This is a genomic window from Caulobacter sp. Root343, from assembly GCF_001425745.1.
Taxonomy (GTDB): Bacteria; Pseudomonadota; Alphaproteobacteria; order Caulobacterales; family Caulobacteraceae; genus Caulobacter.
Genome location: NZ_LMDF01000002.1, coordinates 1 through 109,450 on the forward strand (window position 1 = coordinate 1; position 109,450 = coordinate 109,450).

110 protein-coding genes, 1 tRNA gene and 3 pseudogenes (1 of these 114 cut by a window edge) are annotated in these 109,450 nt (G+C 68.1%); 54 read left to right on the top strand and 60 right to left on the bottom strand.

Annotated features, from left to right (window positions below; translation table 11 throughout):
- Positions 1 to 462 precede the first annotated feature (462 nt).
- Both ASC70_RS02545 and ASC70_RS02550 read right to left on the bottom strand, forming a co-directional pair.
- The gene (locus ASC70_RS02545) at positions 463 to 1,554 is read right to left on the bottom strand and encodes a glycosyltransferase family 1 protein (protein ID WP_056046231.1); all 1,092 of its coding nucleotides are present in this window, start codon (positions 1,552 to 1,554) and stop codon (positions 463 to 465) included.
- Positions 1,554 to 2,384: a UDP-2,3-diacylglucosamine diphosphatase gene (locus ASC70_RS02550; protein WP_056046234.1), complete on the bottom strand. Its 831-nt coding sequence runs from the start codon at positions 2,382 to 2,384 to the stop codon at positions 1,554 to 1,556. Before ASC70_RS02550 ends, ASC70_RS02545 begins: the two co-directional genes overlap by 1 nt.
- A 252-nt stretch (positions 2,385 to 2,636) precedes the next feature.
- Between ASC70_RS02550 and ASC70_RS02555 the strand changes: the two genes are divergently transcribed.
- Entirely contained in the window at positions 2,637 to 3,266 is a 630-nt protein-coding gene (locus ASC70_RS02555) for a TetR/AcrR family transcriptional regulator (RefSeq protein WP_047403368.1), read from the top strand.
- Between the two features lie 2 nt (positions 3,267 to 3,268).
- Here the strand turns inward: ASC70_RS02555 and ASC70_RS02560 are convergent, their stop codons facing one another.
- From ASC70_RS02560 to ASC70_RS02570, 3 genes are all read right to left on the bottom strand, one after another.
- The gene (locus tag ASC70_RS02560; RefSeq protein ID WP_056046237.1) at positions 3,269 to 4,267 is read right to left on the bottom strand and encodes a cupin-like domain-containing protein; all 999 of its coding nucleotides are present in this window, start codon (positions 4,265 to 4,267) and stop codon (positions 3,269 to 3,271) included.
- Positions 4,268 to 4,345: 78 nt separating this feature from the next.
- Positions 4,346 to 5,002: an exopolysaccharide biosynthesis polyprenyl glycosylphosphotransferase gene (locus ASC70_RS02565; protein WP_056046239.1), complete on the bottom strand. Its 657-nt coding sequence runs from the start codon at positions 5,000 to 5,002 to the stop codon at positions 4,346 to 4,348.
- A gap of 136 nt (positions 5,003 to 5,138) precedes the next feature.
- Positions 5,139 to 5,606, bottom strand: coding sequence for an Lrp/AsnC family transcriptional regulator (locus tag ASC70_RS02570; RefSeq protein WP_047403373.1), 468 nt, complete (start codon positions 5,604 to 5,606; stop codon positions 5,139 to 5,141).
- A gap of 123 nt (positions 5,607 to 5,729) precedes the next feature.
- Between ASC70_RS02570 and ASC70_RS02575 the strand changes: the two genes are divergently transcribed.
- The 4 genes from ASC70_RS02575 to ASC70_RS02590 all read left to right on the top strand — a co-directional run bounded on the left by ASC70_RS02575 (position 5,730) and on the right by ASC70_RS02590 (position 9,725).
- Positions 5,730 to 5,987 carry a DUF6356 family protein gene (locus tag ASC70_RS02575; RefSeq protein ID WP_056046241.1) on the top strand — a complete coding sequence of 86 codons (258 nt, stop codon included), beginning with the start codon at positions 5,730 to 5,732 and terminating at the stop codon, positions 5,985 to 5,987.
- The gene (locus tag ASC70_RS02580; protein ID WP_056046244.1) at positions 5,984 to 7,012 is read left to right on the top strand and encodes a putative sulfate exporter family transporter; all 1,029 of its coding nucleotides are present in this window, start codon (positions 5,984 to 5,986) and stop codon (positions 7,010 to 7,012) included. Before ASC70_RS02575 ends, ASC70_RS02580 begins: the two co-directional genes overlap by 4 nt.
- Before the next feature lie 67 nt (positions 7,013 to 7,079).
- Complete coding sequence (locus ASC70_RS02585) at positions 7,080 to 8,504, top strand: amino acid permease (RefSeq protein WP_056046246.1); 1,425 nt, start codon at positions 7,080 to 7,082, stop codon at positions 8,502 to 8,504.
- A 72-nt stretch (positions 8,505 to 8,576) separates the two neighbouring features.
- Positions 8,577 to 9,725, top strand: a complete 1,149-nt coding sequence (locus tag ASC70_RS02590) for an acyl-CoA dehydrogenase family protein (RefSeq protein ID WP_056046247.1) — start codon at positions 8,577 to 8,579, stop codon at positions 9,723 to 9,725.
- A 122-nt stretch (positions 9,726 to 9,847) separates the two neighbouring features.
- Here ASC70_RS02590 and ASC70_RS02595 read toward each other — a convergent pair whose 3' ends face one another.
- A complete protein-coding gene (locus tag ASC70_RS02595; RefSeq protein WP_056046249.1) occupies positions 9,848 to 10,105 on the bottom strand; it encodes a hypothetical protein in 258 nt (85 codons plus the stop codon).
- A 344-nt stretch (positions 10,106 to 10,449) separates the two neighbouring features.
- On the opposite strand from ASC70_RS02595, the gene ASC70_RS02600 reads away from it, so the two are divergent.
- The 13 genes from ASC70_RS02600 (at position 10,450) to ASC70_RS02660 (ending at position 23,514) form a co-directional block, all read left to right on the top strand.
- Positions 10,450 to 12,432: a methyl-accepting chemotaxis protein gene (locus tag ASC70_RS02600; RefSeq protein ID WP_056046251.1), complete on the top strand. Its 1,983-nt coding sequence runs from the start codon at positions 10,450 to 10,452 to the stop codon at positions 12,430 to 12,432.
- On the top strand, positions 12,433 to 12,720 hold the full coding sequence (locus tag ASC70_RS02605) for an STAS domain-containing protein (protein ID WP_056046253.1): 288 nt from the start codon (positions 12,433 to 12,435) through the stop codon (positions 12,718 to 12,720). It begins immediately after the preceding gene.
- Positions 12,717 to 13,082 carry a response regulator gene (locus tag ASC70_RS02610; RefSeq protein ID WP_010918320.1) on the top strand — a complete coding sequence of 122 codons (366 nt, stop codon included), beginning with the start codon at positions 12,717 to 12,719 and terminating at the stop codon, positions 13,080 to 13,082. The genes ASC70_RS02605 and ASC70_RS02610 overlap by 4 nt, the downstream gene beginning before the upstream one ends.
- Before the next feature lie 78 nt (positions 13,083 to 13,160).
- The gene (locus tag ASC70_RS02615) at positions 13,161 to 15,401 is read left to right on the top strand and encodes a chemotaxis protein CheA (protein ID WP_056046255.1); all 2,241 of its coding nucleotides are present in this window, start codon (positions 13,161 to 13,163) and stop codon (positions 15,399 to 15,401) included.
- 3 nt (positions 15,402 to 15,404) lie between these two features.
- Positions 15,405 to 15,872, top strand: a complete 468-nt coding sequence (locus ASC70_RS02620; protein ID WP_047403391.1) for a chemotaxis protein CheW — start codon at positions 15,405 to 15,407, stop codon at positions 15,870 to 15,872.
- Complete coding sequence (locus ASC70_RS02625) at positions 15,872 to 16,753, top strand: protein-glutamate O-methyltransferase CheR (protein WP_056046257.1); 882 nt, start codon at positions 15,872 to 15,874, stop codon at positions 16,751 to 16,753. The genes ASC70_RS02620 and ASC70_RS02625 overlap by 1 nt, the downstream gene beginning before the upstream one ends.
- On the top strand, positions 16,753 to 17,781 hold the full coding sequence (locus ASC70_RS02630; RefSeq protein WP_047403394.1) for a chemotaxis response regulator protein-glutamate methylesterase: 1,029 nt from the start codon (positions 16,753 to 16,755) through the stop codon (positions 17,779 to 17,781). The genes ASC70_RS02625 and ASC70_RS02630 overlap by 1 nt, the downstream gene beginning before the upstream one ends.
- A 3-nt stretch (positions 17,782 to 17,784) precedes the next feature.
- Positions 17,785 to 18,174 (top strand): response regulator, encoded by a 390-nt coding sequence (locus tag ASC70_RS02635; RefSeq protein WP_047403396.1) that lies wholly within the window; start codon positions 17,785 to 17,787, stop codon positions 18,172 to 18,174.
- On the top strand, positions 18,171 to 18,737 hold the full coding sequence (locus tag ASC70_RS02640) for a chemotaxis protein CheD (RefSeq protein ID WP_047403398.1): 567 nt from the start codon (positions 18,171 to 18,173) through the stop codon (positions 18,735 to 18,737). The genes ASC70_RS02635 and ASC70_RS02640 overlap by 4 nt, the downstream gene beginning before the upstream one ends.
- Before the next feature lie 5 nt (positions 18,738 to 18,742).
- Positions 18,743 to 19,126 (top strand): hypothetical protein, encoded by a 384-nt coding sequence (locus tag ASC70_RS02645; protein WP_056046259.1) that lies wholly within the window; start codon positions 18,743 to 18,745, stop codon positions 19,124 to 19,126.
- Between the two features lie 7 nt (positions 19,127 to 19,133).
- On the top strand, positions 19,134 to 19,736 hold the full coding sequence (locus tag ASC70_RS02650; protein ID WP_056046262.1) for a response regulator: 603 nt from the start codon (positions 19,134 to 19,136) through the stop codon (positions 19,734 to 19,736).
- The gene (locus ASC70_RS02655) at positions 19,733 to 20,203 is read left to right on the top strand and encodes a hypothetical protein (protein WP_056046264.1); all 471 of its coding nucleotides are present in this window, start codon (positions 19,733 to 19,735) and stop codon (positions 20,201 to 20,203) included. Before ASC70_RS02650 ends, ASC70_RS02655 begins: the two co-directional genes overlap by 4 nt.
- Before the next feature lie 293 nt (positions 20,204 to 20,496).
- Positions 20,497 to 23,514 carry a TonB-dependent receptor gene (locus tag ASC70_RS02660; RefSeq protein WP_056046267.1) on the top strand — a complete coding sequence of 1,006 codons (3,018 nt, stop codon included), beginning with the start codon at positions 20,497 to 20,499 and terminating at the stop codon, positions 23,512 to 23,514.
- Between the two features lie 89 nt (positions 23,515 to 23,603).
- Here ASC70_RS02660 and nagA read toward each other — a convergent pair whose 3' ends face one another.
- From nagA to ASC70_RS02675, 3 genes are read right to left on the bottom strand one after another with little or no spacing between them, the layout of a single operon-like run.
- On the bottom strand, positions 23,604 to 24,740 hold the full coding sequence (nagA, locus tag ASC70_RS02665; RefSeq protein ID WP_056046269.1) for an N-acetylglucosamine-6-phosphate deacetylase: 1,137 nt from the start codon (positions 24,738 to 24,740) through the stop codon (positions 23,604 to 23,606).
- The gene (locus tag ASC70_RS02670) at positions 24,740 to 25,837 is read right to left on the bottom strand and encodes an SIS domain-containing protein (protein ID WP_056046271.1); all 1,098 of its coding nucleotides are present in this window, start codon (positions 25,835 to 25,837) and stop codon (positions 24,740 to 24,742) included. The genes nagA and ASC70_RS02670 overlap by 1 nt, the downstream gene beginning before the upstream one ends.
- Before the next feature lie 42 nt (positions 25,838 to 25,879).
- On the bottom strand, positions 25,880 to 26,623 hold the full coding sequence (locus ASC70_RS02675) for a GntR family transcriptional regulator (RefSeq protein WP_056046273.1): 744 nt from the start codon (positions 26,621 to 26,623) through the stop codon (positions 25,880 to 25,882).
- A 272-nt stretch (positions 26,624 to 26,895) separates the two neighbouring features.
- On the opposite strand from ASC70_RS02675, the gene ASC70_RS02680 reads away from it, so the two are divergent.
- The 8 genes from ASC70_RS02680 to ASC70_RS02715 all read left to right on the top strand — a co-directional run bounded on the left by ASC70_RS02680 (position 26,896) and on the right by ASC70_RS02715 (position 42,579).
- Complete coding sequence (locus ASC70_RS02680) at positions 26,896 to 29,667, top strand: TonB-dependent receptor (RefSeq protein ID WP_056046275.1); 2,772 nt, start codon at positions 26,896 to 26,898, stop codon at positions 29,665 to 29,667.
- Positions 29,668 to 29,887: 220 nt separating this feature from the next.
- Positions 29,888 to 32,170, top strand: a complete 2,283-nt coding sequence (locus ASC70_RS02685) for a beta-N-acetylhexosaminidase (RefSeq protein ID WP_056046277.1) — start codon at positions 29,888 to 29,890, stop codon at positions 32,168 to 32,170.
- A gap of 26 nt (positions 32,171 to 32,196) precedes the next feature.
- On the top strand, positions 32,197 to 34,713 hold the full coding sequence (gene ptsP / locus ASC70_RS02690) for a phosphoenolpyruvate--protein phosphotransferase (RefSeq protein WP_369815055.1): 2,517 nt from the start codon (positions 32,197 to 32,199) through the stop codon (positions 34,711 to 34,713).
- 5 nt (positions 34,714 to 34,718) lie between these two features.
- Positions 34,719 to 36,464, top strand: coding sequence for an N-acetylglucosamine-specific PTS transporter subunit IIBC (gene nagE, locus ASC70_RS02695; protein ID WP_056046281.1), 1,746 nt, complete (start codon positions 34,719 to 34,721; stop codon positions 36,462 to 36,464).
- A 24-nt stretch (positions 36,465 to 36,488) separates the two neighbouring features.
- Positions 36,489 to 38,081: a tryptophan halogenase family protein gene (locus ASC70_RS02700; RefSeq protein ID WP_056046283.1), complete on the top strand. Its 1,593-nt coding sequence runs from the start codon at positions 36,489 to 36,491 to the stop codon at positions 38,079 to 38,081.
- On the top strand, positions 38,078 to 38,791 hold the full coding sequence (locus tag ASC70_RS02705; protein ID WP_056046284.1) for a DUF6445 family protein: 714 nt from the start codon (positions 38,078 to 38,080) through the stop codon (positions 38,789 to 38,791). The genes ASC70_RS02700 and ASC70_RS02705 overlap by 4 nt, the downstream gene beginning before the upstream one ends.
- A gap of 155 nt (positions 38,792 to 38,946) precedes the next feature.
- Positions 38,947 to 42,144, top strand: a complete 3,198-nt coding sequence (locus ASC70_RS02710; protein ID WP_056046286.1) for a PAS domain S-box protein — start codon at positions 38,947 to 38,949, stop codon at positions 42,142 to 42,144.
- Positions 42,145 to 42,156: 12 nt separating this feature from the next.
- Complete coding sequence (locus ASC70_RS02715; protein ID WP_056046288.1) at positions 42,157 to 42,579, top strand: response regulator transcription factor; 423 nt, start codon at positions 42,157 to 42,159, stop codon at positions 42,577 to 42,579.
- Here the strand turns inward: ASC70_RS02715 and ASC70_RS02720 are convergent, their stop codons facing one another.
- Entirely contained in the window at positions 42,580 to 43,407 is an 828-nt protein-coding gene (locus ASC70_RS02720; protein WP_056046290.1) for a DNA adenine methylase, read from the bottom strand.
- Between the two features lie 263 nt (positions 43,408 to 43,670).
- Here ASC70_RS02720 and ASC70_RS02725 point away from each other — a divergent pair, with 263 nt between their 5' ends.
- Positions 43,671 to 44,045 carry a hypothetical protein gene (locus ASC70_RS02725; protein WP_156396106.1) on the top strand — a complete coding sequence of 125 codons (375 nt, stop codon included), beginning with the start codon at positions 43,671 to 43,673 and terminating at the stop codon, positions 44,043 to 44,045.
- Positions 44,046 to 44,112: 67 nt separating this feature from the next.
- Here the strand turns inward: ASC70_RS02725 and ASC70_RS02730 are convergent.
- The 5 genes from ASC70_RS02730 to ASC70_RS02750 all read right to left on the bottom strand — a co-directional run bounded on the left by ASC70_RS02730 (position 44,113) and on the right by ASC70_RS02750 (position 47,668).
- Positions 44,113 to 44,202: transfer RNA gene (locus tag ASC70_RS02730), tRNA-Ser, on the bottom strand.
- A gap of 116 nt (positions 44,203 to 44,318) precedes the next feature.
- A complete protein-coding gene (locus ASC70_RS02735; protein ID WP_056046292.1) occupies positions 44,319 to 44,738 on the bottom strand; it encodes a PaaI family thioesterase in 420 nt (139 codons plus the stop codon).
- 84 nt (positions 44,739 to 44,822) lie between these two features.
- The gene (locus tag ASC70_RS02740; RefSeq protein ID WP_056046293.1) at positions 44,823 to 45,665 is read right to left on the bottom strand and encodes an MBL fold metallo-hydrolase; all 843 of its coding nucleotides are present in this window, start codon (positions 45,663 to 45,665) and stop codon (positions 44,823 to 44,825) included.
- A 90-nt stretch (positions 45,666 to 45,755) separates the two neighbouring features.
- On the bottom strand, positions 45,756 to 46,493 hold the full coding sequence (locus ASC70_RS02745) for a hypothetical protein (RefSeq protein ID WP_056046294.1): 738 nt from the start codon (positions 46,491 to 46,493) through the stop codon (positions 45,756 to 45,758).
- A 110-nt stretch (positions 46,494 to 46,603) separates the two neighbouring features.
- On the bottom strand, positions 46,604 to 47,668 hold the full coding sequence (locus tag ASC70_RS02750) for an RluA family pseudouridine synthase (protein WP_369815057.1): 1,065 nt from the start codon (positions 47,666 to 47,668) through the stop codon (positions 46,604 to 46,606).
- Between the two features lie 206 nt (positions 47,669 to 47,874).
- Here ASC70_RS02750 and ASC70_RS02755 point away from each other — a divergent pair, with 206 nt between their 5' ends.
- Positions 47,875 to 49,590: an alkaline phosphatase gene (locus ASC70_RS02755; protein WP_056046298.1), complete on the top strand. Its 1,716-nt coding sequence runs from the start codon at positions 47,875 to 47,877 to the stop codon at positions 49,588 to 49,590.
- On the opposite strand, the gene ASC70_RS25855 is transcribed toward ASC70_RS02755, so the two are convergent.
- Together ASC70_RS25855 and ASC70_RS02760 are read right to left on the bottom strand one after the other, a co-directional pair.
- Complete coding sequence (locus ASC70_RS25855; protein ID WP_369815066.1) at positions 49,587 to 49,664, bottom strand: hypothetical protein; 78 nt, start codon at positions 49,662 to 49,664, stop codon at positions 49,587 to 49,589. The two genes, ASC70_RS02755 and ASC70_RS25855, sit on opposite strands and share 4 nt — an antisense overlap.
- An 85-nt stretch (positions 49,665 to 49,749) precedes the next feature.
- Positions 49,750 to 50,376, bottom strand: a complete 627-nt coding sequence (locus tag ASC70_RS02760) for a LysE family translocator (protein WP_056046299.1) — start codon at positions 50,374 to 50,376, stop codon at positions 49,750 to 49,752.
- A 55-nt stretch (positions 50,377 to 50,431) separates the two neighbouring features.
- Here ASC70_RS02760 and ASC70_RS02765 point away from each other — a divergent pair, with 55 nt between their 5' ends.
- Positions 50,432 to 51,505, top strand: a complete 1,074-nt coding sequence (locus ASC70_RS02765) for an acyltransferase (RefSeq protein ID WP_056046302.1) — start codon at positions 50,432 to 50,434, stop codon at positions 51,503 to 51,505.
- Here ASC70_RS02765 and hisI read toward each other — a convergent pair.
- The gene (gene hisI, locus ASC70_RS02770; RefSeq protein ID WP_056046303.1) at positions 51,463 to 51,861 is read right to left on the bottom strand and encodes a phosphoribosyl-AMP cyclohydrolase; all 399 of its coding nucleotides are present in this window, start codon (positions 51,859 to 51,861) and stop codon (positions 51,463 to 51,465) included. The genes ASC70_RS02765 and hisI overlap by 43 nt on opposite strands.
- 142 nt (positions 51,862 to 52,003) lie before the next feature.
- Here hisI and ASC70_RS02775 point away from each other — a divergent pair, with 142 nt between their 5' ends.
- Positions 52,004 to 52,888, top strand: a complete 885-nt coding sequence (locus tag ASC70_RS02775) for a DUF817 domain-containing protein (RefSeq protein ID WP_056046305.1) — start codon at positions 52,004 to 52,006, stop codon at positions 52,886 to 52,888.
- Between the two features lie 136 nt (positions 52,889 to 53,024).
- Here ASC70_RS02775 and folE read toward each other — a convergent pair whose 3' ends face one another.
- Positions 53,025 to 53,660, bottom strand: a complete 636-nt coding sequence (gene folE, locus ASC70_RS02780) for a GTP cyclohydrolase I FolE (protein WP_056046307.1) — start codon at positions 53,658 to 53,660, stop codon at positions 53,025 to 53,027.
- 180 nt (positions 53,661 to 53,840) lie between these two features.
- Between folE and cysS the strand changes: the two genes are divergently transcribed.
- From cysS to ASC70_RS02805, 6 genes are read left to right on the top strand one after another with little or no spacing between them, the layout of a single operon-like run.
- Positions 53,841 to 55,232, top strand: a complete 1,392-nt coding sequence (cysS, locus tag ASC70_RS02785; protein WP_056046309.1) for a cysteine--tRNA ligase — start codon at positions 53,841 to 53,843, stop codon at positions 55,230 to 55,232.
- Between the two features lie 13 nt (positions 55,233 to 55,245).
- A complete protein-coding gene (locus tag ASC70_RS02790; protein ID WP_056046312.1) occupies positions 55,246 to 55,707 on the top strand; it encodes an SRPBCC domain-containing protein in 462 nt (153 codons plus the stop codon).
- Between the two features lie 7 nt (positions 55,708 to 55,714).
- Positions 55,715 to 56,176 carry an iron-sulfur cluster assembly scaffold protein gene (locus tag ASC70_RS02795; RefSeq protein ID WP_056046314.1) on the top strand — a complete coding sequence of 154 codons (462 nt, stop codon included), beginning with the start codon at positions 55,715 to 55,717 and terminating at the stop codon, positions 56,174 to 56,176.
- Positions 56,177 to 56,229: 53 nt separating this feature from the next.
- Entirely contained in the window at positions 56,230 to 56,484 is a 255-nt protein-coding gene (yidD, locus tag ASC70_RS24290) for a membrane protein insertion efficiency factor YidD (protein WP_082009035.1), read from the top strand.
- Positions 56,481 to 58,460 carry a threonine--tRNA ligase gene (thrS, locus tag ASC70_RS02800; RefSeq protein ID WP_056046316.1) on the top strand — a complete coding sequence of 660 codons (1,980 nt, stop codon included), beginning with the start codon at positions 56,481 to 56,483 and terminating at the stop codon, positions 58,458 to 58,460. Before yidD (ASC70_RS24290) ends, thrS begins: the two co-directional genes overlap by 4 nt.
- Entirely contained in the window at positions 58,460 to 59,386 is a 927-nt protein-coding gene (locus tag ASC70_RS02805) for a glycosyltransferase family 2 protein (RefSeq protein ID WP_047403441.1), read from the top strand. The genes thrS and ASC70_RS02805 overlap by 1 nt, the downstream gene beginning before the upstream one ends.
- A gap of 184 nt (positions 59,387 to 59,570) precedes the next feature.
- Here ASC70_RS02805 and ASC70_RS02810 read toward each other — a convergent pair whose 3' ends face one another.
- Genes ASC70_RS02810 through ASC70_RS02820 form a run of 3 tightly spaced genes read right to left on the bottom strand, consistent with a single transcriptional unit; the run spans position 59,571 to position 62,529 of the window.
- The gene (locus tag ASC70_RS02810; RefSeq protein ID WP_056046318.1) at positions 59,571 to 59,936 is read right to left on the bottom strand and encodes a hypothetical protein; all 366 of its coding nucleotides are present in this window, start codon (positions 59,934 to 59,936) and stop codon (positions 59,571 to 59,573) included.
- Entirely contained in the window at positions 59,933 to 60,832 is a 900-nt protein-coding gene (locus ASC70_RS02815; protein ID WP_056046319.1) for a hydroxymethylglutaryl-CoA lyase, read from the bottom strand. Before ASC70_RS02815 ends, ASC70_RS02810 begins: the two co-directional genes overlap by 4 nt.
- Positions 60,829 to 62,529 (bottom strand): glycosyltransferase family 39 protein, encoded by a 1,701-nt coding sequence (locus ASC70_RS02820; RefSeq protein ID WP_056046322.1) that lies wholly within the window; start codon positions 62,527 to 62,529, stop codon positions 60,829 to 60,831. The genes ASC70_RS02815 and ASC70_RS02820 overlap by 4 nt, the downstream gene beginning before the upstream one ends.
- A gap of 56 nt (positions 62,530 to 62,585) precedes the next feature.
- Here ASC70_RS02820 and ASC70_RS02825 point away from each other — a divergent pair, with 56 nt between their 5' ends.
- Entirely contained in the window at positions 62,586 to 63,323 is a 738-nt protein-coding gene (locus tag ASC70_RS02825; protein WP_047403753.1) for a glycosyltransferase family 2 protein, read from the top strand.
- Positions 63,324 to 63,422: 99 nt separating this feature from the next.
- The gene (locus ASC70_RS02830) at positions 63,423 to 63,845 is read left to right on the top strand and encodes a hypothetical protein (protein ID WP_082009036.1); all 423 of its coding nucleotides are present in this window, start codon (positions 63,423 to 63,425) and stop codon (positions 63,843 to 63,845) included.
- Between the two features lie 4 nt (positions 63,846 to 63,849).
- Here ASC70_RS02830 and ASC70_RS02835 read toward each other — a convergent pair whose 3' ends face one another.
- Complete coding sequence (locus ASC70_RS02835; protein WP_056046324.1) at positions 63,850 to 64,308, bottom strand: tRNA (cytidine(34)-2'-O)-methyltransferase; 459 nt, start codon at positions 64,306 to 64,308, stop codon at positions 63,850 to 63,852.
- A 204-nt stretch (positions 64,309 to 64,512) separates the two neighbouring features.
- On the opposite strand from ASC70_RS02835, the gene petA reads away from it, so the two are divergent.
- From petA to ASC70_RS02850, 3 genes are read left to right on the top strand one after another with little or no spacing between them, the layout of a single operon-like run.
- Positions 64,513 to 65,064, top strand: a complete 552-nt coding sequence (gene petA / locus ASC70_RS02840; RefSeq protein ID WP_047403450.1) for a ubiquinol-cytochrome c reductase iron-sulfur subunit — start codon at positions 64,513 to 64,515, stop codon at positions 65,062 to 65,064.
- Between the two features lie 5 nt (positions 65,065 to 65,069).
- Positions 65,070 to 66,356, top strand: a complete 1,287-nt coding sequence (locus ASC70_RS02845) for a cytochrome b N-terminal domain-containing protein (RefSeq protein ID WP_056046326.1) — start codon at positions 65,070 to 65,072, stop codon at positions 66,354 to 66,356.
- A 5-nt stretch (positions 66,357 to 66,361) separates the two neighbouring features.
- Entirely contained in the window at positions 66,362 to 67,216 is an 855-nt protein-coding gene (locus ASC70_RS02850) for a cytochrome c1 (RefSeq protein ID WP_056046327.1), read from the top strand.
- A gap of 62 nt (positions 67,217 to 67,278) precedes the next feature.
- On the opposite strand, the gene ASC70_RS02855 is transcribed toward ASC70_RS02850, so the two are convergent.
- Positions 67,279 to 67,749: a GNAT family N-acetyltransferase gene (locus ASC70_RS02855; protein WP_056046329.1), complete on the bottom strand. Its 471-nt coding sequence runs from the start codon at positions 67,747 to 67,749 to the stop codon at positions 67,279 to 67,281.
- 163 nt (positions 67,750 to 67,912) lie between these two features.
- Positions 67,913 to 68,680, bottom strand: coding sequence for a hypothetical protein (locus tag ASC70_RS02860; protein ID WP_056046330.1), 768 nt, complete (start codon positions 68,678 to 68,680; stop codon positions 67,913 to 67,915).
- Between the two features lie 142 nt (positions 68,681 to 68,822).
- On the opposite strand from ASC70_RS02860, the gene ASC70_RS02865 reads away from it, so the two are divergent.
- Positions 68,823 to 69,398, top strand: coding sequence for a hypothetical protein (locus ASC70_RS02865; protein ID WP_056046332.1), 576 nt, complete (start codon positions 68,823 to 68,825; stop codon positions 69,396 to 69,398).
- A gap of 8 nt (positions 69,399 to 69,406) precedes the next feature.
- On the opposite strand, the gene ASC70_RS02870 is transcribed toward ASC70_RS02865, so the two are convergent.
- From ASC70_RS02870 to ychF, 4 genes are all read right to left on the bottom strand, one after another.
- Complete coding sequence (locus ASC70_RS02870; protein ID WP_056046333.1) at positions 69,407 to 69,925, bottom strand: histidine phosphatase family protein; 519 nt, start codon at positions 69,923 to 69,925, stop codon at positions 69,407 to 69,409.
- A 31-nt stretch (positions 69,926 to 69,956) separates the two neighbouring features.
- Complete coding sequence (locus ASC70_RS02875; RefSeq protein ID WP_056046335.1) at positions 69,957 to 70,634, bottom strand: dienelactone hydrolase family protein; 678 nt, start codon at positions 70,632 to 70,634, stop codon at positions 69,957 to 69,959.
- 1 nt (position 70,635) lies between these two features.
- Entirely contained in the window at positions 70,636 to 71,316 is a 681-nt protein-coding gene (locus ASC70_RS02880) for a dienelactone hydrolase family protein (RefSeq protein ID WP_056046336.1), read from the bottom strand.
- A gap of 63 nt (positions 71,317 to 71,379) precedes the next feature.
- A complete protein-coding gene (gene ychF, locus ASC70_RS02885; RefSeq protein WP_047403460.1) occupies positions 71,380 to 72,480 on the bottom strand; it encodes a redox-regulated ATPase YchF in 1,101 nt (366 codons plus the stop codon).
- A gap of 141 nt (positions 72,481 to 72,621) precedes the next feature.
- On the opposite strand from ychF, the gene ASC70_RS02890 reads away from it, so the two are divergent.
- Positions 72,622 to 73,452, top strand: coding sequence for a pirin family protein (locus tag ASC70_RS02890; RefSeq protein ID WP_056046338.1), 831 nt, complete (start codon positions 72,622 to 72,624; stop codon positions 73,450 to 73,452).
- 31 nt (positions 73,453 to 73,483) lie between these two features.
- Here ASC70_RS02890 and ASC70_RS02895 read toward each other — a convergent pair whose 3' ends face one another.
- The gene (locus ASC70_RS02895; RefSeq protein WP_056046339.1) at positions 73,484 to 73,990 is read right to left on the bottom strand and encodes a hypothetical protein; all 507 of its coding nucleotides are present in this window, start codon (positions 73,988 to 73,990) and stop codon (positions 73,484 to 73,486) included.
- A gap of 139 nt (positions 73,991 to 74,129) precedes the next feature.
- Between ASC70_RS02895 and ASC70_RS02900 the strand changes: the two genes are divergently transcribed.
- Entirely contained in the window at positions 74,130 to 74,465 is a 336-nt protein-coding gene (locus ASC70_RS02900) for a hypothetical protein (RefSeq protein WP_056046342.1), read from the top strand.
- Positions 74,466 to 74,524: 59 nt separating this feature from the next.
- On the opposite strand, the gene ASC70_RS02905 is transcribed toward ASC70_RS02900, so the two are convergent.
- The 11 genes from ASC70_RS02905 to lgt form a co-directional block, all read right to left on the bottom strand.
- Entirely contained in the window at positions 74,525 to 75,403 is an 879-nt protein-coding gene (locus ASC70_RS02905; protein ID WP_056046343.1) for an alpha/beta fold hydrolase, read from the bottom strand.
- A gap of 25 nt (positions 75,404 to 75,428) precedes the next feature.
- Positions 75,429 to 75,677 (bottom strand): helix-turn-helix transcriptional regulator, encoded by a 249-nt coding sequence (locus ASC70_RS02910; protein ID WP_047403465.1) that lies wholly within the window; start codon positions 75,675 to 75,677, stop codon positions 75,429 to 75,431.
- Positions 75,677 to 76,279, bottom strand: a complete 603-nt coding sequence (locus ASC70_RS02915; protein WP_056046346.1) for a DUF2975 domain-containing protein — start codon at positions 76,277 to 76,279, stop codon at positions 75,677 to 75,679. The genes ASC70_RS02910 and ASC70_RS02915 overlap by 1 nt, the downstream gene beginning before the upstream one ends.
- Before the next feature lie 57 nt (positions 76,280 to 76,336).
- The gene (locus ASC70_RS02920; protein ID WP_056046348.1) at positions 76,337 to 77,086 is read right to left on the bottom strand and encodes a tetratricopeptide repeat protein; all 750 of its coding nucleotides are present in this window, start codon (positions 77,084 to 77,086) and stop codon (positions 76,337 to 76,339) included.
- Positions 77,087 to 77,136: 50 nt separating this feature from the next.
- The gene (gene pth, locus ASC70_RS02925; protein WP_056046350.1) at positions 77,137 to 77,757 is read right to left on the bottom strand and encodes an aminoacyl-tRNA hydrolase; all 621 of its coding nucleotides are present in this window, start codon (positions 77,755 to 77,757) and stop codon (positions 77,137 to 77,139) included.
- Positions 77,758 to 77,844: 87 nt separating this feature from the next.
- On the bottom strand, positions 77,845 to 78,441 hold the full coding sequence (locus tag ASC70_RS02930) for a 50S ribosomal protein L25/general stress protein Ctc (protein WP_056046352.1): 597 nt from the start codon (positions 78,439 to 78,441) through the stop codon (positions 77,845 to 77,847).
- 156 nt (positions 78,442 to 78,597) lie between these two features.
- The gene (locus tag ASC70_RS02935) at positions 78,598 to 79,662 is read right to left on the bottom strand and encodes a hypothetical protein (protein ID WP_056046353.1); all 1,065 of its coding nucleotides are present in this window, start codon (positions 79,660 to 79,662) and stop codon (positions 78,598 to 78,600) included.
- A gap of 287 nt (positions 79,663 to 79,949) precedes the next feature.
- Positions 79,950 to 80,888, bottom strand: coding sequence for a ribose-phosphate pyrophosphokinase (locus tag ASC70_RS02940; protein ID WP_047403474.1), 939 nt, complete (start codon positions 80,886 to 80,888; stop codon positions 79,950 to 79,952).
- A 114-nt stretch (positions 80,889 to 81,002) separates the two neighbouring features.
- Positions 81,003 to 81,791: a peptidoglycan editing factor PgeF gene (pgeF, locus tag ASC70_RS02945; protein ID WP_047403475.1), complete on the bottom strand. Its 789-nt coding sequence runs from the start codon at positions 81,789 to 81,791 to the stop codon at positions 81,003 to 81,005.
- A complete protein-coding gene (locus ASC70_RS02950; RefSeq protein ID WP_056046355.1) occupies positions 81,788 to 82,885 on the bottom strand; it encodes a class I SAM-dependent methyltransferase in 1,098 nt (365 codons plus the stop codon). The genes pgeF and ASC70_RS02950 overlap by 4 nt, the downstream gene beginning before the upstream one ends.
- Positions 82,872 to 83,771: a prolipoprotein diacylglyceryl transferase gene (gene lgt / locus ASC70_RS02955; protein ID WP_056046356.1), complete on the bottom strand. Its 900-nt coding sequence runs from the start codon at positions 83,769 to 83,771 to the stop codon at positions 82,872 to 82,874. Before lgt ends, ASC70_RS02950 begins: the two co-directional genes overlap by 14 nt.
- A gap of 118 nt (positions 83,772 to 83,889) precedes the next feature.
- Here lgt and ASC70_RS02960 point away from each other — a divergent pair, with 118 nt between their 5' ends.
- From ASC70_RS02960 to yidD (ASC70_RS25860), 6 genes are all read left to right on the top strand, one after another.
- The gene (locus tag ASC70_RS02960; RefSeq protein ID WP_056046358.1) at positions 83,890 to 84,147 is read left to right on the top strand and encodes an accessory factor UbiK family protein; all 258 of its coding nucleotides are present in this window, start codon (positions 83,890 to 83,892) and stop codon (positions 84,145 to 84,147) included.
- A 130-nt stretch (positions 84,148 to 84,277) separates the two neighbouring features.
- A complete protein-coding gene (locus ASC70_RS02965) occupies positions 84,278 to 84,784 on the top strand; it encodes a YbjN domain-containing protein (RefSeq protein WP_047403482.1) in 507 nt (168 codons plus the stop codon).
- A 170-nt stretch (positions 84,785 to 84,954) separates the two neighbouring features.
- On the top strand, positions 84,955 to 85,737 hold the full coding sequence (proC, locus tag ASC70_RS02970; RefSeq protein WP_056046360.1) for a pyrroline-5-carboxylate reductase: 783 nt from the start codon (positions 84,955 to 84,957) through the stop codon (positions 85,735 to 85,737).
- Positions 85,738 to 85,884: 147 nt separating this feature from the next.
- Positions 85,885 to 86,424, top strand: coding sequence for a TetR family transcriptional regulator (locus ASC70_RS02975; RefSeq protein ID WP_056046629.1), 540 nt, complete (start codon positions 85,885 to 85,887; stop codon positions 86,422 to 86,424).
- Between the two features lie 81 nt (positions 86,425 to 86,505).
- The gene (locus tag ASC70_RS25150; protein ID WP_162247175.1) at positions 86,506 to 86,841 is read left to right on the top strand and encodes a hypothetical protein; all 336 of its coding nucleotides are present in this window, start codon (positions 86,506 to 86,508) and stop codon (positions 86,839 to 86,841) included.
- Positions 86,838 to 87,206 carry a membrane protein insertion efficiency factor YidD gene (yidD, locus tag ASC70_RS25860; RefSeq protein ID WP_369815058.1) on the top strand — a complete coding sequence of 123 codons (369 nt, stop codon included), beginning with the start codon at positions 86,838 to 86,840 and terminating at the stop codon, positions 87,204 to 87,206. The genes ASC70_RS25150 and yidD (ASC70_RS25860) overlap by 4 nt, the downstream gene beginning before the upstream one ends.
- Here the strand turns inward: yidD (ASC70_RS25860) and ASC70_RS02985 are convergent.
- From ASC70_RS02985 to ASC70_RS02995, 3 genes are all read right to left on the bottom strand, one after another.
- Positions 87,203 to 88,543 carry an ATP-binding protein gene (locus ASC70_RS02985; RefSeq protein ID WP_056046363.1) on the bottom strand — a complete coding sequence of 447 codons (1,341 nt, stop codon included), beginning with the start codon at positions 88,541 to 88,543 and terminating at the stop codon, positions 87,203 to 87,205. The two genes, yidD (ASC70_RS25860) and ASC70_RS02985, sit on opposite strands and share 4 nt — an antisense overlap.
- Positions 88,544 to 88,664: 121 nt before the next feature.
- Positions 88,665 to 89,366 (bottom strand): response regulator, encoded by a 702-nt coding sequence (locus tag ASC70_RS02990; protein WP_047403487.1) that lies wholly within the window; start codon positions 89,364 to 89,366, stop codon positions 88,665 to 88,667.
- Positions 89,367 to 89,376: 10 nt separating this feature from the next.
- Positions 89,377 to 89,877: a MarR family winged helix-turn-helix transcriptional regulator gene (locus tag ASC70_RS02995; RefSeq protein ID WP_047403489.1), complete on the bottom strand. Its 501-nt coding sequence runs from the start codon at positions 89,875 to 89,877 to the stop codon at positions 89,377 to 89,379.
- Between the two features lie 80 nt (positions 89,878 to 89,957).
- Here ASC70_RS02995 and ASC70_RS03000 point away from each other — a divergent pair, with 80 nt between their 5' ends.
- Positions 89,958 to 90,848, top strand: a complete 891-nt coding sequence (locus tag ASC70_RS03000; RefSeq protein WP_056046365.1) for a branched-chain amino acid aminotransferase — start codon at positions 89,958 to 89,960, stop codon at positions 90,846 to 90,848.
- Between the two features lie 226 nt (positions 90,849 to 91,074).
- Here the strand turns inward: ASC70_RS03000 and ASC70_RS25400 are convergent, their stop codons facing one another.
- Together ASC70_RS25400 and ASC70_RS25405 are read right to left on the bottom strand one after the other, a co-directional pair.
- On the bottom strand, positions 91,075 to 91,674 hold the full coding sequence (locus ASC70_RS25400; RefSeq protein WP_369815067.1) for a phosphatase PAP2 family protein: 600 nt from the start codon (positions 91,672 to 91,674) through the stop codon (positions 91,075 to 91,077).
- A 63-nt stretch (positions 91,675 to 91,737) separates the two neighbouring features.
- A pseudogene (locus ASC70_RS25405) lies at positions 91,738 to 92,859 on the bottom strand (phosphatidylinositol-specific phospholipase C1-like protein); the annotation flags it as partial.
- Positions 92,860 to 93,166: 307 nt separating this feature from the next.
- Between ASC70_RS25405 and ASC70_RS03010 the strand changes: the two are divergent.
- Positions 93,167 to 96,020, top strand: a pseudogene (locus ASC70_RS03010) (TonB-dependent receptor).
- Positions 96,021 to 96,197: 177 nt separating this feature from the next.
- On the opposite strand, the gene ahpF reads toward ASC70_RS03010, so the two are convergent.
- The 8 genes from ahpF to ASC70_RS03050 all read right to left on the bottom strand — a co-directional run bounded on the left by ahpF (position 96,198) and on the right by ASC70_RS03050 (position 102,673).
- Positions 96,198 to 97,784, bottom strand: coding sequence for an alkyl hydroperoxide reductase subunit F (gene ahpF, locus ASC70_RS03015; RefSeq protein WP_056046372.1), 1,587 nt, complete (start codon positions 97,782 to 97,784; stop codon positions 96,198 to 96,200).
- Between the two features lie 139 nt (positions 97,785 to 97,923).
- Positions 97,924 to 98,487 (bottom strand): alkyl hydroperoxide reductase subunit C, encoded by a 564-nt coding sequence (ahpC, locus tag ASC70_RS03020; RefSeq protein WP_047403496.1) that lies wholly within the window; start codon positions 98,485 to 98,487, stop codon positions 97,924 to 97,926.
- A 270-nt stretch (positions 98,488 to 98,757) separates the two neighbouring features.
- On the bottom strand, positions 98,758 to 99,768 hold the full coding sequence (locus ASC70_RS03025; protein WP_056046374.1) for a tetratricopeptide repeat protein: 1,011 nt from the start codon (positions 99,766 to 99,768) through the stop codon (positions 98,758 to 98,760).
- A gap of 148 nt (positions 99,769 to 99,916) precedes the next feature.
- The gene (locus ASC70_RS03030) at positions 99,917 to 100,321 is read right to left on the bottom strand and encodes a hypothetical protein (protein WP_056046376.1); all 405 of its coding nucleotides are present in this window, start codon (positions 100,319 to 100,321) and stop codon (positions 99,917 to 99,919) included.
- 1 nt (position 100,322) lies between these two features.
- Positions 100,323 to 100,694 carry a DUF4870 domain-containing protein gene (locus tag ASC70_RS03035; RefSeq protein ID WP_056046378.1) on the bottom strand — a complete coding sequence of 124 codons (372 nt, stop codon included), beginning with the start codon at positions 100,692 to 100,694 and terminating at the stop codon, positions 100,323 to 100,325.
- A gap of 223 nt (positions 100,695 to 100,917) precedes the next feature.
- Positions 100,918 to 101,469 carry a hypothetical protein gene (locus ASC70_RS03040; protein ID WP_056046381.1) on the bottom strand — a complete coding sequence of 184 codons (552 nt, stop codon included), beginning with the start codon at positions 101,467 to 101,469 and terminating at the stop codon, positions 100,918 to 100,920.
- Positions 101,470 to 101,471: 2 nt separating this feature from the next.
- Positions 101,472 to 101,888 carry a dihydroneopterin aldolase gene (gene folB, locus ASC70_RS03045; protein WP_162247177.1) on the bottom strand — a complete coding sequence of 139 codons (417 nt, stop codon included), beginning with the start codon at positions 101,886 to 101,888 and terminating at the stop codon, positions 101,472 to 101,474.
- Positions 101,889 to 101,899: 11 nt separating this feature from the next.
- Positions 101,900 to 102,673: an SDR family oxidoreductase gene (locus tag ASC70_RS03050; RefSeq protein WP_056046383.1), complete on the bottom strand. Its 774-nt coding sequence runs from the start codon at positions 102,671 to 102,673 to the stop codon at positions 101,900 to 101,902.
- A 181-nt stretch (positions 102,674 to 102,854) separates the two neighbouring features.
- Between ASC70_RS03050 and ASC70_RS03055 the strand changes: the two genes are divergently transcribed.
- Positions 102,855 to 103,325, top strand: coding sequence for an NUDIX domain-containing protein (locus tag ASC70_RS03055; protein WP_056046384.1), 471 nt, complete (start codon positions 102,855 to 102,857; stop codon positions 103,323 to 103,325).
- A 56-nt stretch (positions 103,326 to 103,381) separates the two neighbouring features.
- Here ASC70_RS03055 and ASC70_RS03060 read toward each other — a convergent pair whose 3' ends face one another.
- Complete coding sequence (locus ASC70_RS03060; protein ID WP_082539554.1) at positions 103,382 to 104,452, bottom strand: alpha/beta fold hydrolase; 1,071 nt, start codon at positions 104,450 to 104,452, stop codon at positions 103,382 to 103,384.
- 198 nt (positions 104,453 to 104,650) lie between these two features.
- On the opposite strand from ASC70_RS03060, the gene ASC70_RS03065 reads away from it, so the two are divergent.
- Positions 104,651 to 106,090, top strand: coding sequence for an aldehyde dehydrogenase family protein (locus ASC70_RS03065; protein ID WP_056046387.1), 1,440 nt, complete (start codon positions 104,651 to 104,653; stop codon positions 106,088 to 106,090).
- Positions 106,091 to 106,165: 75 nt separating this feature from the next.
- Here ASC70_RS03065 and ASC70_RS24765 read toward each other — a convergent pair whose 3' ends face one another.
- The 5 genes and pseudogenes from ASC70_RS24765 to ASC70_RS03080 form a co-directional block, all read right to left on the bottom strand.
- Positions 106,166 to 106,771, bottom strand: coding sequence for a hypothetical protein (locus tag ASC70_RS24765; RefSeq protein WP_156396108.1), 606 nt, complete (start codon positions 106,769 to 106,771; stop codon positions 106,166 to 106,168).
- A 148-nt stretch (positions 106,772 to 106,919) separates the two neighbouring features.
- Complete coding sequence (locus ASC70_RS03070) at positions 106,920 to 107,225, bottom strand: hypothetical protein (RefSeq protein WP_056046389.1); 306 nt, start codon at positions 107,223 to 107,225, stop codon at positions 106,920 to 106,922.
- A 245-nt stretch (positions 107,226 to 107,470) separates the two neighbouring features.
- Positions 107,471 to 107,598: pseudogene (locus tag ASC70_RS25410) on the bottom strand (hypothetical protein); the annotation flags it as partial.
- Complete coding sequence (locus ASC70_RS03075) at positions 107,595 to 109,130, bottom strand: sodium:proton antiporter (RefSeq protein WP_056046391.1); 1,536 nt, start codon at positions 109,128 to 109,130, stop codon at positions 107,595 to 107,597. The pseudogene ASC70_RS25410 and the gene ASC70_RS03075, both read right to left, overlap by 4 nt.
- 275 nt (positions 109,131 to 109,405) lie before the next feature.
- On the bottom strand, positions 109,406 to 109,450 hold the end of the coding sequence (locus ASC70_RS03080; protein ID WP_052196579.1) for a hypothetical protein. Its footprint extends 195 nt past the window's final position; only the last 45 of its 240 coding nucleotides appear in the window; its start codon lies off the right edge, out of view; it ends in the stop codon at positions 109,406 to 109,408.

The following is a 109,450-nucleotide window of genomic DNA, read 5'->3' on the forward strand; positions in this document are numbered from 1 at the left end:
TAGCCGATCCAGTTGGTCCACGCCCGTCCGGGGGTAGCGGAGGCCCGAGCAGATAACGCTCACGCCCGCCGTCCTCACGGCAGAGAACAGCCTGGCGGAGCGGACGACGAACCGAAACGCAAACAAACACTCACGGTCATCCGGGTTCGCCCGGCCGCTCCGTCGCCTCCCCACCAACTTCAGCGGTAAACCGCGTGAAGCCGATGTCACTTGCCCCCACCTGGCCGCTTCGCGGCCGTCCGCCCCCGGAGGGGGCGGAAGGNTCCGGGTTCGCCCGGCCGCTCCGTCGCCTCCCCACCAACTTCAGCGGTAAACCGCGTGAAGCCGATGTCACTTGCCCCCACCTGGCCGCTTCGCGGCCGTCCGCCCCCGGAGGGGGCGGAAGGATGACCTTCTTCCCCCTCTGGGGGAGGAGCGCCGCAGGCGCGGAGGGGGCAAGTAGCCCGCCTTGAACCCGTGAATCTAGGCCGCAGTCTTCTTCCGCAGCCGCGCCAGTCGGCGCAGGCGCCGCCAGAACCGGGTCTTCTCCGGTTCCGGATAGGGCTGCAGGTTGCGGAAGAACTCCTCCGCGCACGAGCGCCACGAGAAGCGCTCGGCGAACTTGCGGACCACGACGCGGTCGAGGTCCAGGCAGGCCAGGCAGGCTTCCTTCAGCCCGTCGGTCTGGCCCGGCGCCAGGACGCCGGCGTTGGAGCCGGGGATGATGTCGACCGGGCCGGGGGCCGAGAAGGCCGCCACCGGCACGCCGGCGGCCATGGCCTCCAGGATCACCAGGCCGAAGGTGTCGGTCAGGGACGGAAAGCAGAAGACGTCCGCCGCGCCGAAATGGCGGGCCAGTTCGTCGCCGAACTTGGCGCCCAGGAACTTCACCTCGGGATATTTCTCGGCCAGCTCCTCGCGCTGCGGGCCGTCGCCGATCACCACCTTGGTGCCCGGCAGGTCGAGGCTGGCGAAGGCCTCGATGTTCTTCTCGACGGCCACCCGGCCGACATTGAGGAAAATCGGGCGCGGCAGGCCCTCGAACACGTCGGGCTCGCCCGGCGCGCGCGGCTTGAAGATGTCGGTGTCGACGCCGCGCGACCAGGGCGACAGGTTGCGGAAGCCGTGCTTGGCCAGCTCGTCGCGCATGGTCGGCGTGGCCACCATAAGGCGGCCCGACGGCTTGTGGAACCAGCGCATGTAAGTGTAGCCGGCCGCCAGCGGCAGCGGCAGGCGGGCCGAGACATATTCGGGGAACTTGGTGTGGTAGCTGGTCGTGAACGGCAGCTTCCATTCCAGGCAGATGCGGCGGGCGGCCAGGCCGATCGGGCCCTCGGTGGCGATGTGGATCGCCTCGGGCTCGAATGACTTGAAGCGCTCCTGCACCGGCTCGTAGGCGCCGATGGCCAGCTTGATCTCGGGATAGGTCGGCAGCGGGAAGGTCGGAAACTGTTCCGGACTGACGACATCGACCTCGTGGCCCAGGGCGCGCAGTTCTTCGGTCACCCGGCTCAGGGTGCGGACCACCCCGTTGACTTGAGGTTCCCAGGCGTCGGTCGCAAGCAGAATTCGCATCAGGCGGCGGCCGGCTCCGGCAAGGGCTCGTCGATCGCGGTCACCAGCGTGCTGGCGCGGTCGATCACCGACCACGAGCGCAGCTTGGCCCACTCCAGGATTTCCAGGCGACCGTCGGCGTGCTCGGCCAGGGCCGTGCAGCTTTCGACCCAGTCGCCGTCATTGATATATTGAATGCCGTCGATGTCGCGCATCTCGGCCTTGTGGATATGACCACAGATCACGCCGTCCACCCCCCGACGTCGAGCTTCGTCGGCCACAGCGGCCTCGAAGTTCTCGATGAACTGCAACGCGTTCTTCACCTTGACCTTCAGATAGGCCGAAAGACTCCAATAACCGAACCCAAGGCGCCGCCGCAGGCGATTCACCAGAGTGTTCAGCATGAGGATGGTTCTATAGGACCAATCCCCGAGGAAGGCGAGCCACTTGGCGTGCTGCACGACGCCGTCGAACTCGTCGCCGTGGACGACCAGGTAGCGCTTGCCGTCGGCGGCCTCGTGGATCACGTCGCGGGCCACGATCACGCCGCCGAAATGGACGCCGCAGAAGTCGCGGACCCGGTCGTCGTGGTTGCCGGGGACGTAGATCACCTCGGTGCCCTTGCGGGCCATGCGCAGGATCTTCTGGACCACGTCATTGTGGGCCTGGGGCCAGTACCAGCCGCTGCGCAGCTTCCAGCCGTCGATGATGTCACCGACCAGATAGAGCTTGTCGCACTCGATATGGCGGATGAAGTCCAGCAGCAGCTCGGCCTGGCATCCCCGCGTGCCCAGGTGCAGATCGCTGATGAAGACGGAACGGTAGCGGCGGACGGCGACGTCGGCGCTCATGGTCGAACCCCCGTGTGGCGCCGCAAGATCGCTCCGTCCCCTGATCGCAGCGATGGCGGCCAACGGCTGGCGAATAAGCTGATTGCATGTCGCTTTGATGAAATGACGGTGCGGCGGATTTCCCTTGGGTCAGCCCAGGATTTGCGCAGTTTCGGCGCATCCGTCAAAAACTCGGTGCGGGAAAGCATCCTTTGAGCGCCGGGACGCGCCCTGGCTGTTGCGGTGCAACATGCATCGCACTAAGTCACCCCGATGGACGCCGCCCGCCTCGCCAAGGACACCCCCAAGTCGCAGAAGACCCGCGCGCGGATTCTCGACTGCGCGATGCGGCTGATCGCCGAGATCGGCTATCACGCGGCCACCAACCCGGCGATCGCCGACGCGGCGGGCCTGACGCGCGGGGCGATGCTTTACCACTTCCCGACTCGCGAGGCCCTGGTCGAGGCCGCCGTGGCCCATATCCAGGCCGAACGCTCGACCCTGTTCCGGGCCGCCGCCGACAGCCTGCCGCCGGGCGCCGACGTCACCGAGCACGCGATCGACAGCTACTGGGACCTGCTGCACAGCGTGCCCTTCACCGCCTTCGCCGAGATGGAGGCCGCCGGCCGCACGGACCCGGCGATCCACGCCCTGCTGGCCCCGGCCCAGGCCGAGTTCGACCGCGCCCAGGCCGGCGACCACTTCCTGAAGATCCTGCACGCCGGCGCCGGCCCGCGCTTCCAGGCCAGCCGCGACCTCGCCCGCTTCATGCTGGAAGGCCTGGCCCGGACGACCCTGACCTACGACAAGGACGGCCGGAAAGAGCGCCTGCTGATGCTGATCAAGCGCGCCACCCACATGCTGAACCGCAAGGGCGACATCCAGGATCTCTGGCCGGAATAGGCTCAGCCGGCCAGCTTCTGGCCAAGCGCCTTGCGGATGCGCAAGGCTTCCTCGCCGCTGAGTTCGCCGAGCATGCCGTGGGCGCTCTCCGGCAGATGGGCGGTCGCGGTCTGTGGATCGCCGAAGACGTAGTGGTCGAAGATCGTGCGCCAGGCGGCCCTGTGGCTTTCGGGCAGGGCGCGCAGGGCCAGCACCGCGTGCAGGAAGGCGTCGAAGGCCTGGCCCCGCTCGCTGGCCTCGCTGGCCCACCAATAGTTGGTCAGCAGGTTCACCGGCTCCAGCGAACGGACGTGGTGCCACCAGAGATAGGGGATGTAGAGCGCGTCGCCGGGTTCCAGCTCGACGACCTGCGCGACCTCCAGCGCCCGGGCGAAACGCGGATGGCGCTCGAGGTCGGGGTCGTCGAACGACACCATGCTGATCGGCGGGCCGCCGGGGGTCTTCTCGAACGGGCCGATATAGAGGTCGGCGACGCTTTCCGGCGGGAACAGGGTGAAGCGCCGGCGGCCGGCCACAACGCAGGCCAGGTTGTCGTACGGATCCTGGTGGGCGGCGACGATGGCCCGGTTGCCCAGCCACAGCCGAGGCTCGATCGCCGGATCCAGCAGCGGCGAGGGATTGTCGGCCTTGAAGCCGGGCAGGTGCGCATCGGCGGCGATCGACTGGGCGGCCAGGGTCGCCGGCCGCGCCGTGTCGCGATTGGCCAGCAGGAAGTCGAAGCTTTTCCGCAGCCGGGCGCGGCCGGTGCTGAAATTGAAGCCGGTCAGGTCGTCGTTGTAGAAGAACCGTCCGCCAGCTTCCGGATCGCCGATCAGGGTGGCCACCGGCTCCTGCCGGTCGAAGCGGGACAGATAGTCGAACAGGGCCTCGTCGCCGTTCCGGGCGGCCTCGACCACGGGCCAGTGCGCCACCAGGCCTCGGAACACCACCGGCCGGGCCGCTGGGACGATCACGCGGTGGAAGTGGTCGGCGTCGACCGCGCTCATTTCGACAAGGGCCATGGCGTCACTGAACTGCTCGCGGGTCCGACGGCGGACCAGGCCGTGGTTAGCACGGGCGACGCCGGGCTTCAGCAGCGTTCAGTAGGCGTTATGGGCGACCAACAGGTGCGGCACGGTCAGCAGCAGGATCCGGAGATCGCGGGCGAACGACCAGGTCTCGATATAGGCGATGTCGGCTCGGACCCGCTGGACCATGGCCCCGTGGTCGGCGGTTCCGCCGCGCAGGCCTTGGATCTGGGCCAGGCCGGTCAGGCCGGGACGGGCCTGGAAGCGCAAGGCGTAGCCGGGGATCGCCGCGCCATAGTGCTCGTCGTGGGCCTGGGCGTGAGGACGCGGCCCGACCAGGGACATGTCGCCCTTCAGCACGTTCAGCAGCTGCGGCAGTTCGTCGATGCTGGTCTTGCGGATGAAGCGGCCGACCAGGGTGACCCGGTCGTCGTCGCGCAGCGCCTGGACGACCTGTGTCCCGTTCTCCTGGCAACGCATCGAGCGGAACTTGTAGATCATGAACGGGCGGCCGTTCAGCCCGCCCCGCGTCTGCCGAAACAGCGCGGGGCCGGGCGTCTCGAGACGGATCAACGCCGCGACCAGCAGCAGCAAGGGGCCGAAGAAGGCCAGCATGCCCAAGGCGGTCGCGACGTCGAAGAAGCGCTTGGCCGGATCTCGCGCGACCGGGAGCAGGCTATGCTCCGGCCGAGCGAAATCCGCCCGCGGACTAGAAACGACACCAGTCATTGGTCCCCACCGTCCTCTGTCCGCGTGGAGGATGGCCAGTTGTGACCTAACCTCCGCCGCCCAACGGTTAGAGCCTTTAAATGTAACGTCGGTATGTGAGGATCGTCACAGCGGAGTTCGAGGCGACGCTTTCGCGTCAGGTCGGGCAGATCGGCAGCGCCGTCGTGAACTTGATCTGCTCCATCGCGAAACTGGACGAGACGTCGGTGAGCGGGGCGGTGGCGATCAGGCGCTTGTAGAAGCGGTCATAGGCGGCGATGTCGCGGACCACGACCTTCAGCAGGTAATCGACGTCGCCGCTCATCCGGTAGAACTCGACGACCTCGGGCAGGGCCCTGGCCCCGGCGGCGAAGGTGGTCAGCCAGTCCTCGTCGTGACGGCCGGTCTTGACCGCCACGAACACGGTCAGCCCCAGGTCCAGGGCTTCGCGGTCCAGCAGGGCCACGCGGGCGGTGATGACTCCGGCGTCCTGTAGGCGCTTGACCCGTTTCCAGCAGGGCGTCTGGGTCAGGCCGACGCGCTCGGCGATGTCGGCGATGGCGACCGTGGCGTCCTCCTGGAGAATGGCCAAGATGCGCCGATCGACTTGATCGAGATCAATCATCTCCAGATCCCCGACATTGAAGAATGGAATTCTCTCTACGCCCGGATCAGGCCGCGATCCAGTAATGCCTTTCTTCGAATCGTCGCCATCATGGAGAGCCTCGGCACAGCAGCGAGGCTTTTCATGTTCGCGTCATTCACCCGTCACCCGAAGTCCGTCGGCGAGACCTATGGCGAGCACATGGGCGTGGCGTGGAGCTTTGGCTTCACCCTGATCGGCGCGGGCCTGGCCTGCCTGGTCCATGGCTTGTTGCCCTTCGCCTTCGAACGCACCGGCAGCCAGACGGTCCGGCGCCTGAACGAGCGTCTTTCCAACCGCTGCGCCCGCGCGGAAGCTCATTTCGGCCCGGCGCCGATTTCTGGCGAGACCGTCCGCGGATGACCGCCGCGGCGCTCCGGCTCGATGCGCTGAGGACGGGCGCCGGCCGCATGGGTCCGGGCCTGGTCGCCGGCGTGCTGCTGGCAGTGCTGGCCAAGCTGCTGTCGCAAAGCCTGCACGCCCCCGCGCCGTTGATCGCGGTGGTGCTGGGCATGATGCTGGGCGCGCTGGGGCTGCAGAGCCAGCTGGGCGCCGGCCTCGACCTCTTCGCCAAGCCCGGCCTGCGCCTGGGCGTGGCCATGATGGGGGCCCAGATCAGCTGGGCCGAGTTCGCCGCCCTGGGCGGTCCGGCCATCCTGGCCAGCGGCGTCGTCGTGCTGGGCGGCCTGGCCATCGGCGCGGCCGCCGGCGTGGCCCTGGGCCTGCCGTTCGCCGAGGCCCTGATCGCCGCCGCCGCCTGTTCGATCTGCGGCGCGTCCGCCGCCCTGGCCGCATCGCAAGCCGCGCCCGCCAGCCCGGCCAACCAGCGCACGACCGCCCTGGTCATCGTCGGGGTCAACCTGCTGTCGACCGTGGCCATGCTGGCCTATCCGCCTCTGGCCCACGCCTTGGGCCTGACCGCCCACCAGTCCGGCGTGTTCTTCGGCCTGTCGATCCACGACGTCGCTCAGGTGGCCGGCGCGGGAGCCTCGGTGTCGCCCGAGACGGCCAGCACGGCCGCCCTGGCCAAGCTGGCCCGCATCGTCTGGCTGGGCCCGGCGGTGGTGCTGATCGGCGTCGTCCTGACCCGTGGCGGCGAAAGCGGCGCGGGGCGAGGCTTCCTGTCGGGCCTGAAGGCGCCGCCGCTGTTCGTGCTGGGCTTCGCCGCCCTAGCCGCCGCGCGCGGCCTGAACCTGATCCCGCCGGCCCTGGTCTCGGTGCTGATGACCTGCTCCAGCTTCCTGCTGCTGGCCGGCGTCGGCGCCATCTCGGCCAAGCTGGGCCCCAAGGCCCTGCTGGAGGTCAAGCCGCGCCTGGCGGTCATGCTGGGAACGGTCACGGCGGCGGTCGCCATCCTGGCCTATGCCCTGACGACAATTTTCTTCTAACAAACGAGCTTGGCGGGGGACGAAACCCGCTCCATGTTCCCCTCCAAGAGTCGGGAGGGACCCAGTTTTGAGTATCTGGACGCGCCGCAAGGCCATCGACACCATCACCGCGGGACACGCGGACAGCCATCAGCTGAAGAAGACCCTGAGCTGGCCGCACCTGGTGGCCTTGGGCGTCGGGGCCATCGTCGGCACCGGCATCTACACCCTGACCGGCGTGGGCGCGGGCCTGGCCGGTCCCGGCGTCATCCTGTCGTTCCTGATCGCGGGGGCGGTCTGCGCCTGCGCCGCGCTCTGCTACGCCGAGCTGTCGACGATGATCCCGGCGGCGGGCAGCGCCTATACCTACAGCTACGCCGCCATGGGCGAGCCGGTCGCCTGGTTCGTCGGCTGGAGCCTGATCCTGGAATACACCCTGGTCTGCGCGGCGGTCGCCGTCGGCTGGTCGGCCCACGCCCACGGCCTGTTCAAGATGGCCGGCTTCCCGGACGCCCTGCTGGCCGGCCCCCACGCGGGCGGGATCGTCAACCTGCCGGCCGTGATCATCTCGATGGCGGTCGCGGGCCTGCTGGCCCTGGGTACTCGGGAGAGCGCCACGGTCAACATGGTCCTGGTGTTCGTGAAGATCGTCGCCCTGATCGTGTTCGTGACCCTGTGTCTGCCGGCATTCGACGCCAGTCACTTCACCCCGTTCATGCCTAGCGGCTTCCCGGCCACGGTCGGACCGGACGGGGTGAAGGTCGGGGTCATGGCCGCCGCCAGCCTGATCTTCTTCGCCTTCTACGGCTTCGACGCGGTCTCGACCGCCGCCGAGGAGACCAAGAACCCCAAGCGCGACCTGACCATCGGCATCGTCGGCTCGATGGCGGTCTGCACGGCCATCTACATGATCGTCGCCGCCGCCTCGATCGGCGCCTCGCGCACCGAGGTGTTCTCCAAGAGCGAGGCGCCGCTGGTCTTCATCCTGGAAACGCTGAGCCATCCGAGGATGGCGCAGCTGGTGGCCCTTGCCGCCGTCGTCGCCCTGCCGACCGTGATCCTGGCCTTCATGTACGGCCAGAGCCGGATCTTCTTCGTCATGGCGCGCGACGGCCTGCTGCCCCGCGCCCTGTCGCGGGTGAACGCCAAGACCGGCACGCCCGTGCTGATGACCCTGCTGACCGGCGCCCTGTCGGCGGTGCTGTCGGGTTTCCTGTCGCTGAAGGACATCGCCGAGCTGGCCAATGCCGGCACCCTGGCGGCCTTCATCGCCGTGGGCCTGTCGGTGATCGTGCTGCGCCGGCGCGAGCCGAGCCGTCCGCGCGTGTTCTCGACGCCGGCCTGGCAGGTCGTCGCCCCGGCCGGCATCCTTGGCTGCCTCTATCTGTTCTACAGCCTGCCGGCCAAGACCCAGACCTACTTCCTGATCGCCCACCTGATCGGGGCGGTGGTCTATGTCGCCTATGGCATGCGCAAGAGCGTGCTGGCCCAGGCCGAGAAGGCCTCCAGCTAGGGCCTTCCATTCTCGGGGGCCATCGCTACAGTCCGCGTCAAAACAAGTGTTTGACACGCCGGAAGGAAGCGCATGGCCCTCGATCTGGAAACCCGCACGCAGCTGATCGACACCGTCGCCCGCTTCGTGGCCGAGCGCCTGCGCCCGATCGAGGCCAAGGTGGCCGAGGACGATCTGGTCCCTCAGGATGTCGTCGAGGAGATGAAAGCGCTGGGCCTGTTCGGCCTGTCGATCCCGGAAGAGTTCGGCGGGCTAGGTCTGAACATGGAGGAAGAGGCGCTGGTGGCTATCGAGCTGGGCCGCGCCTCGCCGGCCTTCCGCTCGGTGTTCGGCACCAATGTCGGTATCGGCAGCCAGGGCCTGGTCATGTTCGGCGACGACACCCAGAAGGCCAAGTGGCTGGAGGGCATCGCCTCGGGCGAGATCATCACTTCATTCGCCCTGACCGAGCCAGAGGCCGGTTCGGACAGCGCCGCCGTCCAGACGCGCGCCACGCTCGACGGCGATCATTATGTGCTGAACGGCGACAAGCGCTTCATCACCAACGCCGGCAAGGCGTCGCTGTTCACGGTGATGGCGCGCACCAATCCCGACGCCAAGGGCGGCTCCGGCGTCTCGGCCTTCCTGGTGCCGCGCGACCTGCCGGGTCTCTCGGTCAGCAAGCCCGAGAAGAAGATGGGCCAGCAGGGCGCCCACATCCACGACGTCACCTTCGACAATGTCCGGGTGCCGGTCGAGAACCGGCTGGGCGCGGAGGGGGAGGGCTTCAAGGTCGCCATGCAGGTGTTGGACCGGGGGCGCCTGCACATCTCCGCCGTCTGCGTGGGCGTGGCCGAGCGGCTGATCGCCGACTGCGTGGCCTATGCCAGCGAGCGCAAGCAGTTCGGCCAGCCGATCGCCAGCTTCCAGCTGATCCAGGCGATGATCGCCGACAGCAAGACCGAGGCCCTGGCGGCCAAGGCGCTGGTGCTGGACACCGCGCGCAAGCGCGACGCCGGCGACAATGTCACCCTGGAGGCGGCGGCCTCTAAGCTGTTCGCCTCGGAAATGGTCGGTCGGGTGGCCGATCGGGCCGTGCAGATATTCGGCGGCGCCGGCTATGTCGCCGACTACGGCATCGAGCGCCTGTATCGCGACGTGCGGATCTTCCGCATCTACGAAGGCACCAGCCAGATCCAGCAACTGGTCATCGCCCGCGAGACTCTCAAGCGCGGCGGCTGACAAGACTATTCAGGTAAAAGGCCTATCCGAAGACTTGGTCGGCCCCACAATAGCAGACGCCCTCGCCGGTTGAGCCGGCGAGGGCGTATTGTTTCCCCCTAAACGGTGTCGACGCGTAAGACTTACGCGCCGCCCGGGAAGCGGAAGGGAACCTTCACGGTGCCGGTCTTGGCGCCCATCGGCAGCTTTTCGGCGATGCACATGGCGGCCTTGTCGAAGCCCTTACCAGCGGCGCTGTTGTCGACGACCTTGCAGTCCGTGTTCGCGTACTGCTGCAGGCAACGGCCCATTTGGTCTTCGAAACCGCCGGCGGCCGACGCGGCCTGAGCGACGAAAAAGCTGCCAGCGATTCCCGCGGCAATAGCGATCGGATATTTCATCCCGCTGCTCCTAGTAATGAATTCACGTCCTGTGGACGACGCGCCAACCGGACGCAGGAGCAAAATCGCAGGTGTAAGTTAAGATATTCTGAGTCGGGCCAGAATATTCGAGGTTTACTGTCAGGTAACCATGCTTCGATCTTTCGGAGACTCTCGTTCTCCAGAGCCCTCTTTATAGAATCGGAGGGCGGGAGCCTGCGACCAAATGACCACCTTGGCGCGACCTGGAGATATTATATCGAATTCCCCTTAACCAAGTCAGAGTCTGTTAGGACTCTATCGCGATTATCCCACTTCAGTTTGGCGATCCGTGACTCGGAGCGCTGGTTGGAGGGGACCTCGCGATGAAACGTATTCGTCTCGTCGATTTACCATTGATCATCAAGATCGGCTTCGCGCCGGCTTTCGCGCTGCTCATGCTGGCCTTGATGGCCGGCGGCGCGATCGTCGTTCAGAAGAGCCAGTCGGCCGCCTTGAAGCAGGTGGTCGAAACCGACATGCGTCAGAACATGGAGATCCAAAGGGTCTCCAAGCGCATCTCGAACATCAACGGCGAACTTTACACGGTGCTGACCCACAAGGCGGGCAACATCGACGTCGCCAAGAACGACGCCCGCATGGCGGCGATCCTGACCGAGACGGATTCGGTCAAGAAGGATCTGGTCTCGCTGAAGGCCAAGCTGCCGGCCGCCGAACAGCCGAAGATCGCGGAGTTGATCAAGTCGCTGGACGAGTGCCGTAGCGCCATCGACACGGTGAGCGGCATGATCGGCGTCGACTTCGGCATGGCCGTCGGCTTCATCGCGCCGTTCGAAGAACAATACGCCAAGATGACCGGCCAGCTGGACCAGGTCGTCGCCGCCGCCAACAAGCGGATCGAAGGCGAAACCGCCAAGCGCCAGACCGAGGCCACGGCCGCGATGAGCGCCACGATCCTGATGTCCCTGGTCACCCTGGGGACCGTCGGCGGCCTGGCGTTCCTGACCGTCATGACCACCCGGAAGTCGATCGGCGACATCGCCGGCGCCACCGAGAAGCTCTCGAAGGGCGACAACGGCATCGACCTCGAAAAGCTGGAACGCGGCGACGAGCTGGGCGCCATCGTCCGTTCGCTCAAGGTCTTCCGGGACAACCAACTCCATCTCGACACCCTGCGCGCGGAGCAGGAGAAGTCGGCCGCCCTCACGGCCGATGAACGCCGCGCCAAGGAAGCCGCCGCCGCCGCCGCCGCCCAGGAAAGCGCCCTCGTGGTCACCAGCCTGGCCGAGGGCCTGGAAAAGCTGGCTTCGGGCGACCTGACCTTCCGTGTCAGCGCCGACTTCCCGGGCGAGTACCGCAAGCTGAAAGACGACTTCAACGGCGCCATGGGCTCGCTGCAGGAGACGATGAAGGTCATCGCCGCCTCGACCGACGGCCTGCGCACCGGCGCCGACGAGATCGCCCACGCCTCGGACGATCTGTCGCGCCGCACCGAGCAGCAAGCCGCCAGCCTGGAAGAAACCGCCGCCGCCCTGGACGAGCTGACCGCCACCGTGCGCCGTACGGCCTCGGGCGCCCGTCAGGCCTCGGACGTGGTTTCGACCACCCGTGGCGAAGCGACGCATTCCGGTCAGGTCGTGCATCAAGCAGTGTCGGCCATGGGCGAGATTGAAAACTCGTCCAAGCAGATCAGCCAGATCATCGGCGTGATCGACGAAATCGCTTTCCAGACCAACCTTCTGGCTCTGAACGCCGGCGTCGAAGCCGCGCGAGCTGGCGAAGCCGGCCGCGGGTTCGCGGTCGTCGCCCAGGAAGTCCGGGCCCTGGCCCAGCGCTCCGCCGAGGCGGCCAAGGAGATCAAGGCTCTGATCTCCTCGTCGACCCAGCAGGTCAGCCAAGGCGTCAGCCTGGTCGGCCAGACGGGCGAGGCCCTGCAACGGATCGTGGCGAAGGTCGGCGAGATCGACGCGCTGGTCACCGAGATCGCGGCCTCGGCCGCGGAGCAGGCGACCGGTCTGAACGAAGTGAACACCGCCGTGAACCAGATGGACCAGGTCACGCAGCAGAACGCCGCCATGGTCGAGCAATCGACCGCCGCGACGCACTCGCTGAAAGGCGAAACCGCCGAACTGGTCCGCCTCATGGCCCGCTTCCAAGTCGGAGCTGGGCAAGGGGGAATGTCTTCGTCCTACAGCCGGCCGGCCGTCGCCGATCCGGTTCAACACGCCCCGGCGCGCAACCCGGTGGCCGAGCAACAGGCTCGCCTGAACACCTTCGCCCGTCCGGGCCGGAGCGGTTCGGCGGCGGTCGCCCAGGCCCCTGCTACGGATGGTTGGGAGGAATTCTAAATGGCCGCTGCGATCGCGCTGCCTGAGACCCTGGACCTGAAGGCCGCGGCCCCGCTTAAGGCCGCCCTCCTGGAACGTCGCGGTGCGGCGATCACGGTGGAGGCCGACCAGGTTCGCCGCCTCGGCGGGCTGTGCCTGCAAGTCCTGCTCGCGGCCCGCAAGGCCTGGGACCTGGACGGTCAATCCTTTTCCATCAAGGGGCCTTCGGAGGCCTTCGTTGAAACCACCCGTCTTTTCGGCGCCGAAGGGGCGCTCCTCTCGGCGGCAATCCAAGGAGCTGAATCGTGACGCGTACGGTTCTTACGGTCGATGACTCCCGGACGATGCGAGACATGCTGCGCATGGCCCTCGCCGGCGCCGGCTTCAACGTGGTCGAGGCTGTCGACGGCGAGCATGGTCTGGAGGTTCTCTCCGCCCATCGCCCCGATGTCATCATCACGGACATCAACATGCCCAAGCTGGACGGCTTCGGCTTCATCGAGGCGGTGCGGGTCGACGACGACTATCGCGCCATCCCGATCCTGGTCCTGACCACGGAAAGCGACCCGGCCAAGAAGCAGCGGGCCCGCGAGGCCGGCGCGACGGGCTGGATCGTCAAGCCGTTCAACCCGGAAAAGCTGGTCGACGCGATCCGTCGCGTCGCCGCCTGATCCGGACGGCCTGATCCAGGTTCAGTACCGAGTTTCTTTGAGCACCCGTTGCTAGACGCGAATTAGGACGTACGGGATATGGACGAGCTAGAGGCCATCAAGGTCACCTTCTTCCAGGAATGCGAGGAGCTCCTCGCCGACCTCGAGGGCGGTCTCCTGGCCATGGAAGAGGGAGCCGGCGACCTCGAGACGGTCAACGCCGTGTTCCGCGCCGTCCACTCGATCAAGGGCGGCGCCGGCGCCTTCGGCCTCGAGCCGCTGGTGCGCTTCGCCCACGTGTTCGAGACCCTGCTGGACGCCGTGCGCTCGGGCGCCGTGCCCAACACGGTCGAGCTGGCCGCCGTCCTGCTGCGCGCCTCCGACATCCTGGCCGATCACGTCAGCGCCGCTCGCGGCCTCGGCGACGTCGACATGGGGGCCTCGGCCGCCATGGCCGCCGAGCTGGAAACCTGGACCGACCCGAACGCCTCTCCGGCCGCCGCCGCGCCGGTCGCGGTCGAGGACGCCGCTCCGGCCCCCGCACCCGTTGTCGATGCGGACGACGCCATCGACGACGACGGTCTCGGCTTCGTGTTCGTGCCCCAGACCATCTCGGTCGAGGCGCAGGCCGCCGACACCGACCTGATCCCCGCCAACGTCTGGACGGTGTCGATCCGTCCGAAGTCGGACCTGTACCGCAAGGCCAACGAGACGGCGCTGCTGCTGCGCGAGCTCAACCGCCTGGGTCCGATCACCGCGACGCTGGACGACAGCGCCATGCCGCCGTTGGAAGAGCTGGATCCGGAAGCCGCCTACGTCACCTGGAGCGTGCGCCTGGAGACCGAGGACGACGAGACCGCGATCCGCGAGGTCTTCGAATTCGTCGATGGCGACTGCGAACTGGAAATCACCCGCGGCGAGGCGCCCATCGCGGCCGTTCTCACCTCGCTTCTGACCGTGGCCGAAGCGCCCGCGATCGTCGAGCCGCCGGCCGAGCTGGCTCCGGTCGAGATCGCCGCGCTCGCGCCCGTCGCCGAAATCACGCCGGTCGCGCCGGCCGCCAAACCCGCCGCTCCGGCCGCGCCGACGCCGAAGGCCACCCAGGTCGAAGTCCCGGGTCCTGGCCAGTCGGTCATCCGCGTCGATCCCGAGCGCATCGACCGCCTGATCGATCTCGTCGGCGAGCTGGTCATCAACCAAGCCATGCTGGCCCAGCGGGTCGGCGAATACGGCATCGCTCCGTCCTCCAACCTGGCCATGGGTCTCGACGAGCTGGAACAGCTCACCCGCGAGATCCAGGACAGCGTCATGGCCATCCGCGCCCAGCCGGTGAAGTCGGTGTTCCAGCGCATGCCGCGCCTGGTCCGCGAAGTCGCCAACATGACGGGTAAGCAGGCCCGCCTGGTGATGGACGGGGAGAACACCGAGGTCGACAAGACGGTCATCGAGCGTCTGTCCGACCCGATCACCCACATGCTGCGCAACGCCATCGACCACGGGCTGGAAAACCCCGAGGAGCGCAAGGCGGCCGGCAAGAATCCCGAAGGCGTCGTGCGCCTGGCCGCCCTGCACCGCAGCGGCCGAATCGTCATCGAGGTCTCGGACGACGGCAAGGGCATCAACCGCGAGCGGGTCCTCTCGATCGCGGTCAAGAAGGGCCTGATCGCCCCCGACCTGCAGCTGACCGACGAAGAGATCGACAACCTGATCTTCCTCCCGGGCTTCTCGACCGCCGACAAGATCTCGGACGTGTCGGGCCGCGGCGTCGGCATGGACGTGGTCAAGCGCTCGGTCCAGGCCCTGGGCGGTCGGATCTCGATCACCTCGCGTCCGGGCCAAGGCTCGACCTTCACCCTCAGCCTGCCGCTGACCCTGGCCGTCCTGGACGGCATGGTGGTCGACGTCGCCGGCGAGACCCTGGTCGTGCCGCTGGCCGCCATCGTCGAAAGCCTGCGTCCGAAGCCGGAAGAGGTCCGCCCGCTGGGCCCGGTCGGCTCGGTGCTGGCCGTCCGCGACAGCTTCGTGCCGCTGATCGACGTCGGCCGGACCCTGGGCTATCGCGACACCAGCCCGCACCCGTGCGAAGGCGTCGTGCTGCTGGTCGAGGGCGAGGACGGCTCGCGCGCCGCCCTGGTGGCGGACGCCATCCACGGCCAGCGCCAGGTCGTCATCAAGTCGCTGGAACAGAACTATCAGCAGGTCGAAGGCGTCGCCGCCGCCACCATCCTGGGCGACGGCCGCGTGGCCCTGATCCTGGACGTCGACGCCACCATCAATCTTCGTCGCCGCGAAGGCGGCGCGCCTCGCCCCACCGAACCCACCCTCATCGCCGCGGAGTAAGTCATGACCGATCATGCCACCGCCACCGGGATCGACCGTCGAGAGCTGATTTCGTTCCACGTGGGCGATCAGGAATACTGCGTGGACATCATGGCCGTCCGCGAGATCCGCGGCTGGAGCCCGGCGACCGTGCTGCCGCAATCGCCCGGCTTCATGCGCGGCGTCATCAACCTGCGCGGCGCGGTGCTGCCGATCATGGACCTGGCCTGCCGCCTGGGCATGCCGGTGATCGAGCCGACCGTCCGCAGCGTCTTCATCGTGGTCAAGGCGGGCGACCGCACCGTCGGCCTGCTGGTCGACGCGGTGTCCGACATCCTGTCGATCAACGACGACATGATCCAACCGACCCCCGACGTCGCCTGCGACGCCGTCCGCAGCTTCGTGCGCGGCATCGTTTCGATCGAAGGCCGCATGATCAGCGAAATCTCGCTGGATCGTATCCTTCCTGAACGCGAGGCATTGGCCGCCTGATGACGACCGCATTCGCCTCTCCCACGGACCGCCGCGAAGCCCTCGTCGATGGCGAGTTCGCGTTCACGTCCCAAGACTTCAAGCGCATCGCCGCGCTGTTGTACGACCTGGCCGGCATCAGCCTGCCCGACAGCAAGGCGACGCTGGTCTATTCGCGCCTGGCCAAGCGCCTGCGCTCCCTGGGCCTGCGCTCATTCACCGAGTACTGCACGTTCGTCGCCAGCGACAAGGGCCACGACGAGAGCCAGGAGATGCTGCGGGCGCTGACCACCAACGTCACGCGCTTCTTCCGCGAGCCGCACCACTTCGACGACCTGCGCGCCAATATCCTGGAGCCGATCGCCGACCAGGTGCGCGCCGGCCGCCGTCTGCGTCTGTGGTCCGCCGCCAGCTCGTCGGGCCAGGAGCCCTATTCGATGGCCTTCACGGTGCTGTCGGTCTGGCCGAACGCCGCCGATCTGGACATCCGGATCCTGGGCACGGACATCGACACCAACGTGCTCGCGACCGGCCGCGCCGCCGTCTACGAGGAAAGCCTGCTCGAAGGCATCCCCGCCGCGGCGCGCAACCAGTACTTCGAACGCGACCCGTCCGACCGCCGCGCCTTCCGCGTCTGCGAGACGGCGCGCAGCCTGGTCGCGTTCCGGGAACTAAATCTCAACGGTCCGTCCTGGCCTATGAAAGGCCCGTTCGACGCCATCTTCTGCCGGAATGTCGTGATCTATTTCGATGAACCCACCCAGGAACGCGTTTGGAGCCGCTTCGCGCCCCTCATCGCGCCCGGCGGCCGCCTGTATGTCGGCCACTCCGAGCGCGTCGGCGCGTCCGTGACCGCGTTCGAGAGCTGCGGCCTCACCGCCTATCGAAAGGCCGGTCGCTGATGCCCAAAATTCGCGTTCTCGTCGTCGACGACTCCGCCACCATGCGGAGCCTGATCACGGCGGCCCTTAATCGTGACCCGGAGATCGAGGTGGTCGGCGGCGCCGGCGACCCGTTCGAGGCGCGGGGCATGATCAAGGCCCTGAACCCCGACGTCGTCACGCTCGACATCGAGATGCCGAACATGAACGGCATCGAGTTCCTCGAGAAGATCATGCGCCTGCGGCCGATGCCGGTGGTCATGGTCTCGACCCTGACCCAGTCCGGCGCCGAGATGACGCTGCGGGCCCTGGAACTCGGCGCGATTGACTGCGTGGGCAAGCCCGCCGACGCCACCGGCACCCAGGAAGCCCTGGCCGAGATCGTCGCCAAGGTGAAGATCGCGGCCCGCGCCTCGGTCCGCACCAAGGCCGACTCCGCGCCGGCCGGTCCGCGTCGCAAGGACTACATGCCCTCGGGCGACATCGTGGCGATCGGCTCGTCGACCGGCGGGGTGGAAGCCCTGTTGTCGATCCTGCAGATGTTCCCCGACACCTGCCCGCCGACCGTCATCACCCAGCACATGCCGGCCACCTTCACCGCCAGCTTCGCCGCGCGCCTGGATCGCGCCAGCGGGGCCAAGGTGCAGGAAGCCACGGACGGCGCCCTGCTGGAGCCCGGCAAGGTCTATGTCGCCCCTGGCGGCGCCACGCACCTGGAGGTCGTTCGCTCGGCCGGCCTGCGTTGCCGCCTGGTGGCCGGCGATCCCGTCAGCGGCCACCGCCCGTCGGTGGACGTCCTGTTCAACTCGGTGGCCAACGCGGTCGGCGACAAGGCGGTCGGGGCGATCCTGACCGGCATGGGCCGCGACGGCGCCCAGGGCCTTCTGGCCATGCGAAAGGCCGGCGGCAAGACGCTAGGCCAGGACGAGGCGAGCTGCGTCGTCTACGGCATGCCTCGGTCCGCTTTTGAAATCGGCGCGGTGGAGAAGCAGGTTTCCCTGTCCTCCATGGGCCAGTCCATTCTCGATCTGGCCTCCGCGAGGCGATGAACCATGCCGCAAGCTAGCACCATTTCCGTTCTCGTCGTCGACGACCAGCTGACCATGCGGGCGTTGATCCGCAATGCGCTCCAGCAGATCGGCTTCAAGGATATCCGTGAGGCGCCCGATGGCGAGGAGGCTCTGAAGAACCTCCTGGCCAAGCCGGCCAACCTCGTCATCTCGGACTTCAACATGCCGAAGATGGATGGCCTGGCGCTGCTCCGCGCGGTGCGCTCGCACCCGCCGATCCGCCAGACCGCCTTCGTCATGCTGACGGGCCGCGCCGACCGCGAGCTGGTCCAGCGCGCCGTGCAGTTCGGCGTCAACAACTACTGCGTCAAGCCGTTCACGGTTCAGGGGCTGCGAGAGAAGATCGAACAGGTGTTCGGGCAGCTGACATGACGCCATTCTCCCATCAAGACGACCCGGAACGGGCGATCAAGGTTCACGTGACCCAGGGCGAAAGCCATGTGACGGGCGACCCGCAGGTGGTGATGACCACCGTGCTGGGCTCGTGCATCGCCGCGTGCATCCGCGATCCCCAGGCCGGCGTCGGCGGCATGAACCACTTCCTGCTTCCGGACTCGGGCGACAACCGCCGCGACGGCGACGCCGTCCGCTACGGCGCCTACGCCATGGAACTGCTGATCAACGACCTGCTGAAGAAGGGCGCCCGCCGCGAGCGGCTGGAGGCCAAGATCTTCGGCGGGGCCAAGTTGTTCGACGGCCTCTCGGACGTCGGCGCCAGCAACTCCGCATTCGCCGAGCGTTTCCTGCGCGACGAAGGCATCCCGATCGTCTCGTCCAGCACCGGCGGGGTCTCGGCCCGTCGCGTCGAGTTCTGGCCGGCTTCGGGCCGCGTTCGCCAGCGCCTGGTCGCCGTGGACAACGCTCCGCAGGACGTCCGTCGTCCCACTCCCGCCCCGATGCCCGCCGCTTCCAACGGCGACGTGGATCTGTTCTGACGCCCATGAACGCTTCGCCGCAGCCATCGACGCCAATCGCCCGGCCGGAGGAACACCTCCTGGTCGGCGAGCTGTCGCGTCGTCTGGCCGCGGAACTGGCCTCGGCCGCGGCGCTCTGCCAGGACTGCGAGCACATCGTCGGCGACCTCGCCCAGGGCGGCGCGGCCCTGGCCAACCTGACCCGGCTGCAGGCCCTGGACGAACTGAGCCAACGCCTGCACGGCCTGTCGGCGGTGCTGCAGCGGATCAGCCAGCACGCGTCGGGCGAATGGAGCATGTCCATCGAACCCCTGCTGGAAGGCCTGGGCCTGGCCGACCTAGTGGTGCGATTGCGCGCCGAGGAGGCCACCGGCGTGAAAGCCGAGGCCGGCGAGCTGGACTTCTTCTAGCGGGCCAATGACGGACGCGCTCCTCCCCTCGACGCGGATCAATCTCGAGCGGGCCACGGTGCTGGTCCTGGATGACAACGGACCCTCGCTGGACATTTTGTCGCAGGTGGTCTCGGGCTTCGGGGTCAAGCAGCTGCATCGGGCCGAGAGCGTCATGGACGCCCAGATCCTGGTCCGCACCAAGACTTTCGACCTGATCATCAGCGACGTGCAGATGCCCGTCACCGATGGCATCGAGTTCATCGAGTGGCTGCGGCGCGAGGGCGGCGAGAACAACCGCTACGTCCCGGTCATCCTGGTCACCGGCCACACCCGCACCTCGCAGATCTTCAAGCTGCGGGACGCCGGCTCCAACTACGTGGTGGCCAAGCCGATCACCCCCAAGGTGCTGCTGGAGCGCGTGTTCTGGGTGGCGCGCGAAGAGCGCGTGTTCGTCGAATGCGACAGCTATATCGGGCCTGATCGGCGCTTCAAGCACGAGGGACCGCCGCCGGGGACGGACGGCCGGCGGAAAGACGACCTCCCGGCGGAGGTGGGCGCCGCGCAAATGCCCAACATGTCCGACGACGAAATCAGCAACATGATGCGGCCGGCCAAGGTGCAGATATGACCGTCCGCAAGTTCCGTCCCCCCAACCGTCTCGCCAATATGATCAAGGATCGCGGCGGGGTGCTGGCCAAGGACGCCATCGCCGCCGCCGAGGCCGGCGTCGAAACCCTGCGCGAGGCTTCGATGGCCGCGCTGGACGAGGCCTTGGGCGAGATCGCTCGTCGCTTCGGCAAGGACGCGGCGGAACGCGACTCCCAGCCGTACGAAGCCCTGTATCTGCTGGCTTCCAAGGTCATCGACGTCAGCGCCTTCGTGGCCGACGCCGGCGTCGACAAGGCGGCGATGTCGCTGTGCGGGCTGGCCGACAGCTGCGCGGAGGCCAAGGCTTGGCGGTGGGACGCGATCGACGTCCATCTGAATGCGCTGAAACTGCTACGCGCGATGGGCGCCCAGCTGCCTGTCGAGCAGCGGGAGGCGATGCTTCAGGGCCTCTACCGGGTCAGCCACTACCGGCCGGAGGAGGGCTGAGAGGGCCGCATGACCTCTTCGCGCCGTCCCTGTGACAGAACGTCACCATGTGTCGGAAACGCAACGGCGCTAGGTGTGTCGTGGGTTGTGACCGCTTTGTGGCCTTGTCGGCGCTCGCGGGCTTTGTTAGCACTCTGATACCGGTGTCAAAAACCATAGTTTGCTTCTGACACCGGTGGCAAAAATGAAGACTTGAAGGCCGGGGGCGGTTTCGCGGGAAGGACGCGGGATCGATACGAAGGCCAAGGCGGCGGTTACGCCGTCGTCCAATGGTCGATACGGGAGGAGGTTCTATGTCCAAGAATTCGATGGGGCGCGTGCGCGCTCTGCACTGCGGCGTGTCCGGTGGCGCGCTGGCCCTGGCGATGGCTTTCGCCGGCGCCGCGTCCGCTCAAACCGCTCCGGCGGCCGCCGCCGCTCCGGCCGATGAGGTCGAGGCCGTCGTCGTCACCGGTTTCCGCGCTTCGCTGGCCAACGCCCTGGACGTCAAGCGTCGTGAAAACGACCTCGTCGACGTCATCAAGGCGCAAGACATCGCCGACTTCCCCGACCTGAACCTGGCCGAGTCGCTGCAGCGCGTGCCGGGCGTGTCGATCGACCGTGACGGCGGCGAAGGCCGCACGATCACCGTGCGCGGCCTGGGTCCCGACTTCACCGTCGTGCGCCTGAACGGCCTGGAAGCCCTGGCCACCACGGGCGGCAAGGACAGCTCGGGCGGCGCCAACCGTGGCCGCCAGTTCGACTTCTCGATCTTCGCCTCGGAGCTGTTCAACAGCATCACCGTGCGCAAATCGACCTCGGCCATGAACGAGGAAGGCTCCCTGGGCGCCATCGTCGACATGCAGGCCGCCCGTCCGTTCGACTTCAGCAAGTTCACCATGAGCGCGTCCGGCAAGATCGGCTGGAACGACCTCTCGCGGAAGAGCGACCCGCGCTACACCTTCCTGATCAGCAACCGCTGGGACACCGGCATCGGTGAAATCGGCGCCCTGCTGTCGGTCGCCTACGCCACCCGCGCCCAGCGCGAGGAAGGCTCCTCGACCGGCCGCTGGGAGAACCCCTCGGTCGCCTCCAACTCGGCGACGGCGTTCCCCTGCACCGGCGCGGCCTACAACCCGGTCAGCGGCCCGCCCCTGACCTGCGCCCAGATCGGCACGGTCACCGGCGGCACCTCGCCGACCGTCACCGCCGCCGCCGGCACCGCCAACAACCTGTGGCACCCGCGGATCCCGCGCTATGGCCGCCTGGACTATGACCAAAAGCGCCTGGGCGTGACCGGTTCGCTGCAATGGCGCCCGACCGATCGCTCGACCCTGACCCTCGACGCGATGCTGGCCAAGTTCACCAACAACCGCGACGAAACCTATCTGGAAATCATCTCGTTCAGCCGCTCCGGCGCTGGCGTGCCCCAGACCGACGTCGTGAACTACACGGCCGACTCCAAGGGCTCGCTGATCAAGGGCTCGTTCGATGACGTCGACGCCCGGGTCGAATATCGCCACGATGAGCTGAAGACCGAATTCAACCAGCTGGCCCTGACCTACGACACCAAGTTCGGCGAGGCGGGCCACCTGAACGTGGTCTACGGCCAGTCGCGCTCGATCCAGGCGAACCCGGTCCAGACGACCTTCTCGTTCGATCGCTACGACAGCGACGGCTACAGCTACGACTACTCGGCCAACGACAAGCTGCCGAACTTCAACTACGGCTTCGATCCGACCAATCCGGCCAACTTCACCTACAGCCCGAGCAACGCCCTGGGCGATCCCTCGCTGCTGCGTCTGCGTCCCAGCAAGGCGGTCAACACCTTCAAGACCTTCCGGGCCGACGTCGACTACGAGATCCTGGAAGGCTTCAAGCTGCGCTACGGCGGCGACTACAAGGAATACGGCTTCAGCTCGTGGGAGCAGCGCCTGTATTCGCGCAACCTGGCGGCCACGGGCACCACCTTCACCGCCGAAGCCGGCTTCGGTCTGCCCGCCGGTACGACGATCGCCGATGTCTCGCGCGTGATCAGCGGCTTCGGCCGCGGCCTGGATCTGCCCTCGGGCGTGCCGACCTCGTGGCTGGCTCCGGACCTGGAGAAGCTGAAGACCAAGCTCGGCTACGACTGTAACTGCATCAACGCCAACGGCGACTTCCGTCTCAGCACCCTGAATCAGCTGGGCGCCGTCCGGGCGATCACCGAAAAAGACACCGCCTTCTATCTGCAAGGCGACTTCGACTACGACCTGTTCAACATCCCTGTGCGCGGCAATTTCGGCGTGCGTTGGGTCAAGACCGAACAGAAGGCGACGGGCCACTACAACAAGGGCGCGACGACGGTCACCGTGGCCACGCCGTTCGGCAACCTGTCGGAATCGGTGCCCACCGACGCCGTCCAGACCGTGTCGCGTGAATACACCAACACCCTGCCGTCGCTGAACGTCTCGGCCCAACCGTTCGAGAACTTCTACGTCCGCTTCGCCGCCGCCAAGGCGATGACGCGTCCGCAGCTGCAGAACCTGACGCCGGGCTACACCGCCAACAGCCAGTCCGCCCAGACCCTGACGCGCGGCAATCCCGAGCTGAACCCGATGCTGTCCAACAATCTGGACCTCAGCTTCGAGTGGTATCCGGACAAGGAAACCCTGTTCTCGGTCGGCCTCTTCCAGAAGGACATCAAGTCCTACATCCAGACCTCGGCGGTCACCATGCCGTGGGCCGAGACCGAGCTGCCGGACGCGCTGCTGACCAACGGCAACACGCCTGACACGCTGTTCACGGTCACGACCCAGCTCAACAGCCCGGGCGGCAAGCTGAAGGGCTTCGAGGTCTCGCTGCAGCGTCCGTTCACGTTCCTGCCCGCGCCGTTCGACGGTTTCGGCGGCATCGTGAACTACACGCACGTCACCAGCGACATCCAATACGTGATCAAGAACCCGACCTATGCGGGTACGCCGAGGGTTCAGACGGCTCCGGCCGTGCTGCTCACCCAGCCGCTGCTGAACCTGTCGCCGGATGCTTTCAACGCGACGCTCTACTACGAAAAGGGTCCGTTCAAAGCCCGCGTCTCGGCCTCGTATCGCGACCCGTACCTGATCCAGGTGGCCCCGTCGGCGACCAACAACAACGATGTTCGGATCAAGGAAAAGACCATGAACATCGATACCCAGGTCAGCTACAACTTCAGCAACTTCACCGTCACTCTGGAAGGCATCAACCTGACCGACCAGGAAGACAGCAAGCTGGACGACTCGACCCGCATGATCTCGGAAGAGTACGTGCACTACGGCCGCCAGTTCTACCTCGGCGTGAAGTGGAAGTTCTAAGCTTCCAGGGGGCTTCCGCCTAAGAGAGAGGGCGCTGACCGCGAGGTCAGCGCCCTTTTTCTTGGCCGTTCGGAAGCGAAGGGAAGAGGCTAGGCCTCGGCCCCGTTGATCCACGTCGCCGTGACGTTCAGCTGATCGTCCAGCAGGCAGAAGTCCGCGGCCAAGCCCGTAGCGATCCGGCCGCGCTGGCCTTCCAGTCCCAGGAAGGCGACGGGGGCGGCCGAGGCCATCATCACCGCCTCGTCCAGCGACAGGTTCATCATCGCGACGGCGTTGCGCACGGCGGCGGCCATGTCGAGGTCCGAGCCGGCCAGGGTGCCGTGGTCGTCGACGCAGACGCCATCGACCACGCGGATGTGGCGGCCCTGCAGGTTGAAGCTCTTGTCGACCATGCCCACGGTCGGCATGGCGTCGGTCACCAGCATGAACCGGTCCAGCGGCCGGGTGCGCAGGGCGATCCGCAGGGTGGCCGGATCGACGTGGCGGCCATCGACGATCAGGCCGCACCAGGCGGTCAGGCTTTCCAGCGCCGCGCCTACCGCGCCCGGCTCGCGGCTGGTCAGCGGCGACATGGCGTTGAACAGGTGGGTGAAGCCGGTCAGGCCGTGATCCAGGGCTTGGCGCATGGTCTTGTACAGCGCGTTGGTGTGGCCGGCGGCGACCACCACGCCGGCGTCGGCCAGGCGCTGGATCATGTCCGGCGTCGTGCGCTCGGGGGCCAGGGTGACCAGGGTCTTGCCGACCTTCAACGAGGTCAGCAGGGCCAGGGCCTCGTCGTCGATGACGCGGAACTTGTCGGCGTCGTGGATGCCCTTGCGCTTGGGATTGAGGAACGGGCCCTCGATGTGCACGCCCAGCACGCCGGGCACGCCCTGTTCGATGGCCGCCTCGGTGGCGCGCATGGCCTGATCGACGACCGAGAGATCGTCGCTGATCAGGGTGGGCAGGAAGCCCGTCGTGCCGTAGGGGCGGTGCGCCGCGCCGATGGCGGCGATGGCCTCGACGGTCGGCGAGTCGTTGAACAACACCCCGCCGCCGCCATTGACCTGGGTGTCGATATAGCCGGGAACCAGCAGGCCGCCGGCCAGGTCACGACGATCGGCGCCGGCCGGGATCTCGCGCGCGTCGACGACGCCGGCGATCTTCCCGTCCTCGATCAGAACGGCTCGGCCATCGACGACGCCGGCTTCCGTCAGGACGCGGCCATTTACAAGTGCAGCCAGCATCAGACGGTTTCGGTGACCTTGTTGAGGTGGGGTGGGCTGTCGGGATCGTAGCCGCGCGCGACCGAAAGCGCATTGGCCATCCGGTAGAAGCTCTGAATCATCAGGATCGGCTCGAGCACCGGATGGCTCGCGAGCGTGGGCAGGGCTCCGACGACTTCGCCGTCCGCGCCCGGCGCGGCCAGCAGCACGTCGGCGCCGCGTTCACGCAGGCCGGCGGCCATGTCGTCGACGCTGGCCCGGCTCTCGTCGTTCTGGGCGAAGACCAGGGCCGGGAAGCCCTCCTTTACCAACGCCATCGGGCCGTGTAGCACCTCGGCGGCGCTGAAGGCCTCGGCGTGCAGGCCACAGGTCTCCTTGAACTTCAGGGCGGCTTCGAGCGCGACCGCGAAGCCGACGCCGCGACCCAGGACATAGAGGTTGCGGGCCAGCTTCAGGCGCTCGACGGCCGGCGACCAGTCCAGGCTCCAGGCCTCGGCCAGGGCGGTCGGCAGGTTCGCCAGCGCCTTGGTCAGCGCCTCGTCTTCGGTCCAGGCCGCGATCAGCTGCGTGATGGCGACCAGGGCGGCGATGTAGGACTTGGTGGCCGCGACGCTGAGCTCGGGGCCGGCGTGCAGCGGGATCACCTCGTCGGCCAATTCGGCCAGCGGCGAGTCGACGACATTGACCAGGGCCACGGCATAGGCGCCGGCGGCCTTGGCCGCCTTCACCGAGGCCAGCAGATCCGGGCTCTTGCCCGACTGCGAGATCGCCAGGACCAGCGCGCCTTCCAGATTGGGCGAGGCGTCATAGACCGAGCTGACCGACAGACCGGCCGACGAGGTCAGGACCCCGGCCTTGGTCTCGATCAGATAGCGGGCGAAGGTGGCGGCATGGTCGCTGCTGCCGCGGGCGCAGGTCACCACCACGCGCGGCGGGTTGGCGCGCAGGCGCTGGGCCAGCGCTTCGATCTTGCGGGCGTTGGCGCTCAGCTGGGCGGCGGCGACGGCCGACGCTTGGCCGGCCTCCAGGAACATGCGCGTGGATTCAGGCGTCAGCTTTTCGGACGACAGCCGCGCGGGCGCGGGGGTCTCAGGACGGGTCAAGTCAGTCGCCTCCAAGCTCTACTCCTAGGACTTCAGTACGTTCAGGGCCCAACACACTCAGGAGAGGGCGTTCAGTTCGGCGACGAAGTCGTAGGCGTCGCCGCGATAGTAGGACTGGGTGACTTCCACCGCCCGGCCGTCGCGCAGGAAGCCGCGTCGCTCGATCAGCAGGCCGGCGTCCTTGACCGGAACGCCCAGCAGGTCGGCCTGTTCGGCGGCGAACAGCACCGCGCGCAGCCGCTGCAGGGCGCGCACCGGCCGGTGGCCGGTCTTTTCCAGGGCCTCGTACAGCGACGTCTCGACCACCTCGGTGGAGGGCAGGGCGAAGGCGGCGATGGTGGTGTATTCCACGGCCATCGGCGCGCCGTCGGCGTAGCGGATGCGGGCGAAGCGGAAGACCGGCGTGCCGGGCGACAGGCCCAGGGTCAGGGATTCTTCCGGCGTCACCTGGCCCTCGGCCCGGCTGATCCACTCGCTGCGCGGCACGCGACCGCGCGCGATCATGTCCTCGGTGAACGACGACAGCTTGGAGAAGCTCTTTTCCACCCGGGCGGCGACGAAGGTGCCCGCGCCCTGGCGGCGCGTCAGCAGACCTTCACTGACCAGCCCGTCCAGCGCCTTGCGCACCGTGATGCGCGAGATGCTGAACTCTTCGGCCAGGTCGCGCTCGGCCGGCAGGGCGTCGTCGGGCGCCAGCACCTTCTTCTGGATGGCCTCGCGCAGGGCGCGCTGCAGCTGCTTGTAGAGCGGGGCGTGGTCGCCGGCGGCGTCGAGCCGTCCGATCCGTTCAGCAAACGTCATGTCACAGCCCTCCCTGCGTCACCGCGGTCCGCGCAAATCGGCGGCGCCTGTTGCTGGTCTCGATAGCATAGGACCATTTTCATACCAATAAGAAGGTGGTCTGCAATTGGTTTCTTTTTGGCCTTGTCAGCTGCAAAATTTCCGTCACAGTCGCCCCTCGAGGCCCGAGAATTTCCGGCATCCGCGTCTTTTCGCGGAATGATTGGTATCCAATTGGTCTTGATGGTTCGGCTCCAGGTCCAAACTGGCCGAGCAACACGGGGAGAAGAATTATGAAGCGTTTCCACAAGGTCCTCCTGTCGACGTCAGCCTCCGTGCTGGCCGTCGCCCTGGCCGCTCCGGCCCTGGCGCAGGATAGCTCCACCCAGGTCGAGGAAGTCGTCGTCACCGGTATTCGCGCTTCGCTGCAAGCCTCTGTTCAGGCCAAGCGTAACGCCAACGCCGTGATCGACGTCATCACCGCTGAAGATATCGGCAAGTTCCCCGACAAGAACGTCGCCGAGTCGCTGCAACGGGTTCCCGGCGTCACCATCCAACGTGAATTCGGCGAAGGCGAGCGGATCTCGATCCGCGGCACCGCGCCCACCCTCAACCGCACCCTGCTGAACGGCCACGCGGTCGCCACGGCCGACTGGTTCATTCTCGACCAGTTCAAGGCCAGCCGCAGCTTCAACTACCTCATGCTGCCGTCGGAAATCGTCGGCAAGGTCGAGGTCTTCAAGAGCCCGATCGCCAATATCGACGAAGGCGGCGTCGGCGGCACGGTCAATGTCCACACCCGCAACCCGCTGGACCTGGCTCCGCTGTCGATCTCCGGCTCGGTCCAGGCGTTCCACGACGACAAGTCGGGCAATACCGACCCGACCGCCTCGGCCATGCTGAGCTGGCACAACGCCGACAAGACCTTGGGCGTCTTGGTCGGCGGCATCTACGACAAGCGTCGCATCCGCCGCGACGGCATCGAGGTCCTGGGCTACAGCGCGGTCAGCAACGCCTCGGGCACCGGCAGCAACATCACCGGCATTCCCGCCGGCCAGACCCTGCTGGCGCCCAGCCTGATCGGCTCGTCGCTGTTCACCCAGACCCGCGAACGCAAGGGCGCGAACTTCGCGATCCAGTACGCGCCGACCGACAAGCTCGACGTCAATATCACCGGCCTCTATTCCAAGATGGACGCCGACAACTTCAATCAGAACTACATGGCGTGGATCAGCCAGAAGATCGGCGCCCTGGGCACGCCCGGTTCGCAGTTCACGGTGACCAAGGCCGACAACGGCACCGCCGTGGCCGGCACGTTCAACGCGGTCGGCGGCAATGGCGTGGTGTTCGACGCCATCGACCGCCTGGCCCACACCAATGTCGGGTCGCTCGACTTCGAGACCACCTATCGCCCGAGCGACGCGTGGAAGTTCCATGCCCGCGTCGGCTACACCAAGGCCAAGGGCTCGACCGACCTGCAGCCGTTCTGGGAAACCAACGCCCCGACCGGCCTGACCTATGACGTCTCGGGCGGCGTGCCCAAGGTCAGCTTCGCCAACATCAATCCGACCACGGCCGACGACGAGATGCCGCTGGGCTGGGTGTCGGCCAACACCACGGTCAACGACGACGACGAGTTCTACACCTTCGTCGACGGCGAGCGCTTCGTGGACGCCGGCGCCTTCAAGTCGATCGCTTTCGGCCTGAAGTACACCGACCACGACCGCGACGTGAACCAGACCTACGGCCAGCGTCGCTCGCTGTTCGGGGCCACGGCCTGCGGCGGGCATTCCTGCTCGCTGGCCGACGTCCAGGGCGGCGTCACGCCCAGCGACTATCTCGACGGCATCAAGACCACGGGCGTGCTCAGCTCGTACCTGACGGCCGACAAGAACAAGATCGAGAAGATCTATGCCAACCTGGGCAAGGCGACGATCTACGACCCGAACAACCCCAATGTCGGCGGCTGTATCGGCCTGGCCAACTGCGATCACTTCGGTCCGCTGGAGAGCTTCACGTTCAACGAGAAGACCTATGGCGGCTACGTGATGGGCAACCTGCAGGGCGACGGCTGGCGCGGCAATGTCGGCGTCCGCGTCGTCAACACCAAGATCGAGACCAACGCCTGGCGCGTCGGCGTCTCGGCGGGCACGCCGGGGGCGATCAACAACCCGTTCGGCCTGATGGCCCCGACCCAGGGGACCAAGGAGTACACGGACATCCTGCCGTCGGCGAACTTTTCGTTCGACGTCAAGGACGACCTGGTGCTGCGCCTGGCCGCCGGCCGCGTGATGGCCCGTCCGGACTACGCCCAGATGGCCGGCTTCACCTCGCTGACCGAGTCCCTGCTGACCGCCAGCGGCGGCAACCCGAAGCTCGACCCGTATCGCGCCAACCAGTACGACGCGACGCTGGAATGGTACTTCGCGCCGCAGTCGATCCTGTCGGTCGACTTCTTCTACAAGGACATCTCGACCTTCATCATCCAGGGCGCGACCGTCGAGAAGCTGCCGCTGCAAGCGGCCGCCACCGACCCGCGCGTACTGAACACCGCCAACAACTGCGTGCTGCAGTCGGCCGGCCTCTACAGCTGTAACTACAGCGTCGGTCGTCCGGTGAACGTGGCCGGCGGCAAGACCCAGGGCGTCGAGTTCAACTTCCAGATGCCCATCTGGAACGGCTTCGGCGTGCTGGCCAACTACACCTATACCGACGCCAGCTCGATCACCGACGTGCCGGTGCCGTCCAGCTCCAAGCACATCGCCAATCTCAGCGGCTACTACGAGAACGAGCGCTTCAGCGCCCGCCTGTCCTACAACTATCGGTCCAAGTTCTTCGTCGACTATGACGCCGAGCGTGGCTACCGCCAGCTGTGGTCGGACTCACTGAAGTCGCTGGACGCCTCGGCCAGCGTGAACCTCACCGAGAACATCTCGCTGAACATCGACGCGATCAACCTGACCGACGAAAAGCAGACCGACTTCTACGACAATGACAAGAACCGTCCGGCCCGTATCTACAAGAACGGCCGCATGGTGTTCGGCGGTGTCCGCTTCAAGTTCTAAGCACAACCCCGGGGCCTCTCCGGAGGCCCCGGTTCCTTATTTGCGTCGCGTGTGGCTCGGTTCAGTATCCCAACATGATCTCCCAAGCCCCGCCGATCGCGATTGATCCCCTCCTGACTGCAAGCATGGAGCTGGGGCGGGGCGGCCTTGCTGTCCCGCCCGCTTTTTGCGGCGTGCCTGCCAGTCGAACAGAAGCCAGTTCAAAGATCTGCGAGGCTGCGTGATCCTGACCCCGCTCCGCATCGCCGCCGTCTCGGCGCTCGCCCTGCTGGCCGCATCGGCGGCCGAGGCTCGTGACGCCGCCGGGCTCACTCTGACTCCGGCGCCGGCCAAGGCCGTGCGCGCCGAGGGCAGCTTCAAGCTTTCCGCCGCCACCCGCATCCACGTCGCCAAGGGCGATGTCGAAGCCAAGGGCGTGGCGCTGCAACTCGCCGACCTGATCGCCCGCTCGCGCGGCTTCAAGCCGGCCGTGGTCGAAGGTGTCCCCGCCGCCGGCGCGGCGGCCATCGTCATGACCCGCGACGGGCCCGCTGGCGAGGCCTACAAGCTCGACATCTCGCCGACGACCGTCACCATCGCCGCCGCCAAGCGAGCCGGCCTGTTCTACGGCGCCACGTCGCTCTGGCAGCTGGCGACCCCGGACACGGCCAAGGGCCCGATCGCCATTCCCGCCGCAGCGATCGAGGACGCGCCGCGCTTCGCCTGGCGCGGGCTGATGGTCGACAGCGCCCGGCACTTCCAGTCGATCGACACTCTGAAGTCGGTGCTGGACGCCATGGCGGTCCACAAGCTCAACACCTTCCACTGGCACCTGGTCGACGACCAGGGCTGGCGGCTGGAGATCAAGAAGTATCCGAAGCTGACCCAGGTCGCCGCCTGGCGGCTTGACCCGGGCGCGGCCAGCAAAGGCCCGAAGTACGGCGGCTTCTACACCCAGGACCAGGTCCGCGACCTCGTCGCCTATGCCGCCGCCCGCAACATCACCATCGTGCCGGAGATCGAGACCCCGGGCCACGCCCTGGCGCCGATCGTCGCCTATCCCCAGTTGGGCACGGCCCCGCCGGACGCCAGCAAGATGGGCGACTGGGGCGTGTTCCCCTGGCTCTACAACACCGACGACGCCACCTTCGCCTTCCTCGACGACGTGCTGAACGAGGTCATGGACCTGTTCCCGTCGACCTTCATCCATGTCGGCGGCGACGAGGCGATCAAGGACCAGTGGAAGGCCAGCCCGAGGATCCAGGCCAAGATCAGGGAACTGGGTCTCAAGGATGAGCACGCGCTGCAGAGCTGGTTCATCCAGCGGGTCGGCCAGAGCCTCGACAAGCGCGGCCGTCGCTTGATCGGCTGGGACGAGATCCTCGAAGGGGGCTTGGCGCCCAACGCCTCGGTGATGTCGTGGCGCGGCATCGACGGCGCGATCGCCGCCGCCAAGCAGGGCCATGACACCGTGCTGTCGCCGCAGCCGATGCTGTATCTCGACAATGGCCAGAGCCTCTCGCCCGACGAGCCGACCGGCCGCCTGCGCGTGGCCAGCCTCAAGGACGTCTACGGCTTCGACCCGGCCCCGGCCCAACTGTCGCCCGAAGAGCGCAAGCACATCCTCGGCGTCCAGGCCAATGTCTGGACCGAGCACATGCAGACCGACGAGCGCATGGAGCTGATGGCCTTCCCGCGCGCCGTCGCCTTGGCCGAACGCGGCTGGACGCCGGAAACCGGCGTGAACTGGGACGATTTCGCCCGTCGGATGCCGGCCGAGATGGCGCGGCTGAAGGTCCTGGGCGTCAGCGCCAACAGCGTGCCGTTCGAACCGCAGCCGGCCCTGTCGGAAAGCGAGGGCGGCAAGGTCAAGCTGGCCTTCTCGAACAGCCTCGGCATCGGCGACATCCGCTACACCGTCGATGGCAAGGCGCCGACGCCGACGTCCGGCGCCTATGCCGGCGCGCTCGACCTGCCGGCCGGGACGGTCGTGAAGGCCCGCGCCTTCGTCGATGGCCAGGCCCTGAGCCGCGAACGGACGGTGACCCTCGACCCGGCCGCCCTGCTGACCCGGACCAGCGGCCAGCTGAAGGGCTGCACCGACAAGGTCACCCTGCGGATGATCGACGACGCCCCAGCGGCCTTCGACAAGCGCGCCATGTTCACGGTCGACATCCTCAACCCGTGCTGGATCTGGCAAGGCGCCGACCTCTCGAAGGGCGCGCTGCTGACGGCTCGCGTCGGCCAGCTGCCGTTCAACTTCCAGGTCGGCAAGGACCGCGACAAGATCCCGCTGCGGGCTCCGGCCACGCCCGAGGGCGAGCTGGAAGTGCGCCTGGGCTGCGACGGCGAGCGCATCGCCGCCATTCCGCTGGGCAGGGCGGCGCGAAATCCGCAAGTCTCGACGATCACCGGCCGTCTGCCCGCCCATCCGGGTAAGGTCGATCTTTGCCTCAGCTTCACGGCCAAGAGCGTCGATCCCTACTGGGTCATCGACCGCGTGACCCTGAAGCCCGCTCCCTAGTTCTCGAACAAGAGTCGTAAAAGCCCGTGTCCAATCTCGTTCTCTCCGCGCCGATGAAGGGCTGGATCGCGCCGCTCGACGAGACGCCCGACGCGGTGTTCGCCGAGCGCATGCTGGGCGACGGTCTGGCGATCGACCCGCTGGGCTCGACCCTGCACGCGCCGTGCGACGCGACGGTGGTGACCGTCCATCGGGCCCGCCACGCCGTGACCCTGCGCGCGGCCAACGGCGCCGAGATCCTGATGCATGTGGGGCTGGAAACCGTGGCCCTGAACGGCGAGGGCTTCACGGTCTTCGTCGAGGAAGGCCAGGCGGTGAAGGCCGGCGACAAGCTGCTGGGCTTCGACCTCGACCTGCTGGCCCAGCGCGCCCGCAGCCTGATCACCCCGGTGGTGGTGACCAATCTCGACGCTTTCCGGATCGTCCGCCGCGACCAGGACCGTGAGCTCGCGGTCGGCGACTTCCTGATGGAGCTGTCGCCAATTGGCGGCGCGGTATCGGCCAGCCCGGAGAGCGCGGGCGAAGTGGCGCGTGACGTCGTCGTGCCGCTGGTCCACGGCATCCACGCCCGCCCCGCCGCCCGTATCGCCGAGACGGCCCGCAAATTCGTGGCCGAGGTGGCGCTGGTCGCCATCAACCGCCGCGCCAGCGCCAAGAGCCCGGTCGGAGTGATGTCGCTGGCGATCCGTCACGGTGACGCGATCCAGGTGGTGGCTTCCGGCGTGGACGCCGACGCGGCGATCCTGGCCTTGGCCGAGCTGATCGAGAGCGGCATGGGCGAAGGCGGTTCGGTTCCGGCTCAAGCGCCCACTCGGGCCTTGGCCGTCGCCGAAGCCGCGCCCTCGGGCCCGATCGAGCTCCCGCGCGACGGCGTGCTGAAGGGCGTTCTTGCCGCGCCGGGCCTGGCGATCGGTAAGGCCGTGCGCCTGGCCTCGGCCGACATCGTGGTCCGCGAAGCCGGCGAGGGCGTCGCCCACGAGGAGGCCGCCCTGGCCGCCGCGATCGACACGGTCCGCATCCGCATCGAAACGGCCGCCATGAAAGGCGATAAGGCCCGCAAGGCCATCCTCGGCGCCCACCTGGCCTTCCTGGAGGATCCGGAACTCTCGGCCGGCGCGCGCCGCCTGATCGGCGAGGGCAAGAGCGCGGGCTTCGCCTGGCGCAAGGCGGTCGGCGGCTATGTCGACGCCCTGCGCGGTCTCGGCGACCGGCGCCTGGCCGAGCGTGTCGACGATCTGGTGGATCTCGAGCGCCAGGTCCTGCGCGCGCTCAGCGGCGAAGAGGAGGGCGAAGCGGTGCTGCCGCCCGGCTCGATCCTGCTGGCCGACGAACTGCTGCCCTCGCAGCTGATGGGCGTGGACCCCGGCGTGGTCGCCGGCTTCTGCACCGCGCGCGGCGGCCCGACCTCACACGTGGCCATCCTGGCCGCGGCCATGGGCATTCCGGCCCTGGTCGCCGTCGGCGGCGCGGTGCTGAGCGTCGAGGACGGCGCGGCCCTGATCCTGGACGCCGATAGCGGCACGCTGCGCGTCGCTCCGGACGCCCCCGCCCTCGAAGCGGCCCAGACCGCCCTCGCCCAGCGCCAGGAGCGCAAGGCCGCCGCCAAAGCCGCCGCCCACCAACCGTGCGTGACCCGGGACGGAACCCGGATCGAGGTCTTCGCCAACACCGGCTCACTGAACGACGCCCTGGCCGCCGTGGCCAACGGGGCCGAGGGCTCGGGCCTGCTGCGCACCGAGTTCCTGTTCCTGGACCGCGAGACGCCCCCGGATGAGGACGAGCAGGCCCGCCAGTACCAGGCCATCGCCTCGGCCCTGGACGGCCGACCGTTGATCATCCGCACCCTGGACGTCGGCGGCGACAAGGCCGCGCCCTACCTGCCGATCCCGGCCGAGGAGAACCCGGCCCTGGGCCTGCGCGGCGTGCGCGTCAGCCTGTGGCGACCGCACCTGCTGAAGACCCAGCTGCGCGCCATCCTACGGGTGACGCCGCTGGGCCAGTGCAAGATCATGGTCCCGATGGTCGCCAGTCTCGACGAACTGCGCGCCGTCCGCGCCGTGTTGGACGAGGCCAAGCGCGAGCTGGGGATCGTCGAGGCGATCGAGTTGGGCGTGATGATCGAGACCCCGGCCGCGGCCGTGACCGCCGACCTGATCGCCGCCGAGGCCGACTTCCTGTCGATCGGCACCAACGACCTGACCCAGTACGTGCTGGCCATGGACCGGGGCAATCCCGAGCTGGCCGCCCGCATCGACGCCTTGCACCCGGCGGTGCTGCGGATGATCGACCAGACCTGCAAGGGCGCGGCGAAGCACCATCGCTGGGTCGGCGTCTGCGGCGGCCTGGCCTCCGACCTCGCCGCCGTGCCGATCCTGCTGGGCCTGGGCGTGACCGAGCTTTCCACCACGGCGTCGATCGCGCCGGAGGTGAAGGCCCGGGTCCGTGGCCTTTCCCTCGACACATGCCGTAGTCTCGCGGCCCAAGTCCTCGACCAGACCTCGCCCGAGGCGGTCCGGGCCCTGTCCAAGTCCTTCGGAGCCTGAAGCCGATGAAGTCTCCGCTGGAAATCCTGCAGCCGCTGGGCCGGGCCCTGATGCTGCCGATCGCGGTGCTGCCCGTGGCCGGCCTGCTACTGCGCCTGGGTCAGCCCGACCTGTTGAACATCGGCTTCGTCGCCGCCGCCGGCGACGCGATCTTCTCGAACCTCGGCCTGCTGTTCGCCATCGGCGTCGCCGTCGGCCTGGCCCGGGAGAACAACGGCGCGGCCGGCCTCGCCGGCGTCGTCTGCTTCCTGATCGCCAGCGAGGGGGCCAAGACCCTGCTGCACGTGCCGGCCGAGGTCACGGCGGGGCTGATCACGGCGCACGCGGACCTGGCCGGGGCGGCCTACAAGGCCAAGGCGCTCTCCAAGCTCAGCGTGCCGATCGGCATCATCTCGGGCGTGATCGCCGGGCTGTTCTACAACCGCTTCTCGGAGTTCAAGCTGCCGGAATACCTGGCCTTCTTCAGCGGCCGCCGCTTCGTGCCGATCATCTCGGGCCTGGCGGGCCTGCTGATGGCCGTGCTGCTGGGCTTCGGCTACGACGCCATCAACGGTTCGGTCGACGCGGCCAGCCGGGCCATCGTCGGCTCGGGCGAGTTCGGCCTGCTGATCTACGGCTTCCTGAACCGGATCCTGATCGTCACCGGCCTGCACCACATCCTCAACAACATCGCGTGGTTCGTGGTCGGCGACTTCCACGGGACGACCGGCGATCTGCGCCGCTTCTTCGCCGACGACCCCAACGCCGGGGCGTTCATGAGCGGCTTCTTCCCGGTCATGATGTTCGGCCTGCCGGCCGCCTGCCTGGCCATGTATCACACCGCCCGCCCGGAGAAGAAAAAGGCCGTCGGCGGCATGCTGTTCTCGCTGGCCCTGACGTCGTTCCTGACGGGCGTCACCGAGCCGATCGAGTTCTCGTTCATGTTCCTGGCCCCGGTGCTCTACGCAGTGCACGCGGTGCTGACCGGTTTCGCCATGGCGCTGATGAACGCCCTGCACATCAAGCTGGGCTTCACCTTCTCGGCGGGCCTGTTCGACTATGTGCTGAACTTCGGCAAGGCCACCCATCCGCTGTGGCTGTTGCCCTTGGGAGCGGTCTATGCCGGCGTCTATTACGGCCTGTTCCGGTTCTTCATCCAGAAGTTCGACCTGAAGACGCCGGGCCGCGAGGCCGACGACGTCGCGAGCGCGCAGAGCGTCAGCACCGGCGGCGGACGCGGGGCCGACTTCGTGGCCGCGCTCGGCGGGGCCGCCAACCTGGCCAGCGTCGACGCCTGCACCACCCGCCTGCGCCTGATCGTCGTCGACCAGGGCGCGGTCAACGAGCCCGCTCTGAGGGCGCTGGGCGCTCGCGGGATCGTCAAGCCGTCCGACAAGGCGCTGCAGGTCGTGCTGGGTCCGATCGCCGATGGCGTCGCTGGCGAGATCCGGGTCGCGATGGGCGCTCCCCCGCCCGTCGCCAAGTCGCCCGTCGCCAAGCTCGCGCCTTCGGTGCTGCCCACCGTCGAGGATGATCGCAAGGCCGAGGCTCTGGTCGGCGCGCTCGGTGGAGCGTCCAACCTCAGGACGGTCGGGACCTGCTCCAGCCGTCTGCGCTTGGTCCTCGCCGACCAGACCCGGATCGACGAAGCGGCCTTGAAGGCGCTGGGCGCGCGGGGCGTGGTCCGCGTCGGCGACCAGGTCGTGCACGTGGTCCTCGGCCCCGACGCCGAACGGGTTGGAGAGGCGGTTCGCTGCCATCTGCCGGCCTGATAGGCTCGCCAAGCGGAGGCGCCTTTGGATAAGCCGATCGACGACATCCTGATCGTGGGCGGCGGCACGGCCGGGTGGATAACCGCCGCCTATCTGGCCCGTCGTCTCGGGACCACGCGGCCGGACGGGGTGCGCATCACCCTGATCGAGTCCAGCGAGATCGGCATCATCGGGGTGGGCGAGGGGACGTTCCCGACCATTCAGAACACCATGCGTACGATCGGGATCGACGAGGCCCAGTTCATGCGTGGGGCCGGGGCGGCCTTCAAACAGGGCATCAAGTTCGTCGACTGGAAAACCGCGCCCAAGGACGGGATCCACAGCCACTACTACCACCCGTTCGCCCAGCCCCGGCTGCTGAACGGCGGCCTGGATCTCGCGCCCTACTGGCTGATGGGCGGGGCCGGCGACATCCCGTTCTCGGACGCCGTCACCCTGCAGGACAAGGTCTGCGACGCCGGCCGCGCGCCCAAGCGCATCGACGACCCGCAGTACGGCGGGCCGATGGCCTATGCCTACCACTTCGACGCGGGCAAGCTGGCGACCCTGCTGCGCGACGTCGGCAAGGCCACGGGCGTCAAGCACCTGCTGGGCAATGTCACGACGGTCAACAAGGGCGAGGACGGTTCGATCGCCTCGATCAGCACCGCCGAGCACGGCGAGCTGACCGCCGATCTCTATATCGACTGCACGGGGTTCGCCGGGGCCCTGATCGGCAAGGCCATGGGTTCGGAATGGATCGACAAGGGCGACACCCTGTTCGTCGACCGGGCCCTGGCCCTGCAGATCCCCTACGATCGCCCGGACGCCCCGGTGGCGACCACCACAATCTCCACCGCCCACGAGGCCGGCTGGACCTGGGACATCGGCCTGCCCGAGCGTCGGGGTACGGGCTATGTCTTCTCCAGTCGCCACACGAGCGAGGAGCGCGCCGAAGAGATCCTGCGCGGCTATGTCGGCAAGGCGGGTGACGGCCTGACCCCGCGCCTGCTGACGCTGAAGGTCGGCCATCGCCAGGCGCACTGGATCAAGAACTGCGTGGCCGTCGGCCTGTCGGGCGGCTTCCTGGAGCCGCTGGAATCGACCGGCATCGTGCTGATCGAGGCCGCCGCCTACATGCTGGCCCGCAACCTGCCGCGCCGGGGTGGGCTCGAGGCCGCCGCGCGCCAGTTCAATCAGGCCATGACCGACCGCTATCTGCGGGCCATCGACTTCATCAAGCTGCACTACTGCATCAGCCAGCGCACCGACAACGCGTTCTGGACCGACAACTGCGACCCCGCCTCGATCCCGGAGAGCCTGCAGGATCACTTGGCCATGTGGAAGCACCGGCCGCCCAACGTGTTCGACTTCCCCAGCCTCCATGAGAGCTTCAAGTACTTCAACTATCAGTACATTCTGTACGGCATGGGCCATCCGACGGCGATCGATCCGGCCGCCCACGTCCATGGCGACCTGGCTCGCGCCGACTTCGCTCGCGTGCGGGAGGCAGGCAAGCGCGCCGCGTCCAGCCTGCCCGATCACCGCGCCCTGCTGAACGCGGTCTACGCCCACGGCTTCTCCAGCAAGGCCCCCGACCAAGCCATGGCCGAGGCCGCCGAGACCGTGCGGCGGTGAGCGACGTGGTCTTCGAGGCGCGACCCGATCCGCGCATCGAGGTCCTGACCGTCGGGACCGAGAACACACCGGTGCTGGTCCTCGACGGCCTGCTGACGGGCGGGCAGGCCCTGGTCGACCACGCCGCCGAGGCCGTGCTGGCCCCGGTCAAGGCGGGCGTGAACTTCTATCCCGGTGTCCGCGCGCCGGCCCCTGCCCCCTACGTCCAGGCCCTGGTCAGGGCGCTGCGTCCTCACATGGCGCGGGTGTTCGGCGCGCCCGACGGCGGCCGGGCCGGGGTGACCTGCGCCCTCTCCATGGCGGTGACCCCGGCCAGCAAGGCGACGGTGGTCCAGCGCCTGCCGCACATCGACACCGCCGAGCCCAACCAGCTGGCCATCCTGCACTATCTGTGCGGACCCGAGCGCGGCGGCACCGCCTTCTACCGCCATCGCGAGACCGGGCTGGAGACGATCGATCCCGACCAGTCAAAGCCCTATTTCGCCGCCCTGCGCCGCCAGATCGAGCGCGTCCCGATCGATCCAGGCTACATCACCGGCTCCAGCGCTCTGTTCGACCGGATCGGCGCCGTCGAGGCGGCCTTCGACCGGATCATCGTCTATCCCAGCCGCCTGCTGCACGCCGGGATCCTGCCCGACACGCCGGTCAGCCTTGATCCGCGCGCGGGGCGGCTGACGGTCAACAGCTTCTATCGGTACGAGCCGGGCTAGCTGTTCTTCGCGGAAAATTCGTGCGTGCGTCGATCGAACGCATGGATCTGGCCGTGGCGGCGGCGGCTCCACGAAGCATGGATAACCCGCCCTTCACCCTTTTGCGCCACCGATGGACGGTCCGCCTCTCCGCGCGGTGAAGCCGAAAGTCCGTCATGGCCGTCGAGATCGCCGAAGACGACGTCGCGACCTTGCGCGCGCGCCTCGATCGCATGACCCGACTGGCCTCGGCCCAGAAGGCGCTGTCGGAGGCCGATCCGGACCTCGACGGCTTCATGGCCGCGATCGTCGTGCACCTGGCCGCGCTGACCGGCGCCAAGGGCGCGATGATCATGCTGGTGGAGGGCGACGAGCTTGTCTGCCGCGCCGCCAGCGACAGGTCCCTGATCGGCGACCGCCAGAAGCGGGTCGACGGCCAGTTGGGACAGAGCGCGGTCGCCTCTGGGGACGGCGCCATGGCCTGCGCGCCGCTGAGCCACGCGACCGAGTTTCTGGGCGTGCTGAAGGTGTTCTCCAAGCGCAACGGCGCCTTCGACGACGACGACCTCGACATCCTGCGCGTGCTGGCCTCGATGCTGGGCGCCCAGATGTCGCGCCAGCTGGAGTTCGACCAGCGCGAGAAGCTGCTGGCCGAGAAGACCGAGGCCCTGGAACGGGCGGCCTGGGAGACCCAGCAGCGCGGTCGCCTGGAATCGATCCTGCGCGCCAACGAGGCGCGGCTCGACAACATCATCGCCCACGCCCACCAGGCGATCGTCACCATGGACGGCCGGGGGCGCATCACCGGCTGGAACGAGCATGCCGAGAAGATCTTCGGCTGGAGCGCCGTCGACGTCTTCGAGCGTTCGATCGGCGAGGTGATCATCCCGGCCGACCAGCGCGCGGCGCGGGCGGCGGGCCTCAAGCGCTTCATGGAGACCGGCGAAAGCGACATGATCGGCCGGCGGGTCGAGGTTCCAGCCCTGCGCCGGGACGGAAGCGTCTTTCCGATCGAGCTGGCGATCAGCGCCTCGCGGACCGAGGACGGCTGGCAATTCACGGCCCTGATGCACGACATCTCCGAGCGACGGGCTCAGGAGGAACTGTTCGAGAACGCCTTCCACCACGCCCCGATCGGCATGGCGCTGGTCGATCTGGACGGCCGGCTGGTCAAGCTGAACGACAACTTCTGCCAGATCGTCGGCTACCCGCCGGACGAGGCGCGCGCGCTGGACTTCCAGAGCATCACCCATCCCGACGACCTACAGGCCGATCTCGAGTTCCTGCGGCAACTGCTGGCCGGGGAGATCCCGCGCTACCAGATGGAGAAGCGCTACATCCGCAAGGACGGCGTTGTGATCTGGGTGCGTCTGTCGGTGTCGCTGGTGCGCGGCGCCGATGGCGCGGCCCGGCACTTCATCGCCCAGATCCAGGACCAGACCGCCCGCCGGGCGATCGAGAACCGCTACCGGCTGATGGCCGAGAACACGACCGACGTCATCGTCACCAGCGATCTGCGGGGGCGTTCGACGTTCGTCTCGCCGGCCTGCGAGGCGGTGATCGGCTACACCCCGGAAGAACGGCTCGGCGACACGCCCCTGGCGATCACCCATCCCGAGGACGCCGCGTCCCTGCATGCGGCCTTCGCGGGACTGGTCACCGGCCAACCGGCGGGCCGGGTGCGCTGGCGGGTGCGCCACAAGCGAACCGACGATTGGATCTGGGTCGAGTCGAACCCCGTCCTGATCCGCGACGAGGTCAGCGGCGAGCCGACCGGCTTCCTCGACGTGATCCGCGACGTCACCACCCAGAAGCTGCAGGAAGACGCCCTGGCCCAGGCGCACCTCGACGCCGAGGCGGCCATGCGCTCCAAGGCCGACTTCCTGGCCAATATGAGCCACGAGCTGCGCACGCCGCTGAACAGCATCATCGGCTTCACCCGCCTGCTGACCGAAAGCCGGGGCCTGGCGCCCGAGGACCAGCGTCGCATCGAGCTCGTTCACGGCGCCGGCCAGGCCCTGCACGCGGTGATCGACAACGTGCTCGACTTCTCCAAGCTGGAGGCGGCGGCGCTGGAGCTGCACGCGGCCCCGTTCGACCCGGTCGAGCTGCTGCGCCAGACGGTGGCCCTGCTCGAACCCCAGGCGGCGGCCAAGGATCTGCGCCTGAAGACCATGATCGACGCCGACGCGCCGGTCAGCGTCATCGGCGACGCTGGCCGCCTGCGCCAGGTGTTGCTCAATCTTCTGTCCAACGCCGTGAAGTTCACCGCGAAAGGCGGCGTCACCGCCAGCCTGACGTGCGTGGGTGGCGACGACACGGCCCCGCGCCTGCGGATCGAGATCGTCGACACCGGCTCGGGCATAGCGGAAGGCAAGCTGGACGGCCTGTTCAACCGCTTCGTCCAGGCCGGCTCGTCAGTCTCGGCCCATTACGGCGGCACCGGTCTGGGCCTGGCCATCTCGCGCCAACTGATCACCCTGATGGGCGGCGAGATCGGCGTCGAGAGTACGGTCGGCAAAGGGTCGATCTTCTGGTTCGAGGTGGCCCTGCCGCTGGGCGCGAGCGAGGGCGGCGGCGTCAAGCACGCGCCCGAGGCCGAGCCGCTGCGCCTGACCGGCCGCCGCATCCTGGTGGTCGACGACGTCGAGCTGAACCGCGAGCTGATGCTGGCCCTGCTCAGCAAGTACGGCTGCGAGATCGGCCTGGCCGAGGACGGCGCGCAAGCGATCGATGCCTTGCGCGCGCGGCCGTATGAACTGGTCCTGATGGACTGCCAGATGCCGGTGATGGACGGCTTCGCCGCCACCCGGGCGATCCGCGCCTCGGGCGAGGCGTTCGCCGAGATCCCGATCGTGGCCCTGACCGCCAGCGCCCAGCCCGAACACCTGGCCCGCTGCGAGGCGGCGGGCATGAACGACCACCTGACCAAGCCGCTGAATCCAGGGGCGTTGGAGCGGGTCCTCGAGATGATCTTCCGCGGCGCCCCCGCGCCGGTGGCGGTCGAGCCGACGGTCGACGCCGGCGCCGAGGCCCGCCAGTACCTGGTGGAGTCGATGGGCGCGTCCGCCGTGCGGGCGCTGCTGGCCATCCTGCTGGCCCAGCTGGAGAGCCGTTTCGGGCAGGACGACGCCGAGGCCGTGCGCGAGGACGCCCACGCCCTGGCCGGTTCAGCGGGCATGATGGGATTCCTGGATCTCTCCCGGACTTGCCGCGACCTTGAGGCCGCGATCGAAGGCGGCGACGACCATCGCGAGGCTCTGGATTTGACACGCGGCCTCGTCGCGCGGACCATCGCGGTCGCCCGGCGCTGGGAGGCGGATCTGGCCGCCGCCGACGCACCGATGCGGCAGGCCGCTCAGCGGCTGCACTAAGGAGGCTCGCTCGTGTCCGCGTCCGCCGCCATCCTGGTCATCGATGACGACGCCGTGGTGCGCCAGTTCGCCGAGCTGGTGCTGGCCCAGGCGGGCTACAACGTCTCGTCGGCGGCGACCGCGGAACTGGGCATGAGGGCCCTGCAAGCGTCGCGCTGGGACCTCGTCCTGCTGGACATCAACATGCCCGGCATGACCGGCCTCGACGTCCTGCGACTGCGGAAACACCAGCGGCTGAAGGCGGCGGTGATGATGATGACCGCGCGCGACGACGCCGCCACCGTGCGCCAGGCGATGGAAACCGGGGCCGACGGCTACATGGTCAAGCCGTTCGGGCCGCGGGACCTGCTCAAGCGGGTCGAGGCCATGCTGAACCCCGAGAAGTTCCGCGCCGCGCCCAAGGATAGTGGTCGTCCGCCGTTGGAACTGGACTAGCTACCAACTCAGATAGAGCGCCTCGGACACCGTTTCGACGGGCCCGTTCAGCACCTTGGCCACCGCCGAATAGCCGCTGACCAGGGCCGTCCTGCGCCGATAGAGCGCCTCGGGAACCTCGGCCCGGTAGACCGTCTCGCCGCGCCGGCCGTCGAATGACAGGGCCCAGCGCACCCCGCGCCGGTTCAGATCGTCCAACGCCGCGAACAGCGCCGCCTCGTCGATCCCGCCGATGTAGCGCTGCTTGTTCCCGGCATAGGGCGGGTCGAGATAGACGAAGTCGCCGGCCCGGGTTTCGGCCAGGGTCTCGCGATAGTCGCGCGCGACGAACTCCACCCCCCGCAGGCGCGCCGACCAGGCTTGGACGGCCTTGGCGAAACTGCCTGGCAGCATGCCCCTGCGCGACAGGTGGAAAGAGTTGTTGAAGTCGCCGTCGCGGCTGAAGCGGACGATGCCGTTGACGCAGGTCCGCATCAGGAAGTTCAGGTCGGCCGGCCGCTTCTCGGCGTTGAAGCGGTCGCGGACGGCGTAGAAATAGCCGGGCAGGTCCTCCTGCAGCCGCCGCCACTGGTCGGCATAGTCGGCGATCAGGGCCTCCGGCTCGGCCTGGGCCATCTTCCAGAAGCCGATCAGCGGCGCATAGAGGTCGCTGGCCACGGCCCCTTCGCGAGCCAGATGATAGAGCACCGCGCCGCCGCCCAGGAACGGCTCGACATAGCGCGCGTGCGGCGGCGCCAAGCGGACGATCTCGGCCGCCTGGCTGCGCTTGCTGCCCGTCCATTTCAGGATCGACGGGACCTCGCTCGGGGCGGGGCGCTTTTCCTTCACCGGACGGGCTCGGCGGCCCTGGGGGCGAGCATCATGGCGGACCTGGCGGCGACGCCGCGAATCGCGGCCCGCGGCCAGTTTATCGAAGGCGACGCATACCCGTCCGGTCCATGCGATTGATAGAGCGTGGCCCGTAGCCGGCGACGTATTTCCAGGTGTAGATCTCATTTATCATTTCAATATAAAAGATAAATGGAAGATGTTATTTTCGGATTCGCTTACGAGTTTTTGTCGAAGCCAAGTCTCTTCATCGGAGATGAACTTTGATTCGCTACGATCTTGATGAAGCGCGAAAACTATTGAATCTTGACCTGAGAGAGGTTCGCAGGGCCGTCATCGCGATGACCTGGGCGATCGATCTGGTCCAGCGCGACCCCGGCGTCGCCCAATGGGACTGGATCATCGATTTCCGTGGCGCCTTCGACGACGACGCAGAGGTGTCTCATCTCTCGCGATTGGCGGCCGTGTTCCCCCCGGTCGAGAACCCGGCCTGGAGCTTGCTGATCAGCCGCGACCCGTATCTCTATCTGCTGGCCCAGGCGATGGACGGGTTGTTCCCGAACCGCAAGCACCTGGTCGTCACGACGCCGGACGAGGCCGATCTAGCCTTGAGGCGCGTGCGTGGAGCGACCGCCTGATCGGGAGCCGAAGCTGATCGTGGCGGCTCGAGAGCCGGGCCTGAATGTCGGGCGTTCTAAGGGGTGGTGGCGGAGAGGGTGGGATTCGAACCCACGGTGCCCTTCCAGGCACGCCGCATTTCGAGTGCGGTACATTCGACCACTCTGCCACCTCTCCAGGCCGCCGTTCGGGGAGGCTTTTGCAAGCCGCCCGAGGTCGAGGGCGCGATACCTAGCGGCGTCGCCGTCGGGACGCAAGCCCCCCGGAGACGCTTTCTCCAAGCTTTTTCGCCCTCAGCTCTTTGGCCGCAGAATCATCTGGGTGCAGCGGAAAAGCGCGATGGTCTTGCCGGTCGTCTCGTTGGTCACGACCGCGTCCCAGACCTGGGTGTTGCGGCCGCCGTGGACCAGATTGGCCTCGACCGCCACGCCGCCCTCGCGGGCCGTGCCCAGGAAGTTCGACTTCAGCTCGATGGTGGTGAAGCTGGTTGCGCCTTCCGGAAGGGAGACCAGGCAGCCATAGCCGCTGGCCGAGTCGGCCAGGGCGATGACGCTGGCGGCGTGCAGGAAGCCGTTGGGCGCCATGTGGCGCTTGTCGACGTCGAAGCGGCCTTTCACATGGCCCGAGCGCGCCTCCAGCCATTGCAGGCCCAGCAGGTCAGGCAGGAAGCCGGCCTGGCCCGCCGTCAGGGCGGCGCTGAAATCCTCGGCCATGGTCGTCGTCCCCATACGTTGGCGAGCCGTATGCGCGGCAATGGTCCCGCAGGCAAGTCGGTTTCGAAAGAGGACTCGGAAGGCCTAGAGCGTGGAGAGGTCGACGGCCGGGAAGCGGGGGCCGGCTTCGGCCTCCGGCGGCAGGCGGCCGGCGCGGACCGCCACGCGCAGGGCGGCCGGGGCCAGCACCGGGTCGGGCAGGAAGGCGTCGGCGGCGGTGCGCAGGGCGATGAAGTCCAGCCGGTCGATCTTGTCGTTCAGCTGGATGTTGGCGGCCTTTTCCTCGGCCACGGTCGACTCGCGAGGCTCGGCCGCGCAAACGCCCGGCAGGACGCGGGTCTTGGGCGGCAGCTGAAGGAACTTGCGCGCGTCGTCCCAGGCCTTGCCGGGGTCGGCGCCGGGGACGTCGCAACGGCCCGCGCCTTCGTCCGGCGCCAGCAGCAGGTCGCCGGTGAAGACGACATCGCCCATCCGGTAGGCGACCGCCCCGGGCAGGCGGCCGGTCATGGCGATGGCGGTGATCTCCAGCCCGCCCATCGGCAGGGCCTCGCCGTCCTTGGCCAGTTTGTCGAAGTCCCAGCCGTCCAGGTCGACGCCGCTCTCGCCCAGCTTGGGGGCCAGGCGCTTGAGGCTCTGGACTACGCCGGCGCCAATGCAGATCGAGGCGCCCGTCTCGTACTTCACGTGACCGGCGGCCGAGAGGTGGCCGGTGTGCAGGCCGGTTTCGAGGATCCAGGTCGGGCCCAGGTCCTTGGCGCGAATGTCGGCGATGATCTTGTCGATGAAGCCGGTGCCGACGGTCTCGGTGGCCAGGTCGAAGTCCAGCACCGGATCGACGATGGCGCAGAGGAAGGTAGCCGGATCGACGATCAGGTAGGTCACCGTCCCTGTCGAGGGATGGCGATAAGCAGAGATTTCCGGCTGCATTAATAAGCCTCAGACGCCCGAGGCGCGTAACATGGCGCGCAAGCCGTTAAACATCAGCGAACAGCGCCGCTGGAAAACAGATTCTCGCGATCAGCGAGCCGGGCTGGCGGCCGCGCACGGATGGGCCCCGTCGCGCATGCCTTCGACCCACAGGGGCTCGACATAGCGGCCGTCGGCGCGGAAGCCGGGCGCGCAGCCGTCGGGCGTGTTGTCGCCCCGGCCGGGGCCGCCGGACATCACCGACAGGGCGACGGACTGGCGCTCGCCGCCGCGCGCGCGCAGGCCACGGCCGTAACCGTAGCCGCCATAGCCGCCGTAACCGTCATAGTAGCCGCCGGGGCCGTAGCCATACGGATCGGCGATATAGCCGCCGTTCTTGCCGAAGTTGGTCTGGGAGACGGCGATGCCGACCGTGGTGGTCTCGCCCACCGGGATCAGGGCCGTGGCGTAGGCGCTGCGGTAGCCGCCAGTGCCGACCGAGACGCCCATCGAGCCGTGCACCTTGCGCTTGCCGTCCTCGTCCCGGTCGGCCGGGAGCAGGCCGCGTGGGCCGTCGTCGTACTGCGGGGTCGGATTGGCGGCGAGGAAGGCGGCGACCTGTTCCTGCGTGGTCAGCGGCCGGGAGGCGGTGGTCGCGACCGGCGCGGGGGTCTGGGCCGCGGCGGCGGCCAGGGCGGCGGCGGTCGGCTTGGCTTGCGCCGTGGCGATGACTTCGTCGTCGGGAGCGGTGGTCGCGAAGGCGGGACCGGCCAGGACGGCTGCGGCGCCCAGGGTTGCGGCGCCCAGAGTTGCGGCGCGAAGGGCGATAATCGCGAGATAGGGCCGCATGGTACGCTCCACGATGACAGGGCTGACACCCTAGAGCGCCAAGCCAGCGCAATTAGGGCGCTTTTGTTGCCGGGGCGCAAGCTGAGCTTATTTTCCGGGACGTTCCGGCGTCAGAGGGTTTTCAGCCCTTCCTCCAGCGCCGCCATGTCGGGCGGCAGGGGCGTTTCGAAGCGCAGGGACTCGCCGGTGATCGGATGGACGAAACCCAGCACCGCCGCGTGCAGCGCTTGGCGCTTCAAGCCCGCCGCCGCGATTTGCTCGCGCACGGGCGCCGCCGGCGAACTGGCGCCATAGACGCTATCGCCCAGGCAGGGCGAGCCCTTGCTGGCCATGTGGACGCGGATCTGGTGGGTGCGGCCCGTCTCCAGCCGGCAGGCGACGCGGGCGGCCAGCGGCTTGTCGCTCGGCCGATTGCCTTGAGATCCGAACACGGCCTCGACCGTGTAGTGGGTGATCGCCTCGCGACCGCCGGACTTCAGCACCGCCATCTTCTTGCGGTCGGTCGGCGAGCGGCCCAGGCGAGTCTCGATCGTGCCGATGGCGGGCGACGGCGCGCCGCGCGTCAGGGCGATGTAGAGGCGGTCGATGTCGTGGGTCGAGAACAGCGCCGACAGGCCCTTGTGCGCCGCGTCCGTCTTGGCCGCGACCATGACGCCCGAGGTGTCCTTGTCCAGCCGGTGGACGATGCCTGGCCGCGCCACACCGCCGACACCCGACAGGCTGTCGCCGCAGTGGTGCAGCAGGGCGTTGACCAGGGTGCCGGTCAGGCTGCCCGGCGCCGGGTGGGCGGCCATGCCGGCCGGCTTGTCGACCACGATCAGGTGCTGGTCCTCGTAAAGGACGGTCAGCGGGATGGCCTCGGGCTCGGGCTCGGCCGGGGTCGGGGGCGGCACCAGCAGGGTGTAGGTCCCGGTCCGGGCCTTGCGCGCGGCGTCAGTGATCGGCTGGCCGTCCAGCGAGAGGCGGCCCTCGCCGATCAGGGCCTGCAGGCGGGCGCGCGACAGGTCGGGGAACAGCGGGGCCAGGACCTTGTCGAGGCGCTGGCCGGCCAGGGCGTCCGGCAGGTCGGCGGTCAGCAGCTGGCCTTCCTCCGGACCATCCGTTTCCGAGGCGCCCTCGTCCAGGATCTCGTCGTCGAGTCTGTCTTCCGACCTGTCGTCCACTGGGGGTTTCATCGCTCCGTCACACACTCGTCGCGTCGCCGACACGCCGCATGCCTACGGCCGAGGTCGAATATCGTTCAGACGGGATAGTCGATGCGGGCGTTCCGCACCACCGCGCTGTCGACCGCCGATCCGCCGGTCGCGGCTCGACAGTCGCCTCCATCCTGTTGTTTCGTGCGGACGGCGTGGACCGCGAGGCCGCGCCTGGAGGGCAATTCATGACCATCGACCGCCGCAAGGTTCTGGGCCTGCTGGGCCTGTCGGGCGCCGCCGCCAGTGAGGCCGCCGCCGCCCCGATCAACTGGTACAAGGGCCCGGTGGCGTTCGAGCACGGGGTGGCCAGCGGCGATCCCGACGCGCATTCAGTGATCTTCTGGACCCGGGTGACGCCCAAGCAGGCCACGACCGGTGATATCGACCTGGATCTTGAGGTCGCCGCCGATCCGGACTTCAAGACGATGATCAACACCAGCATGGGCCTGCGCGCCCGCGCCAGCCGCGATTGGACGGTCAAGCACGACATGGACGGCAACGGGCTGAAGCCGGGGACCGAGTACTGGTACCGCTTCAAGGCCCGCAACCAGGAGGGCGGCGTCGCGACCTCGCCGGTTGGACGCACCCGCACCCTGCCGGCCGGCAAGACCAAGGACGTCGTCCTGGCGGTGGTCTCCTGCAGCCTATATCCGCACGGCTACTTCAACGCCTACGACGCCATCGCCAAGCTGCCGCGCGTCGACGCGGTCGTGCACCTGGGCGACTACATCTACGAGTATGGCGGCGCGCCGGGCGACTACGGCATGAAGTCGCCGGTCTCGAAGACGCGCATGCCCGACCCGGTCCACGAGATCGTGACGCTGGACGACTATCGCCGCCGCCACGCCCAGTGCAAGACCGACCCCGCCACCCAGGCCGCCCACGCTCGCGCGCCGTGGATCGTGGTCTGGGACGACCACGAGACCGCCGACAACAGCTGGATCGGCGGGGCCGAGAACCACGATCCCAAGACGGAAGGCGACTGGGCCGCGCGCAAGGCCGCCGCCCTGAAGGCCTACTACGAGTGGATGCCGATCGCCGACACCGGGCCGGGCAGCCTTCCCGAGGCGGCTTGGCGCGGCTTCCAGTTCGGCGATGTCGCCAGCCTGTTGATGGTCGAGACGCGGCTGTCGGCCCGCACCCACGAACTGGACTACGATGTCGACATGCCGATGGTCGACGGCAAGCCCGACGTCGCCGCCTTCACCGCCAAGTGGAAGGACGGCGCCCACCGGATGATGGGCGAGGGCCAGGAGCAGTGGCTGGCCTCGCAGGTCGGCGCCTCGGTCAAGGCCAACACCGCCTGGCAGGTGCTGGGCAACCAGGTGGTCATGGCCCGCGTCGCGGCCCCGGACCTGAAGGCGACCATGGGTGAGGAGACGTTCGCCGCCCTGCTGGCCAAGCTGCCCGAATATGTCCGCAAGCGCGTCGCCCAGACGGTGTCGATGTCGGCCTATGACATCCCTTCGAACCTGGACGCCTGGGACGGTTATCCGGCCGATCGCCAGCGGGTCTACGACATTCTTACGGCGGCCAAGGCCCGGCCGATCGTGCTGGCGGGCGACAGTCACATGTTCTGGGCCAACGAGCTGTGGGACGACGCGGGCAAGACCCGCGTGGCGGCCGAGTTCGGCGCGACCTCGGTCACCTCGCCAGGCTATGGCGACGTCCTGCCCGACGTGCCGCTGGGCGAGGCCTTCGTGCGGCGGAACAAGGAAGTGAAATACGTCCACCCCAGCGCCAAGGGCTTCCTGCTGCTGACCCTGGAGCACGGCAAGGCGACGGGCGAGCTGGTGGCGGTGTCGACGATCTTCGAGCCGACCTACGAGACCAGCGTGCTGAAGCGCTTCGTGGTGACGCCGGCCGGCGGTGGCGGGGTCGAGGCGCTGAAGGAGATCTAAGGAGTATCTTTCCTCCCCCTCTGGGGGAGGGGGACCGGCGAACGCCGGTGGAGGGGCCCTGTGAGGCGGCGAATTCAATACCGCTTCCGCGACCCCCTCCGTCTCGCTGCGTATTCGCAGCGATCCACCTCCCCCTAATGGGAAGGAGAGTTATCTTTCCTACCGCCGCTCCAGCGCCAACCTCAGCCCGAACGCCACGAAGACCCCGCCGGTGATCCGGTCCAGCCAACGCACCACCGCGGCCTCGCGCAGCAGGCCGGCGATTGGCACGGTCGCGGCGATCAGGGCGGCGAACCATAGCAGGCCCTCGACCACGTGGATCGAGGTCAGCAGCAGGCCAAACCGCGCCGGATCGACGCCGGCCGGCATGAACTGGGGCAGGAACGACACGTAGAAGATCCCGACCTTGGGATTGAGCAGGTTGGTCAGCAGGCCCCGGTGCATGGCGGTGAGCGGGCCGGCGTCGACGGCGCTCATTTCCCCCGGCTCGAACCGGTCGCGCGGCTTGAGGATCATCCGGACCCCGGTCCAGGCGAGATAGGCCGCCCCGGCCCATTTCAGCACCCTGTAGGCCAGTTCGGACGCGGTCAGCAGCGCCCCGACGCCGAACGAGGCCGCCGCGCCCCAGACCAGGCAACCCAGGCCGATGCCGATCGCGGCTCCCGCCGCCCGTCGCGGGCCCTCGGCGGCGGCGGTGCGGATGACGAGGGCGGTGTCGAGACCGGGGGTCAGGGTCAGCAGGCCGGCGGCCAGGCTGAAGGCGATCAGCGCCTCTTGGGTCGTCATCGGCCGCGCGTCTCCGAAAGAGCTTTCTTCAACCAATCCATGGTCTGCTAGGCCCATGACCGCAAGCCGCATCCCAGGCCTGGACGCCCTTCGCGGCCTGGCCGCCCTGCTGGTTCTGGCCTACCACGCGCGAGGCCTGGCCCTGCCGCAGGCGGCGCTGGCGCACGGCTATCTGGCCGTCGACCTGTTCTTCGTGATCAGTGGTTTCGTGCTGGCGCGGGCCTACGGCGCGGGCTTGGCGGCGGGCGAGGGCGCGCGCTTCATGATCCGGCGGCTGAAGCGTCTCTATCCGATGGCGCTGCTGGGCCTGCTGCTGGGCGCGGCGATCTGGTTGGCCCGGGGCAGGGATCCGACCTCGATGGTCGTGCTGATGATGTTTGGCCTGGTCTTCGTTCCCTTCACCGCGGGCAGCGACGCTTTCCCGCTGAACGGGCCCCAGTGGTCGCTGATGTGGGAGTTGGCGGCCAATCTAGTCTATGCCTTCGTCGCGCCGTGGCTGACGACGCGCCGGCTGGTGCTGCTGGTCCTGGCTGGCGGCGTGGCCCATGCCGTGCTGGTCGTCGCGCGAGGGACCGGCTCGCTGGGACACGATGGCCATACGTGGTGGACCGGCGCGCCGCGCGTGATCTTCGGCTTCTTCGCCGGCGTGCTGCTGGCCCGGTTGGCGGCCGAACGGCGCCTGAAAGTGCCGGCCGCGCCGATCATCGCGATCCTGGCGGCGGTGGTCCTGGTTCTATCGCCGCCGGTTCCGGAAGGCGCGCGCGCCGCCTTCGATTTGGTGGCGGCGCTCGCGATCCTTCCGCTGCTGGTCGCCTCGGCGGCCCAAGTGACGGTTCAGGCGACGGTCGGGCGGCTGCGTCCGTTGCTCGACGGCCTGGCGGGGGCCTCCTACGCCCTCTATGCCCTGCACATTCCGATCATCCGGGGTCTGGACGACCTGGCGCGCGGCCTGCCCGACGGCTGGGCGCGCTGGAGCGTCAACGCTCTGGCGATCCCGCTGGCGCTGGGCGCGGCCTGGGCGGCGCATCGCTGGTTCGAGCCTTGGGCGGCGAAGGCGCTTCGCAAGAAGCGTCTCGGGGGTGAGGTTCAGGGCCTCTCGACCAGCGCCCCGTCCTCCAGCACCCTGTAGAAGCACGAGCGGAAACCGACGTGGCAAGCGCCGCCGTCGCCGCGCGGGCGCACCTTCAGCAGCACCGCGTCCTGGTCGCAGTCGACCCGCAGCTCGACGACGTCCTGTAGCTGACCGCTGGTCTCGCCCTTCTTCCAGAGTTCGTCGCGCGAGCGGCTGAAATAGTGGGCGATGCTCGTCTCGACCGTCAGCTTCAAGGCCTGATCGTTCATCCAGGCCAGCATCAGGATCTCGCCGGTGTCGGCGTGCTGGGCCACCGCCACGACCAGGCCGTCGGCGTTGAAGCGCGGCGCGAGGGCGGTTCCGCGCTCCAGGTCGTGCTTGTTGTGGGCTTCGGGGAACAGGTCGGTGCTCATGGCGCCACATATGGCGCAGGGGAGGAGCCTGCGCTAGCTTCCCCGCCCGCAGAGCCTGCCTGAGCAGGCTCTGTTCTTTACATAGAGCGCGTCTGGCGGCGAAACCGCGCACACTTTCGCCTGACGCGCTCTAGGGGACGCGATGAATCTGAAAGACCGCATCAAGGCCGCCGTCGCGGCGCTGGACGCTCGGGCCCGGCCCTGGGCGCTGCGCTCGCGCTGGAACGGCTATGCCTACGAGTTCCTGCTGTTCGGGCTGAAGCAGGCCTGGGCCTGCCTGTTCGGCGCGCTGATGCTGGCCCTGCTGGTCGGCACCAAGCTGTTGTGGCCCGAGCACGCCGCCATCGCCCGCTACGATTTCCTGGTTCTCGCGTCGGTCGCCATCCAGGCCGCCCTGCTGGCCCTGAAGCTGGAGCGCTGGGACGAGGCGCTGGTGATCTTCATCTTCCATGTCGTCGGCACGGTCATGGAGCTGTTCAAGACCGCACACGGCTCGTGGATCTATCCCGAGCCCAGCCTTCTGAGGATCGGCGACGTGCCGCTGTTCACCGGCTTCATGTACGCCTGTGTCGGCAGCTACATCGCCCGGGCCTGGCGCCTGTTCGACATCACCTTCCAGCGCTATCCGCCGTTCTGGAGCACCCACATCCTGGCGGTGCTGATCTACGCCAACTTTTTCACCCACCACTATGTGACCGACATCCGCGTGGGCCTGTTCGCCCTGTCGGCGATCCTGTTCGGGCGCAGCTGGTTCGTGTTCACGCCCGACAAGACGGCTCGGAGGATGCCGATGCTGATGGGCTTCGTGCTGGTGTCGCTGTTCATCTGGTTCGCCGAGAACCTGGGCACCTTCGCCGGCGCCTGGATCTATCCCAGCCAGCGCGACGGCTGGACGATGGTGCCGATCGAGAAGATGGGCGCCTGGTACCTGCTGATGCTGATCAGCTTCGTGCTGGTGACCCTGACCCACCGGCCGGTGGATGCGTGCGTGGCCAAGCTCCGCGAGGGGATCAGGGCGGCGGCTTAGCGCCTCAGATCCTCCCCCGCGTCGCGGGGGAGGTGGCCCAGAGGGCCGGAGGGGGCCTGCTCGGCCTAGGCAGCATTCGCCCCCTCAGTCGCTCCGCGACAGCTCCCCCGCTCGCGGGGGAGCATTTTGATCCGACCTACTTCCGCACCAGATCCATGAACCGCTGCTGCAGGACCTTGTCGGTCTTGAACACGCCGCGGAACTGGGTGGTGATCGTCGAGACGTCGTGGTGACGCACGCCGCGGGTGCTCATGCACTGGTGCTCGGCGTCGATCAGCACGGCGACGCCGGCCGCCGAGAGGTGGTCCTCGATGGCGTCGGCGATCTGCATGGTCATGGTCTCCTGGGTCTGGAGACGCTTGGCGAAGATCTCGACCAGGCGCGCCAGCTTGGACAGGCCGACGACCTTGCCGGTCGGCATGTAGGCCACCCAGGCCTTGCCCAGGAACGGCGCCATGTGGTGTTCGCAATGGCTCTGCACGTCGATGCCGCGCAGCATGACCATGTCGTCATAGCCCTGCACGTCCTCGAAGGTGCGCGACAGCTCCTTGGCCGGATCGCCGTGATAGCCGGCGAACCATTCGCCATAGGCCTCGACGACGCGCTCGGGCGTGTCGAGCAGGCCTTCGCGGTCGGGATTGTCGCCGGCCCAGGCCAGCAGGGTCCGCACCGCGGCCATGGCCTCGTCTTTGGTGGGGCGCTGGGCGGGTTCAAGATCAAGACCGGTGTCGTCCGTACCGATCAGGGTTCGCTCGCGGGTCAGTGCGTCCATGTTGTGAGGAGGTTCTTCCCGGGCTGAGTTGCGCCGGAGCGCCTGTCGCTCCGGAATGACGCGTGCCACCCGTCGCGCCTCCTGCACCAAACAGACGTGGTGATCAGGGCGCGTCCTAGCTATATGGGGCCGGCCCCCTCCGGGGGCAACACCTCCGTTACGTCAGGTTGCCGCGACCCAATGACCCTGAAGATCCACGACACCATGACGCGCGAGAAGCGCGACTTCGTTCCGGCCGATCCCAAGCGGGTGACGATGTATGTCTGCGGTCCGACGGTCTACAACCACGCCCACATCGGCAATTTCCGGCCCGTCGTGGTGTTCGACGTGCTGTATCGCGTGCTGCGCCACCTCTATGGCGAGGAGGCGGTGGTCTATGCGCGCAACGTCACGGACGTGGACGACAAGATCAACAAGAAGGCCGCCGACGAGGGCGTGGCGATCAAGGTCATCACCGACCGCTATCTCGCCGCCTATCACCAGGACGCCGACGCGCTGGGGGCTCTGCGTCCCGATCTCGAGCCCAAGGCCACCGACCATATCGACGCCATCGTCGAGATGATCGGCAAGCTGGTCGACAACGGCAAGGCCTACGCCGCCGAGGGCCACGTGCTGTTCGACACCCAGAGCTTCCCGGACTACGGCCAGCTGTCGGGCCGCGACCTGGACGAGATGATCGCCGGGGCCCGCGTCGAGGTCGCGCCGTACAAGCGCCACCCGGCCGACTTCGTGCTGTGGAAGCCGTCCAAGGAAAACGAGCCCGAGTGGCAAAGCCCCTGGGGCGCGGGCCGTCCGGGCTGGCACATCGAGTGCTCGGCCATGATCGACAAGGCGCTGGGCAAGACGATCGACATCCACGCCGGCGGCATCGACCTGACCTTCCCGCACCACGAGAACGAAGTGGCCCAGAGCCGCTGCGCCCATGACCTGCCGGTGCTGGCCAACTACTGGATGCACAACGGCTTCCTCGACATGAGCGGGGAGAAGATGTCCAAGAGCCTGGGCAATGTGATCATCCCGCACGAACTGCTGAAGACGGTTCCGGGTGAGGTGATCCGCTGGGCGCTGCTGTCGGCCCACTACCGCCAGCCGCTGGACTGGACGCCGGAACTGATCGAGCAGTCGCGCAAGTCGCTGGACCGCCTGTACGGCGCCCTGCGTCGCGCCAAGGACGTGCCGATGGACCAGGCCATGGAGGCCCCGGAGGAAACGATCTCCGCCTTGATGGACGACCTCAACACGCCGCTGGCGGTATCGAGCTTCTTCGAGGTGTCGAGCCTGATCGAAAAGGCCGTGACGGCCGGCGACACCGTCGCCATCGCGGCCAACAAGGCTCGCCTGCTGGAGGCTGGCGCCCTGCTGGGATTCCTGCAGGCCGATCCCGACGCCTGGTTCGAGGGTGACGCGTCGGACGAGCTGAAGGCCCAGGTCGAGGACCTGCTGGCCAAGCGCCTGGCCGCGCGCGCCGCCAAGGACTGGGCCGCCGCCGACGCCATCCGCGCCGAACTGGACGCCCTGGGCGTCGTTGTCATGGACGGACCCGCCGGCGCGACCTGGCGGATGAAGGACTAAGGGTAGCGAGCCGATGAAGCGCGCCGTCGAACACCGTATCGGGGTCCAGGCCCCCGCCGAGGTCGTCTGGGAGGTCATCTCCGACTTCGCGACCTGGAAGGACTGGAACCCGCTCTACCGCAAGGCCGAGGGGCAGATGAAGATCGGCACGGCCCTGACCCTGGAGCAGCACCTGCCCGGCGAGCCGGCCAAGGTCGTCGCGCCGATGGTCCAGGACTGGGTGCCGTACGAGCAGCTGCACTGGCGCTCGACCCGCCTGGGCGGCTTCGTGACGGCGATCCGTTATCTCGAGATCGAGAGCATGGGGCCGAACAATTCGACCTTCTCGAACGGCGAGCTGTTCATGGGGCTGCTGCTGCGCTTCGTCAGCCGCGACGAGCGTCGCAAGCTGAAGGTCGCATTCACCGAGATGGGCGAGGCCGTCCGCGACCGCGCCGAGGTGATCTGGTCCGAGCGCCAGAAGAACCCCATCTAAGAGCGCGATGATCGACGACCTCTACAGCGCCCGGATCCTGGGGCTCGTGGCCAACATGCCGCGCGCCGGCCGCCTGGCCGCGCCTGACGCCAGCGCCGAGAAGGTCGCCAAGCTGTGCGGCAGCAAGATCACCGTCGACGTGGTGGTCCAGGACGGTAAGGTCGTCGACTACGCCCAGGAGGTTTCGGCCTGCGCCCTGGGCCAGGCGGCGGCGGCCATTCTGGGCGCGAACGTCGTCGGCGCGGAACTTTCCGACATCGAGTTGGCTCGGGACTCTCTGCGCGCTATGCTTAAAACGAACGGTTCGCCTCCTGCGGGCCGGTTTGCGGAGCTCGCCGTGCTGGAGCCGGTCAAGGACTATCCCGCCCGTCACGCTTCGACGCTGTTGGCGTTCGAAGCGACGGTGGAGGCTGTCCGGAAGGCCACAGCTGTCTCCGAAACGCGAACTAGCACCGCCGGCGCGGCTTGATCCCTCCCCCGAGGGCGTGTGTAACCGCACTGCAACATAAGTCGCGCGCCGGCATGACCTTCTACGACCGCACCGTCGACCTTGGCCTCCGGGCCTACAAGTTGACGCTCTCGCCTCTGATCGGGCGTCAGTGCCGCTTCGCGCCGAGCTGTTCGGAGTACGCGGCCGCCGCCCTCAAGGATCATGGCCCGCTCAAGGGTTCCTGGTTGGCGTTGCGACGGATTTGCCGCTGCAATCCGTTAGGGGGTTCGGGCTACGACCCGCCGCCGCCGCGACGCCAGCCACGCAAGTGGATATGTGAAGAATGATCGACCTGGTTTTCCCCGACGGCTCCTCCCGGCAGTACCCTGACGGATCGAGCGGGCGCGACGTCGCCGCCGCCATCTCCAAATCGCTCGAAAAGAAGGCCCTGCTGATCAAGCTGGACGGTCAGGTTCTCGACCTGGACCGGCCGCTGACGCCGGACCTGCTGACGGGCGAGCGCAAGTTCGAGATCCTGACGCGCGAGGCGCCCGAGGCGCTCGAGACCATCCGCCACGACACGGCCCACGTGCTGGCCGAGGCCGTGCAGGAGCTCTTTCCCGGCACCCAGGTGACGATCGGCCCGAACGTCGAGGACGGCTTCTATTACGACTTCGCCCGCGACGAGCCGTTCAGCCTGGACGATCTGGAGAAGATCGAAAAGCGCATGAAGGAGATCGTCGACCGCGACGAGAAGATCACGCGCGAGGTCTGGGACCGCGACGAGGCCATCAAGCACTTCGACGGCATCGGCGAGCAGTACAAGGCCCAGATCATCCGTGACCTGCCGGGCACGGACACGATCACCGTCTACCGCCAGGGCAATTGGAAAGACCTGTGCCGCGGCCCGCACCTGCCGTCGACCAAGCACGTCGGCAAGGCGTTCAAGCTGACGAAGCTGGCCGGCGCCTATTGGCGCGGCGACCAGAACAACGCCCAGCTGCAGCGCATCTACGGCACGGCCTGGGCCTCGGAAGCCGACCTGGAAGCGCATCTGAAGCGCATCGAGGAAGCCGAACGCCGCGATCACCGCAAGCTGGGCAAGACGATGGACCTCTTCCACATCCAGGAAGAGGGCAAGGGCATGGTGTTCTGGCACGCCAAGGGCTGGGCGCTCTATCGCGTGCTGGAAGACTATATGCGCCGCCGCCTCGACGCGGCCGGCTACAAGGAAGTGAAGACGCCGCAGATCCTCGACAAGAGCCTGTGGGAGAAGTCGGGCCACGCCGAGAAGTTCGGCCACGCCATGTTCATGTGCGAGAGCGCCGAGGGCGAGATCCTGGCGGTCAAGCCGATGAACTGCCCCGGCCACATCCAGATCTTCAATGTCGGCCAGAAGAGCTATCGCGAGCTGCCGCTGCGGATGGCCGAGTTCGGCGCCTGCCACCGGTACGAGCCGTCGGGCGCCATGCACGGGATCATGCGGGTGCGGGCCTTCACGCAGGACGACGCGCACATCTTCTGTCGCGAAGAGCAGGTCACGGAGGAAAGCGCCCGGTTCATCGAACTGTTGCGCTCGGTCTATAACGACCTCGGCATGACGCTGGCCGACACCAAGTTCTCGACGCGTCCGGAACTGCGCGCCGGCTCGGACGAAGTCTGGGACAAGGCCGAGGCCGCTCTGTCCGCCGCCGCCGAGGCAGCGGGCGAGACCTTGGTGCTTCAGCCAGGTGAAGGCGCCTTCTACGGCCCCAAGCTAGAGTTCTCGCTGAAGGACGCTATTGGTCGAGTTTGGCAATGCGGCACGCTGCAACTTGATTTCGTTTTGCCGGAACGACTCGACGCCGAGTACGTTTCGGAGGACGGTTCAAAAAAGCGTCCGGTGATGCTTCACCGAGCGATCTTGGGGTCCTTCGAGCGTTTCATCGGCATCCTGTTGGAAAACTTCGCGGGCGCCTTGCCAGTATGGCTGGCGCCAACGCAGGTGGTGGTGGCCACGATCACGTCCGACGCCGACGAATACGCCCGCGAGGTCGTCGAGAGATTGACCAGAATGGGGATGCGCGCGGAGGTCGATCTGCGTAATGAAAAGATTAACTACAAGATTCGCGAGCACAGCCTCGCAAAGGTGCCAGTGATCGCGGTGGTCGGACGTAAGGAAGCAGAAACGGGGCAGTTGGCCCTTCGTCGCCTCGGCGGCGAGGGCCAGAACATCCTGCCGCTGGAGGAGGCGCTCCGGGTCTTGGGCGCCGACGCCACGCCGCCCGACGTCGCGCGTTCGCGCGCGGCGGCCAATCCCGTTGTCGAGGCCGCGACCGCCTGATGAACAGCATTCTCCCGTCCGCTTCGACCCTTGCCGTGGGCGCCCGTCCGGCTCATCCGAACGTGTCCGTGGTCATGGTCGTCTATCGGACGGGAGAGGCGCTGGCCCAGAGCATCAAGCACGTGCTGGCCGAGCCCCTGGTCGACGAGTTCATCATCATCGACAACGGCTCCTCGCCGCAGGACGAGGACATGCTGCGCTCGCTGGCCCTGACCGAGCCGCGCGTCGTGCTCAAGCAGGGCCACGGCAACATCGGCTTCGCCCGCGCCGCCAACATGGGCGCCAGCACGGGCGGCGGTGAATACATCGTCTTCCTCAACCCCGACGCCAACCTGCAGCCCGGCTGCGTGGCGGCCCTGGTCACGGCCTTCAGGGGCCAGCCAACGCCGACCATCGTGGGCGCGCGGGTGCTGAACGTCGACGGCTCCGAGCAGCGCGGCGGGCGTCGCGGCGAGGTCACGCCGATCAGCACCGTGCTCAGCTTCGGCCAGCTGACCCGCCGCTATCCCAAGCTGGCCGGTTTCGAGATCCATCGCGAGAACGAGCCCGTGCCGCGCGGGCCCGTGCCGATGCCGACCATCTCCGGCGCCTGTTTCGCCATGCGCCGTTGCGACTTCGAGGCCCTGAGCGGCTTCGACGAGGGCTATTTCCTGCATGTCGAGGACATCGACCTCTGCTGGCGCGCCCGCCGCGCCGGCGGCAAGGTGCTGTTCCAACCCAAGGCCCAGGTCGTCCACCTCGGTCACACCAGCCTGGAACATCCGGTCAAGGTCGAGTTCCACAAGGGCGTGGGCCTGACCCGCTACTTCATCAAGCGCGCCGATTCGCTGCAGCTGTTCGCCGCCGCGGTCCTGCTGGCGCCCGCGATCATGCTGATGTCGGTGTGTCGCCCGCTGCTGTGGAAGCTGACCGGGCGGCCGATCTAGGGATTTTGCTTCCTTCTCCCCTTGCGGGAGAAGGTGTCGGCGGAGCCGACGGATGAGGGGTCGATCGTCCTGTCGGCTTGGCGCCCAGACCTGAACGCCGTCGCGGCGGATCCCATCTTCGACCCCTCACCCGACCCGCTTCGCGGGCCACCCTCTCCCGCAAGGGGAGAGGGACAGATACCCGTCACATCGGCCCGATCGTCTCCGCCCTCAGCCCATCCGGCCCTTCGATCGAGGTCGGGGCCTTCAGGGTCCTGGCCGGCAGGATCGCCCGATAGCGTTCGTACATCGCCTTCGCATCACGGCCCGGCTTGGCGGTCAGGCATTGGTCGAACTCGCCTTCGCGCCCCCACGGCTTGCGTTCGGAGCGGGCGATGTCGCGGTCGGCCTTCACGGCCACGGCGACCTTGTCGGCCAGCTCGCGGTCGATCCCCGCGCCGTAGCTGGCGAACTTGAGGGTGACATCGCAGCGGGGCGGCTCGGCTTGCGACACCGGCGCGGCCGCGCAGGCGCTCAACGCGAGGACGGCGACGGCGGCCAAGCGGATCATGCGGGGAAACCTCCGGCGCGGGCCAGGGACGAAGCAGGAGCCTTGCCCAGCTTGGCGCTGATCGCGCGGCCCGTCTCGATCAGGGCCGCCAGGTCGAAACCGGTCTCGAAGCCGGCCCGTTCCAGCATGTAGACTAGGTCTTCCGTGCCGATGTTGCCGGTGGCGTTCGGCGCGAACGGACAGCCGCCCAGGCCGCCGACCGAGGCGTCCAGCACGTCGATCCCCGCCTCGACGCTGGCATAGGCGTTGGCCAGGCCCGTATTGCGGGTGTCGTGGAAGTGCATGCGCAGGCGCGCGTCGGGAGCCGCGGCGCGCACGGCCTCGATCCGTCGGCGGACGGTCCATGGATCGGCGACGCCGATGGTGTCGCCCAGGGCGATTTCCGGCACGCCCAACGCCGCGGCCTCGCGGACGATGGCCACGACCTGGTCCTCCGACACCTCGCCGTCGAACGGGTCGCCGAAGGCCACCGACAGGGTCATGGTGATCGGCGGGCCGCCCTCGGTCCCCTGGCGCTCGACGACGGCGGCCAGGGTCTCGACCTGCTGGCGCACGGTGGAGCCCTGGTTGCGGGTGGCGAAGCCGTCCGAAGCGCAAACCACGACATTGGCCTCGTCGCAGCCGGCCGCGACGCAACGCTCCCAGCCGCGCATGTTCAAGACAAGCCCGATCCGCGAGTGCTCGAGGTCGGGAGGCAGCGCCGCCATGATCTCCTCCGCGCCGGCCATCTGCGGCACGCGGTTGGGATTGACGAACGACACCACCTCGGTGCGCTTGGCGCCGCAGGCTTCCAGCTTGCGGATCAGGTCCAGCCTGTCCTCGACCGACAGGGCCAGCTTCTCGTTCTGCAGGCCGTCGCGCGGCCCGACCTCGACGATCTGGATGAAGCGGCTCATCGCTGAGACTCCGTGGAATCCGTGTCATCCGACGAGGGTATCGGGGGCTCGCCGCGATAGAGCGTCAGCCGCTCCTGGTCGCCGTCGGAATAGTTCAGTCCCTGGATCACCGCGGCGGGGTGTGGCGTGAGGCCCTGCTGGGCCAGGGCGGCGCGGAACGGCTTTTCCTCGCGGCCCTCGACCACGGCGGGACGGCCTTCGAGGATCGCCTGGGCGGCGCCTTCGCCGTCGGTCAGTTCGGTGGCCGTGCCCAGCTGGAAGATCAGGCTGGGCTCGGAATAGCCCGTGACCGCCACGGGCCCCGCGGCGCCCGAGCGCGGCGACAGCTTGGCGCTGTCCAGGGCGTCGGCGACGTCCTTGGACAGGAACAGCGGCTCCAGGCGCGGCAGCAGGCCGGCGGTCAGGGCGACATGGGCCCCGATGCCCAGGGCGCCGGCGGTGATCAGGGCGCGGGCCGAATGGTGGCGCAGCAGCAAGACCGCGCCCGCGACGCCCGCGCCCAGCGCCAGCAGAGCGGCCAGCACGGCCCAGGCCGCGTCGCCCCGGCCGCCGAACGCCTTGAGGCCGTAGACCGCCACGCCGGCCAGGACGAGGCCGATGAACACCGACAATCCCGCGCCGATCCAGCGGACCAGCTTGCCCAGCGGCTCGCGCACCGCGGCGGCCATCAGCATGGCCAGCGCCCCGTAGGCGGGCAGGGCGTAGTGGACCAGCTTGGTCGGCAGGATCTCGAACATCAGCCAGGTCGGGACCAGCCAGCAGACGGCGAAGCGCACGCCGGGCTCGTTCCGCTTGGTCCAGCCGACTACCAGGCCAGCTGGCAGAAGCAGGGTGGCCGGGAACGACAGCAGCGGGGCCAGCAGCGCGTGATAGCCGAACGGCCCGGCATGGCCTTCCTGGCCGCCGGCCAGCTTGGGAGCCAGGTCGCCGCCCACCGCCGCGCCCCAGAAGGCGCCGTCGGTGGCCACGGTGATCATCATCGCCCACGGCAGGACGACGGCGGCGAACAGGATCAGGCCCCAGGTCCAGCCCAGGTCCTTCATCCAGCCGGCCTTGCGGTCGCAGATCGCCAGCCCGATCAGGGCGAAGATCGCGACCATGAGCCCGACGGGCCCCTTGATCAGGGCGGCGACCGACAGGCCGATCCAGAAGGCGAACTTGGTCCACCGGTTCGAGGTCTCGCCCTTCAGATGCGCGGCGTAGATGCGGGCCAGGGCGGCCATGGCCAGGGTCGTGGTCCCGCACAGGGCCGCGTCGGTCTTGGCGATGAAGGCTTCGGACGACAGCAGGAAGGTCGCGCCCAGGATCGAGCCGGCGAGCAGGCCGGTGCGCGGATCGAACAGCGCCGCCGCGCCCCAGGCGCAGGCGGCCGCCGCCAGCATGGCCCCCAGTAGCGAGGGAATGCGATAGGCCCAGATCCGGCGGTCCTCGGCGTCGGAGAACAGCTTGACGCTGGCGGCCTGCAGCCAGTGGATGCCGACCGGCTTCTTGAAGCGCGGCTGGTCCTGGAACTTGATGACGACGTAGTCGCCCGTCTCCAGCATCTGGGCCGTGGCCTGGGCGAAGCGCGACTCGTCGCGGTCCAGCGGCGGCATGGCGAACAGGCCGGGCAGGCCGGCGATCAGGGCCACCAGCGCGGCGAACAGAGGGCCGCGCCACCCGCGGCTCCAGTCATCCAGGCGAGATTCAAGCGTCATGAACCCTGAAATAGCACGATCCTTCCGGGAGGCGACTTTTGCTGTATGAGGAGGCGATGACTTCGCCCGCCGCTTCTATTCCTGACTTTTCCATCGTTGTGCCCGTCTTCGACGAAGGCGGCGCCGCGCCGAAGCTGGCGCGCGAGATCGCCGCTGCGTTCGCCGGCGAGGCCTATGAGATGATCTTCGTCGACGACGCCAGTCGCGACGACACCAAGGCCCAGCTGATCGCCTTGAAGGCCGAGATTCCGCAGCTGCGCGTGCTGGGCCACCGCAAGAACTCGGGCCAGAGCCGCGCCGTGCGCAGCGGCATCCTGGCCGCGCGCGGGCCGATCATCGTCACCCTGGACGGCGACGGCCAGAACGACCCGGCCGACGCCCCGCGCCTGGCCAAGGCGCTGCTAGCCGGGCCCGCCAACCTGGCCCTGGTCGGCGGTGAGCGGGTCAAGCGCCAGGACAGCAACGCCAAGCGCTTCGCCTCCAAGTTCGGCAACGGCGTGCGCAAGCGGCTGCTGAAGGACACGGCCAACGACACCGGCTGCGGGCTCAAGGCGTTCCGGCGCGAGGCCTTCCTGCGCCTGCCGTACTTCGATCACATCCACCGCTACATCCCGGCGCTGATGCTGCGCGAGGGTTACGACGTCGACTTCCAGCCGGTGAACCATCGCCACCGCGAGACCGGGGTGTCGAAATACACCAACTTCGGCCGCTTGAAGGCCTCGATCTCGGATCTGTTGGGCGTGATGTGGCTGCAGTCGCGGGCCCGCAATCCCCAAGGCGTGGACGAAGCGTAGCGCCCGCCGGTTGCGGTCGCTTCACCGAAGCCAAAATTACCGCTACGCCTTAACCGTGGCATGAGACTGCTAGCTCAAGCCAAAATGGGGGGAAGCTCAATGTTCGCCGCGGTTCCGCTGCTGGCCTTGCCGGTCATCATCTACAATCTGGTCGCCTTGACCCTGGCCGGTGGTTTCCGCGCCATGGACGCCAGCGTCCGCATGACCGACAAGCTGTTCACCATCCACATGACCTCGCGGGCCGAGTGGGCGGTCAGCCTGGGCGACCTGCTGCTGGCGGCGTCGCTGGTCGTGCTGTTCGTCGAGCTCCTGAAGTCGACCACCAGCCGCCGGATCGCGATCATCAACCATTCGCTGTCGATGGTGCTGTTCATCCTGTGCCTGGTCGAGTTCCTGCTGTTCCCGGCCTTCGCCACCTCGACCTTCTTCCTGGTCACCTTGATGGTGCTGCTGGACGTGCTGGCCGGCTTCATCGTCACCATCGTCGCGGCGCGTCGCGACGTGGATTTCGGGGACCACTGAGGGCTCAGCCCGGAAAGCCGCCGGTCTGCCGCAGCGCTTCGCCCAAGGCCATGGCCGCCGTGGTGGCCAGGTTCATCGACCGCGCCTCCGGCATGATCGGGATGACGATGCGGCCCTGGGCCGCGGCGTGGACCTCGTCCGGCGCCCCTCGGCTCTCGTTGCCGAACAGCAGCGTATCGCCGGGTTCGAACGAAAACCGGTGGAAGGGCGTGGCGCCCTTGGTCGTGAACAGCAGCAGGCGCCCGTCAACGCGCTCCGGCGCCTTAAGGAATGACGCCCAGCTGTCGTGGCGTTTCAGCCTCGCGAGGGGCCCATAGTCGAGGGCCGCGCGCTTCAAGCTCTTGTCGTCCAACGGAAAACTGCAGGGCTCGATGACGTCTAGGCCGACGTCGAAACAGGCCGAAAGCCGGATGGCCGCCCCGACGTTTTGGGGAATGCCTGGTTGAAAAAGTGCGATACGCATAATAAGCGAACCAACCACAAGGGCAGCAGGGGCTTTGCCGCGAATCGAAAGGGCTTGCGGACTTGGTCCGCGCGTCCGATACGACGATCCGACCGCTGCCTTGTGGCGGAGATCCGCTTGCGGGTCGAGCAAGATATGGCGTCGAAAGACGCTTCTCCAAGTCGGCCGCTTCCGCGGTCCGGCGGAATAAAAGGGTGACGTAAGGTGGCCGACACCGCCGTGGGCGCAACGACCGAGCCGGAACACGGGAGCGATCCCTCCCGGCGCGACTTCATTCACATCGCCGCGATCGCGGCCGCCGCTGGCGGCGCCGCGACCCTGGTGTGGCCGTTCATCGACCAGATGAACCCCTCCGCCGACACGCGGGCTCTGGCCTCGACCGAGTTCGATCTGACCAAGGTCGCCGAAGGCCAGCAGGTCACGATCAAGTGGCGCGGCAAGCCGCTGTTCGTGCGCAACCGGACCAAGGCCGAGATCGCCAAGGCCGTGGCCGACGACCACGCGGCGCTGAAGGACCCGGAAACCGACGCCCAGCGCGTGAAGCCGGGCAAGGCCCAATGGCTGATCGTCGGTGGCAACTGCACCCACCTCGGCTGCGTCCCGACCTTCGGCGGCGGCGAGTACGGCGGCTGGTTCTGCCCTTGCCACGGCTCGGTCTATGACACCTCGGGTCGTATCCGTAAGGGCCCCGCGCCCAAGAACCTGGTGGTTCCGGAATACGCCTTCCTCACCGACACCAAGGTCAAGATCGGCTAAGCGAGATGAGCGGACATTCGACCTATCAACCCAAGACCGGTTTCGAGCGCTGGCTCGACGCCCGTCTGCCGATCGTGCGTCTGGGCTACGACTCGTTCGTCGACTATCCCACCCCGCGCAACCTGAACTACTGGTGGACCTTCGGCGGCATCCTGTCGCTGTGCCTGGCCTCGCAGCTGATCACCGGCATCATCCTGGTGATGCACTACACGCCGAGCGCCCAAGGCGCCTTCGCGTCGGTCGAGCACATCATGCGCGACGTGAACTACGGCTGGCTGATCCGCTACATGCACGCCAACGGCGCGTCGATGTTCTTCATCGCCGTCTATATCCACATGCTGCGCGGCCTGTACTACGGCTCCTACAAGGCGCCCCGCGAAGTGCTGTGGCTGCTGGGCTGCGTGATCTATCTGCTGATGATGGCCACCGCCTTCATGGGCTACGTCCTGCCCTGGGGCCAGATGTCGTTCCACGGCGCCGTCGTCATCACCAACCTGTTCGGCGCCCTGCCGCTGGTCGGCGAGAGCATCACCACCTGGCTGTGGGGCGGCTTCGCGGTCGACAATCCGACCCTGAACCGCTTCTTCTCGCTGCACTATCTGCTGCCGTTCATGATCGCGGGTGTCGTGATCCTGCACATCTGGGCGCTGCACGTGGTGGGCCAGAACAACCCGACCGGCGTCGAGCCGAAGTCGAAGGCCGATGTCCTGCCCTTCACGCCGTACGCGACGGTGAAGGACGGCTTCGCGATGAGCGTCTTCCTGATCCTCTTCGCCTTCTTCGTCTTCTACATGCCGAACGCCCTGGGCCACGCCGACAACTACATCGAGGCCAACCCGCTGGTGACGCCGTCGCACATCGTTCCGGAATGGTACTTCCTGCCGTTCTACGCGATCCTGCGCGCCGTGCCGGACAAGCTGATGGGCGTGCTGGCCATGTTCGGCGCCATCGCCTGCCTGTTCGCCCTGCCGTGGCTGGACACCTCGAAGGTGCGCTCGATGCGCTACCGCCCGACCGCGAAGATCTACTTCGTGTTCTTCCTGGTGGCCTCGTGCATCCTGGGCGTCTGCGGCGCCAAGCTGCCCGACGATCCGGTGATCCCGCACCTGACCACGTTCCAGCTGATGGGCTCGGACCTGAACAGCTTCGTGTGGCTGTCGCGCATCGCCGCCCTCTACTACTTCGCTTTCTTCCTGATCGTGCTGCCGGTCCTGGGCCTGGTCGAAAAGACCCTGCCGGTTCCGGACTCGATCGCTTCGCCGGCCCTGTCGGCCGACGCTCATAAGGGTTGATCCCGATGCTCCGCAAACTTTCGGTCCTCGCGGCGGCGGTCGGTCTCCTGACGGTCGGCGTCGCCGGTCCCGCCCTGGCCAACGGCGGCGCCAAGGAAGCCAAGGATGTCCACTGGTCGTTCGAAGGCCCGTTCGGCAAGTTCGACCAGGCCCAGCTGCAACGCGGCTTCAAGGTCTATCGCGAGGTCTGCTCGGCCTGCCACTCGCTGAAGCTGGTGGCGTTCCGCAACCTCGGCGACAAGGGCGCTCCGTTCTATAACGAGAAGTACCCGAACTCGAACGACAACCCGTGGGTCAAGGCGATCGCCAAAGACTACGAGATCGGCGATATCGATAGCGAGACCGGCGACGCCATCAAGCGTCCGGCCACCGGCGCCGACCACTTCCCGTCGCCCTTCGCCAACGAAGCCGCGGCCCGCGCCAGCAACGGCGGCGCCCTGCCGCCGGACATGTCGCTGCTGGCCAAGGCCCGCGAAGAAGGCCCGGCCCACATCTATTCGGTGGTGACGGGCTACAAGACCCCGCCCGCCGGCCTGAAGGTTCCGACCGGCGGCCACTACAACGAGTACTTCCCGGGCGACCTGACGTCGGCCTGGTCGGGCTCGCACGAGCACGTTCCGCCGGGCGGCTTCATCGCCATGGCCCCGCCGCTGAAGGACGGCTTGGTGACCTTCGACGACGGCACCAAGTCGACCCTGGACCAAGAGGCCAAGGACGTGTCGGCCTTCCTGATGTGGGCCGCCGAGCCCAAGCTGGAAGAGCGCAAGCAGACCGGCTTCGCCGTGATCCTCTACCTGCTGCTGCTCTCGGGCCTGCTGTTCGCCAGCTACAAGACGGTGTGGCGCAACGAGTCGCACTGAGCCTGCTCAGCGCTGAAGTTCGAAGGGCCCGGTGGAAACACCGGGCCCTTTTTCTTTGTCGGCTACACCTCCAGCCGCCAGCAGATCACCGGCCCGTCCTCATCGTCGACGCGTTCGCCCACGACCTGGAAGCCGTTGCGGCTGAGCACCGCCTGCGAGGCGGGGTTGTCGACCGAGGTCTCGGCCGTCAGGGCGTTGACCCGTGGGTCGTGCTTGGCCCAGGCGGCGAGGTCGGCGACGGCGCGGGTGGCCGCGCCTCGTCCTTGCCGCGTCGGGGCAACGCCATAGCCGATGTGCAGAGACCGGTCCTCGGCGTCCAGCGGCCGGGTGGGCGAGATCAGGCCGACGATCTCGCCGTCCTCGACCATCATCCAGGCGGCGGGGCTGAACACGCCGCCGATCTCGTCGGCGATCTCGGCCAGCATGGCCAGCACTTCGGGCGGCGCCACCGGGCTGTCGCACAGGCGCAGGGGAGCAGGGGCCTCGCCGCGCAACAGGGCGGCGAAGTCTTCGTTCTTGGCTTCGATAAGCATCAATAGTCTCGGCTGTGGGAAACGCGCTGGGATCAGCGCGGAAGGCCGAGCGGCGGCGTCAGGCGTCGCCGCGACGGCGGCTGTGACGGTGGGCGACGACGATCAAAGGCGCTCTCCTGCGGCTAGGCTCCAGCCATACGAGCTCGGCCGCGAGGCCGCAAGCTCAGGGCGCGACCGACAGCGTCCGCGCGTCGGCGGCCAGGCGCAGACGGTGCCGCGCCCAGAAGCCCGTGCCCAGGGTTCCGGCCACGCCCTCGGGCAGGTCGTCGGCCAGGCTGGCGGGGACGTTCTCGGCCAGCACGCCGCCGATCGACAGGGCCCGCAGGTGGGCCGGAGCCTTGTGGCGCGCGGTCAGGTCCAGCTTTCCCGTCGCCGCCGCCCCGCGCGTCGAGAGCCGCGCCATGGCCAGGGACGCCGTGTCGATGGCGAAGGCTCCGCGCAGCGCCGTGGGACCGTCGCTGACGGCCGCTTCGATCGTCGGCAGGCCGTCGACCACCACGACCGGCAGAACGACTTGCCGGCGCGCCCGCCAAGCCTGGTCGATGCGCACGCGGCAGGCGGCGAAGTCGATCTCGACGCTGTGACCGGCCAGCACGTCCATGCCGATCACCCCGGCGATCGGGGTGACGAAGCCCGCGCCCCGCGCGTCGAGATCGGCGACCTTCACCGACACCGCCGGCGCCTTCAGGCCGGCGACTTCCACGGACAGGGTCAGCTCGGGCTCGATGATTCCGGCCATCTGAGCCCGGGTCTCGTGCAGCAGGGTGCGCGGGGCCGAGAGGTCGATGACATAGTCGCCGGCCATGTCGGCGATCACCGCCGGGGCGATGATGGCGCCGTTCTCGAACCAGCACGCCGTCTCGCCCGCCCGCGCCGCGCCGGCGAGGATCAGGGTCAGCGACAGGGCCAGGAACGGAACGCGGCGACGCATGGCGAGACCCTAGCTCAGCCGTGACGGTTGCGCGACGGCTCTCGACAAACGCCGGTACTTGACGCCATTGACGACAAGAACTTTGCAAAGCAAAGTCATGATGACTTCCTCGGACGGGAAGCGACGTCCCGGGAGGACCGCCATGACCCGAAAACTGCTCGCCATCGCGGCGCTCGCCTTCGCCGCTTGCGCCGGCGCCGCATCCGCCCAGACGCCCCCCGATCCCGGCCCGCGCATCGCCGCCCAGGCCGAGGCGATGAAGAAGCTTGCGGTGATGGATGGCGTCTGGCGCGGCCCGGCCTGGACCGTGACGCCGACCGGCAGGCACGAGGTCACCCAGGCCGAACGGATCGGCCCGCTGCTGGGCGGTTCGATCAAGGTGGTCGAGGGGCGCGGCTACAACGCCGACGGCACGACCGGCTTCAACGCCTTCGGGGTGGTCTCGTACGAGCCCTCGACCGGCGCCTACGCCTTTCACACCTACGCCATGGGTCAGGCCGGCGACTTCAAGCTGACGCCGACCGCCGACGGCTATGTCTGGGAGGTGCCGGCCGGGCCGATGACCATCCGCTACACCGCCGTGATCAAGGACGGCGCCTGGCGCGAGATCGGCGAGCGGGTGATGGACGGCCGCCCGCCGGTCCAGTTCTTCGAGATGAACCTCAAGCGTCTCGGCGACAGCGCCTGGCCGACGGCGGGGGCGATCCCGCCGAAATAGCCGTCCGCTCAGCAGGCCTGCGTGGCCGCGCCATAGCGGGCGTGGACCACCTTGGGCGCCGCGCCGCCCAGCTGAATGATCGTCATGTGGTCGTACTCGCAGTCGGTCAGTGTCTCGGGCGCGGGATCGCCGAGGGCGCGGGCGATGTCGGTGAACGTATTGCTGTGGCCGACGATCAGCACGGTGGCGTCGATCGGCGCCTTGCGGGCGGCCTCGGCCACGCGCTGGGCGTGGGCCGCGGTTCCGCCGTCCAGGGCGATCGGGACGACCTTTACGCCCGCCGCGTCGGCGGTCGGCTGACCGGTCTGCTGCGTGCGCTTCAGAGGGGTGGCCAGCACCATCGAGACCTTGGCGCCGGCGAGGCTGGCGGCCAGCGCCCGGGCGCGCGCCTGGCCCGTCGGCGAGAGGTCGGGATCACCGTTGGGCGACACCTTCTCGCCGTGGCGGACGATCACCACGGTCTGGGCCAGCGCCGGCGTGGCGGCCAGCGAGAACGACAGGGCGACGGCGGTCAGTGAGCGGATCATCCGCCGACCGTAGGCGGCCCGCCGCCTATCCTCAAGCTTCGCCCTTGCCGCCGCCGGAGCGCTGGAAAAGCTGCAGGGTGCGCAGCAGCGCCAGCCGGGCGCTGTCGGCATGGTGGCCGCTGGGCGCGACGAACGCGTGGCCGGCGTCATAGAGATAGATCGGCAGGTCCGGATGGGCGTCGCGGATGGCCTCGACGTCGGGCATCGGGATCAGGGCGTCGGTCTTGCCGAAGTGCAGGATGGTCGGGACCTTGGGCGTCTCGTCGCGATAGCCGACGATGTCGCCGCCGTAGAAGGCCGACACCGCTTGCAGCCCTTCGCAGCGGCAGGCCGCCAGCCAGGCCGTCGTGCCGCCGTAGCAGAAGCCCATGGCGAACACCGGCCCCGCCAGCGCGTCGATGGCGGCCTGGACCCGGGGCAGGGTGGACGCCCCCCAGCTGGTCAGCTTGCCCATGGCCATGCGCGCGTCGAGGATTTCGGGTTGCAGGTCGACGCTCGGGAAGTCGGCGTCGGCCGCGTCCATCAGGCTGGGGGCGATCACCTCATAGCCTTGCTCGGCCAAGGTGTCGGCCAGCGCGCGGATGTGCGGGGTGACGCCCCAGATGGCGTGCAGCATGACGATACCGCCGCGCCGGGCCTCTTGCGCGGGGGCGTGATAGGCGGCGAACGGCGCGCCGTCGCGATCGGCCAGGGCGATGCGCTCACCCATCTCAGACAGCTCCGTGGGCGGCGAAGAACTCGACCGTGCGCTGACGGGCCAGCTCGGCGTCGGCCAGGTCGGACTCGGGCCGGCCGTCGTTGTTGAAGCCGTGACCGCTGGCCTCGTAGATGTGCACCGGAACCTCGGGGTGGGCGGCCTGGATGGCGGCCTTGACCGTATCGGCCGGAATGTGGGGGTCCTTGCGGCCCAGATGGACGATGACCGGAGCGGCGAGAGCGAACTTGGCCATGCCGACCACCTGGCCGCCGTAATAGCTGGCCGCCGCCGACAGGCCCTCGCAACGCGAGGCCGCCAGCCAGGTCATGGTGCCGCCGTAGCAGTAGCCGACCACGAACACCGGCCCGCGCGGCTTCAGGAAATCGATACAGGCCTGGATGTCGCCCAGGGCGTTGTCCGGCCCATTGGCCAGCGCCAGTTCGCGGCCGCGCGCGAAACCGGCCTCGTCATGCTCGGCGGTGAAGCCCTTCTGGCCGCGGTCGAACATCGATGGGGCGACCACTTCGAAGCCGCGCGCGGCCCAACGGGCCAGGTCCTCGCGCACATAGCTGTCCAGGCCGAAGATCTCCTGGATCACGATGACCGCGCCCCTGCGGGCTCCCTCCGCCCGGGCGTGCAGGGCGGTGAAGGCAAAGCCGTCATGCGCGGCGGTCAGGGTGATGGTCTCGGCCATGGCGTCGTCCCAAATCGGAAACGGCCGGGGCGTTTCCGCTCCGGCCGCTGCTGTTTTGACGTCTTAGACGTTGAAGCGGAAGTGCATCACGTCGCCGTCCTTGACGACGTAGTCCTTGCCCTCGGCCCGCATCTTGCCGGCCTCCTTGGCGCCGTTCTCGCCGCCCAGCTTGACGAAATCGTCGAAGGCGATGGTCTCGGCGCGGATATAGCCCTTCTCGAAATCGGTGTGGATGACGCCGGCCGCCTGCGGGCCGGTGTCGCCGACGTGGATGGTCCAGGCGCGGGCTTCCTTGGGGCCGACCGTGAAATAGGTCTGCAGGTTCAGCAGCTTGTAGGCTTCACGGATCAGGCGGTTCAGGCCCGGCTCTTCCAGCCCGAGGGTTTCGAGGAACTCGGTCCGCTCCTCGGCGTCCAGCAGGGCGATCTCGCTCTCGATCTGAGCCGAGATGACCACGGCCTTGGCGTTGTCCTTGGCGGCGCGTTCGGCGACCAGGTCGCTGTACTTGTTGCCCTTGTCCGCAGAGCCCTCGTCGACGTTGCAGACATAGAGGGCCGGCAGCGAGGTCAGCAGCTGCAGCATGTGCCAGGCCTTCTCGTCGTCGGCGTCGATCTTGGCGGCGCGGGCCGGACGGCCTTCGCGCAGCAGGGCCAGGGCGATATTGGCCAGGCGTAGGGTGTTGGCGCTTTCCTTGTCGGCGCCGACCTTGGCGCGCTTCTCCAGGGCGGGAACGCGCTTTTCCAGGCTTTCCAGGTCGGCCAGCATCAGCTCCATCTCGATGATCTCGAGATCGCTGATCGGGTCGATGCGGCCCTCGACGTGGACGATGTCGCCGTCCTCGAAGCAGCGGGCCACGAAGGCGACGGCGTCGCAGTCGCGGATGTTGGCCAGGAACTGGTTGCCCAGGCCTTCGCCCTTGCTCGCGCCGCGCACCAGGCCGGCGATGTCGACGAAGGTGATCCGGGCCGGAATGATTTCCTTGGAGCCGGCGATCTTGGCCAGGGCGTCCAGGCGCGGCTCGGGCACCGCGACTTCGCCGGTGTTGGGCTCGATCGTGCAGAACGGATAGTTGGCCGCCTGGGCCGACGCCGTCTGGGTCAGCGCGTTGAACAGGGTGGACTTGCCGACGTTGGGCAGGCCGACGATGGCGACTTTCAGGGCCATGGAACTCTCGTGAATTTCGTTGGGCGGGCGATTAGCACGGATGGCCGGGAAAGGCGAACCGGCCAGGGCGGCCCAGGCGGCGAGGGGGGCTTGCGCGAACTGCAACCAGATCAGATATCAAAGGCCCGAAAGGAGCTCCCCATGAGCGTTCGACCCGTCGTGAAGATCGTGAAGGGCCAGCCCGCCTCGGACGGCGACGGCGTGCGCCTGACCCGGATGCTGGGCACGGCCGAGGCCCAGATGTTCGACCCGTTCCTGATGCTGGACTGCTTCGACAACGACCAGGCGTCCGACTACATGGGCGGCTTCCCCGACCATCCGCATCGCGGCTTCGAGACCGTGACCTACATGCTGGAAGGCCGGATGCGGCACCGCGACAACACCGGCCGCGAAGGCGTGATCGGGCCGGGCGGCGTCCAGTGGATGCGGGCCGGCAAGGGCATCGTCCACTCCGAAATGCCCGAGCAGGCCGAAGGCCGGATGCGCGGCTTCCAGCTATGGGTGAACCTGCCCGCCAAACTGAAGATGAGCGCGCCCGGCTATTCCGAGTTCGAGAGCGACGCGATCCCGGTCGAGGCGCGCGACGGCGGCGTCTCGGTCAAGGCGATCTCCGGCGTGACGGAAGGCGGGACCGCCGGCCCGATCGGCGGCGGCGCGGTCGACGCCCTCTATTTCGACGTGGTCCTGCCGGCCGGGACGCGGTTCGAGGAGCCCGTGGGCGACGACCGCAACGCCATGCTGGCGGTCTATGAAGGCCAGGTCCGCGTGGCCGGCGAAACCATCGACGCGCTGTCAGGCGTGTTCCTGGGCGGCGGCGACACGGTGGCGGTCGAGGCGGTCACCGACGCGCGCCTGCTGCTGCTGGCCGGCCGCCCGATCGGCGAGCCGGTGTTCTGGCACGGCCCTTTCGTGATGAACTCACGGGAAGAGCTGGTGCGGGCGTTCGAGGATTTCCGGAGCGGGCGGTTCTGAGGGCGGCTTAGGGTGGTAAGGGGGTGGCGGGCTATTTCGCTTTGTCCGCGACGCCGTAGTACTTCAGCGCGGTCCGGCGGGCGACAGCGCCATTTAGTGGGGCGAGGGTGAAGAAGCGTCGTGTCTCACTTCGGCTAGCCAGCAGATCGCAGCGATCAACAATCTGATCGACGAATGGCCGCACCACGGAAGCCGCGCCTGGTTTGTCGCCGGCTCGCGCCAGTTGGGTTGCGCGCGAAAGGGTAGACACGTCGCGAGTGTTTTGGCCTTTTAGTCCTGAGATGAAATAGGAATAGGCCTGATCCTCGGCGAAGCCGTCGCCCATTGCTAGCTCAGCCTCTTCTCGCATGTAATCGTCTCGCCCATCCAGATCGATTACATAGCCAGCCACCTCACAGAGCGGCAGCGTGGCGGCGTTCATTCCGGCAAGCTGCAGACGCTCGATTGTCTTCGCGCGGGCAGCGATCGACGCATCGGTTTGCGCGAACGCTGAGCTCGCCAGAAGCGACATTATCAATGCGATAGACGCCTGACGCATCCCGCCTCCTAGCCGCAGCAGACGGCGATAAGCGCCACCATAACGGGGGCTGGCGAAGCTCCGCAACTGCGAGGGCCGCTTTGGGTGGGAAGCTGCCGTCTGGGAGAATACGGTCGGTAAAGATCGAAGACCGCGCCGTATGAACTCCGACGCAAAATTCCGCATGAAATGGCCCAAGCCACTGTACGCCTATATGCGTTTTGGGTGGCTTGAATGGCTAATCGTTCTCGCCATCAGCGCCGCTTCGGTCGCCTGGTGCGCCTGGAACGCCTTCTCATTGCTGGCGCGAGGATCGATCTTCGTGCTTGGGGCCCGCTTCGGGTCGCCAAGTCGCTGGGCGAAGTTCGAGACTGAGCCACTCGCGGTCGTGGTCTGGAGCTCGATCGATCTTGTCTGGCTCTTGGCGGCAACGTTTTGCCTCATCGCCGCGAGCCGCTGGTTGGCCCAATTCTGGATCGGCTTCCGCTCATCCTGACAATCTGGCGTCCGCTAAGGGCCGAACGCGGACCTTGAGCGAGTTACGACCTCCGCCCCCTAGTCGGCCTTCGGGCGCGTCTGATCGAGGGCGCCCTCCTGATCCGTGAAACGTTCCACCCGCTCGGCGAAGTCCTTCGGCCGTTCCAGATACATGAAGTGCCCCGTCGCCGGGACGGTCTCCAGCTTGGCGCCGGGCACGGCCGCCGCGACCGCCTGGGCCTGGTCGAAGACGTCCTTGATGTCGACCTCGCCGACCAGCACCAGGGTCGGGACGCGGATCTCGGCGAGGCGCGGGCGGGCTTCCGGACCAGCGCGTTCCAGGTTGCGGCCGGCGCCGCCGAGGTTCTGTGGATTGGCCTTCAGCAGGGCGACGACGCGGGCGCGCTCGGCGTCGGCGGACTTGGTCAGGATGTACGGATCCTTCACCGCCCCCTCCAGATTACCGCTCTTGATCAGGATCGCCAGCTTGAGGCCGCGAGCGATGAAGCCGGCCGAGGGCTTGAAGCCGCTGACCCACGGGCCGGCCAGGACGAGGCCATCGACGGCGTCCGGATGGGTCAGGGCGAAGTCGACGGCGATGCCGCTGCCCGCCGACGAGCCGACCAGGGTGGCGTGCGCGATCCCCGCCGCCTTCATCACGGCCGCGAGGTCGTCGACCGAGGCGAACGGCGCCGTGGCCGCCGGCGTCGCGCCATAGCCGCGCCGGTCGTAGCGCACGACCTTGAAGCGCTGGCACAGCAGCGGCCAGACGTCGTCATAGGCCGCGCCGTGCAGGATGCCGTCGTGCAGCAGCACGATGGCCTTCGGGCTCTCGCCGCAGGTCTCGTAGGCGATCTTGCCGCCTTCCACTTCGACGAAGGTCTGGGCCTGAGCCAGGCTCGCCCAGAGCAGCAGGCAGCCGGCCGCGATCGCCCGGACGGGCGTTGAAAGTTTCATGGCTTGTCTCCGGTAAAGGGCGCCGTCAGCCGGCGCGTTTGATGTCCTGTTCCGCCGTGTCGGGCGGCTGCTCGGGCTGGTATTCGAGAATGTCGCCTGGCTGGCAGTCCAGGAAGTCGCAGATGGCGTCCAGGGTCTCGAGCTTGACCCCCTTCACCTTGCCGGACTTGAGCAGGGATAGGTTGGCGTCGGTGATTCCGATGGCGCGGGCCAGCACGTTGGAGCGCACCTTGCGGCGGGCCAGCATCACGTCGAGGCGCAGGACGATAGGCATCAGACGAAGGCCTCGCGGTCTTCCTCGATCTCGCGGCCGACCTGCATGACCTGGCCGACGACGAAGACCAGAAGCCCCAGGACGAAAGCCTGCAGGCTGGCCATGTGGGCCCAGTTCTTGTCGATCTCGTAGCCGGTGGCCGCCAGGAAGAGGTGGCACAGGAAGGGCGAGACGGCGTAGGCGCACAGCCAGGCCCCGACCCGTCCGAAGCGCCGGGCGGCGTCCGGCGAGAACACCTCGCCCCGGGCGTAGCCGGCGAACAGCGCCCGCAGGCTCCAGAAGATCATCAGGATCGGCGTGGCTCTCGCGACCCCCACCAGGACATAGACCAGCCGATGGACCAGGGGCAGCGAGCCGAACGCCACCGAGTTGGGCGGGCCTTCGCCGATGTAGCAGTTGTCGGGACCGATCCGGACCAGCTCACCCTTGTAGAACAGCATGGTCGCGATCGCGGTGACCAGGATCAGGGCCGATAGGGCGCAGAGACCGGTGAACAGCCAGACGGCGGCGCGGCTGCCCAGGCGCACGCGGCGCTGGGCGCGGCTCTCCGGCGGCGCGATTGGCGCGCGATAGAGCGGCTTCAAATGCAGCACGGTGGCCATGGCGTCTCTCCTGACGCCAAGTTCCGACAGAAAAAAGTTTCTGTCAATCGATATGGATCAATTCACCGCCGCCGCCGCGAAGTCCCGCCAGCCCTTGGCTTCCTTGCGGAAGTGACTGTGGGTCTTGGAGAGGCGCTTGTCGATCTCGGTCAGCTGGGCGCGCGCCTCGTCCTTGCGGCCCATGCGGGCCAGGAACACCGTGTAGCGGGCGATGCCCTCGAAGCCGGGATAGTGATCGGCGGCCCAGGCCAAGGCGGTCTCGGCCTGCTCCTCGCGGCCCAAGGCGTGGTAGACGCGGCCCAGGGCCAGCATGATGTGGGGCGTGCGGCCGGCGTTGGGCTGCTCGCCCAGTTTTTCCAGCAGCGGCAGGGCCTCGGCCGGGCGGTTCAGCTCGATCAGGGCGTTGGCCCGGCCCAGCAGCAGCTGGGCGTCGTCGGCGTACATGCCCGTCAGGCTGTCGGCGTAGAGGGCCTCGGCCTCGGCGTGCTTGCCCAGCTCGGTGGCGGCGAGCGCCAGGCGGACGCGGTTGGCCACGGTGGGGGCGTCATCGACGGCGCGGGCGGCCTCGCGGTACTCGCGCTGCGGGTCCAGCGCCTTGCGCGCGGCTTGGCCCATCTTCTGGGCCGTGCGGCCGCCGAACCAGGCCGGCGCGATGATGGCCACGAAATAGACGATCCCGCCGATCGGCTGGAACGCCAGGATGATCCACAGCCAGTACATCTGCTGGCCGGTGCGCACGACGTGGACGCACAGGGCGATGGCGATCAGGAACGACAGGCCGATCAGCGGCAGCGGCAGCGAGAACATCTGGAACCCCGGACTCTACGTTCGGTGTTTCACGCGCCCGGGCCCGGTCGTCAATCTTCCGATTTGGCCGGCTTGCGCGGATCGGCCTTCGGCGCGGGAGCCAGGCGCAGAACCTCGGCCTGGTAGCGCTCGTCGTCGCCGGCGGCGGCGAAAGGCAGGGCGTCGGCCAGGGCGTCCAGCATCGGGTCCAGCCACTGGTGCTCGACCTTGTGGAAGTCGCCCAGCACATAGTGCATGACCGCGTCCTTGTGGCCGGGATGGCCCACGCCGATGCGGCCGCGGCGGAAGGCGTCGCCGACCTGGCTGGTCACCGAACGGATCCCGTTGTTGCCCGCCGCCCCGCCGCCCGCCTTCATGCGGAAGCGGCCGGGGGCCATGTCGATCTCGTCGTGGAAGACGATGACGTCCGACGGCGCCAGCTTGAAGAACTTCATCGCCTCGCCCACCGCGCGGCCGCTCTCGTTGTAATAGGTCTTGGGCTTGAGCAGCAGCAGCTTGACCGGGCCGTCCGGCGTCGAGACTTGGCCCTCGCAGGCCAAGCCTTGGAAGCGGGCGCGCCACGGGGCCGTGCCCCACTTCCGCGCCAGGGCGTCGACCGCCATGAAGCCGACGTTGTGGCGGTTCTTCTCGTACTTGGGCTCGGGATTGCCCAAGCCGGCGAGGATCAGCATCGCGGAATTCTCAAGAGACCAACGAAAACGGGCGGACCCGAAGGCCCGCCCGTTCCGTAAAACAGTTCGATCCGAAGACCGAGCGGATTAGCCTTCGGTGGTGTCGCCGGCGTCCGACTGGGCGGCCGACGAAGCCTTGACGTTGGCGATCACGAAGTCGCGGTCCATGGCCGGCTTCACGCCTTCCGGCAGCTTGATTTCCGAGATGCGGATCACGTCGCCGATGTCGTGGTCGGCCAGGTCGATGACCAGCTCTTCCGGGATCTTGTCGGCCGGGCAGGCCAGCTCGACGGTGTGACGGATCACTTCCAGCGTGCCGCCCTTCTTCAGGCCGACCGAGGTTTCGTGGTTCTTGAAGTGCACCGGCACTTCGATCTTGATCAGTTGGTGCTCGTCGACGCGGTACAGGTCGAAGTGGACCGGCTCGTCGGTGACGGGGTGGAATTGCACGGCCTTGGCGATGACCGATTGCTTTTCGTCGCCGTGTTGCAGGGTCACCAGGTGGCCCAGCAGCTTGCCGGTGTACAGCGACTTGCGGAATTCGTTGGCCCTGACGGCGATGCCGACGGGGGGCTTGCCGCCGCCGTACAGGACGCCGGGGATCTTGCCTTCGCGACGGACGGCGCGGGCCGGGCCGGTGCCGACGCCATCACGGACTTCAACGTTCAGAATGATCTCGACCATAGCAATTTCTTTCGGGAGAGCCGGACGCTCTCGAAGGGGGCTCATCGCACAAGGCTGGATTGCCTGGCCCGACGACGCCTTTTTGGGGTCGCGCTACATACACAAAAGGGCCGGGCGATGCAACGCCCAGCCCTTTCGGCTCGATTTGAGCGGACGTCAGCCCTTCTTGGCGGGCGACTTCTTCTTGGTGGTGGTCTTCTTGGCCACCGTCTTCTTGGTCGCGACCGGCTCGAGCTTCGGCGGCGGCGGCGGTTCGGGGGGCAGGCTGGCGCCGGCGGCCTTGACCATGCAGGCGCCGGTGTCGATCAGGATGTGCTGACCCAGGCAGAACACGTCTTCGTAGTGGGGCTTCGACACCGCCAGGCACTGGTAGAGGTTCAGCTTGCTCATGTTCAGGCAGTTGGCCGTGCCCGGGTCGTTGCTGATCGCGTCGAGGTAGCTGAGGTTGCTGTCGCCGGCCGCGCCCAGGGCCGCCAGGGCGGCCACGGCCAGGCCGCGGATCACGACCGGCTGATACGGAGCAGTGGCCGCGCGGGGCGTCAGGCCCAGCGACTGCCCGCCCGTCGAGGCCTGCTGCAGCACGGCCACGTCGGCGCTCTCGGCCAGGGCCGGCGTCGTCGACAGGCTCTTGGCCGCGGCCAGGCGGCCGTCACGATCGACCACGGTCGCCTTCGACCAGGACGAGCGCTGCACGTCGTAGGCGGCTTGCTTCACGGCCTTGCCGGCCATGTAGACCTTCAGGCCGTCGCCGCCGATCGTGTCGATGATCAGGCCGGCGGCGCTGTCCGAGCCCTTGAACACGGCGGCGTACGAGGGGTTGGAGAAGATGTTGTTGATCATCTCCTGGCGCTGGGTCGGGTTGGCCGCGACCTCGCGCACCGAGGCGACGAAGGTGGGGTCCTGCAGGGCCAGGACGGCGGCGTAGGCCACCGCGCCATTCATGAATGACTTGGTTTCGTAGGCCGCGCCCAGCTTCAGCGAAGCCTGGATCTGCTCGCCGTTCTGGAAGGTCGGCGACACCGCGCCGGCCCGGGCCATGTAGCCGCGGAAGGCGCTGGCGCGCTCGACGACGGTGGACGACAGGGTGATCGGCGGCGGCGGCGGCGGGGCCTGCACGACGGGCGGCGGCGGAGGCGGCGGGGAGCTACAGGCCGCGATCATCGCGGTCAGCGCCACGATGGTCGTCGTCAGGACGACCCGCGTACGCGAAAAGGAGCGCATAATCGAAAACTTCCCCATCAGTCTTGGCCTGCAGGTTTGGGCGGCGCGCATAGCAGCCCTGGCAGGCGACATTGTGACTGTCGCCCCGTTAACCAGACTTTTACAAGCGGAGCCGTGCGGGAGGCGAGTTTGGGGATAGGAACATCCCAATATCCCGACGTCCCCGGCGAAGGCCGGGGCCCAGCTGGAAGAGCGCTGGGATGGGTTCCGGGAACGCCGAGCTTTTCCAATCAGTCCAGGCGCCTGGGATCTGAATCCCGGCTTTCGCCGGGAAGGTCGGAAGAGGCTCAGTCGAACAGCTTCGACACCGACTCTTCGTTGGCGATGCGGCGGATGGCTTCGCCGATCAGCGGGGCGCACGAGATGTAGCGGATCTTGGCGCAGGCCTTGGCCGGGTCCGAGGCTTCGATCGAGTCGGTGACCACCAGCTCGGTCAGGACCGAGTTGGCGACGCGGTCGACCGCCGCGCCCGACAGCACGCCGTGGGTGATGTAGGCGCTGACCGACTTGGCGCCGTGGGCCATCAGGGCCTGGGCGGCGTTGCACAGGGTGCCGGCCGAGTCGGCGATGTCGTCGAACAGGATGCAGCGGCGATCCTTGACGTCGCCGATGATGTTCATGACTTCCGACTGGCCGGGGCCCGAGCGGCGCTTGTCGACGATGGCCAGGTCGGCGTCGTTCAGGCGCTTGGCCAAGGCGCGGGCCCGGACCACGCCGCCGACGTCCGGCGACACGACCATCAGGTCGTCGCCCATGGCGTAGTGGCGGCGCACGTCGTCGGCCAGCAGGCGCGAGGGCAGCAGGTTGTCGGTCGGGATGTCGAAGAAGCCCTGGATCTGGCCGGCGTGCAGATCCATCGTCAGGACCCGGTCGGCGCCCGAGCGGGTGATCAGGTTGGCGACCAGCTTGGCCGAGATCGGCGTGCGGCCGCCGGTCTTCCGGTCCTGGCGGGCATAGCCGAAATAGGGCAGCACCGCGGTGATCCGCTTGCCCGACGCGCGCTTCAAGGCGTCGATGCAGATCAACAGCTCCATCAGGTTGTCGTTGGCCGGGTAGCTGGTCGACTGGATGACGAAGACGTCCTCGCCCCGCACATTCTCGTCGATGGTGACGAACACCTCGAGGTCGGCGAACCGGCGCACCTGGGCGCGGGTCAGCGGCATGTCGAGATATTCCGCGATCGCCTGGGACAGCGGGCGGTTCGAGTTGCCGGACAGCAGCTTCATGGGGATCTCGGGGGTGGGGGTCGCCGTTGCCGGGCCTTCTATCAGCCAAGGCCCCGGGGGCAAGAGTTAACGTAGCGAGTAACCAGCATCCGTGGCCGGATGGTCACGCTTCTCCTACCCCTCCAGGCTGATCGCCGACAGCAGGCGGCCGTAATCGCCCTCGCCGTTCAGGAAAGCGCGGCGATTGGAGAAGAACCATTCCTCCTCCGCCCGGGTGTCGCGGCCGACCCATTCGCGGCGCTCGACGCCGGCGGTCTCCAGGCGGTCCAGCACGAAGGCCGGCAGATCGAAGAAGCGCTTGTCCTCGGTCGCGCCCGGCTTGAAGAACCGGCCGGAGCCGGGGCAGTCGGCCTCGAACCGGTGCAGGAACTCCAGACCGACCTCGTACGATTTGGGGCCAATGCAGGGACCGACGACGCCGGTGATGCGCTCCGGTTTGGCGCCCAGCTCGACCATGCAGTCGACGGCGGCCTGGACGACCCCATCCAGGGCTCCGCGCCAGCCGGCGTGGGCGGCGGCAACCACCCGGGCCTCGGGATCGACCAGCAGCACCGGCGCGCAGTCGGCCGCCAGGGCGCCGCAGATCACGCCGGGCGTCTTGGTCACCACCGCGTCGCCCTGCGGCCGCGCGTCGCCCCACGAGCCGTCGGCCTTGATCGCGATGGTCGAGTGGATCTGGTAGCAGGTGTTCAGGTCCTCGGGCGCGCCGCCGAACCAGGCCGCGGCCCGGGCCCGGTTCTCGACCACGTCTGCCGCGTCGTCCTTGCTGCCGCGCCCGACGTTCAGGCTGTCATAGATGCCCGTCGAGGCCCCGCCCTTGCGGGTGAAGAAGGCGTGCTTCACCCCCGGCAGGCTGGCCAGCAGGGGCGACTGGATGGTCGGCAGGTCGGACTTCTTGGTCATGTCGCGTCCTCGAAGAGGGGGGGCGAAAGGTCGGGCGCGGCGAGGCACGCGACCTTGAACAGAGCGCCCATCTGCGCCTCGCCGACCAGACGATCAAGCTGTCTTCCGATCTGGTCGGCGCGATCGGGTCGAGCCGTTGATAGCGCCTGGGCGCGCTGCTCGATCCCTAGGGCCCGCAGGAATTCGCCTTGGGTGAGGATCGGCCCGGCCTTGACCCCGGCCTCGCGGGCGGCGGCGACCACCGATGGGAAGTCGGCCCAAACGGTCAGGTCGGCCAGGCCCGCCGTCTTCAGCGGATCGACCTTGGCGTGGTTCCGCAGGGCCTGCAGGGTGTCGCCGGCCTCGGGCGCGTCGCGGCCATAGTCGATCAGCAGCGCCGCGCCGCCGTCGGTGACGAGGCGGTGGGCGATGTCGGAGGCGAGGGCGGCCTGGGCGGGGGAGGATTCGTATATCTGGCCAATGCTCCCTTCCCCCTCGATGGGGGAAGGGTTGGGGATGGGGGTGATCTCGGCGCCAGCCGATTTGCCGAGGCCCCGCAACCCGAACGCCAGCTCGCCGTCCTCGCCCAGGCCGATCACCCGCTCGGCCCAACCGCCTTCGGTCCGCACGAACTGTCGGGCCGGCAGGCAGTCCAGCAGCTCGTTGGCCACCAGGATCATCGGCGCGCCGGCGGGGACCTCGTCCAGCCGACCGACCCAGCGCGGCCCCTCGCCCAGCCGCGCGGCCTGCTTGGCCCGCAGAGGTTCCGAGACCTCGACCAGCCACACCTCGGCGGCCGCCAGGAAGGCCGGCTCCAGCCGCCCCGCGCGTAGCAGGTCGCTGATCAACGTGCCGTCGCCCGGGCCCATCTCGACCAGCCGAAACGGAGAAGGGCGGCCCATGCGGGTCCAGGTCTCGACCGCCCACAGGCCGATCAGCTCGCCGAACATCTGGCTGACCAGCGGCGCGGTGATGAAGTCGCCGCCCGCGCCCAGATCCGGGCGCATGGCGTAATAGCCGTCGCGCGGGTCGTGCAGGCAGCGGGTGAAGAACTCGGGGACGCCGATCGGCCCGTCGTGGGCGATCTGCGCCTTCAGGCGATCAAGCAGGCTCATGAGCCTCATCGACGACCGGCTCGCGCAGCGCCTTCCACAGCAGCCAGCCGCCGACCAGGATCATCGGCGTCGACAACATCATCCCCATGGTCAGGCCGAACGGGAAGACGGGCATGCCGACGTCGGGATTGCGCACGTTTTCCAGGGACAGGCGGAACAGGCCGTAGGCCAGCAGGAAGGTCGCCACCAGGGCGCCGCGCCGTTGCAGCCACTTCAGCCGATAGACGGCGAAGGCCAGGATCAGGAACAGCAGCAGGCCTTCCAGCCCGGCCTCGTAGAGCTGGCTGGGATGGCGCGGATAGGGACCGGCCGGGCAGCCGCCGCGATTGGCCGCCTTGATGGTCTCGTTGCAGAAGATCACGCCGAGCGGCGCGTCGGTCTGGCGGCCCCACAGCTCGCCGTTGATGAAGTTGGCGATGCGGCCGAAGAACAGGCCGATCGGGGCCACCGGCGCGATCAGGTCGCCCAGCTTCAGGATGTCGATCTTGTTGCGGCGGGCGAACAGGGCGATCGCGGCGCAGACGCCCAGGAAGCCGCCGTGGAACGACATGCCGCCTTCCCAGATCTTGAAGACGTCCAGCGGGTGGGCCGCCAGCCAGATCCGCTGGTCCTGGTTCAGCAGCATGTAGAACAGGATGTAGCCGATGCGGCCGCCGGCGATGATGCCCAGCGTGATCCACAGGACCAGGTCGTCGATCTGCAAGGGCGTCGCGGTCGGCGCGCGGCCGCCCCACAGGCCTTGGGTCCGCGTCAGGCGGATGGCGTAGCGCCAGCCCAGCAGGATGCCCGCGACATAGGCCAGCGCGTACCAGCGCAGGGCCAGCGGCCCCCATTGCAGGGCCCAGGGACCGATGTGGACCACGGGATCGATGTTCGGAAAGATCACGCCGTGCGGCTCCGAGCGGGACAGATGGTCGCAGATCTATAGGGTTCGGGCTTCGCTTTCATCCCCCGTTTCCCATATAAGAGGGACCGGCCCACCTCTTGGGCCTCTCGGAACCGCGATGCACAGCCAGAACCCCTTCCTCGACGAATTCGCCAAGCTGACCCAGGCGGCCATGGGCATCGCCCAGACGGCCGGCGAGGAGGCGAAGACCGCGATGCGGGCCCAGGCCGACCGCCTGGCCGCCGAGTTCGACCTGATCCGCCGCGACGATTTCGAGGCCCTGAAGGCCGAGGTCGCGGCCCTTCGCGAAGAGGTCGTCAGCCTCAAGGCCAGCAAGAAAGCGCCGGCCAAGAAGGCCGCGCCTTCGGCCGAATAGGCGAATCACCGCTCGCGCCCGACGTGAAGCGGGTTGAGACGAACGCCACGAAGCAGATTAGTGTCCCTGGTACGTGAGCGATTCACGGCGGGGCTAACCCCCGCCTCGCTGGCGGGGACGTAGGTTTTTCATGGATACCCAACCGGAAGACGACGACGTCCTGCTGGCCCTCGATCCTCTCGAGGTGGTCGAGCACGTCCTGTCCGCTGAAAACCTGACTTTCGACCGCACCGAAGACGGCGACCTGGCCTTCGCGCTGAAAGGCGACTGGAAGGACTACGAGCTGTGGTTCGCCTGGCGACCCGAGGCCGACTGCCTGCAGCTGTGCCTGTCTCTGGACATGCGCGCGCCGAAGTCCAAACGCACCAACGCCTACGAGCTGCTGGCCCTGATCAACCAGCGCGTCTGGCTGGGCCACTTCGAGGTCTGGACCGACGACGGCGAGGTGGTGTTCCGCCACGCCCTGGCCCTGCCGGCCGGCGAGCGCCCGACCATGGCCCAGGCCGCCTCGATGATCGACGCGGCGGTGGAAGCCGCGGATCGCTTCTTCCCGGCCTTCGAATTCCTGCTCCAGGGCGCCAAGACCCCGGACGAGGCCATGGCCGCCTGCATGTTCGAGACCGTCGGCCAGGCTTAGAGCTTTAAATCCTTCTCCCCTTGCGGGAGAAGGTGTCGCGAAGCGACGGATGAGGGGTCGCGCCGGCGACTGCCTCGTGGCTGTCTGTTCCGCCGAGAAACCCCTCATCCGACCTGCTTCGCAGGCCACCTTCTCCCGCAAGGGGAGAAGGGTAGAGATCGAGGTGCGTCATGACCCCCATCCTCCTCCTCGGCGCGGGCCGCATGGGCGGCGCCCTGATCGACGGTTGGCGCGGCGCGGGCGCATTCGCCGCCGCCGACCTGATCGTCCGCGATCCGAACGTCGACGCCGCTTCGCTCGGCAACGCATCGGTCAATCCGCCGCTGGAAGCCCTCGCCGCCGCCAAGACCGTGCTGCTGGCCGTCAAGCCGCAGATCTGGCGCGAGGCGGTCAAGGACGTCGTCCCGCATCTGGCCCCCGACGCCATCATCGTCTCGATCGCGGCCGGCGTCCGCGCGGCCGACATCGCCGAAGCGTTCGGCGGCCGGCGCGTGGCGCGGGTCATGCCGACCACCGCCGTCGCCATCGGCCGGGGCGCGGCCAGCATCTTCGCCGAGGATGGCGCCGCCCGCGCCGCCGCCCACGCCTTGTTCGCGCCCGTCGCCACCGTGGTCGACCTCGTGTCCGAGGACCTGCTGCACGCGGCCACCGCCGTCTCGGGTTCGGCCCCGGCCTATCTCTACGCCTTCATCGAGGCCCTGGAAGCGGCCGGCGCCGCCCAGGGGCTGGACGCGGCCGACAGCGCCAGGCTGGCCCGCGCCACGATCATCGGCGCGGCGGCCCTGATGGCGCAGTCCGGCGAGGAGCCGGCCGAACTGCGCAAGCAGGTCACCTCGCCCGGCGGCACCACGGCGGCGGCGTTGGCGGTGCTGATGGGCGCGGACGGCTTTGGCGACCTGCTGCCCAAGGCAATGGACGCGGCGGTGGCGCGGTCGAAGGAACTGGGCGGCTGATACTTGCCCCCTCCGCGCCGGCGGCGCTCCTCCCCCGGAGGGGGAAGAAGGATGCGCGCCACCTTCCGCCCCCTCCGGGGGCGGACGACCGCGCGGCGGTCAGGTGGGGGCTTGCTGAGCCGGCCGTACTATCCCCATCTCTTCGTCATGACCGACGACATCCTCGACCGCGCCGCCGACGCCGCGCTCGCCCTGGCCGCCGACAAGCCGTGGCCGGCCGTCTCCCTCCGCGACATCGCGGTGAAGGCCGAGGTCCCGTTCGCCGAGCTCTACGGTCGGGCCAACAGCAAGGCCGCCGTGCTGGCCCATCTCTCCGCCCGCTTCGACCGCGCGGCGCTGGGCGTCGACTATCCGGAGGGTTCGGAGACCCACGACCGATTGTTCGACGCCGCCATGGCCCGCCTGGAAGCCATGGAGCCGCACCGCGCCGCCCTGATCGCCATCGCCCGCGCCCAGGGCCCGCTGGCCTCGGCGGGACGCTTCCCCCGCATCGCCCGCGCCGTCCTGGAAGCCGCCGGCGTCGAGGCCGCCGCGCCGCGCCTGCTGGCCATGACCGCCGTCTGGGCCCGCGTGGTCCAGGTCTGGCGCGACGACGAAGGCGCCCTGAACCGCACCATGGCCGAGCTGGACAAGCGCCTGAAGCAGATGGCCGAACAGCTCGGCAAGTTTGGGGCTGGGTTCGCCTAAGACCGATTTGAGTTTAAGCCCGCTTGCTCATACTTCACGGCTAAGCTTACCTTCTCTCTAAAGGGTTGAGGGGAGGGGCGTGTGCTTGCTGCAACGGGTAACATCAACGACGACTATGAAGTTCTGGGCGTAGTTCACGCTGTCGTGACGCGTCGGCAGACGACCGGCGGCTGTGGAGCGCCTGGTGGTTTGCCCGTGCAGGAAGCCTATGAGGCCGTAACCTTGGCGTTGCACAAGTCCGCCCTATCCTCGGGCGGGAACGGTGTCATTCACGTCGGATACGATTACCGTGTCACCACCGCCGGTTTTGGCTGCAACAATGTCGAGCCGGTGTTCGAGGTTTACGGCTGGGGAACGGCGATCAAGACCATCGTCGAGCCAGAGGCTGTGCCTCTTCCGGTGTCGGTGAGCGAGTGAGCGTCTTGGCGCGATGCTGCTGCCGCGCGGTAGCACTCGCCGCGCGCTGTCGCGTTCCTGATCACTTGGACGCGACTGTCGCGCGGTTGGCCGTCGTCGCCATTCGTTTCTATCAGAGGCATCTTTCGGGGCGAACGGGTACGGCTTGTCTGTTCACGCCCTCCTGCTCGCAGCGTGCGATTGGCTGGCTTGAAGCCCATGGCTTCAACGCAGGTACGCGTTTGGCCGACGCGCAGTTGGGGCGCTGTGGAGGCGTCTATTCGTTGAGCGTGACGACTCAGGGAGAGACCTGGTTGGTGACCCACGACGAAATGAGCTTTGGGCCGGGCGAGTTGTCGCTCGCGGCTCGAGGACGGCACCTTTAACCCGGCAACCTAATCGACGCCCGCAAGCCCCCCAGCTCCGATCGCGACAGCACCAAATCCCCGCCCAGGCCGCGCGCCATGTCGCGGGCGATGGCCAGGCCGAGGCCCACGCCCTTCTCGTTCTGGTTCCGAGACTCGTCCAAGCGCGAGAACGGCTTGAAGGCCTCCTCATAGCGGTCCTCGGGAATGCCGGGGCCGTCGTCGTCGACGGCGATCTCGACGCCGCCCGTCAGCCGCTCGGCGGTGGTGACCTTGACCCGGCGGGCGTGCGCGACGCCGTTGTCGATCAGGTTGGCCAGGGCCCGGCGGAAGGCCAGCGGCCGCACGCGCGCCTCCAGGCCCCGGGTGATCTCGGTCTCGATCGCCGCGCCCGTCCGCTCGGCGTCGGCCACCACGCCCTCGACCAGGTCCGACAGATCGACCACCTGCGCGGCTTCCCCGCCCTCGCCGCGGGCGAAGGCCAGGTACTCGTCGATCATGTGCTCCATCTCGGAGAGGTCGCCCTTCATGGCGTCCAGCTGCTCGCTGGGCTCGGACATGGCCATTTCCAGCTTCAAGCGGGTCAGCGGCGTGCGCAGGTCGTGGCTGACGCTGGCCAGCAGGGCCGTGCGCTGCTCGATGTGGCGGACGATGCGGGCTCGCATGGCCATGAACGCCTGGGCCGCCTGGCGCACCTCGCGCGCGCCGTGGGGCTTGAAGTCGTGGTCCTCGCCCCGGCCAAAGGCGTCGGCCGCGTCGGCCAGGCGCTCGATGGCCCGCACCTGGTTGCGAATGAACAGGATGGCGATCGCCGTCAGCAGCATGGTCGCCACCACCATCCACAGGATGAAGATGTGCCCCTGGGTGGCGTAGGCTCGGTCGCGCAGGGCGTAGATCTGCAGGACCCCGCCCTTCACCTGCACCCGGATGTCGATATAGGCGGTGTAGCGGGTGGTATCGAACCAGAACGGGTTGTCGAGCCGGTCTTCCAGGGCGTTCTGCAGCGAGCGGTCCAGGGCCGCGAACAGCGACGGTCGATGGCTGGTCGGCAGCCTCTTGCCCTTCTGGAAGGCGATCGACAGCGACATCGAGTCCTCGGCCCTTTTTGCCAGCTTGTCGACGGCGGCGGGGCTGGGGTCGTCCTCGTACGACTGCACGGCCCAGGCGATGTCGCCGGCCAGGCCCTCGGACAGCTTGCTGGTCACCGACTGCCAGTGGGCGTCGAAGAACGCCCAGGTTACCGCGATCTGCATCACCGCCACCGGCAGGATGATGATCAGCAGGCTGCGCCCGAACAGGGTGGTGGGCAGCAGGCGTTTGATGGCGCGGGGGATGTAGAGCTTGGTGCGCAGGCGCATTACTGGCCCCCTCCGCGCCTGCGGCGCTCCTCCCCCGGAGGGGGAAGAAGAGGGCGCGCGCAGGCCTTCTTCCCCCTCCGGGGGAGGAGGATGCGCAGCATCCGGAGGGGGCCAGTGATCATCAATCCGGCGCCAGCCGATAGCCCACGCCGCGCACGGTCTGCAGGTAGCGCGGGTTCTTCGGGTCCGGCTCGATCTTGCGGCGCAGGCGGGTGACCTGGACGTCGACGGCGCGGCCGGTGGCGTCGGCGGTGTCGCGGGCCAGTTCCAGGCGGTCGACGGGTTCGTGGGCCGAGCGGGCCAGGCGGCGCAGCAGGGTGACCTCGGCCTCGGTCAGGCGCACGGCCTCGCCGTCGCAGGTCAGCTCGCCGCGCTCGGCCTCGAAGGTGCAGCGGCCCAGCAGCAGGGCCTTGGGGCCCACCGGCCGGGCGGCCGAGCGGCGCAGGATGGCCTCGATGCGCAGCAGCAATTCCTGCGGCTCGAACGGCTTGCCCAGATAGTCGTCGACGCCGCTGGACAGGCCCTCGATCCGGTCGGCGGTCTGGTCGCGGGCGGTCAGCATCAGGATCGGCGTGCGGCCGCTCTCGCCGCCCTTGGCCCGCAGGCGCTTGGTGAAGGCGTAGCCATCCTCGCCGGGCATCATCACGTCCAGCACCATCAGGTCGAAGTCCAGGGCCCCGAACAGGCGGTCGGCGGCGGCGGCGCTGGACGCGGCCGTGACGCGGAAGCCGGCCCGGCCCAGGAACTCCTTGATCAGCTTGCGCAGGCGGTCGTCGTCGTCGACAACCAGGATGTGACGCTCGCGGCGCTCTTCCGGGGTCATGGGGTCGCCATCATGAGGTTGGGCGTCGGCCCGCGCCTTGTCGCGAGCCCGCCAGGGCGGCCAGAATACGCCGCGTCCCCGCCACCCCGTCCAGCCCGCCCGTGCGATAGGCGCGGGCCAGCAGGGCGCGCAGGCGTTCGGCCGTGCGCTGCTCGAAGGCCACGCCTTCGGGGGTCAGGACCGCCGGCCGCCGGCGGCCGTCCAGGTCGCCCGAGCCGCGCTCGACCAGGCCGGCCTTCTGCAGGTCGGCCAGGGTGCGGCTGGCGGCCTGTTTCGAGAGGCTGGTCAGCTTGGAAAGGTCCTGCACCCCGATGCCCGGCCGGCGGCGCAGCAGGAAGGCCGCGCGCCAGTGCGAGCGGCCCAGGCCCAGGGTCTCGGCCTCCAGCGCCGCGTCCACCGCGGCCCACAGCGAGGCCTCGGCCAGCAGGATCAGCTCCAGCCCGCCGTCCAGTTCCTCCTCACGGAGGATCAGACGGGGATCGTCCGAGCCAGGCTGTAGCGGGGCTATCATCGCGAGGAGTCCATTTAATTTGACGCACCCTGCCTCGGGGCGTCTAAGAGCCGGGTTTTCAATAAGGAGGTCTTGGACCGATGTCTCTGGTTCCCTTCGACGATCGTGACGGTTGGATCTGGCTGGACGGCCAGCTCATTCCCTGGCGCGAGGCGAAGGTGCACGTATTGACGCACGGCCTTCACTACGCCTCGTCCGTCTTCGAAGGCGAACGGATGTACGGCGGCGAGATTTTCAAGCTGACCGAGCATACCGAGCGCCTGTTCAAGTCGGCCGAGATCCTCGATTTCAAGATCCCGCACAGCGTGGCCGAGATCGACGAGGCCTGCAAGGCGACGGCGGCCAAGAATAACCTCACTGATTGTTATGTTCGCCCGATCGCCTGGCGCGGCAGCGAAATGATCGGTGTTTCGGCGCAACAGACCAAGATCCACGTCGCCATCGCGGTCTGGGAATGGCCCAGCTACTTCGATCCGGCGACCAAGGCCAAGGGCATCCGCCTGACCTGGGCCAAGTACCAGCGTCCCGACCCCAAGACCGCCCCCGTCGCGGCCAAGGCCGCCGGCCTCTACATGATCTGCACCATCTCCAAGCACGCCGCCGAGAAGGACGGCTACGCCGACGCGATGATGCTGGACTATCGCGGCTACGTGGCCGAGGCGACCGGCGCCAACGTGTTCTTCGTCAAGGACGGCGTGCTTCATACCCCCAAGCCCGACTGCTTCCTGGACGGCATCACCCGCCGCACGGTGATCGGCCTGGCCAAGGACAAGGGCATCGAGGTCGTCGAGCGCCACATCCAGAAGGAAGAGCTGTCGACCTTCACCGAGTGCTTCATCGTCGGCACCGCCGCCGAGGTCACCCCGGTCTCGGAAATCGGCGAGTTCAAGTTCACCCCGGCCAAGCTGTCGCTGGACCTGATGGACACCTATGCGGCCCTGGTGCGCAACCAGGTGCTGACGCCGGCCTGAGGCTGGCCTGTCGCTAGAACTGATGACGCCGCCCGGGGGAGACCTCGGGCGGCGTTCTTGCTTCCTTCTCCCCTTGCGGGAGAAGGTGGCCCGAAGGGCCGGATGAGGGGTCGATAGTCCTGTCCGCCTGGCGCCCAGAGGTGGCCGCCATAGCAGCGGCGCCGGTCTTCGACCCCTCACCCGACCGCCTTCGGCGGCCACCCTCTCCCGCAAGGGGAGAGGGAAACTACTTCGCCCCAACCATCGCCGCCGCCACCTCGGTCCGCGCCATCTCGATATCCCGCCGGAACGCCTCTGACCGATGCTCCGCGCCATAGATCACGGCGCCGGACACCAGTCCCGCCTCGGTGGCGCTGACCGTATGCGAACCACAGATCCAGCGGCTCTCGGCGTATTCCCGGCCCCGGGCGTAGAGGGCGTCGGCGCGGGACGGGACCACCTCGGCCAGGATCATCGCTACGTGCTCGCCGAAGGCCGAGTGGCCGGACGGGTAGTCGGGATTGCCCGCCAGGTGGTCGCTCTTGGCCTCGCAGATCGGGGCGGCGTCCTTGCCGATATAGGGGCGCTTGGTTCCCCAGTGGTCCTTGGCCAGGCCGACCACCGAGCGGTCGTCGCCGGCCCGTTCCAGCAGGGCGTTCAGGATCGGCGCGCTTTCCGGCGTCAGGCGCACGCCCAGCGCGGTCGCGAAATGCTCGAAGGCCGTTCCCTTGACGTCGGCCGTGGCCAGGGCCCAGCGCGGCGTGTCCTTCAGGGCGCGGCTCTGGTCGAAGATCGCCGCGTCGGCCAGGGCGCGGGGCGAGCCGGGCGCGGGCGGCGGGGCTAGCACCTTGGTCAGGTCCGGGCGGGCGGCGGGGGCGAGATAGCCGCGCTGCGGCGCTCCGGCCAGAGCCTCGATCGCCAAGCCGTCGCAGGCCTTTTCCGCGCGCACGGGATTGCAGACCGCGACGTCGCCGCCGGTCAGTCGCACCGTGTAGCCGCCCGCCAGGCGCGGGTCGGCCCACATGTAGTCGGTCGAGACGTACTGGGCGCCGCTGGTCAGGGCCGCCGTGCGCTGGCGCGGATCGTTGGCCCGCGCGGCCCAGGTGTCGGCATCGGCGCGGGTGCGGACCATGAAGCCGGCCTTCACGGCGGCGGCGATGCGGTCCTTCTGGGCGATCGGATCGTTCAGGGTCAGATAGGCGGCGGCCGGCGAGGCCTCGTCGGTGTTGACGAACATCGCCCGGCCTTCCAGCGAGGCGCGCTTGCCGCGATAGACCGCCACCTTGGCGGGGCTTTCGTCGAGGGCGAAGAACACCTTCCCGCGCGCATCGGTCAGCTTGGGCCAACCGCCGGCCAAAACGCCCTCGCGCAGGGTGGCGGCCTTGCCGCGCACCTGGTCCGGCGTGATCAGCCGATCTTCGCCGAACACCGAGCGGACCTCGGCGTCCAGGGCGTCGAACAGGGGCTCGGTGAAAGCCAGGGGAACGACGCCGCCGGGGATCGTCGCCTGGCCGTCCTTGGCGTTGATCAGGATCATGATCGGCACGTGGTCGCGGTGGGCGTCCGACCAGGCGCGGATCGCCTTCAGGCAGGCCACGAAGGTCACGCACGACGAGCGGAAGTCGACGTCGGGCATGTGGATCATCTTGAAGCCGGGCTTGGCCATCGCCGCCGCGATGGCGGGCGTGAAGGTCGTTCCGCCGCCGAACACCGTCAGGGGCTTGGCGTAGCGGCCGCCGTCGGGGTCGGCGACGACGTCCAGTTCCAGCTGGCGGGCTCCGGCGTCCAGCTGCTCCGTCAGCGGACGATGGCCGTAGTTGATCCCCAGCGCCGCCTGGCCGCGCGCGGCGACCATGGCCGCCATCTCGTCGGCGGGCGGCAGCAGCTTGTAGGAATTGTGCGTGCCCACCGCCAGCAGGTCGGTCATCCGCAGGGCGTCCATCCGCTGGCGCACGCAGGCCGGACTCTCGTCCTTGGCGGGGCAGGGGGTGGGCGAGGCGGCGAGGGCCAGGGCGGCGAGCAGGGCGAACATGGGCGTCTCCGAACCAGAGCGTGGCCATAGCCCTAGCACATGACGGTTTGACGTCGCCGACGGCCTGGGCCGATAGGCTTTCGCCGCGACTTGGATTTACCCGCCTTCCTGGGTCTTGTGCCCAGGACCCAGGGTTCAGATCCAACGGAGTTGGGACTGAGTTCACGGTCTTTCGGCCGCGCAAACCGAAGAGTCCGCACTTGCCTCGAACATGGGTCCTGGGCACGAGGCCCAGGAAGGCAGTGGAATTGGTACCTGCCCCACGAATGGCGATCGGCTCTAGCGCTTCCTCCACGTCAGGGCGGCGTTGTCATCAACCTTTAATGGAATCGAGACGTCGAGGTCATCGACCGCCCCTAACGCCGCCCAAACGTCGGCGTCCCGACAGGGATCTCCCGCCGGCGACAGTACAAGGGGGTATCCTTATGTCTCGTACCAAGATCGCGCTCCTGGCGGGCGCGGCGAACCTGGCGCTCGCCGTCCTGGCTTCGGCCGCTTATGCCGAAGCGCCAGCCCCTGTCCCGGCTGCGGTGGACTCGGCCGCCGAGCCGGCCGACGCCGTCGACGCTGTCGTGGTAACCGGTTTCCGCAAGTCGCTGGGCGCGGCCCGCGAGGCCAAGCGGACCAGCGCCATCGTCTCGGACGTGATCGTCGCCGAGGACATGGCCAAGTTCCCCGACCTGAACCTGGCCGAGTCGCTGCAGCGCCTGCCGGGCGTGGCCATCAACCGCGAAGGCGGCGAAGGCCGTCGCGTCTCGCTGCGGGGCCTCGGCCCCGACTTCACCCGCGTCCAGCTGAACGGCATGGAAGTGCTGGGCAATGTCGACTCGCCGATGGACAGCCGCGGCCAGACCTCGCGCGACCGGGCGTTCGACTTCAACATCTTCGCCTCGGACCTGTTCTCGAAGGTCGACGTGCGCAAGTCGTTCTCGGCCGAGCAGGACGAAGGCGGCATGGCCGGGACGGTCGGCCTCTACACCGCCAAGCCGTTCGACTATGCGGGGACCAAGGCCGCCCTGTCGCTGCAAGGCGGCACCAACAGCGCCACCAAGGATTTCCAGCCGCGCGGCGCGGCGATGATCAGCAAGAACTGGGACGACAAGTTCGGCGTTCTGGTCTCGGTCGCCTATTCCAAGCGCCAGACCGAGGAGCAGGGCTACAACACCTATGCCGCCCCGACGACCAAGGCCCTGGCGGCCAATGTCGTCAATCTCAGCGCCGCCGACCAGGCCAAGGCGATGAACGGCGAGCTGATCTTCCAGCGCGGCAACCGCCTGACCGTCTGGGGTTCGGACCAGGAGCGCCTGGGCGTGACCGGCGCGGTGCAATGGCGTCCGGTCGAGACCGTGACCCTGACCTTGGACGCCCTGCACGGCAAGTTCACCAACGACCGCAGCGAGAACAGCCTGGCCACCCGCGCCACCCTGAACTCGACCATCCTGGGCGCGGCCACCCCGCACTCCGGGACCCTGGTCAGCCCGCCGCCGGTGCTGAACTCGATCCAGTACGACCGCTACAACAGCGTGGTCTATGCCGACGTCGACAACACCGTCTTCGCCACCGAGACCCGTCGCCAGCAGACCAAGAACACCTTCGACCAGTTGGTGCTGACCGGCGAGTGGAAGGTCACCGACAAGCTGACCATCGACGGCCACCTGGGCCAGGAGACCTCGGACTACGACATCCCGATCTCGGACAAGTTCTATACCGAGGCGTTCGGCGGCCTGATCACCGACTATCGCGGCGACACGGGCCACAACACCTACAAGTGGAACACCACCGACCCGAACAATTACCGGGCCCACGAGATCGACTTCTCGGCCACCTACCAGAGCACCAAGCTGAAGAACGGCGAGCTGAACGGCGCCTGGGCCTTCAACGACGACCTCACCCTGAAGGGCGGCGTCTCGTATCGCGGCTTCAAGAATTCCGGCTACACCCAGGCCACCGACGACCTGAACAAGACCGCCTGGGAGAAGGGCACGCTGGATGACAAGGTCACCAGCTACTACACGATCTTCCGCGAACACGATGACCAGTCGTGGGTCAATGTCGACTGGGATAAAGCCCTGGCCGCCTATGGCGTGGTCCGCACCCTGGGCGCGCCGAAGAGCATCTACCAAGTCGAGGAAAACACCACGGCCGGCTATCTGCAGCTGGACTGGAAGGGCTCGCTGTTCGGCAAGCCGGTGCGCGGCAATACCGGCCTGCGCGCCTACGACACCAAGCTGACCTCGTCGGGCGTCATGGCGGTCAAGGGCGTCAACACGCCGACCACGGCCAAGAAGAGCTATTCGGGCGTGCTGCCGGCGTTCAACGCGGTGCTGGAGGTCTCGGACCAATTCCAGATCCGCGCCGCCGCCGCCCGCAACATCAACCGCCCGGCCCTGGGCGCCTACGCCATGAACGGCACGATCGCCGTCGATGGGACCAACGTGTCGGTGTCGACCGGCAACCCGAACCTCGACCCGTACAAGTCCGACGAGTTCGACCTGGTGGCCGAATGGTACTTCGGCGGCGTCGGCATGCTGACGGCCGGCGTGTTCCACAAGAGCATCGACGGCCTCGTCGCCAGCCAGACGACCAACAACGTCAGCTACTCCAGCACGGGCCTCGCCGAGGGCCTCTATCCGGGCGTGACCGGCGCGACCATCGTGTCGACCTACACCCGCCAGGTGAACCTCAACACTGCCAAGCTGACCGGCCTGGAGCTGAGCGCCCAGAGCGACTTCTTCTTCCTGCCGGGCGCGCTGAAGAACCTGGGTGCGGTGGCCAACCTGACCCTGATCGACAGCGAGACCACCAACCTGATCAACGGCAAGCCCCAGAAGAGCGACATCTTCGGCCTGTCGGACGTCAACGCCAACGCCACGCTGTACTACGAGACGGCCAAGTACGGCGGGCGGGTCTCGGCCAACTACCGCTCGGACTATCTGATCGACAGCGGCGGCTTCAACGCCACCACCTATGTCGACGCGGCGGCCTTCTACCAGCTGACCCCGCGCGTCCGCCTGTCGCTGGACGCCATCAACCTGACCGACGAGCGCGAGGAGCAGGTCAACAGCTACAACAACGGCTTCGGCGACGTCGGCGCCAAGCGGCTGTGGAACTACACCACCAGCGGCCGGACGGTGTTCGTGGGGGCGAATATCCAGTTCTAGGCTGGAACGAAGAAGCCGCGGGAGCGATCCCGGGCGGCTTTTCTCTATTCTCTGTCATCCCGGACAAGCGCGAAGCGCGCCGATCCGGGACCGCCGGAAGCTCCGAGCCTGTTGCGGTCCCGGGTCTACGCTGCGCTTCGCCCGGGATGACATGGGTTTTGAGCGGGAGAGGGGTAATTAAGCCGCCTCCTGCGCCTCTTCCTCCGGCGCCTGGCGGATCAGGTAGTCGAACGCCGACAGCGAGGCCTTCGAGCCTTCGCCCATGGCGATGATGATCTGCTTGTACGGCGTGGTGGTCACGTCGCCGGCCGCGAAGACGCCCGGCAGCGAGGTCTCGCCGCGATAATCGACTTCGATCTCGCCGCGCGCGGTCAGGGCCACGCCGGAGTCCTTCAGCCACTCGGTGTTGGGCACCAGGCCGATCTGGACGAACACGCCTTCCAGGTCGACGCGGTGGACGCTGTCGTGGTTGCGGTCCTTGTAGGACAGGCCACTGACCTTGCCGCCGTCGCCGTGAATCTCGGTGGTCATGGCCGAGGTGACGATCTTGACGTTCGGCAGGCTGGCCAGCTTGCGCTGCAGCACCGCGTCGGCCCGCAGCTGGCTGTCGAACTCGATCAGCGTCACGTGGGCGACGATTCCGGCCAGGTCGATGGCCGCCTCGACGCCGCTGTTGCCGCCGCCGATCACCGCCACGCGCTTGCCCTTGAACAGCGGGCCGTCGCAGTGCGGGCAATAGGCCACGCCCTTATTGCGGTACTCGGCCTCGCCGGGGACGTTGACGTTCCGCCAGCGGGCCCCGGTCGACAGGATGACGGTCCGCGACTTCAGGCTAGCGCCGTTCTCGAGCTTGACCTCGATCAGCCCGCCCGAGGTCTTGGCCGGAACCAGGCCGACGGCCTTCTGCAGGTTCATGATGTCGACGTCGTATTCCTTGACGTGCTGCTCCAGCGCCGAGGCCATCTTCGGACCCTCGGTGTGCGGGACCGAGATGAAGTTCTCGATGGCCATGGTGTCCAGCACCTGGCCGCCGAAGCGCTCGGCCGCGACGCCGGTGCGGATGCCCTTGCGAGCGGCGTAGATCGCCGCCGCGGCCCCGGCGGGACCGCCACCGACCACCAGAACGTCGAAGGCGTCCTTGGTCTTGATCTTCTCGGCGGCGCGGTCGGCCGCGCCGGTGTCCAGCTTGGCCAGGATCTGCTCGACGTCCATGCGGCCCTGGCCGAACGGCTGGCCGTTCAACAGGATGGTCGGCACGGCCATCACTTCACGAGCCTCGACCTCGGCCTTGAACAGGGCGCCGTCGATGGCGACGTGGCGGATGCGCGGGTTCAGCGCGCTCATGGTGTTGAGCGCCTGCACCACGTCGGGGCAGTTCTGGCAGGATTGCGAGAAATAGGTCTCGAAGCGGTAGTCGCCGTCCAGCGCCTTGATCCGCTCGATGACCTCGGCGTCGATGCGCGGCGGGTGGCCGCCGACGTGCAGCAGGGCCAGCACCAGCGAGGTGAATTCGTGGCCCAGCGGCAGGCCCGCGAACCGCACATCAGTGTCCCCGGCGTCGCGGGTGATCGCGAACGAGGGCTTGCGTTCGTTGTCGCCGGCCAGGTTCAGGCTGACCTTGTCCGAGGTCGCCGCGACGTCCTCGAGCAGGCTCAGCATTTCCTTGGAGCCGGCCGAGTCGTCGAGGGAGGCGACCAGTTCGATCGGCTGGCGCAGGTTCTGCAGGTAGGTGGTCAACTGGGTCTTCAGACCGGCGTCCAGCATGGCGCGCTCCCAAAAGGCTAGGGGAGGAAAGGAAAGCGTTCGATTTTCGGGGAGGAGGATCGAACGCGGTGAACGATCGAGGCCGGGCCGCCGACCGGTCCGAATGAACGGTCGGCGGCTCGGGTAGTTCTAGTGGTGCTTAGATCTTGCCGACGAGGTCGAGCGACGGGGCCAAGGTCTTTTCACCCTCTTCCCACTTGGCCGGGCAGACTTCGCCCGGGTGGCTGGCGACGTACTGGGCGGCCTTGATCTTACGCAGCAGCTCGATGGCGTTGCGGCCGATGCCTTCGGCGGTGATTTCCATGAACTGGATCACGCCTTGCGGGTCGACCAGGAAGGTGCCGCGATCGGCCAGGCCTTGGCCTTCACGCATGACGCCGAAGTTGTTGGTCACCACGCCCGACGGGTCGCCGATCATCGTGTACTTGATCTTGCCGATCGCCGGCGAGCTGTCGTGCCAGGCCTTGTGCGAGAAGTGGGTGTCGGTCGACACCGAATAGATCTCGACGCCGAGACGCGTGAACACGTCGTAGTTGTCGGCCAGGTCTTCCAGCTCGGTCGGGCAGACGAAGGTGAAATCGGCCGGGTAGAAGAAGAAGACCGACCACTTGCCCTTCACATCGGCTTCGCTGACCGTGACGAACTTGCCGTCCTTGAAGGCCTGGGCGGTAAAGGGTTTGATCTCGGTGTTGACCAGCGACATGAAGCGCTCCGTTTGAAAAGGATGCGCCCTTGTAGCGACGGGGCTTGGATCGAGCAAATTGATAAAACTTGTCGATGGGATAGAGTGGATCTATTCGCTGCCCCTCTCCCCTTGCGGGAGAGGGTGGCCCGCGAAGCGGGTCGGGTGAGGGGTTGAAGACAGCATCCGCCGCGACGGCGGTGGACGACGGGCGCCGAGCCGACGAGCCTATCGACCCCTCATCCGGCCCTTCGGGCCACCTTCTCCCGCAAGGGGAGAAGGGGCTTTCCTCTACTCCGAAACCTTGGCTTCCAGCTCGCTCAGCCGCGCCCGCGTCGCCGCCAGGTCCGGGCCGAACCGCGCTGGATCGGCGGCGGCAAGGCAGGCGGCGATGTCGTAGCTTTCGCGATAGAGGTCGAGCGCTCGCATCCGGTGGCCGCGATCCTCGCGCAGGTCCGCCAGGCGCTCGAGGTTCACCGACAGAGCCCGCTTGGCGCCGCTGTCGCCGGCCTCGCGGCCGCCAGTCGAGCGGCGCAGGGCCAGGGCTTCCTCGAAGGCGGACAGGGCCGCGTCCAGCCGCCCTTCGGCCTCGGCCGCGTCCCCGACACCCGACAGCGACCCGGCCAGCAGCTCGGCGCTTTCGTCGTCCGGGCGGGCCTGGCGCACCTGGCGGGCGTAGTAGACCGAGGTCTCGTAGGCCTCGGCGGCGTCTTCCATCTGTCCCTGGCCGCGCGCGAAGTCGCCCAGGTCGCGATAGACGACGGCCAGCTCCTGGTCGGTGTGGGCGGCGGTCTTCATGGCCGACAGGATGCGGGCGGCCTCGGCCCAGGACTCGTCGCGGCTGAGCGAAACGAGGCGCAGGCGCATCTCGGCGAAGGTCGGCGGCCCAGAAGGCGGCGGGGCGGGTGGTGGCGGAGCCTGGGGCGGGGGCGCGACGACGACCTGCATCATCGGCGGCGCGACGGGTTCCGGCGTGGCTTCGAGCGCGAGCGGCGTCGGCGCCGGAGCGAGTTCAAGGACGGCCACGGGGGCGGCCACGGGCTGGGCCGCCGGCGGCTCCAGCTCCAGGCTGAACGCCATCGGCGCGGCCTTGCGCTTGGGTTTGCGACGGGGAACCAGGGCGGCGACGATGAGCGCCAGGCCCACGATCGTCGCCGCCGCGCCGGCGGTGGGCCGATGCGGCTCGAACGGTCCGAGATCGAGAGACGTGGCCCAGTTCCCCAGCGAGCCCCAACCCGCCACCACGTATCCCGACGTCGCCAGGATCAGCCCCAAGATGATCCCAACCAGTCGCGCTAGCATCCGTCCCCCCAGACGTCCTAACAAGGCGTCCCACCGCCAGGCCGCGCAGGTCAGCCCACGGCCGAGCTTCCGTCGAGCCGTCTCAACCGGCAGGGGAAGCGGGCGGCGCGGGTGACCGGCTCGCGGGCGCCAGGCGGGACGGGCGCCTTTAAATCAACCAGCCGCGCGGACGCGGATACGCCTCGCCCTTGGCCAGATAATAGATCCCTAGCACGCAGCGCACGCCGAACCAGACGCCGACCGCCCCCAGAATGAGGCCGCCGACCACCATGATCGGAATGCCGACCAGGACGATGGCCAGCACCAGGCCGGCCAGGAGCAGGGCCAGGCCGATCAGGAACCAGGCGATCGACAGCCAGAAGGTGCGGATCGCGAAGGTGAAGTGGCTCTCGTTGATTGGCCCTGCCTCGTCACGGTTCAGATAGGCGACGATCAGGCCGATGATGAAGGTCACGCCGGTGGTGAAGCCCAGCAGGTAGAGGCCGTAGACGACGGCCGGCAGGATCTTGTCCTCTTCGGCCTTGGCGGGCGTGACGGCGGCGGTGTCGGTCATGTCAGAGCATCCAGGCTTTGGGGGTGGGGTAGGGCTGGCCCTTCAGCAGGGTCGACAGGCCCATGACGCAGCGCACGACCAGCCAGACGCCGACGGCGACCAGCACGACGACGCCGATCCCGACCGGGGTCAGGATCAGGCCGATCACGCTGAACAGCAGGGTCAGCCAGAAGGTGCGGATCTGGAATTCGTAGTGGCTGGCCAGCCACTCCGGCGCGTCCTTGCGGCTGATATAGGCGATGATCACGCCGATCACGCTGGTGAGACCGCCGGTCACCACGCTGGCGATGTGCAGGGCATAGACGACGACGGGCAGGGTCTTGTCGTCCTGCAGCGAGGGCGGCACGGCGGGGTCGGGGGTGGGATCGGTCAAGAAACTGAGCCTTGGGATAACGGCGTTGGCTCAATCGTCGCGCCGATCGGGGTGGGATGCAAATGAAGGTGGTGTCATCCTCCCCCTCTGGGGGAGGGGGACCGCCGAATGGCGGTGGAGGGGCCCTGTGAATTGGCCAATGCAACACCGCTTCGCGGACCCCCTCCGTCTCCGTGCGTATTCACACGGATCCACCTCCCCCTAATGGGGAGGAGAGTTATCGCTAAGGCAACAGATCCGTCGGCGGGTCGTGCGGGTCGAAGGTCGGGTCGCGGCCCAGCCAGGGCAGGGCGGCGATCATCAGGATCAGGACGAAGCTCATTCGCGCCGCCATGTCGATCCCGACCTCGGCCATGCCGGCGGTCAGGGAGAACACCAGGGTCGCCGAGGCCCCGAAGGCCAGCAGGCCCATGACCCAGGTGAAGGCCGTGCGGGCCTCCAGCCGCGCCACGCCGAAACGGGCGCGGGGCGCCAGATCGGCGCCGACGGCGGCGATGGCCCTGGCCAGGGTCGAGAAGCCAGGCAGCCGGTCCTCGAACTGGCCCGGCCCCAGATAGCTCTGCGAAACGATCATCAGCCGGCGCTTGCCGAAGGTCAGCAGCAGGGCGCGGCGGCGACCGCCGTTCTGGTCGGCGCTCAGGCGATAGCGGGTCAGGCTGGACAGCGGGAAGCGGCGCTCGGCCTTGCCGCGCGTCTCCACCAGCGTCCCGGCCTCCAGGGTCCAGACCGTCTCGGGCTGGAAGGGAGAGAGCCGGGCGCGGTGGCTGACCTGCATGGCTAGGACCGGACGGCGGTGATCTCGACGCCGGCCGCGGCCGCATGGGGCGCCAGGGCCAGGGGCTTTTCGACCCGCACCCGGGCGCGGGTGACGCGGGGATCGACGAAACAGGCCTGGGCCAGACGTTCGGCGAAGGTCTCGACCAGGTCGATATGACCCTCGGCGACGATGGCGCGGGCGGCCTCGCCGACCATCTCGTAGTTGACGGTGTCGCCCAGCCGCTCGCAGTGGCTGGSGGCCACGTCCAGCTCGACATCGACGATCAGCGGCTGGACCCGGCCGTGCTCGTGGTCGTAGACGCCGATCTGGGCGTCGACCTTGAGGCCGCGCACGAAGACCTTGGTCACGATGATCCGGGCCAGATCCTGGGGCGCCAGCGAGGCCGCGGCGGTTTCGACGAGGGGTGCTGCGGCCAAGCGGTGGCCTCCTAAGGCGCGACGATGTCCGGCGTGCGCCAGCCCAGGTGCTGGCCGCCGTCCACGGCGATCATCTGGCCCGTGACCGACGGCGCGTCAATGAGATAGCGCAGGGCGGCGGCGACCTCGTCCGGCGTGGCGCGGCGCTGCAACAGCACGCCGGCCGCTTCTGCCTCGAACTCGCCCGCGGTCTGGTGGACCGAGGGCAGGGTCGGGCCCGGCCCGATGGCGTTGACCCGCACGCGCGGCGCCAGGGCCTGGGCCAGGGTCTGGGTCGCCCACCACAGGCCGGCCTTGGCGAGGCTGTAGCTGAAGAACTGGGGATTGGGCCGCAGCACCCGCTGGTCGACGATATTGACCACCAGGCCTTGCCGATCCTCCGGCAGGGCGGCCGCGAAGGCCTCGGCCAGCACGATCGGGGCGCGCAGGTTGGTCTCGAGATGCAGGTCCCAGCTGTCGCGCGACAGCCCGCCGACGCGGTCGTCTTCGAAGGCCGAGGCGCTGTTGACCAGCAGGGTGACGGGGCCGAGTTCAGCGGCGGCCTGGTCGATCAGGCCACGCACGGCGTCCTCGTCGGCGAGGTTGGCGCGGACCAGGACCGCGCGGCGGCCGAGCGCTTGCACAGCCTCCGCCGTCTCCTGCGCCTCGTCGACCGAGGCGCGGTGGTGGACGGCGACGTCATAGCCGGCGCGGGCGGCCTCCAGGGCCAGGACCCGGCCGATCCGGCGCCCCGCGCCGGTGACCAGGGCCGCGCCGCGCCCAGGGACGCCCGCCGCGCCAGTCATTAGTCGATGCGGCCGAACTCGAAGTAGTTCAGGCCACAGACGACGGCCAGGAAGATGGCGATGACACCGATCGCGAGCATGGCGCGGCTCCAGATAAGACCAAGGTTGCCGCCGCTTTAGCCGCGCCCACTGGCGACGGCAAGGGCCTGACCACGCGCGCGGACCGGGCTAGAACGGTTCCATGCTCTGGCGACGCCGTATCGAACCGTTCACGAGGCCCCTGGTCTACGCCTTTTTCCGGCTGACGCGGGGGCTGACCCTGGGGGTGCGGGCGGTGGTGACCGATCCCGAAGGCAAGGTCCTGCTGATCCAGCACACCTACATCAAGGGCTGGTACCTGCCCGGCGGCGGGGTCGAGCGCGGCGAGACGGCCGAAACCGCCGTGGTCCGCGAGCTGGCGGAAGAGGCCGGGGTCCGCGCCCTGTCGCGCCCGCGCCTGGTCTCGGCCCACAGCAACGAGGTCCTGCACCCGGGCGACCACGTGCTGGTCTACCGCGTCGACGCCTGGGAGCCTTGCGCCTCGGACGCCGAGGGCGAGATCCTGGCGGTCGGCTGGTTCGCCCTCGACGATCTGCCGGAGGAGACCACCAAGGCCACGCGGCGGCGGCTCGCCGAGGCGCTGGGCGGGGCGGAGGCGGATCCGATGTGGTGAGGGGGCGTCATTCCCACGCGAAAACCCTCTCTCATAGAGAGAGGGAATCTTACCCCCTACCGCCGATCCGCCGCCATTGCCGCCGCGCGCGCCGTCTTCAGCACCTCGAACTGGGTGTCGATCATCCGCGCGTTGGGATCGTGGCCCGTGCGCGGCATCGGGATGAAGGCCTTCTTCGGGGCGGTCAGGCTGTCGAAATAGGCGCGCGACACTTCCGGCGGGGTGACCAGGTCGGCTTCGCCCTGCAGCATGTAGACCGGCATGGCGAAGCGGGTCCCCAACTGGCGCAGGTCGATCTTCGGCCCCATGCCGTCGCCGGCCAGACCCACGAAATTCAGGAACGAATAGTCCTCGCCGGCCTCGTAGTCGGCGGCGTAGGCGGGGGTGTCGTAGCCGGGGCCGGGAGCGAACCAGCCTTTGGGCGCGGGATCGGTCGCCAGGGCCTCGTACTTGCGGGTGGCGCGGCGCAGGGTTCCGAAGGCGCGGGGATTGGTCCAGGGCGGCGGACCCAGGGCCTCCAGCTTGCCGACCGTGTCGGTGTCGCCGGCGGCCTTGGCCAGGCCCAGGGTGCGCGAATAGCTGAGCTTCACGTCCTCGGCGTAGTTGGCCAGCTGGGCCGTGCCGACATAGGCGTGGAACAGGCCCGGTTCCTTCTGGGCCATGTGCACCGCCAGGGCCGAGCCCCACGAGCCGCCCATCAGGATCACCTTGCGCTTGCCCAGCCGCTGGGCCGCGTAGCGCGCCACCTCGACGCCGTCGCCGGTCAGCTGCGTCATGGTCAGCGGCGTGTCCTCGGACGGCTTGTTGGCCCCGTAGGTCTTGCCCGCGCCGCGCTGGTCCCACTGGACGATGGTGAAGTCCTTGATCCACGCCCCGAACAGACTGTGGGCGAACGGGGTGTTGGGATTGCCGGGACCGCCGTGGACGATCAGCACCACCGGATTGGCGCAGTCCTGGCCGTCGACCGTCACCCACTGCGGGATGCCGCCGATAGTCACGAAGCCGGCCTCGGCGACCGGCTTGCCCGCTTGGCAGGCCGGGACCGGCGCGACCGGAGCCGACTGGGCGGCCATGCCCGCGACCAGCGACAGCACCGCCGTCGCCGCGAAAATTCCAAAACGCTTCATCACGCCCCCACGGCCGTTCCGCGCATCCGGCGCGAGGCCCCCGCTCGCTTACCACCCCGGGGAGACGAGGCCAGCGAATTCGCGGCTGGCGCCGCGCTGGGGGGCTTCCCACCTGAACGCCGATCACATTAAATGGCTGTTTGAAACCGCCCGCCGTCAGAGCGGGACCAGGCGGAACATCAAGGGCAGGAGCACGGCATGCGCGACTACACCAAGTTCTATATCGACGGGGCCTGGGTCGATCCGGCCGCTCCGAAGACCCTGGACGTCATCAACCCGGCCACCGAAGAGGTCGCCGGCGTGATCTCGATGGGCTCGGAGGCCGATGTCGACCGCGCCGTCCGCGCCGCCCGCAAGGCGTTCGAGACCTATTCCCGGACCAGCCGCGAGGAGCGCATCGACATCCTCGAGCGGATCATCGCCGAGTACCAGAAGCGCTACGAGGACATGGCCAAGGCCATCACCGAGGAGATGGGCGCCCCGGCCTGGCTGGCCCAGCGCGCCCAGGCGGCCATGGGCATCGGCCACCTTCAGACCGCCGCCGCCGTGCTCAAGAACTACCAGTTCGAGGAAGACCGGGGCACGACCCGGATCGTCAAGGAGCCGATCGGCGTCTGCGCCTTCATCACGCCGTGGAACTGGCCGGTGAACCAGATCGCCTGCAAGGTCGCGCCCGCCCTGGCCACGGGCTGCACCATGGTGCTCAAGCCCTCCGAGATCGCGCCGTTCAGCGCCCAGATCTGGACCGAGATCCTGCACGCCGCCGGCGTTCCGGCCGGGGTGTTCAACCTGGTCAACGGCGACGGCCCGACGGTGGGCGCGGCGCTCAGCAGCCATCCGCAGGTCGACATGGTGTCGTTCACCGGCTCGACCCGGGCCGGCATCGAGGTGGCCCGCAACGCCGCCCCGACCGTCAAGCGCGTCCACCAGGAGCTGGGCGGCAAGAGCCCCAACATCATCCTCGACGACGCCGATTTCCCGCGCGCCGTGGGCGGCGGCATCGCCTCGGTGATGATGAACTCGGGCCAGTCGTGCAACGCCCCGACCCGGATGCTGGTCCCCGGCCAGCGCATGGACGAGGTGATCGCCATCGCCAAGGCCGCCGCCGAGAGCCACACGGTCGGCGACCCGAACGGCAACCACAAGATGGGCCCGGTGGTCTCCGAGACCCAGTGGAGCAAGATCCAGGGCCTGATCCAGAAGGGCATCGACGAGGGCGCCACCCTGGTCACCGGCGGCGTCGGCCGGCCGGAAGGCCTGGACAAGGGCTACTACGTCAAGCCGACGGTCTTCGCGAACGTGAAGAGCGACATGACCATCGCCAAGGAGGAGATCTTCGGCCCGGTGGTCTCGATCCTGGGCTACGACACGGTCGACGAGGCGATCACCGTCGGCAACGACACCGAGTACGGCCTGGCGGCCTACATCTCGGGCGGCGACCCGGAGGCGGTGCGCAAGGTGGCCGCCAAGCTGCGGGCCGGCCAGGTCAACCTGAACGGCGCCAGCCCCGACCTGATGGCCCCGTTCGGCGGCTACAAGATGAGCGGCAACGGCCGCGAGTGGGGCGACCACGCGTTCGGGGAGTTCCTGGAGACGAAGGCGATCCTGGGCTACGCGCCGAAGGTGGCGGCGGAGTAGGGATTGCTCTGAGCTAGGTGAGTTTGGTGAGGGCGGGGTCGTGAGGCTCCGCTCTACTTACCGCGCAGAGAAATTTTACGACGCGAGAATTGGTAGGAGCTTCGTGATAATTGCGCCGGCTATCGCGCCGACCAAAGCTTCTCCAAATTTGTCACGTATCCAGCCAAGTATCTTATTAACGAAGCGATCGATGATGATCTCAGGCACTCGGTTTTGAATTATCGTGCTTTCGAATATCGCTATTTCACTGAGGGCAATTTCCCTGTCTTCGTCGCTGACCGAGTTGCACCCGCGAACTGCCGAGCCTAGTAGACTTGCGTCTACGCTGAGGCCGATGCGCACGTTGTCTGAGAAGCTGATATAGCGATCGGCACCAGGAGCTTGGCGTGGTCGTGAAGCATAATCTGGATGAAGTTCCAGTAGCTCTTCTGCTTCTTCGACGCCAACATTTGTGAGGCGCAGGTCAAGCCCGCCCTCATCTCCGCCGCCCATGGTGTACGACGGCTTCACATACCCTCGCTCGTCAAGGTCGCGAACCACCAGTCTTAACTGGCCGGGGCGTCGCTCAAGCCCCACGTCATCGGCCACTTTGGATGGGGAATAGTAGGCGCCTAGGTCCGTATCTCGTGCCGCCAGAAACAGGGCGACGAGGAGCCTCTCTCGAAATTCACTAGTTTTCATCGTGATCTCACAGGCGATCCTGGGCTACGTGCCGGGTGTGGCGGCGGAATAGGGCGTCATCCGCTGAGTTGGCATTGGAGGGGCAGGGCTGTGAGGCTCCGCCCTTTTCTGATTTCAGACGCATGAAATCGTGTTTTGAACCGCCAGTTTAAAAGCCGATGCGACGCGGCTTCTCCTGCTGCTTTGGAACAGCGACCATTTGAACGTTGACCTGAGTGTAGTGCTGAATGAGGCGCGCTGCGCGGCCTTCGCTATCCACGCCATCGAAGACAACCATTTGTCCGGAGAGGCGCAGGTCATCGACATGGATCGTTAGGCCCGGACCGTTTGCAACGATCCCCAATTCCGTCTCGTCCGATAGGCGGGTTTGAAATCGTTTCATTTCTTCGACCAGAGCATCGAATGCGTATTCTGGTATCGACTTGAGCACGGGCACTTGGAACTTAGACGTCATATCAGGATCCACCTTTTTAGAACCCGACCTCCCAGGTCGGTGTGAACCTTACATCTCTTGGAGGCTGTAGCGTGCCGGACTGTCCAGGTCAGTCAAGGACCGCCCTCCGGGCGGCCGCTGCGCGGCGGCGAAGCCGTCCTTGAGTGACCTGGACAGTCCGGCGATCGTCTCGCCGTGAGATGTAAGGATGGCTCCCTTCCTGGAGGGAAGGCCTTCTGAACCAAGCGAGATCGCGCGCGCCAAAACCCTCTCCCATAGGGAGAGGGCGGGGCCCGCCGCGTAGCGGTGGGAGGGTGAGGGGTTACGAGGGCGGACGCCGTAACCCCTCACCCCTACCCCTCTCCCTCTGGGAGAGGGAGCGCCGCCGCCTCACCCCTCTTCGATCTGTCGTTCGTCCTCGCGGCTGATCGAGACCTCCTCGAAGTCCAGTTCCTCCTGCAGGACCAGGAAGGCGTCGGCGCCGACGGAGTCGGCGTCGCGCAGTTCCTCCAGGCGTTCGCGCTGGCGGCGCAGGGCCTTCAGGCCGACGGCGCGGCGGGCTTCCAGGGGCGGGCAGTCGCGGGCCGCCTCGGCCCCGACGGCCTCGAAGCGGTAGCGCCAGTACTCGGTGGCCGGGCCGGTCTTGTGCGCCAGGACCGCCAGAGCCGCGGCGGCCAGGTCGGCGCGGGCCCGGGCCAGTTCGTCCTCCAGGCCGTTCTCGCCGTCCAGCTTCAGCAGGCGGACCAGCGGCGACAGGGTCATGCCCTGGACCACCAGGGTGGCCAGCACCACGGCGAAGGCGGTCAGCACGATCAGGTCGCGCTGCGGGAAGGTGGAGGGCAGGGCGAAGGCCGTGGCCAGGGTGACGAGGCCGCGCATGCCGCACCAGCCGACCAGCACCCCGTGGCGCAGCGAGCTCGGCTTGGCGTCGCCGCGCAGCCAGCGGATCCGCTTGGCCAGGCGGTTGTAGGTCAGCACCCAGGCCAGGCGCACCCCGACCAGGGTCAGGATCACCGCCCCGGCGAAGGTCGCCGCGTCGCGCAGCCGGCCGGGGTCCATGGCCGTGACGATGGTCCGGGCCTGGAAGCCCATCAGCAGGAAGGCCAGCACGTTCAGCACGAACACCGCCGAGGTCCAGACGGCGAAGCTATGGATCCGCGTCCGGGGCGGGGTGCGCAGGCCGGCGGTGCGGGCGATGGTCATGGCGAAGGCCACCAGGCACAGCACCGGCGACAGGCCGATCCGCTCGGCGATCACCCAGACCCCGAAGGCGGCGACGAACTCGAACACGTTGCCGCCCAGGGTGCCGGCCACATAGGACGACAGGAAGCGCATCAGCCGGGCCAGCACGATGCCAAGCACGATCCCGCCGGGCGCGGCCAGGGTCAGGCGCAAGCCCAGGGCGCCGTCGATCTGGCCCTGGCTCTGCAAGGCCGTGGCGGCCGAGAACAGCAGCAGGGCCGTGGCGTCGTTCAGCAGGCTCTCGCCCTTCAGCACCGCGACCGAGCCGCGTGGCATCTTCACGCTGCCCAGGATGGCGGTGGCGGCGGCCGCGTCGGGCGGGGCGACGATGGCGCCCAAGGCGAGGGCGGCGGCGATCGGCAGGCCGGCCAGGGTCACGCCCAGCCAGGCCACCGCGCCGGCGCTGAGCAGCACGGCGACCACGGCCAGGGCGAACAGCGGCCGCCACAGCCGCCGGACGGCGCCGACCGGGAAGTCGAAGGCCGCGTCGACCAGGGCCGGGGCGATGAACAGGGCCAGCGCCGTGTGCGGCTCGATCGAGATCTTCGGCGCGCCGGGGATCAGGGCCAGGCCGACGCCGGCGGCGGCCAGCATGGTCGGATAGGGGATGGTCAGCCGGCGCGCGGCCTGCAGCAGCAGCACCGCCGCCGCCAGCAGGATCAGCAGGCTCTCGAAAAAGCTCACGAGACCTCCCTCGGCCAGGTGAGGGATAGCCTAAAGCGGTCCTGGAGGAAGAGGGAAGTCCCTAGGCCAATTGACATTCAGGGGCAGGTGCAAGTTCCACCGCCTTCCTGGGCCTTGTGCCCAGGACCCATGTTCGAGGCAGGTGCGGACTCTCTAGGTTTGCGAGGCTGAAAGACCGCGAACTCGGCCGCAATTCCGTTGAAGCTGAACCCTGGGTCCTGGGCACAAGGCCCAGGAAGGCAGGTGAATTACTTGCGAGAAAATGCCGACGGTCCCTACCGCGCGTTGGCCACGCCGTCGACGTCGTCGCCCGAGACCAG

What these genes read in the sequence shown, in the direction of transcription:
- ASC70_RS02635 (WP_047403396.1), top strand. Translation starts at nt 17,785, where the DNA reads ATGCCGCAAGCTAGCACCATTTCCGTTCTCGTCGTCGACGACCAGCTG.
- ASC70_RS02875 (WP_056046335.1), bottom strand. Translation starts at nt 70,634, where the DNA reads ATGGGTGAGCGCATCGCCCTGGCCGATCGCGACGGCGCGCCGTTCGCC.
- ASC70_RS02985 (WP_056046363.1), bottom strand. Translation starts at nt 88,543, where the DNA reads ATGCGCCTGCGCACCAAGCTCTACATCCCCCGCGCCATCAAACGCCTG.
- ASC70_RS02975 (WP_056046629.1), top strand. Translation starts at nt 85,885, where the DNA reads ATGACCGACGACATCCTCGACCGCGCCGCCGACGCCGCGCTCGCCCTG.
- ASC70_RS02640 (WP_047403398.1), top strand. Translation starts at nt 18,171, where the DNA reads ATGACGCCATTCTCCCATCAAGACGACCCGGAACGGGCGATCAAGGTT.
- ASC70_RS02850 (WP_056046327.1), top strand. Translation starts at nt 66,362, where the DNA reads ATGCTCCGCAAACTTTCGGTCCTCGCGGCGGCGGTCGGTCTCCTGACG.
- ASC70_RS02935 (WP_056046353.1), bottom strand. Translation starts at nt 79,662, where the DNA reads ATGCGCTCCTTTTCGCGTACGCGGGTCGTCCTGACGACGACCATCGTG.
- ASC70_RS02565 (WP_056046239.1), bottom strand. Translation starts at nt 5,002, where the DNA reads ATGACTGGTGTCGTTTCTAGTCCGCGGGCGGATTTCGCTCGGCCGGAG.
- ASC70_RS02905 (WP_056046343.1), bottom strand. Translation starts at nt 75,403, where the DNA reads ATGAAACTTTCAACGCCCGTCCGGGCGATCGCGGCCGGCTGCCTGCTG.
- ASC70_RS02550 (WP_056046234.1), bottom strand. Translation starts at nt 2,384, where the DNA reads ATGAGCGCCGACGTCGCCGTCCGCCGCTACCGTTCCGTCTTCATCAGC.
- ASC70_RS02570 (WP_047403373.1), bottom strand. Translation starts at nt 5,606, where the DNA reads ATGATTGATCTCGATCAAGTCGATCGGCGCATCTTGGCCATTCTCCAG.
- ASC70_RS02545 (WP_056046231.1), bottom strand. Translation starts at nt 1,554, where the DNA reads ATGCGAATTCTGCTTGCGACCGACGCCTGGGAACCTCAAGTCAACGGG.
- ASC70_RS24765 (WP_156396108.1), bottom strand. Translation starts at nt 106,771, where the DNA reads ATGAAAACTAGTGAATTTCGAGAGAGGCTCCTCGTCGCCCTGTTTCTG.
- ASC70_RS02580 (WP_056046244.1), top strand. Translation starts at nt 5,984, where the DNA reads ATGACCGCCGCGGCGCTCCGGCTCGATGCGCTGAGGACGGGCGCCGGC.
- folE (WP_056046307.1), bottom strand. Translation starts at nt 53,660, where the DNA reads ATGGACGCACTGACCCGCGAGCGAACCCTGATCGGTACGGACGACACC.
- ASC70_RS02660 (WP_056046267.1), top strand. Translation starts at nt 20,497, where the DNA reads ATGTCCAAGAATTCGATGGGGCGCGTGCGCGCTCTGCACTGCGGCGTG.
- hisI (WP_056046303.1), bottom strand. Translation starts at nt 51,861, where the DNA reads ATGAGCACCGACCTGTTCCCCGAAGCCCACAACAAGCACGACCTGGAG.
- ASC70_RS02760 (WP_056046299.1), bottom strand. Translation starts at nt 50,376, where the DNA reads ATGACGACCCAAGAGGCGCTGATCGCCTTCAGCCTGGCCGCCGGCCTG.
- yidD (WP_082009035.1), top strand. Translation starts at nt 56,230, where the DNA reads ATGACCTTCTACGACCGCACCGTCGACCTTGGCCTCCGGGCCTACAAG.
- ASC70_RS02805 (WP_047403441.1), top strand. Translation starts at nt 58,460, where the DNA reads ATGAACAGCATTCTCCCGTCCGCTTCGACCCTTGCCGTGGGCGCCCGT.
- ASC70_RS02950 (WP_056046355.1), bottom strand. Translation starts at nt 82,885, where the DNA reads ATGAGCCTGCTTGATCGCCTGAAGGCGCAGATCGCCCACGACGGGCCG.
- ASC70_RS02655 (WP_056046264.1), top strand. Translation starts at nt 19,733, where the DNA reads ATGACCGTCCGCAAGTTCCGTCCCCCCAACCGTCTCGCCAATATGATC.
- ASC70_RS02590 (WP_056046247.1), top strand. Translation starts at nt 8,577, where the DNA reads ATGGCCCTCGATCTGGAAACCCGCACGCAGCTGATCGACACCGTCGCC.
- ASC70_RS02775 (WP_056046305.1), top strand. Translation starts at nt 52,004, where the DNA reads ATGAATCTGAAAGACCGCATCAAGGCCGCCGTCGCGGCGCTGGACGCT.
- ASC70_RS02930 (WP_056046352.1), bottom strand. Translation starts at nt 78,441, where the DNA reads ATGGTCGAGATCATTCTGAACGTTGAAGTCCGTGATGGCGTCGGCACC.
- ASC70_RS02810 (WP_056046318.1), bottom strand. Translation starts at nt 59,936, where the DNA reads ATGATCCGCTTGGCCGCCGTCGCCGTCCTCGCGTTGAGCGCCTGCGCG.
- ASC70_RS02795 (WP_056046314.1), top strand. Translation starts at nt 55,715, where the DNA reads ATGATCGACGACCTCTACAGCGCCCGGATCCTGGGGCTCGTGGCCAAC.
- ASC70_RS02680 (WP_056046275.1), top strand. Translation starts at nt 26,896, where the DNA reads ATGAAGCGTTTCCACAAGGTCCTCCTGTCGACGTCAGCCTCCGTGCTG.
- ASC70_RS02960 (WP_056046358.1), top strand. Translation starts at nt 83,890, where the DNA reads ATGCACAGCCAGAACCCCTTCCTCGACGAATTCGCCAAGCTGACCCAG.
- ASC70_RS02750 (WP_369815057.1), bottom strand. Translation starts at nt 47,668, where the DNA reads ATGAAACCCCCAGTGGACGACAGGTCGGAAGACAGACTCGACGACGAG.
- ASC70_RS02650 (WP_056046262.1), top strand. Translation starts at nt 19,134, where the DNA reads ATGACGGACGCGCTCCTCCCCTCGACGCGGATCAATCTCGAGCGGGCC.
- ASC70_RS03030 (WP_056046376.1), bottom strand. Translation starts at nt 100,321, where the DNA reads ATGACCGACACCGCCGCCGTCACGCCCGCCAAGGCCGAAGAGGACAAG.
- ASC70_RS02740 (WP_056046293.1), bottom strand. Translation starts at nt 45,665, where the DNA reads ATGCAGCCGGAAATCTCTGCTTATCGCCATCCCTCGACAGGGACGGTG.
- ASC70_RS02855 (WP_056046329.1), bottom strand. Translation starts at nt 67,749, where the DNA reads ATGCTTATCGAAGCCAAGAACGAAGACTTCGCCGCCCTGTTGCGCGGC.
- nagE (WP_056046281.1), top strand. Translation starts at nt 34,719, where the DNA reads ATGAAGTCTCCGCTGGAAATCCTGCAGCCGCTGGGCCGGGCCCTGATG.
- ASC70_RS02990 (WP_047403487.1), bottom strand. Translation starts at nt 89,366, where the DNA reads ATGACCCCGGAAGAGCGCCGCGAGCGTCACATCCTGGTTGTCGACGAC.
- ASC70_RS02625 (WP_056046257.1), top strand. Translation starts at nt 15,872, where the DNA reads ATGACGACCGCATTCGCCTCTCCCACGGACCGCCGCGAAGCCCTCGTC.
- ASC70_RS02890 (WP_056046338.1), top strand. Translation starts at nt 72,622, where the DNA reads ATGAGCGTTCGACCCGTCGTGAAGATCGTGAAGGGCCAGCCCGCCTCG.
- ASC70_RS02820 (WP_056046322.1), bottom strand. Translation starts at nt 62,529, where the DNA reads ATGACGCTTGAATCTCGCCTGGATGACTGGAGCCGCGGGTGGCGCGGC.
- ASC70_RS02900 (WP_056046342.1), top strand. Translation starts at nt 74,130, where the DNA reads ATGAACTCCGACGCAAAATTCCGCATGAAATGGCCCAAGCCACTGTAC.
- ASC70_RS02790 (WP_056046312.1), top strand. Translation starts at nt 55,246, where the DNA reads ATGAAGCGCGCCGTCGAACACCGTATCGGGGTCCAGGCCCCCGCCGAG.
- ASC70_RS02735 (WP_056046292.1), bottom strand. Translation starts at nt 44,738, where the DNA reads ATGGCCGAGGATTTCAGCGCCGCCCTGACGGCGGGCCAGGCCGGCTTC.
- ASC70_RS02825 (WP_047403753.1), top strand. Translation starts at nt 62,586, where the DNA reads ATGACTTCGCCCGCCGCTTCTATTCCTGACTTTTCCATCGTTGTGCCC.
- ASC70_RS02595 (WP_056046249.1), bottom strand. Translation starts at nt 10,105, where the DNA reads ATGAAATATCCGATCGCTATTGCCGCGGGAATCGCTGGCAGCTTTTTC.
- nagA (WP_056046269.1), bottom strand. Translation starts at nt 24,740, where the DNA reads ATGCTGGCTGCACTTGTAAATGGCCGCGTCCTGACGGAAGCCGGCGTC.
- ASC70_RS03050 (WP_056046383.1), bottom strand. Translation starts at nt 102,673, where the DNA reads ATGACTGGCGCGGCGGGCGTCCCTGGGCGCGGCGCGGCCCTGGTCACC.
- ASC70_RS02910 (WP_047403465.1), bottom strand. Translation starts at nt 75,677, where the DNA reads ATGCCTATCGTCCTGCGCCTCGACGTGATGCTGGCCCGCCGCAAGGTG.
- ASC70_RS02645 (WP_056046259.1), top strand. Translation starts at nt 18,743, where the DNA reads ATGAACGCTTCGCCGCAGCCATCGACGCCAATCGCCCGGCCGGAGGAA.
- pgeF (WP_047403475.1), bottom strand. Translation starts at nt 81,791, where the DNA reads ATGACCAAGAAGTCCGACCTGCCGACCATCCAGTCGCCCCTGCTGGCC.
- ahpF (WP_056046372.1), bottom strand. Translation starts at nt 97,784, where the DNA reads ATGCTGGACGCCGGTCTGAAGACCCAGTTGACCACCTACCTGCAGAAC.
- ASC70_RS03040 (WP_056046381.1), bottom strand. Translation starts at nt 101,469, where the DNA reads ATGCAGGTCAGCCACCGCGCCCGGCTCTCTCCCTTCCAGCCCGAGACG.
- ASC70_RS02615 (WP_056046255.1), top strand. Translation starts at nt 13,161, where the DNA reads ATGGACGAGCTAGAGGCCATCAAGGTCACCTTCTTCCAGGAATGCGAG.
- ASC70_RS03000 (WP_056046365.1), top strand. Translation starts at nt 89,958, where the DNA reads ATGTCTCTGGTTCCCTTCGACGATCGTGACGGTTGGATCTGGCTGGAC.
- ASC70_RS02860 (WP_056046330.1), bottom strand. Translation starts at nt 68,680, where the DNA reads ATGCGTCGCCGCGTTCCGTTCCTGGCCCTGTCGCTGACCCTGATCCTC.
- ASC70_RS02755 (WP_056046298.1), top strand. Translation starts at nt 47,875, where the DNA reads ATGACCATCGACCGCCGCAAGGTTCTGGGCCTGCTGGGCCTGTCGGGC.
- ASC70_RS03055 (WP_056046384.1), top strand. Translation starts at nt 102,855, where the DNA reads ATGCTCTGGCGACGCCGTATCGAACCGTTCACGAGGCCCCTGGTCTAC.
- ASC70_RS02605 (WP_056046253.1), top strand. Translation starts at nt 12,433, where the DNA reads ATGGCCGCTGCGATCGCGCTGCCTGAGACCCTGGACCTGAAGGCCGCG.
- ASC70_RS02830 (WP_082009036.1), top strand. Translation starts at nt 63,423, where the DNA reads ATGTTCGCCGCGGTTCCGCTGCTGGCCTTGCCGGTCATCATCTACAAT.
- ASC70_RS02560 (WP_056046237.1), bottom strand. Translation starts at nt 4,267, where the DNA reads ATGGCCCTTGTCGAAATGAGCGCGGTCGACGCCGACCACTTCCACCGC.
- ASC70_RS02765 (WP_056046302.1), top strand. Translation starts at nt 50,432, where the DNA reads ATGACCGCAAGCCGCATCCCAGGCCTGGACGCCCTTCGCGGCCTGGCC.
- ASC70_RS02895 (WP_056046339.1), bottom strand. Translation starts at nt 73,990, where the DNA reads ATGCGTCAGGCGTCTATCGCATTGATAATGTCGCTTCTGGCGAGCTCA.
- ASC70_RS02675 (WP_056046273.1), bottom strand. Translation starts at nt 26,623, where the DNA reads ATGACGTTTGCTGAACGGATCGGACGGCTCGACGCCGCCGGCGACCAC.
- ASC70_RS02870 (WP_056046333.1), bottom strand. Translation starts at nt 69,925, where the DNA reads ATGATCCGCTCACTGACCGCCGTCGCCCTGTCGTTCTCGCTGGCCGCC.
- thrS (WP_056046316.1), top strand. Translation starts at nt 56,481, where the DNA reads ATGATCGACCTGGTTTTCCCCGACGGCTCCTCCCGGCAGTACCCTGAC.
- ASC70_RS02920 (WP_056046348.1), bottom strand. Translation starts at nt 77,086, where the DNA reads ATGTTCTCGCTGCCGCTGCCGCTGATCGGCCTGTCGTTCCTGATCGCC.
- ASC70_RS02940 (WP_047403474.1), bottom strand. Translation starts at nt 80,888, where the DNA reads ATGAAGCTGCTGTCCGGCAACTCGAACCGCCCGCTGTCCCAGGCGATC.
- ASC70_RS02745 (WP_056046294.1), bottom strand. Translation starts at nt 46,493, where the DNA reads ATGCGGCCCTATCTCGCGATTATCGCCCTTCGCGCCGCAACTCTGGGC.
- proC (WP_056046360.1), top strand. Translation starts at nt 84,955, where the DNA reads ATGACCCCCATCCTCCTCCTCGGCGCGGGCCGCATGGGCGGCGCCCTG.
- ASC70_RS02865 (WP_056046332.1), top strand. Translation starts at nt 68,823, where the DNA reads ATGACCCGAAAACTGCTCGCCATCGCGGCGCTCGCCTTCGCCGCTTGC.
- ASC70_RS02835 (WP_056046324.1), bottom strand. Translation starts at nt 64,308, where the DNA reads ATGCGTATCGCACTTTTTCAACCAGGCATTCCCCAAAACGTCGGGGCG.
- pth (WP_056046350.1), bottom strand. Translation starts at nt 77,757, where the DNA reads ATGCTGATCCTCGCCGGCTTGGGCAATCCCGAGCCCAAGTACGAGAAG.
- ASC70_RS03025 (WP_056046374.1), bottom strand. Translation starts at nt 99,768, where the DNA reads ATGCTAGCGCGACTGGTTGGGATCATCTTGGGGCTGATCCTGGCGACG.
- ASC70_RS03065 (WP_056046387.1), top strand. Translation starts at nt 104,651, where the DNA reads ATGCGCGACTACACCAAGTTCTATATCGACGGGGCCTGGGTCGATCCG.
- cysS (WP_056046309.1), top strand. Translation starts at nt 53,841, where the DNA reads ATGACCCTGAAGATCCACGACACCATGACGCGCGAGAAGCGCGACTTC.
- ASC70_RS02620 (WP_047403391.1), top strand. Translation starts at nt 15,405, where the DNA reads ATGACCGATCATGCCACCGCCACCGGGATCGACCGTCGAGAGCTGATT.
- ahpC (WP_047403496.1), bottom strand. Translation starts at nt 98,487, where the DNA reads ATGTCGCTGGTCAACACCGAGATCAAACCCTTTACCGCCCAGGCCTTC.
- ASC70_RS02995 (WP_047403489.1), bottom strand. Translation starts at nt 89,877, where the DNA reads ATGATAGCCCCGCTACAGCCTGGCTCGGACGATCCCCGTCTGATCCTC.
- ASC70_RS02630 (WP_047403394.1), top strand. Translation starts at nt 16,753, where the DNA reads ATGCCCAAAATTCGCGTTCTCGTCGTCGACGACTCCGCCACCATGCGG.
- ASC70_RS02915 (WP_056046346.1), bottom strand. Translation starts at nt 76,279, where the DNA reads ATGGCCACCGTGCTGCATTTGAAGCCGCTCTATCGCGCGCCAATCGCG.
- ASC70_RS02815 (WP_056046319.1), bottom strand. Translation starts at nt 60,832, where the DNA reads ATGAGCCGCTTCATCCAGATCGTCGAGGTCGGGCCGCGCGACGGCCTG.
- ASC70_RS02555 (WP_047403368.1), top strand. Translation starts at nt 2,637, where the DNA reads ATGGACGCCGCCCGCCTCGCCAAGGACACCCCCAAGTCGCAGAAGACC.
- ASC70_RS03060 (WP_082539554.1), bottom strand. Translation starts at nt 104,452, where the DNA reads ATGAAGCGTTTTGGAATTTTCGCGGCGACGGCGGTGCTGTCGCTGGTC.
- ASC70_RS02845 (WP_056046326.1), top strand. Translation starts at nt 65,070, where the DNA reads ATGAGCGGACATTCGACCTATCAACCCAAGACCGGTTTCGAGCGCTGG.
- ychF (WP_047403460.1), bottom strand. Translation starts at nt 72,480, where the DNA reads ATGGCCCTGAAAGTCGCCATCGTCGGCCTGCCCAACGTCGGCAAGTCC.
- ASC70_RS02710 (WP_056046286.1), top strand. Translation starts at nt 38,947, where the DNA reads ATGGCCGTCGAGATCGCCGAAGACGACGTCGCGACCTTGCGCGCGCGC.
- ASC70_RS02965 (WP_047403482.1), top strand. Translation starts at nt 84,278, where the DNA reads ATGGATACCCAACCGGAAGACGACGACGTCCTGCTGGCCCTCGATCCT.
- ASC70_RS02600 (WP_056046251.1), top strand. Translation starts at nt 10,450, where the DNA reads ATGAAACGTATTCGTCTCGTCGATTTACCATTGATCATCAAGATCGGC.
- ASC70_RS03070 (WP_056046389.1), bottom strand. Translation starts at nt 107,225, where the DNA reads ATGACGTCTAAGTTCCAAGTGCCCGTGCTCAAGTCGATACCAGAATAC.
- ASC70_RS02575 (WP_056046241.1), top strand. Translation starts at nt 5,730, where the DNA reads ATGTTCGCGTCATTCACCCGTCACCCGAAGTCCGTCGGCGAGACCTAT.
- ASC70_RS02880 (WP_056046336.1), bottom strand. Translation starts at nt 71,316, where the DNA reads ATGGCCGAGACCATCACCCTGACCGCCGCGCATGACGGCTTTGCCTTC.